A 115,343-nucleotide genomic window follows, 5' to 3' on the forward strand; every position below is an offset into this window, starting at 1 on the left:
AATCGGGCAGCGCCACGGTTACGGTCAACGGCTGCGCGCACGCCCTCTCGGCCGGGGGCTACGGCTCCGGGGCCGGTACCTCAGGTAGTCCCTGGCTCGTCACAAGCCAGGCGCAGCTCTCGCATATCTTTTCCCATGAGGGTTCCTCCTCGTCACGGATATATTTCAGGCAGGATCGCAACATCCAGTTTTCACTCAGTTCGTTATGGCCTCCTGTCCCGCTCAATTATGCCAATTACAACGGAGACGGCTACTTGCTCACCGGCTGTAACAATTCTATTTTCAGCAGCGTCAACAACTCCACCTTGCAAAAAGTGGGTATCCCCGGCGGCTCCGTTACAGTCGAATATCCATATGCTGGATCACTGTTCGTTTATAGCGAAAATACGACCATAGATCAATGCTTCTCTGCCTGCAACGTCTATTCTGCGACAGGTGATACCTACGGCAACATCCTATTTGGGGGGCTGGGCGGCACCCTTACCAATTCCACCCTTTCCAACTGCTATTATACCGGGAATATCTCTTGGGGGAACACAACGGGCGACTCCGTCTTTGCCGGCGGGCTGCTCAGCGACACGCTCCAACCGGGTGCGACCGTCAAAAACTGTTATTCCCGCGGCGGTTTTACCGGACCCAATCCCGGAAAAATTTGGACCGGAGCCATCGCTCCGCGCTATCAGCCGTCCAGCCCGCCTTCTCTGACCAATGTTTACTGGGGGCCCAGCGCCCCTTGCGCACTGCGCGTCTGGAGCTCCTATGGCGTTAACAATCTCAACACCGTCTATGTCAATGCCAACGCTTCTTACCCCGGCTTGGACTTTACAAATGTCTGGAGAATGCAAAACGGCTGGCCTGTTCTGCGTGCATTTGATCATTGATCCAACTGTCAAAACGGGACGGCATAAACGCCGTCCCGTTTTTTATACGATCACATCTGGTTGATCATGCTCGCGAGGTACCCCGCGCCGAAGCCGTTGTCGATGTTCACCACGCTCACCCCGCTGGCGCAGGAGTTGAGCATACTGAGCAGGGCCGAGAGCCCGCCGAAGTTCGCCCCGTACCCGACGCTGGTTGGCACCGCGATCACCGGCTTGTCCACCAGGCCCCCGACCACGCTGGCCAGCGCGCCCTCCATGCCCGCCACCGCTATCACCACGTTGGCGGAAAAGAGCACGCCGGTGTTCGAGAGCAGCCGGTGCAGCCCGGCCACCCCCACGTCGTAAAGACGCTCCACCCGGTTTCCCAGTACCTCGGCCGTCACGGCGGCCTCCTCGGCCACCGCGATGTCCGCCGTGCCGCCGGTCACCACCGCGACCGGCTTCTCGGTTTTCAGCCGCACCGGCTGGCGGCGCACCACCACGATGCGCGCATCCTCATGATACTCGGCCTCGCCGGTGATTTCTGCGACCGCCTCATACACCGCGCGACTCGCGCGGGTCGCCAGGATGTTGCGCTCCCCCCGCTCGAGCATCTTCTGCACGATCCCCTGGATATGGGGCAGCGCCTTGCCCTGGCAGAAGATCACCTCGGGGTAGCCGTTGCGCAGCGCGCGGTGGTTGTCAATCTTGGCATAGCCAAGGTCGCTGTAGGGCAGCTCGCGCAGCTGCTCCATCGCCTCGTCCACCGCGATCTTCCCCTGCTGCACGCCGACGAGCAGCGCCTCGATCTGGCTTTTGTCCATGCTTGGTCCCTCCTAAAATCCCAACAGCGCCTTGCACAGCGCCGCCATCTCCCGCAGCTCGTAGCTGGGCAGCAGGCCCCATGGGGTCTGCGAGGGGATCACCCCCTGCAAGCTTAGCCCCGCGCGCTTACAGTAGATCCCGGCGCGCGGCAGATGAAACCCGTCGCTGGCCACCGTGACCTGGCTGCAAAGCCCGTTTTCACCGATCACCCCGGAGGAAAAGGCCAGGTTCTCCCGCGTGTTGCCCGAGCGTTCCTCCAAAAAAACGCGCGTCGGGTCGATCCCCAGCTCGCCCAGATACTTTTTCATGACATGGGCCTCGCTGTAGTCTTCGTCATGGCCCTGGCCGCCCGACACCACGCAGACGGCCTGTGGGTTTTCCTTAAGATAGCCGGCCGCCTCCTGCAGCCTCCTGGCCAGCATCTTTTTCGGGCGCTCCCCCTCGATCCCGCCGCCGAGCACGATCACCGTCTGGGGGTACTTCCCCGCCGGCGGCGCATAGCGCGCGCAGTACCCCCGCCAGTAGAGCGTGAAGCCGAGATAGGCCATCAGCGCCAGGGCCAGCAGGATAACGAGCAGGATATTCAAAGTACGAAAGCCTCCTCCCAGCCTGTCCCGGATTTTCCCCTCAAAGAGGACCATTGCCGCATAGAGGCCGCCCGCCCCCAGCACGGCCAGCACCCCGGGATTGACGATCCCATAAAGCAGCGGCGGCAGCAGCCCGAAGAAGAGCCCGGCCGCGGCGAAGGCGCCGTAGCACAGGCGCAGCCACCGCCTCCCGGCAAAAGCGCCCCCTGTCATCGCAGCAGCCTCTGCACAAGGGGGCTCACCTTGCCGAAGGGGGGATAGCGCAGCTGCAGATCCAGCCGCCCCCTCGTCTTGAGCACCGATTTATAGTGGGTAAAGGTATCGAACCCCGCCTTGCCGTGGTAGGAGCCGATCCCGCTCGGGCCGATCCCGCCAAAGGGCATGTCATGCGGGCAGAGGTGGATGACCGTGTCGTTGATGCAGCCGCCGCCGAACTGGATTTTTTGCAGGACCTCCCGCTCGACCTGCGGGCGGCGGGTGAAGAGGTAGAGCGCCAGCGGCCGTTCGTGCAGTGAGATGTATTCATAGGCCTGCTCGAGCTGGCTGAATTCGATCACCGGCAGCAGCGGCCCAAAGATTTCGTCGTTCATCAACTTGGAATAAAACGGCGCGTTTTCGATGATGGTGGGGCTGATCTTGAGCTCCTGCTCATTGGTGCGCCCGCCGGCCACCACCGTCCCCTCGCCAAGCATCTCGCAAAGCCGCTCGTAGTGCGCCTGGTTGATGATCCTGGGGTAGTCGGGGTTCTGCTCGGGCGCGGCGGAGTAAAACTTCTCGATCGCCCTGCACATCTCGGCGATCAGCTTCTGCTTGACCGAATCCTGCACCAGCAGGTAGTCGGGCGCCACACAGGTCTGTCCGGCGTTCAGGCACTTGCCCCAGACGATCCGGCGGGCGGCCTCCTCGATGTCGGCGCTGGCGTCCACCAGGCAGGGGGACTTGCCGCCAAGCTCGAGCGTCACCGGGACCATGCCCCGCGCCGCGGCCTCGTAGACCTTCTGACCCACCGTCTTGCCGCCGGTGAAAAAGATGTAGTCGAAGTCCTGCCCCAGCAGCGATTGGCCGACCTCGGGGCCTCCGGTGACCACCGCCAGCAGCCTCTGCTCAAAATTGTTGTTGAGCATCTCGCTGATCACCGCCGCGGTGTTCGGGGCGTATTCGCTGGGCTTGAGAATCGCGCAGTTGCCCGCCGCCAGGGCGCTGACCACCGGCGAGAGGGCCAGCTGGAAGGGGTAATTGAACGGCGCGATCACCAGCGCCACGCCGTACGGCTCGGGATAGACCCGGTTCACCGAGAAGGGCGCGGCGAGCGAGAAGCCGCCGCCCTTCGGCCGGCTCCAGCGGCGCAGGTGGCGTAAGGCGTAGGATATTTCGGAAAGGACCATGCCGATTTCGGTGAGATAGGATTCCTGCTCGCTTTTCGAGAGGTCCTCGCGCAGCGCCTGCATGATCCGCTCTTGATATTGTAAAATCACCTGGTAGAGGCTGCGCAGCTGCCGGATACGGTAATCGACGCTGCGGGTCGCCCCGGTGCGAAAGAATTTTTGCTGCATATCGATGAGGTTCATGTTCCGTCTCCTTTACCGAATTGTGCACCATTCACCGTTTTATCATACCTCATCCACAGCGAAAAATCTTCTCCCCTTTGGTAACGAATTGTTAACTTTTATGACATATTTTCCTGCGTGCGCCGCCGCGCGAGCAGCAGGTCCACCATCCTGCCGTAGCTGCGCACCCCGTCGAATTGGGCGTTGACCTTGAGATAGGCGTCGTTGGCCTTGCGCGAAACGGTGGCGGCCGGGCCCTCGAACCGGCTCCAATAGACCCTGCTTTCGTTAAGGTCCAGTATGAGCCGCTCGCCGTAATCCTCATAGAGCGCTGCGCAGCGCGCGGGATCGACCCCGTACAGCCCGCTCATGGCGTAGTCCAGCGCCAGCAGGGCGCCGCTGTAGCGAAAGACCGGGTCCCCCGAGCCCTCGCAGGCCAGGTAGGCGATGAAGTTGGCCTCGTCCTCCCGCATGAAGCCGCGCAGATGGCTCAGCTCGTGGCAGAGGGTGGCCGGAATCTCGTGGTAGGGCGCGTCGGCGTTGAAGTTGGCTTCCGCTGTAAACGGGAAGTAGATCCCCAGCAACTGCAGATAAGACATCCCGCGTGAAAAAAACACCGGCTTGGGGCTCGGATAGTAGCCTTCAAGCGCCGGGAACTCCCGGGAGAGGTCCTCCATGATCCCGGGGGCCTTGGCGCCCAGCTCCCGCACCGTCGGCAGCTCCTGCGGGAGCAGCCGCGCCTGGGCGTTGGCCTCGCCGATCAGCGAGCGGCAGAGCGCCTCGAGCTCCTCGGCCGGGGAGGGTCCCACCTCCAGCGCGGCAAAGTGGGAGAAGGGCAGGCGGTGGTAGTTGATCCCGCCAAGCAGGGTGAAGAGCAGCAGGATGACCCCGCCCGCCAGCAGCGCCGTGCGCGCCGCCGCAAAAAGCGCGGCGCGGCGCCGGGATGCGTGCCCCCGCAGATACGCCCCGAGCAAGGCAAGCCCCACGCCCGCCCCGGCGATCAGGGCGCAGATCAGCAGCTCCCCCAGCGAGAAGGGCAGCCGCCCGGTCAGATAGCCGACGGCGTACGAAAGCGCGGGATAGACCCTTGTCGCGTACCATTCGGCGAAGGGGGTGCTGTGCTGCGCCCACAACAGCAGCCCCAGGGAAAGCAGAATCATTCCCCAGGCGGCGAACGTGACCCGATGTGTCCGTATTCTTTTCATACCGGAGACCCTTTCCGCCCCTCAGGCGACAAAAGCCCTATAGCACCACGATCGTGATTCCGTCGTTCCCCCTGCCGTAGTCGGTATCCCGGCGCAGCTCGGGCAGCAGCTCGACGGCCCTGCGCCCCGCCGGGGAAAAGGCGGAAAATTCATCCCCGCCCACAAAGTCCCGTATCATCCCCGCCCGCCGGCGCTCTGCGAGCAGCCGGCGGGCCGCGTCCCGGATGGCGCCGCCCGAGCCGGTCGAGCCGTAGCCGTGGATCACCTTGAGCGCCCCGACCCGGTTGGCCTTCCCCAGGCGCAGCTCCTGCGAAAGGCGCTGCAGCGCCACCTCGACGCTCGGCCTCCCTGCCTCGATATTCACCGTCTTGCAGCCCACGCACGCATCCCCCGCAATCTGTCCGCTCACATAATGCCCTTCGCAGATGGCATCAAATGTAAAATGTCTTACAACTATTTTAACATAAAAACCGCCGGGATGCATCCATCCAAATGGAAGATGTCCCCCGGCGGCCCGTGTAAATTTATCCAGCAATATGTACGCTATCTTCGATGCCGCGCATAGACGCGCGACAGCCGCTCGGCCAGCTCGCCCAGGTCTGCGAAGGTGTAGTCCGGCTTGACGGGGCAGCGGCTGAGATCGTCGATCGAGGTCTCGCCCGAGAGCACCAAAATCGACGGAATCCCGCAGCTGCGCCCAAAGGCCACGTCGGTATACAGCCGGTCCCCCACCACGGCGATCTCCTCGGGCAACAGCCCGGTGTTTTCCAGCACGATGTCCAGCATGTAGCGGTAAGGCTTACCGATGATGATGTCCGGGTCGCGGTTGGTGGTGGCCTTGACGAAGGCCAGCACCCCGCCAATGTCCGGGAGGTAGCCCTCCTTGCTGGCGTGGTTGAGGTCGGGATGGGTGGCGATGAACTCCACCCCCGAGCGCACGTACTGGCAGAGGCTGCTCAGCTTGCGGTAGGTCAGGGTGGTGTCGAAGCCGAGCACGATATAGTCGGGCATGGTGTTGACCACGTCGATCCGCTCGCGGATGAATTCATCCTGCAGCGCCGGGGTGCCGACCAGGTAGACCTTGGCGTCCGGCTGCCGCCGCTTGAGATAGGCGCAGGTGGCATAGCCCGAGGTCAGCACCTTGGTGTGCGGGGTCTCCAGCCCCATCGCGCCCAGCTTTGCCGCATATTCATACCGGTTGAGCGACGAGTCGTTGGTCATGAACAGGTAGTCCGCCCCCTGCTCCCCAATCGCCTCCAGAAACCGTTTTGAGCCGGGAAGCAGCTTTCCCCCCGCATAAAACGTCCCTTCCATATCCAGCAAAAACAGCTTGATACGGGAAAGTGCCGAATAGTCCATCTTCTCCTCCAAACCCCACGCGGCCTACACTCCGCGCACTGTATTCTGTCAAATGATCACGATCGCGTCGAGGAAAACCCCGCTGCATGCAGCGACGATCCGCTCCCCGCTGCTCACCGCCTTAAAGCTGAGCTTTCCCTGCTTGTCCACGTAGCCGAAATCGGGCGTCGTTTGCCGCGTGCCCGCCTTGTCCACCGCCCGGATGGAATAGGAGTTGACCATGTTCCGCCCGATCTTGAGCCGGTCGGCAAAGAAGAGCTTGTCCTCCCCGATCCACATGTCGGTGGTCTCGGGCATGCGCGCGCCCCCGCCCTGCTCCACCTTATAAGAGCCGGTGGCAAGGTTATATTCCGCATAATGGTCCGGCAGCAGCAGCTCCTTGTCGGCGCTTTGTGGGTCGAACACCATCAGCCGCTCCCCCGACACCCGCCAGCGGGTGTCCTTGTCGCCGGTGAGGTCTATGACCTTGCGACTGCCGCCGATGGTCACCGCCGCGAAGCCCGCGCTCCCCTTGCGGGTGGCCTGCTCGAGGAGCAGCACCCCGGTGCGCGCATTCCACTCCACCGGCCGCCAGTAGGAATTCACCCCGCTCGCCCCCGAGGCCGGATGGACGATCAGCTGCCGCCAGTCCTTGGTCTCCAGATTATAGGCGTTCACCCCGTCGCTGTCGTTAAAGGCAAGGGTGGTAAGGTCGGGCGAGAGGGCGAAGTCGGTGGTCTCCTCGTCGCACAGCGCCAGCATCTCCTGCGGGTAAAGGATGGTGCGCACGGTGATCAGGTTTTGGTCCAGCACCGTGATCCGGTCCCTTTGATAGACAAAAATCTGATCGCCGCTGACCTGCACCGAAAAGTCGTTTTCCTCCTGCCCCTGCCCTTCCAGGGTGATGTACTGCTCACTCTTATAGGTCTGTAAATCCAGAAAACCGATCCGCAGCTGCCGGCCGTTGCTGATCCAGCACAGGATCCCCTCCCCCATCGGCGAAAACTGGAAGCCGCCGAGGGTGCGATCGCTGACCGGCAGGCCCATCAGGGTGGTGACGACCCCCACCGGGCCGTTGATCGCATAGAGCCCGTATTCCACCGGGCGCTTGAGCATGGACTCGAAGTAGACGTTCCCCTTCTTGTCGGCGCGCAGGGTGTAGTTCCACTGCTGGAAGAGCACGTCCCCGCTGCGAAGGCCGAGCACCGCCGAAATCCGGCTGCCCACCGTCTCCACCCGCAGCACCTCGAGCTCATATGGGAGCTTGGGCTCCTCCTCGTCGGGCAGCGGGATGGTGATATACTGCCCGTCGAAATATTGCTGGCTCATGAAGTCGATCTTGAGCTCCTCGATCCCGAAATACGCCTTGGCGTAGCTGCGCACCTGGTCGATCGGCACGGACACCGTCAGCGCATCCGCGGACTGCTCAAAACCCGTGTCCGCCCCGTCGAGCTTCATGCGCTCGTAGAGGAAGCGGGTCAGATCGTAAACCGGGATGTTCTGCCCGGAGGAAAATTCGTCGGAGATAAAACGCGCGCTCTGTAGAACCATCTGCGAAATCTCATCCGTCTGCTCGGCGCTCAGCGTCACCGGCCCGCGCTCGTCCTGTCCGGAACTGATCTCCGGCTGGGAGTCCTGCCGCCCGTCCTGCGAGGCGGGAGCCGTACAGGCGCTGAGCATCAAAAGGCTCAGCATGAGCGCCAGCACCCGTTTCATCCGACTCCCCCCTTTTCATCCTCTTTTTAAATCACAATCAAATCATATTGTACCCAATCGTTTAAATTATACTATTTTTTTCTTCTCATTACAACCGGTCGTTTCGGCGGTAATCTCCCTTTCTTTTCGTGCAAAAAATCAAAAAGCGGGGCGGCCTCCGACTCGGTCGGCAGGCCGCCCCGCTTGGCTGTATATACCGGTGCTATTCCTTTTTCAGCTCCCCGGCGAACAGGGCGGCGTAGACGCCCATCAGCAGGAAGCCGGCGATCGAGATGAGGGGCATCTGCACCGAGATCTGCCGCCCGCTGAGCGTCGCGACCGCCTGCCCGACGCACAGGGAAACCGAAAACAGGGAAAAGAGCAGCGCCCAGAACTTGGCCTTGCGCGCCGGGAGTCCACCCTGCGGCGAGACCACCCGCGCATGCGCCAGCCAGAAGAGCGCCCCCACGCAGAGGGTCACCACCTCCAGCGTCTGATCCGAGATGCTCGCGATGGTCTTATACTCCATAAACCGGCCCACCGCCTGCACCGCCATCCAGAGGGCGGGCATGCTCGCTCCCCAGATGTTCATCCGGTACTCCCCATGCAGCGCGCGCAGCCCGAGATAGAACATCGCCACCGCCGCGATGATGGCAAACGGCCCCGCGACCACCCGGCCAAAATGGGTGTCCCCGCCCGCGGTGAAATCGTATAGGTCCCCGAAGAAGGAGACGAAGGAGCCCACGCAGAGCACCAGCCCCGTGGCCGCCAGCAGCATGGGCAGCGTCCTGCCCGGATATTCAGGCAGGCTGGGCTCTTCCCGGGGGAGCAGGATCAGCAGCGCCAGGACCGCCGCCCCGACCAGGTAGAGCAGGTTGTGGGCAAGCACCAGTCCGCCCATCCCGGTATAAAACCCCGTGTCGGGCGCGATGGCGAAAAGCCCCAGCACCGAGCGCGCGGCGCTCTCCAGCACGGTGAGCAGTATAAACAAGATTCCCAATAAAGTCATGGCGTCATCTCCGGTATCCCAAAATTTCTGTATGTTCACCATTATAGCAGAAAAGAACAAACTGCGCCAGCGGCACGCGGCAAAGATTTGCCGCGTGCCGCTGAATTTCCGTGCTGAATGGTCCTTCTGTCATGATTGCCGCTCGGACATCGGAATATACGGCTGGTCGTAGGACAGGGACTTATAAGCCGGGCGGATGATCCGCCCGCCGAAGAGCATCTCCTCGATGCGGTGGGCGCACCAGCCGGGGGTGCGCGCGGTCGCGAAGAGGGCGGTATTCATGTCGTGGGGGATGCGCAGCATCTTATAGACCAGGCCGGAGTACATATCCACGTTGGCGCAGATCGCCTTGGTGGAGCCCTTGGTTTCGGCGAAAACGCCGGGGGTGAGACGCTCGACCGCGTCGAGGATCATGAAATCCCGTTCGATGTCGGTGCCCGCGGCAAGCTTCAGCGCATGCTTTTTGAGGATGACCGCGCGCGGATCGCTCTTGGTGTAGACCGCATGGCCCATCCCGTAGACCAGCCCGGAGCGGTCCCCCTCCTCGCCCTTAATCATCCGTGCGAGGAAATCCTTGACCTCCTGGTCATTTTCGGGGTTCTGGACCCCGCGCTTTATGTAGTCGAGCATCTCCATCACCTTGTAGTTTGCGCCGCCGTGCCGCGGCCCCTTGAGCGAGCCGATGGCCGCCGCGATGGAGGAATAGGTATCTGACCCCGACGAAGTCACTACCCGCGCGGCAAAGGCGGAGTTGTTGCCGCCGCCGTGCTCGGCGTGCAGGATCAGGCACATATCCAGGAGCTTCGCTTCCTCGTGGGTAAACTTCTTGTCATTGCGCAGCAGCCGCAGGATATTTTCCGCGATCGAATAATCAGAGCGCGGGTCGTGCAGGTACATGCTCTTCTTTTCAAACGCCCGCCGCTTGACCTGGTAGGCTGCCACCATGATGATCGGCATGCGCGCGATCAGCGAGATCGACTGGCGCAGCAGCTCCTCATAGCCGGTCGCGTCGGGGCTCTGGTCGTAGGAATAGAGCGCGAGCACCGAGCGTCCGAGCATGTTCATCAAGTCCTTCGATGGGGCCTTGAGCAGCATATCCTCCAGGAAGTAGGGGGGCAGTTCGCACTGGCTGGCCAGAATTCCCATGAACTCCTCGAGCTGGGACTTGGTCGGCAGCTTGCCGAAGAGCAGCAGCCAGATCGCTTCCTCGAAGCCGAACCGGTCGTCGCGCAGGCACCCGTCCACCAGGTCCTGCACATTGATCCCCCGGTAGGTGAGCACACCGTCGATCGGGCTCTTCTCTCCCTCGTCCATCACGTAGCCGTGCACGTTACAGATCTGGGTCAGTCCGGCGAGCACGCCGGTCCCATCCGAGTTGCGAAGCCCGCGCTTGACGTTGTACAGGTCATAATTTGCAGGGTCGATATGGTTATACTTGCGGAATTCATCGCATAAGATTTTAATAGCCCTCTGCATAGATGGATTTTTGGTCTTGGAATTATTCATTTTCTCGGCCAATGCGCTTCACCCTCCCCTTTATACTATTGTTTAATAATATATCACCTGCTGCGGGAAGTCAACCAAATATGGGGGCCGGATGTAAATTAATCCATTTTTTCTCCTGTTTTTACAATTGGGACAACCAATTTTAGAAATTAAAATTGCAAGTTTCACATTTTATTCCTGCATTTTAAGTTGGTTTCAAACCGGACAGGCCAAATCCATATGGGAAAGGAAGTAAGCGTAAATGAAGTATTACCTGTTCTTGTTCGGGCTGCTCGCGGCGGTAATGGTCCTGCTGCCGTTGCTCAGCCTGCCAAAGCAAAGCGGGGAAGTATCCGCTCCGCCCGCCGCCTCCTCAGAGCAGCCGGCGCCCCGCGCGCGGATCAGTTCCGGGAGCCAGGCCCCGGATCAAAGCGAAAAATCCCCCGCCTCCTCGCAGCAGGAGGAGCAGCCCGCCAAAGAGGCCGCGGCCCTCCCCATCAGCCGGGTCGAGGCGCTGAGCGAGCCGGTCAAGCTCTTCGACAGCGCCACCGGACGGGTGGTCACCATGTCCCAGCAGGAATACGTGCTCGGGGCGGTCTGCAGCGAGATGCCACCCCAGTTCCATCCCGAAGCGCTCAAGGCGCAGGCGGTGGCCGCCCACAGCTACCTGCTGCGCTGTAAGGAACAGGAGTCCCGCGCGCCAACCGAACGCCTTCGGGGCGCCTATCTCGAGATCAATACCGAAAACCGGGAGGGCTACGTCAGCGAAGCCACCGCCCGCGAGATGTACGGGGATCATTTCGACGTGTACTATCCCGCCGTCAAAGAGGCGGTACAGCAGGTCGAAAACCAGATCCTGGTCTACGACGACGAGCCGATCGTCGCGGCCTACCATTCAATGAGCGGCGGGATGACCGAGGCGGCCTCCAACGTCTGGACCGGCTCGGCGGATTACCTCGTCCCGGTCAGCAGCCCCGGGGACCGGCTGGCCCCCGACTATGAGACCACCGAAACCTTCCCGGCCGACCAGGTCGCCTCGGTGCTCAAAACCCTCTATCCCGGGATCGAGCTGCCGCAGGACCCGTCCGGGTGGTTTACGGATATCACCCGCTCCGACTCCGGCTATATCACCGAAATCCAGATCGGGGAGACCACGGTGGCCGGCCAGCCGCTGCGCATGGCGTTGGGGCTGCGCAGCACCAATGCAAAGATTTCTTACCAGGACGGCTCCTTCTCCTTCACCGTCACCGGCTACGGGCACGGGGTCGGCATGTCCCAGTACGGCGCGGACTACATGGCCCGCCAGGGCTCGGACTACCGGGAGATCCTCGCGCATTACTACCAGGGCGCCGATCTGGTGAGGATAAAGTGATGTATGCGCAATTCCCGCTGCTATAGACCTCGGACTCTTGCGAATCCCAATTCTTGTCGAAATTACTATTAGACAGATAAAAGCCCCGCCGGTTGTTAGGCCGGCGGGGCCGTTTTGCTATAGTTTACTTGGAAGCCGCGTCCGAGGAGGAACCGGCATCGCTGGAAGCAGCGGAGGAACCAGAGCCCTCGAACACCGACTTGATGGCGTTCTCGGCGCGCTCAACTTCCTTCTGAGCCATCTCGAGGGAGGCCTCTTCCCCATCCGGGACGTTGATGTCGCCCATCAGCACCAGGAAAACGTAATCCCCTTCAGTGATGACCTTGGCGGCCTCGGATTTGATGTCCATGAAATTGACCGGGTAGGTCTTAAACTGGTCGATGATATCGGTACGGCGCTTCTCGAGCGCCTCGGCCACCGCGTCGGCCTTTCCGGGCTTGGCCTTGACCGCCACGAAGGTGTCGCCGCTGACGTTGGCAATGGACATCTCACCGGCAAACTCCTCGATGTCATCGGGGTTGATATAGTACATTTCCTGCATCTGCTGCTCGGTGATCACCGAGGGCATCGAGACGTAAAACTCGCCGAACTCCCTGCGCACCGCGTCAAAGGCTTCCTTGAGCTTCGCATCCTTGATGATGATCTCGACCTTGTCCCCTTCTTCGCTGGAGGACATCGATGAGGACGAGGAGGAACTGCTGCTCGAAGATTGGCTCATCGAGGAGCTGGAGCCCTTGTCCTTGTCGCTGCCGCAGCCCGCGAAGATGGCGCTCATCATCGCTCCCGCGAGCAAAACCGTAATCAATCTTTTCATTTAAATGACCATTCCTTTCTGGATGTTTCATACCGGTTTCGCCATGCGAAATGGTCGCCGATGGCGGCAAGGGTACGAAACTCTGAGTTCAAAAATGTGTTGCATACGCAGTGATACCAGGCAGGCCCGGTCGCCGCCCGAAGCGGGCGTGCATGATATAGGTGCCGCACAGGAGATCATTTCCTGCAAGTTGCAGGAAGAATTTACATTTTGTTCATCCGGCGCCTATTTGCAGCCCGCTTTACGCTGGTAGTATTCTCTTTTTGACCGGGGAATATACAGGTTTCACCGGGAACGCAAAAAAGGCGGAGGGAAAATCCCTCCGCCTTTTAAAAGCGCAAATTAGTCGTTGATCTTGGTCACAACGCCGGAGCCGACGGTACGGCCGCCCTCGCGGATAGCGAAGCGCAGACCTTCCTCGATCGCGATCGGGGTGATCAGCTCAACGTCCATCTCGACGTTATCGCCAGGCATACACATCTCGGTCCCCTCGGGGAGCGTGACAACGCCGGTCACGTCGGTGGTTCTGAAGAAGAACTGCGGACGATAGTTGTTGAAGAACGGGGTGTGACGGCCGCCCTCATCCTTTTTCAGCACGTACACCTGGCCATGGAATTTGGTGTGCGGATGAATGGAGCCGGGCTTGCAGAGAACCTGACCGCGCTGGATCTCGTTTCTCTGGATACCACGCAGCAGAGCGCCGATGTTGTCGCCAGCCTCAGCGTAGTCGAGGATCTTGCGGAACATCTCGATGCCGGTGACGACGGTCTTCTGCTTCTCGTCCCGCAGGCCGACGATCTCAACCTCGTCAGAGGTCTTGAGCTGGCCGCGCTCAACTCTGCCGGTGGCGACGGTGCCACGCCCGGTGATGGTGAAGACGTCCTCAACGGGCATCAGGAAGGGCAGGTCAGCCTTTCTCTCAGGGGTCGGGATGAAATCGTCGACCGCCTTCATAAGCTCAAGGATCGGGGCATAAGCCGGATCATTGATGTCGTTCGGAGCCTCGAGGGCCTTGAGGGCAGAACCCTTGACGATCGGAATGTCATCGCCCGGGAAATCGTAGCTGGAGAGCAGCTCACGGATTTCCATCTCGACGAGCTCGAGCAGCTCGGGATCGTCGACCTGGTCGACCTTGTTCATGAACACGACGATATAGGGAACGCCGACCTGACGGGCAAGCAGGATGTGCTCGCGGGTCTGGGGCATCGGGCCGTCAGCAGCGGAAACGACCAGGATCGCGCCGTCCATCTGCGCAGCACCGGTGATCATGTTCTTAACGTAGTCGGCATGTCCGGGGCAGTCGACGTGAGCATAGTGACGGTTGTCGGTTTCATACTCAACGTGAGCGGTGTTGATGGTAATACCGCGCTCTCTCTCTTCCGGAGCCTTATCGATCATGTCGTAAGCAACGTACTCCGCATCGCCCTTCATGCCGAGGGTCTTGGTGATCGCTGCAGTCAGAGTGGTTTTGCCGTGGTCAACGTGACCAATGGTGCCGATGTTTACATGGGGTTTGGTTCTTTCAAAATGTGCTTTTCCCATTAGCGGTTTTCCTCCCTTTATGGATTCATTTTTTAAAATTTAAATTTGACAAGCTACAATTCGTATTGTACCAATAAATGCTCAAAAATGCAAGCATTTATGCAGGTTACATGGGAATTTTTATCAAAAAGTCCCAGCGAATTTAAGCTTTTTTTGCCCTGGCGCTCATGATGGATTCGGCGATCGACTTGGGCACCTCGGTGTAATGCGAGGGCTCCATGACGTACTGGCCGCGTCCCTGCGTCTTGGAACGCAGGTCGGTGGCGTAGCCGAACATCTGGGACAGCGGGACGAAGGCGTTGATCTGCTGTACGCCGTTGCGCTCCTCCATGCCCTGGATCTGGCCGCGACGTCCGTTGAGGTCGCCCATGACATCGCCCATGTAATCCACCGGGACGGTGACAGCGACCTTCATGATCGGCTCCAGAATGACCGGGTCGGCCTTGCGCATGGCCTCCTTGAAGGCCATGGAACCGGCGATCTTGAACGCCATTTCCGAGGAATCGACCTCGTGATAGGAGCCGTCGTACAGCTCGACTCTCACGTCGACGACCGGATAGCCGGCGAGCACGCCGGAGAGCATGGCGCCCTGGATACCGGCGTCGATCGCGGGGATATACTCCTTCGGGATCGCGCCGCCGACAATCTTGTTGTCGAATTCGTACCCCTTGCCGCTCTCGTTCGGGTACAGCCGGATCTTACAATGGCCGTACTGGCCGCGGCCGCCCGACTGGCGGGAGTACTTCATGTCGACGTCGGACATCTTGCGCACGGTCTCCTTGTAGGCGACCTGCGGCTTGCCGACATTCGCCTCGACGCGGAACTCGCGCAGCAGGCGGTCGACGATGATCTCCAGATGGAGCTCACCCATACCGGCGATGATGGTCTGGCCGGTCTCCTCGTCGGTGTAGGCCCTGAAAGTCGGGTCCTCCTCGGCGAGCTTGGCAAGGCCAATGCCCATCTTCTCCTGGCCGGCCTTGGTCTTCGGCTCGATGGCCACGCGGATAACCGGCTCCGGGAATTCCATCGACTCGAGGATGATCGGGTGCTTCGGATCACACAGCGTGTCGCCGGTGGTCACCTGCTTGATGCCGACCGCCGCTGCGATATCGCCCGCGTAGCAGGTCTCGATGTCCTTGCGGTGGTTGGCGTGCATCTGCAGGATGCGCCCGATGCGCTCGTTGGTACCCTTGGTGGCGTTGAGAATGCCGCTGCCCGCGTCGACAGTACCGGAATAGGTCCTGAAGAAGCAGAGCTTCCCGACATAAGGGTCGGTCGCGATCTTGAAGGCGAGCGCGGAGAACGGCTCGTCGTCGTCGGTCGGTCGGGTCTCGGTCTCGCCGGTTTCGGGATTGGTGCCGGTGATGTGGTCGATGTCGACCGGGGAGGGCATGTAATCCACGATCGCGTCGAGGAGCTTCTGCACGCCCTTGTTCTTATAGGAGGTACCGCAGGTGACCGGCACCATCTCGTTGGCGATGGTCGCCCGGCGGATGACTCTCTTGATGTCCTCGATGGGGACTTCCTCGCCCTCGAGGTACTTCTCCATGATCCCCTCGTCCTGCTCGGCAACCGCCTCGAGCAGCTTTACGCGGTATTCCTCCGCCTTCTCCTTCATCTCCTCCGGGATCTCCTCAACGCGGATGTCCTTTCCGAGATCGTCGTAGTAAACGTAGGCCTTCATCTCCAGCAGGTCGATCAGCCCTTTATAGAACTGCTCTTCCCCGATCGGGAGCTGAATGGGCACCGCGTTACACTTGAGGCGGTCGTGGATCATGTCCAAAACATTGTAGAAATTGGCCCCGAGGATGTCCATCTTGTTGACATAGATCATTCTCGGAACATGGTATTTGTCAGCCTGGCGCCAAACGGTCTCAGACTGCGGCTCAACACCGCCCTTCGCACACATTACGGTAACCGAGCCGTCGAGTACGCGTAAGCTACGCTCTACCTCAACAGTGAAGTCAACGTGGCCCGGAGTGTCGATAATGTTGATACGATGGTTCTTCCAGTAGCAGGTGGTGGCAGCGGAGGTAATGGTGATACCTCTCTCCTGCTCCTGCTCCATCCAGTCCATGGTAGCATTACCCTCATGGGTCTCGCCTATCTTGTGGTTGATCCCCGTATAGTAAAGGATACGCTCGGTCGTGGTGGTCTTACCGGCGTCGATGTGAGCCATTATGCCGATATTGCGGGTTAATTCCAGGGATACGTCTCTTGGCATATTGACCTCCTGCTAAAACAATAGAATTCGTAGGGAAGGTAGCCCTTCCCGCCAGGGTGGCGCCCTGCGGCGCGCGGAGCCGAAAATGGCCCCATTTTAGAATCTGTAGTGAGCGAAAGCCTTGTTGGCTTCGGCCATTTTGTGGGTATCCTCGCGCTTTTTCACCGCGCCGCCCATATTGTTGATCGCATCGACAATCTCACCGGCAAGACGCTCGCGCATGGTTCTCTCCGAGCGGTTTCTTGCGTAAGAAGTCAGCCACCGCAGACCAAGGGTCTGACGGCGCTCCGGGCGAACCTCCATCGGGACCTGGTAGGTCGCGCCGCCCACACGGCGGGCCTTGACCTCCAGAACAGGCATGATGTTTTCCAGAGCTTCCTCGAAAACCTCGAGCGGCTCACGGCCTGTCTTTTCCTTCACGATGTCGAACGCACCGTATACAATCTTCTGGGACACACCCTTCTTGCCATCCAGCATAATGCTGTTGATGAGCCGGGTGACCAGCTTGGAATTGTAAAGCGGATCCGGCAAAACGTCACGTTTTGCTACGTTACCTCTTCTTGGCACTTCGCTTCCCTCCTTCACATAGTCGGGACTTTCGTCCCGTGATATCATCGGTACTCGAAAGTGACAAAACTCCCGTTTGCACCAATCCGAGGCATTCTATCGAAAACCTGGGATCGTGCGACTGTGACCTTTTCCAATGGGAATTTTATTACTTCTTGGCACCAGCCTTCGGACGTTTTGCACCGTATTTTGAACGAGCCTGATTTCTTCCGTTGACGCCCTGGGTATCCAGAGTGCCGCGGATGATGTGGTAACGCACACCAGGCAGGTCCTTGACACGTCCGCCGCGAATGAGCACAACGCTATGCTCCTGCAGGTTGTGACCGATTCCCGGGATGTAGGCTGTGGCCTCGATTCCATTGGAAAGTCTTACCCTTGCAACTTTTCTTAAGGCAGAGTTCGGCTTCTTCGGGGTCTGCGTACGGATGGCCGTGCACACACCGCGCTTCTGCGGAGAATTCTGATCGATCGCAGTGCGCTTCTGGGCGTTCCACCCTTTTAGGAGCGCAGGAGCGGTGGATTTCTTCTCGACTACCTCTCTGCCCTTGCGTACGAGCTGGTTAAAGGTCGGCATATCGCACCTCCTTACTAAAATTTTTTATCTTTGCAGCCCGGGGAAAGGCCGTATACGGCTTTCCCCGCGGGCGGTAAAGCAGTTTTTTCCTGAAAGTATTGCGCAAAATTTGCCAAAACTCTCCGGATTCATACCAAATATAGATTTTATCACCAGGGGGCGGCTCTGTCAATAGTCACTTTTATACAGGACCGTTCACCCCTGGGGCCGAACGTGCACACCGGTTCGTCAGCCGATGGTGACCTCCTCGTCCTCGAGCACCGCGCGGTAGGGGTTGGCGCTCTCCTGCGGGAGGGGCTGATATTCCGCCACAGGCGCGGGCGGCTCGGTGAATTCGAGGTCCACATCCTTGATGATGCCGGTCCCGGCGGGCACCAGCTTACCGATGATGACGTTCTCCTTGAGTCCGAGCAGCGGATCGGTCTTGCCCTTGATCGCCACCTCGGTCAGCACGCGGGTGGTCTCCTGGAAGGAAGCCGCCGACATGAAGGAGTCGGTCGCGATCGAGGCCTTGGTGATGCCCAGCAGCTCGGGGGTGTAGGTCGCGTAGCCCAGGTCCTGCTCGCCCAGCTCGATCCGCTCGCGGACCTCGCGGTTGCGGGCCTTGAGTTCGCTCTTGTCGATCACCGAGCCGGAGATCAGCCCGGTGGAGCCCTCCTCGTCGACCTTGACCTTCTTCATCATCTGGCGCACGATGACCTCGATGTGCTTGTCGTTGATGTCAACGCCCTGGGTGCGGTAGACGCGCTGGACCTCGTTGATGAGGTATTCCTGCACGGCCAGCTCGCCCGAAACCTGGAGCACTTCCTTCGGGTCGATCGGCCCCTCGGTGATCAGGTCGCCCTTCTTAATCACATCGCCCTCGGCGACGATCACCTTGCTGTCGAAGGGCACCAGCTTCTCAAACTTCTCGCCGGACTCGGAATTGGTGACGACCACGATCCGGGCGCCCTTGCTGTCCTGCTCGAACGAGACCGCGCCGTCGAGGTGGGAGATGATCGCCACGCTCTTGGGCTTCCTGGCCTCGAAGAGCTCCTCGACGCGCGGGAGACCCTGGGTGATGTCGCTGGCCGAGGCGACGCCTCCGGTATGGAAGGTACGCATGGTCAGCTGGGTACCCGGCTCGCCGATGGACTGGGCGGCGATGATGCCGACCGCGTCGCCGATCGAAACGAGCTTGCCGTTGGCGAGGTTTGCCCCGTAGCACTTGGCGCAGACGCCGTTCTTGGCCTCGCAGTTGAATATTGTGCGTATTTTGACCTTCTCTATACCCGCGGCGGTGATCGCCTTGGCATCCTTTTCGTCCATCATCTTGTCGCGGCCGACGATGACCTCGCCGGTCTCGGGATGGACCACGTCGTCGGCCACAAAGCGGCCGATCAGGCGCTCCTCGATGTCCTCGATCACACGGCCGGAGTCGTAGATGCTCGTGACCTCGATCCCGTCGTGGGTGCCGCAGTCGAGCTGGCGGATGATGACGTCCTGCGAAACGTCCACCAGACGGCGGGTCAGGTAACCCGAGTCGGCGGTGCGCAGCGCGGTGTCGGCCAGGCCCTTACGGGCGCCTCGCGAGGAGTTGAAGTACTCCAGGATGTTGAGCCCTTCGCGGTAGTTTGAACGGATCGGGATCTCGATCGCCCGCCCGGAGGTGTTGGCGATCAGCCCGCGCATACCGGCCAGCTGGCGGATCTGTTCCATCGATCCGCGCGCGCCCGAGTCGGCCATCATGAAGATCGGGTTATCCTCGGTGAAGCAGCGCTGAAGCGCCTTCTTAACATCCTCGGTGGTCTGGTTCCAGGTGCTGATGATCCGCTCGTAGCGCACCTCGTCCGAGATGAGGCCGCGGTCGTACTGGCGGCGGATCTGGGCGACCTTCTTCTCGGCCTCGGCGATGAACTCGGCCTTCTCCTCGGGGATCACCGCATCGCAGACCGCGACGGTGATGGCGCTCTTGGTGGAATACTTGAAGCCCTGCGCCTTGATCCGATCGAGCATCTCGGCGGTCTTGGCGGTGCCGTGGACGCGGATACATTTGTCAATGATCTTGCCGAGCTCCTTCTTGCGCACCAGGAAGGAAACCTCCAGATCGAAGCGGTGCCCGGGGTCGGTGCGGTCCACAAACCCGAGGTCCTGCGGGATCGGGTCGTTGAAGATCAGCCGGCCGATTGTGGTGTCCAGCAGGTAGGAGACCTCCTCGCCGTCGACCTCCTTGTGCATGCGCACCTTGATGGGCGCGTGCAGCTCGAGCTCGCCGGCCTGGTAGGCCATCAGCGCCTCGTTGTAGTCGCGGTAGGCGTGGCCCGCGCCCTTCTCGTTTTCGCGCACCATGGTCAAATAGTACGAACCGAGGATCATATCCTGGGTCGGCACGCAGACCGGCTTGCCGTCCGAGGGCTTTAACAGGTTCCCGGCCGCCAGCATGAGGAAGCGGGCCTCGGCCTGCGCCTCGGCGGAGAGGGGAACGTGGACCGCCATCTGGTCGCCGTCAAAGTCGGCGTTGTAGGCGGTGCAGACCAGCGGATGGAGCTTGAGCGCGCGGCCCTCGACGAGGACCGGCTCAAACGCCTGGATCCCCAGGCGGTGCAAAGTCGGCGCGCGGTTGAGGAGCACCGGATGATCCTTGATGACCACCTCGAGGGCGTCCCAGACCTCCTTGGCGCTGGCGCGCTCGACGAGCTTGCGGGCATTCTTGATGTTGGTGGCAACCTTCTGATCGACCAGGCGCTTCATGACGAAGGGCTTGAAGAGCTCGAGGGCCATCTCCTTGGGCAGCCCGCACTGGTACATCTTCAGCTCCGGCCCGACCACGATGACCGAACGGCCGGAGTAGTCGACGCGCTTGCCCAAAAGGTTCTGTCTAAAACGTCCCTGCTTGCCCTTGAGCATGTCGGAGAGGGACTTTAAGGGGCGGTTGTTGGGCCCGGTGACCGGGCGGCCGCGGCGGCCGTTGTCGATCAGGGCGTCCACCGCCTCCTGGAGCATGCGCTTCTCGTTGCGCACGATGATGTCCGGCGCGCCGAGCTCCAAGAGCTTCTTGAGGCGGTTGTTGCGGTTGATCACCCGGCGGTAGAGGTCGTTGAGGTCGCTGGTGGCAAACCGGCCGCCGTCGAGCTGGACCATCGGGCGGATGTCGGGCGGGATGACCGGAACCACATCCAGGATCATCCACTCTGGGCGGTTGCCCGAAAGGCGGAAGGCCTCGACGACCTCCAGCCGCTTTAAAAGCCTTGCGCGCTTCTGGCCCGAGGCGGTCTCCAGCTCCTCCTTGATCTCGACCGAGAGCTCCTCGAGGTCGATCTCCTGCAGCAGCTCCTTGACCGCCTGCGCGCCCATCCCGGCGCGGAACTCGTCCTCATACGCCTCTTTTAAGTCGCGGTACTCCTTCTCGGAGAGGAGGGTGTATTTCTTTAAGTTGGTGATGCCCGGATCGATCACCACGTAGGAGGCAAAGTAGAGCACCTTCTCGAGTAAGCGCGGGGACATGTTGAGCAGCAGCCCCATGCGCGAGGAAGTCCCCTTGAAGTACCAGATGTGGGACACCGGGGCGGCCAGCTCGATATGGCCCATCCGCTCGCGGCGCACCTTGCTGCGCGTCACCTCGACGCCGCAGCGCTCACAGATCTTGCCCTTGTAGCGCAGGCGCTTGTACTTGCCGCAGTAGCACTCCCAGTCCTTGGTGGGTCCAAAGATCCGCTCGCAGAACAGACCGTCGCGCTCCGGCTTCAAGGTGCGGTAGTTGATCGTCTCGGGCTTTTTGACCTCGCCGTAAGACCATTCGCGGATCTTTTCGGGAGAGGCGAGTCCTATCTTAATCGATTCAAACGCGTTAAATTCCAATTGCGACCCCTTCTTCCTAAATTATCGTGTCGTTCCTGTCGCTTCATCGCGCGGCCGGCTTATTCCTCGCCCTCGCCGCTTGCGTTTTCGTCAGCCAGTCCGAAGTCGGTAAACTGGGAGAACAGATCGTCCTCTTCCTCCCGCTCGGGCAGGTCCGGCGTCTCGATCCCGAAGGAGTCCTCGAACTCGGAATCCACTGCCACGACATTCGCTTTTTCGTCCATCGTCTCGTCGATGATCGGGGTCATGCCCATATTGTCGTCGTCATCCATCGACTGGCGCAGGTCGATCACCTCGCCGTCCTTGTCGAGGACGTTGACGTCCAGCGCCAGGGACTGCAGCTCCTTGACCAGCACCTTGAACGCCTCGGGGATGCCGGGCTTGGGCACGTTCTTGCCCTTGACGATGGCCTCGAAGGTCTTGACGCGGCCGACCACGTCGTCGCTCTTGACCGTCAGGATTTCCTGCAGGGTGTAGGCCGCGCCGTAAGCCTCCAGCGCCCAGACCTCCATCTCGCCGAAGCGCTGGCCGCCGAACTGCGCCTTGCCGCCCAACGGCTGCTGGGTGACCAGGGAGTACGGGCCGGTGGAACGGGCGTGGATCTTGTCGTCGACCAGGTGATGCAGCTTTAAGAAGTACATATAGCCGACGGTGACCGGGTGGTCGAACGCCTCGCCGGTGCGCCCGTCGTACAGGACGGTCTTGCCGTCGCGGGAAAGACCCGCCTGCTCGAGCGTGTCCTGGATATCATATTCGTTGGCGCCGTCGAAGACCGGGGTCATTACCTTCCAGCCCAGCGCCGCGGCCGCCCGCCCGAGATGGACCTCGAGCACCTGCCCGATGTTCATACGCGACGGAACGCCCAGGGGATTTAAGACAATGTCCAGCGGGGTGCCGTCCGGCAGGAAGGGCATATCCTCCTGCGGCAGGATCCGGGACACGACGCCCTTGTTACCGTGGCGGCCGGCCATCTTGTCGCCCACCGAGATCTTGCGCTTCTGGGCGATGTAGCAGCGCACCACCATATTGACCCCGGGCGAGAGCTCGTCGCAGTTGTCGCGGGTAAAGACCTTGACGTCCACGATGATCCCGTATTCGCCGTGGGGGACCCGCAGCGAGGTGTCGCGCACCTCGCGCGCCTTCTCGCCGAAGATGGCGCGCAGCAGCCGCTCCTCGGCGTTTAATTCGGTCTCGCCCTTCGGGGTGACCTTGCCCACCAGGATGTCGCCCGAGCGCACCTCGGCGCCCACCCGGATGATCCCCCGCTCGTCGAGCTCGCGCAGCGCGTCCTCGCCGACATTGGGGATGTCCCTGGTGATCTCCTCGGGGCCGAGCTTGGTGTCCCGGGCCTCGATCTCGTATTCCTCGATATGGATCGAGGTAAAGACGTCGTCCTTGACCATCTTCTCGTTGATCAGCACCGCGTCCTCGTAGTTGTAGCCCTCCCAGGTCATGAAGCCGATCAGCGCGTTCTTGCCCAGCGAAATTTCGCCGTGGTCGGTGGCCGGACCGTCCGCGATGACCTGGTCCTTTTCAACCCGCTCGCCCACGCCAACAATCGGGCGCTGATTGATACAGGTGCCCTGGTTGGAGCGCAGGAACTTGATCAGGTCGTAGGTGTCGTTTTCGCCCTCGTCGGTGCGCACCACGATCTTGTCGGCGCTCACCTTCTGCACGGTGCCGCCGTTTTTCGCCAGCACCACCACGCCGCTGTCCACGGCGGCCTTGTATTCCATCCCGGTGCCGACGACCGGCGCCTGGGGCTTTAGGAGCGGAACCGCCTGGCGCTGCATGTTGGAGCCCATCAGCGCGCGGTTGGCGTCATCGTTCTCCAAAAAGGGGATCATCGCGGTCGCGACCGAGACCACCATCTTGGGCGAGACGTCCATGAAGTCCACCCGGTCGCGCGGAACCTCCTGGATGGTGTCCCGGAAGCGCACGTTGACCATTTCGTTGGCAAAGCAGCCGTTTTCATCCAGCGGCTCGTTCGCCTGGGCGACGATGTACTCGTCCTCCACGTCGGCGGTCATGTAGACGACCTCGTCGAGCACCTTGCCGCTCTTCTTGTCCACCCGGCGGTAGGGCGCTTCGATGAAGCCGTATTCGTTGATCTTGGCGAAGGTCGCCAGATACGAGATCAGGCCGATGTTCGGGCCTTCCGGCGTCTCGATCGGGCACATGCGGCCATAATGGCTGTAGTGCACGTCGCGCACCTCGAATCCGGCGCGGTCGCGGGACAGGCCGCCCGGGCCCAGCGCCGAGAGGCGGCGCTTGTGGGTCAGCTCGGCCAAGGGGTTGGTCTGGTCCATGAACTGCGAAAGCGGCGAGGAGCCGAAAAACTCCTTGATCGAGGCGACCACCGGGCGGATGTTGATCAGCGCCTGGGGGGTCACCACGTCCATGTCCTGGGCCTGGGTGGTCATCCGCTCGCGAATAACCCGCTCCATTCTGGAAAAACCAATCCTGAACTGGTTTTGGAGCAGCTCGCCCACCGAACGGATGCGGCGGTTGCCCAGGTGGTCGATGTCGTCCTTGGTGCCGATCCCGTAGCCGAGGCCGGTCATGTAGTTGATGGTGGCGAAGATGTCGTCGAGGATGATGTGCTTGGGGATCAGCTCATCCCGGCGCAGGCGGACCTGCTCCTTGAATTCCTCCTCGGAAAGGTTCGCTTCGAGCAGCTCCTTGAGGACCACGAAGCGCACCTTCTCGTTGATCCCCAGACCCGTAAGGTCGTAATCCACGAAATCGTGGATATTCACCATATTGTTGGAAATGCACTTGAGCTCCTGCTCGCCCACCTCGATGAAGGCGACGGCGACGCCCTTTTTGTCCAGCTCATGCGCCCTTTCGCGGGTGAGGATCTCGCCGGGCTCGGCGAGCAGCTCCCCGGTCAGCGGATCAATGGCGGGCTGGGTCAGCTTGTGCCCCGCGATCCTGGTGGCCAAAGAGAGCTTTTTATTATACTTATAGCGGCCCACGCGGGACAGGTCGTACCGCCTGGGGTCGAAGAAGAGCGCGTTGATATGGCTCTGGGCGCTGTCCACCGTCGGCGGCTCGCCCGGGCGCAGCTTGCGGTAAACCTCGAGCAGCGCCTCTTCCTTGTTCTGGGTGCTGTCCTTCTCGAGGGTGGCGAGCATGAGCTCGGTCTCCCCGAAATATTCGAGGATCTCCGCATTGGAGGAAAGCCCCAGCGCCCGGATGAAGGTGGAGATGGGCAGCTTGCGGTTTTTATCGATCCGCACATAGAACACGTTGCTCGAATCGGTCTCGTACTCCAGCCAAGCGCCGCGGTTGGGGATGACGGTCGCGGCAAACAGCTCCTTGCCGGTCTTGTCCCGCGAGGAGGAGTAATAAACGCCCGGGGAACGGACCAGCTGGGAGACGATGACCCGCTCGGCGCCATTGATAATGAAGGTGCCGCTGTCAGTCATCAGCGGGAAATCCCCCATGAAGATATCCTGCTCCTTGACCTCGCCGGTCTCCTTGTTGAGCAAGCTCGCGCGCACCCTCAGGGGCGCCGCATAGGTGGCGTCGCGCTCCTTGCACTGGGCAATGGTGTACTTCGGTTTGTCGTCCAGCCGATAATCGATAAAATCAAGGACCAGATTCTCCTGGTAGTCGGTAATCTCGGACACGTCCCGAAAAACTTCCTTGAGGCCCTCTTCCAGGAACCACCGGTAAGAGTTCTTCTGAACTTCGATCAGATTGGGCATGTCCAAGACTTCATTGATGTGGGAAAAGCTCATGCGGGTGGTCTTTCCCAGCTGCACCGGCTTGACATTCACCATAGGCTCACTCACTCCTGTTCGCATATTTATACGGTTTCCTCTGCAAAAGTTCGCCAATTTTTACAAATTCATCCTGCCTTGGCGCCGCACCCTGCGGGCGCGGCAGGCATAGCTTCCCAAAAATCCGAATTCGCTTTTAGCAGATTGACTGAAATCAGGCCGATTATCCCTTCCGCAGGTATTGAACTTTAGCAACAGATGTGCTATTATATATTCCTTAGAAGGTATAAAAAGCCATTTTGATACAGTATACTATTATATTACAGGATATTACAGTTGTCAATAGCTAATCTGACGAATCCGAAAAAAACCCGGATTTGAATGAATTCCTGCAAAATATTGCTTCAAATGTATAATATTGGGCGCTCCTACATAAAATATGCAGGCCCCCCTGCCCTGCCGTCATTTTGATCAAACGACAAAGCCCCCGTGCCGCAATGCGGCACGGGGGCTTTTATTTAATGATTAAACACGCGCAGCACCGGAGCCGTATAGGTCGACCCGGTATAATTTATGTCCCGCACGCTTCCTATGGTCCAGACATTTGAAAAGTCCCAGCCCGAGAAGGTGCCCTGGCTCGCAAGCTGGGAGCCGGCGGTCAGCCTCGATACCGAGGTCAGGCTGGCCGAGTTATTGCCCGCCGCCAGAGCCTGGCCATTGAGCCAATAGGAACACCTGATGGGAGTACTGCCTGGAACCGCGCTATAACCGAGCAGTCCACCGGTTCCCTGTGGGTGGCCGTTGGGTACGCCCGTCACGGCATAGCAGTTTTCAATGGTCATTCCCGTATTGCTGCGGCCGACCAAGCCGCCGCCGTGCCAATTCGAATTGGTGAGCTGGCCATAGGCATAACAATTGGAAACGAGTGTCCCGTTTTCCGCATTGCCGACCATCATACCGGCGGTGGATATGGTACCGCTCGTGCTTCCGGTATATCCCGGCGGGCCGGTCACCTTTGCATTAACATAGCAATACCGGATGGTGGAACGGTCCGCCGATCCTACCAGCGCGCCGACCGCAACGAGGTTATCCGACCCGGTATAGATTCCCTGGATCGTTTTACTGCTCTCTAATCCGAGATTTTGAACGGTCGCTCCGTAAATGGAACCAAACAGCCCGCACGGGAGCCTGCAATTGATTTGCAGGTCATGAACCACGTAACCCTTTCCATCGTAAACCCCGGTAAACTTGTTATAGCTGCCCCCGCCCAGCGGCGTCCAGTTGCCCGAGAGTCTGATGTCCTGTGTCTGAATGAAGCTTGCCGTCAAATGGTTGTTGACATGCGCGAGCTGCGCCGGTGTGGCGACCCGGAACGGACTTGCCGCCGTGCCCGTCCCCACATAGTAGGCCCCCGCCGTCCCCGCCGCGCAGCCGCAGGAGGGTGGGGTGGTGAAGGTTTTATCAATACTCGCCTCCCGATCAAAGGCCTCCCGTCCCGGCGCGACGTGCGCCGTCACCCGAAGCGTCCAGGTGGAGGATGCGGCCGCATCGTGGCGCAGCGGCAGGTGGATGTTGACCTGCGCGGTGGGCGTGATGGTCACCTCGGCCTTTACCGTCGGCGTCCCGGCGGCGGTGGAACCCGCATAGAGCGCGAAGGTGTAGTCCTGCGTCCTCGCCGAGCGCGTAAAGGGGATATCCACCCCATAGTCGCAGCTGTAGCCGTCCTGCACTGCGACCGTCACCCCCGGAGAGCTCGGGGCGGCGTTCGCCGGCAGTGCCAGCGTCAGAGAGAACGCCAGCGCAGCAAAGACTTTTCCCAGGCTTTTCACTTTCATCGTTCGGCCTCCTAGAAAGACCGCTAGTAATATCTTCTAGGGACCTTTTCTTTTGTAGGACCCCCTGGAAGGCTGTCACTTTCCCTTGCATTTTTCACCAAAACAGGATATACTTAGAAAAAGTTGGAAGGGTTTGGAGGTTTTGCTCCACCCGCACGCGAAAGCAGATCAAAACAAGACCGCAAGCAGATATTGCTTGCGGTCTTTTTGGGCGGATGATCCTTGCCGGCTTGTATCAATGGTTAAACGCGCGCAGGTTGGGATAGATCGCCCCATTGTCTAAACGCCAGACAGCGGAGAAGTCCCAGCCCGGGAAACTGGCCTCTTTTTTAAACGCATCGGCCGTGCCGAGGATGGTCGAGGAGACCGCGCCATGCCCGCAAGCCGGGGCCATCGACACGCAATTGGCGCTGCCGCCGCCGCCGAACGAGCCGAACAGGTTTCCGTAATACAAGGAGCTGCTCAGCACATCTCCATAGCTGTGGCAGTAGGTGACATAGGCCGTCGCAGTCGCGCCGATCAGCCCGCCGCAATAATTGGCGGAAACGCTGCAGCCCGCACTGTAGCAGTTTGTAATCTGCGCCCCCTCCCCGGCGGTCCCGATCAGCCCGCCGCCCACATGGGGCGAGGAGGCGGTAATGGTCGCCGCAAAGCATTCGCTGACCGTGGAGGAGCCCAGTGCATATGCGGCAAGGCCGCCGGACCGTCCCTGGATTCCAGAAGTGGTCGCCGAACCGCGGGAGACGCCCAGCCTTTGCACGGTGCCGTCCCGGATATAGCCAAACAGCCCGGCCATCTCGGCGTTCACCTTGAGGTTCGAGACAATGTGCCCGCCTCCGTCATAGCTCCCGGTAAAGTTGGCAAGGCCGTTCCCGCCGAGCGGCGTCCAGGCCCTGGAGGCGAGGTCGAGGTTCTTGGTCTGGAGGAAGGACTTGTCCAGGTGGGCGTTGACGTGCTGCAGCTGCTCGGGCGTGGCGACCTGGAACGGGCTTGCCGCCGTGCCCGTCCCTACATAGTAGGCCCCCGCCGTCCCCGCCGCGCAGCCGCAGGAGGGCGGTGTGGTGAAGGTTTTATCAATACTCGCCTCCCGATCAAAGGCCTCCCGTCCGGGCGCGACGTGCGCCGTCACCCGAAGCGTCCAGGTGGAGGATGCGGCCGCATCGTGGCGCAGCGGCAGGTGGACGTTGACCTGCGCCGTGGGCGTGATGGTCACCTCGGCCTTTACCGTCGGCGTCCCGGCGGCGGTGGAGCCCGCATAGAGCGCGAAGGTGTAGTTCTGCGTCCTCGCCGAGCGTGTAAAGGGGATGTCCACCCCGTAGTCGCAGCTATAGCCGTCCAACACCTCGACCGCCACCCCCGGGGAGCTCGGGGCGGCGTTCGCCGGCAGCGCCAGCGCCAGGGAAAACGCCAGCGCGGCCCAAATCATTGCCAGATTTTTCACTTTCATGTTCCGGCCTCCTAAGAAAGACCGCTAGTAACGTCTTCTGGGGGCCGTGGTTTTACAGGGATACCGCTCGCGGGCGCCGTTTTCCCTTGCGTTTTTTACCAGAACAGGGTATAATTAGGAAAAGATTGGCGAAAGCGGGGGTTGTTGCTCCACCCGCACGCGAAGACAGGTAAAAACAAGACCGCAAGCAGACGTTGCTTGCGGTCTTTTTAAAATTCAGGGCTATTCGCTATGAGCTTCCTTTTGCTTCTTGATGACCTTCATACGGGAGAACTCCTCGCGCTCCTTCTCCTCCAGGGCATCCGAAATAAATTTCAGGGTGCGGCTAAAGCGCGGGATGACGATGTTCTGCAAGGCGTTGGCCCGCTTTTGCGTCTTGGAGATCGCCGAAGCCAGGCGGTAGACGCTGTTTTCCACCTCGGCGAGCTTGGCGCTCATGCGCTTGGCCTCGTGGAAGCACATATAAGCCGCGTCCAGCTTGGAGTTGGTCTGGGTCAGCCCGTAGCAGAGCACCGGCGGGCGCTCCTCGAGCTGCACGGTGGGGATCTCCACCCCCATCACGCTCTTGTAGCCGATCGACAGCCCGTCGTCCACCGGGACGCCCTTGGCCACGTCCTCAACCAGCCCCAGGGTGATGTTCGCCTCCTCCAGCGCCTTATACGCGCGCTCGAAGGTTTCGGCGATTTCGGCTTTCATCCGCTTGGCGTCGTCGATCTTGAGCATCAGCTCCCGCACGAGGATGTTGCGCTTGCGGTCCAGCAGCTCGAACCCCAGGCTGGAGAGCTGGAGCGATTTCTTGGTCGCGATCAGGTTGCCCTTGGTCGGAAAAATTGGCTGCTCCATCCCCTCACCTCCATTCGTAATCGGTGGGCATTAAACATGCTCCTCTTCCCGCGCTTGCAGTTCTTTCGCGCCCTCTTCGTCGTAGTACTGATCGATAAACTTGTTGTCGATCCGGTCCAGGGCACCTTTTGGCAGCATGGACAGGAGCTTCCAGCCGAGAGAGAGGGTCTCCTCGATCGAGCGGTTCTCGTCGAACCCCTGGTTGATGAAATATTTCTCGAACAGCTTGCCGTACGCCAGGTACCTGCGGTCCATCTCGGAGAGCTCATCTTCGCCGATGACCGACGCAAGCGAGCGGGCGTCCTGCACGTTCGCGTAGGAGGCGAAGAGCTGGTTGGCCACGTCCGAATGGTCGGCCCTGGTGTATCCTTCGCCGATCCCGTCCTTCATCAGACGGCTTAAGCTCGGCAGCACCGCCACCGGCGGGTAGATCCCCGTCTGGTCGAGGTTCCGGTCGAGCACGATCTGCCCCTCGGTGATGTAGCCGGTCAGGTCGGGCACCGGATGGGTGATGTCGTCGTTGGGCATGGTCAGAATCGGGATCTGGGTGACCGAGCCGTCGTGCCCCTCGATGATCCCGGCGCGCTCATAGAGCGAGGCCAGGTCGGAGTAGAGGTACCCGGGGTATCCTTTGCGCCCCGGGATCTCCCCCTTGGAGGAGGAGAACTCGCGCAGCGCCTCGCAGTAGGCGGTCATGTCGGTCATCACCACCAGGATGTGCATGTTGTGCTCAAAGGCGAGATACTCGGCCGTGGTGAGCGCGCACTTCGGGGTGAGGATGCGCTCGATGATCGGGTCGTTGGAGAGGTTTAAAAACATGACCACCCGGTCCATGACCCCCGCCTGCTCGAAGGAGCGGCGGAAGTAATCGGCCACGTCGTTCTTGACGCCCATGGCCGCGAAGACGATCCCGAAGTTTGATTCCCCCCCGTCGGCGCTGGCGATGCCCGCCTGCTTGACGATCTGCACGGCGAGCTTGTTGTGCTGCATGCCGGAGCCGGAGAAGATGGGAAGCTTCTGCCCCCGGATCAGGGTCATCAGGCAGTCGATGGAGGAAATACCCGTCGAGATATAGTTTCTCGGATAGACGCGCGAAACCGGGTTGATCGGCGCGCCGTTGACGTCGGCGTACCGCTCGGCATAGACCTCGCCGAGTCCGTCGACCGGCGTGCCCGAGCCGTTGAAGATGCGCCCCAGCACCTCGATCGAAAGCGGGATCTGCATGGGGTGCCCGGTGAGCTTGGTCTTGGTGTTGGTCATCGACAGCCCGCTCGTGCCCTCGAAGACCTGGATGACCACCCGCTCCCCGTCGATCTGCACCACCCGCCCGAGGCGGGAGGTGCCGTCCTCCAGGGTGAGGGAGACCATCTCCTCGTTCGATACCGCCGGCACATGGTCGAGCACCACCAGCGGGCCGTTGATGCTGCTGAGCCCTACGAATTCCAGTCCCACTGCTTACCCTCCAATCCGCGCCAGCGCGTCGTCGATTTCCTTATAATACTGATCGAACAGGTCATAGCGATCATTCGGGATGTCGTATTTCATCTTGATCAGCTTGTCGCACAGCCCACTCTCCAAAATCGAGGAGAGCGGCACGTTCATCTGCACCAGGGCACCCGCCTTGTGGTAGAGGTGCAGGATACAGCGCATCATCAGCATCTGCTTTTTGAGCGGCACATAGGTGTCGTCCGCGTGGAAGGCGTTCTGCTGCAAAAATCCGACCCGCACCACCCGCGCGAGCTCCAAGGTCAGGCGCTGGTCGTCCGGCAGCACATCCTCGCCGATGAGTTTGACGATCTCCATCAAATGGTTTTCCTCGGTCAGGATGTTGGTGATCTCCTGCCGGTACTTTAAGAATTTCGGCCCGACGTTGTCCTTATACCACTTCTCCAGGTCCTCCACATACTCGCTGTAGCTGGTGTTCCAGTTGATGGAGGGATAATGCCGGGAGTAGGCCAGGGTCTTATCCAGCGCCCAGAAGCAGCGCACGAAGCGCTTGGTATTCTGGGTGACCGGCTCGGAAAAATCGGCCCCCTGGGGGGAGACCGCCCCGATGATCGACACCGAGCCGTAGGTACCGTTCTGGTTTTGCATATAGCCGGCCCGCTCGTAGAACTGGGAAATCCGGCTGGGCAGATAGGCCGGGAAGCCCTCCTCGGCGGGCATCTCCTCGAGCCGCCCGGAGATTTCGCGCAGCGCCTCGGCCCAGCGCGAGGTGGAGTCGGCCATGATCGCCACATGGTAGCCCATGTCGCGGTAGTATTCCGCAATGGTGACCCCGGTATAGATCGACGCCTCGCGCGCCGCGACCGGCATATTCGAGGTGTTGGCGATCAGCACGGTGCGCGCGGTCAGCGGCTGGCCGCTCTTGGGGTCGATGAGCTCCCCGAACTCCTCGAGCACCTGGGTCATCTCGTTGCCGCGCTCGCCGCAGCCGATGTAAACGATGATGTCCGCATCGCACCACTTGGCCAGCTGGTGCTGAGTCATGGTCTTGCCGGTGCCGAAGCCCCCGGGAATGGCGGCGGTGCCGCCCTTGGCGATCGGGAACATGGTGTCCACGATCCGCTGGCCGGTGATCAGCGGCACGCTGGAGGCCAGGCGCTCGAGCACCGGGCGGGCGGTGCGGATCGGCCAGCGCTGGGCGAGCTTCAGCTCCTTTTTTTCTCCCTTGCGGTCCTCATAGGTGACGAGTACGTCCTCGACGGTGTAGCTGCCGTTTGGCACGACGGAGAGCACCGTCCCGCCCTCGCCGGGCGGCACCATGGATTTATGCAGGATCAGCTCGGTCTCGGGACAGGTGGCGAAGACCATGCCGCCCTCGAGTGTGTCGCCGGGCTTCACCTGCAGGGTGACCTCCCATTTATGCGCAGGATCGAGCGAGGGCACGTCGGCCCCGGCGGCGATGAAAGCGCCGCTCTGTTCCTCGATGGCTTTCAGCGGACGCTCGATCCCGTCGAAAATCCCGGCGAGCATCCCGGGGCCCAGGGTGGCGCAGATCGGCGCGCCGGTGGTGTAGACCGGCTCGCGCGGGGAGAGCCCGGTGGTGTTCTCGTACACCTGGATGGTGGTCTTCTCCTCGTTCATCGAGATGACCTCGCCGATCAGTCGGTCCTCCCCGACATAGACCATCTCCTGCATCGAGAAATCCTTGGTGCCCCTGACCATCACGACCGGACCATTGATCGAATAAATTACATTTTCGCTCATGTCTCTTTCCTTTCCAGTCTTAAAGTTGGGTCAGGCGCAGCCCGGAATTGGAGTAGAACCACTCCTTCTGTTCCTGTAAAGTGTTGTCCAGGCTCTCGTTGATGATGAAGGATTTTCCCTCGTCCTCGATGATAAAGCCGCCGATGGTGATCTCCCCACTGGGGAGCACGCTGCACCCGGGCAGCAGCTTTTCGATCTTTTCCTTCTGCCCCAGGTCCTGCTCGCGCAGATAGACCCGCGGATGGGAGAAGCGGTACCCCTCGGTGGCGCTGCCGAGCTTCCGCTGGAGCCACTGCGGGTAGTCCGCCGAGGCGGTGAAGCTCAGCAGCCGCTCGCGCACCTCGCCGAAGACCTTGGTGACGTATTCATCCCGGCGCAGCAGCATCTGCTTTTTCAGCTCGCTGTAGCGGCGGGAATGCTTGGTGGTGTAGTCCAGCCGGATCTTGGCGGCCTGCTTCTGGACCAGGCGCTCGCAGTCGGCGCTCGCCTCCTCCTGCAGCTTCTGTTTCTGGGCCTCTTTGTATTGTGTAACCTCGCTGTCGATCTTTTCGATCTGCCCCTTGAGCTGGCGGTCGATCGACTTTTGAAATTCGAGTAGCTTTTCTTGGTTGGAAAGCAAACCAAATGCCTCCTTTTCGGGCGAGAGCGCCCCCTAGATTGTGATGCCGATTGCCTGCTTGACGTATTCGCCGATACTCTCCCCGATGTTGCCCGAGCCATGCCGGTCGGGGATCTCCACGATCAGGGGGGATTTGCGTTCCAGCTTATACTGGTACACCTGCTCCCGGCAGAGGGACAGGGTCTTTTGGGTCATCAGCACAACCCCGACCTCACGGTCCTCCATCGCCGAGTCCAGCGCCTGCCGCACCTCCTGCGGCTCATGGACGACCACCCCGCGAATCCCCGCCAGGCGCATGCCCATCTGGGTATCGATGTTGTCGCTGATCAGAAAGAATTTCATATCCGCGGCCCCATTTCAAGGTTAGATTTTGTTGAGGATCAGGATGGAGATCAGCAGGCCGTAGATGGCGACGCCTTCGCCCAGCGCCACGAAGATCAGGGACTTACCGAACGCCTTCGGGTCCTCGGAGAAGGCGCCGATGGCGGCGGGGGCGGCAGCGGCGACGGCGATGCCGGCGCCAAGCGCCGAGAGCCCGGTGGCCAAGGCAGCTGCCAAAAAGCCCATGCCCTGCGCGTTGCCGGCGGCCGCGGCCGTTTCGGCCGGGGCGGCGGCCGCCGCCATCGGCACCAGCAGCACCGCGGCGCAGACCACCGCGAAGGAGCAAAGGTTGAGGATCATCCTGCGCTTGACGGTACGGCGGGTGAGGTTGCCCTTCTTATAGATCGCAAACAGGGGGAGCACCAGGGCGGCGACGAGAACGGCCGGAAGAATAAAAGTCAACATGATGAAAAATCCTTTCTCAGATAAATTTTTTCATTTGGTTTACTGCACGGCGGCCATATCCACCGAGATCGGCTCGAACGGCTCGCCCTCCCCCGAGAAGAAGCGGGAGAACATCTCATAGAACTGGAGCCTGAGCACCTGGATCCCCACGATCAGGCCCTCCAGGCACATGACGAACAGGTTGCCGATTACGATCACCACCGGGCTCGCGCCCGCCGAGACCATCGAGGAGATGGTGAAGACCACCGCCATCATGCCGGCGTGGCTGAGGATGAACCCGCCCACACGCAAAAAGGACATGGTGTTGGCCACGAAGGAGAGCACCACCTCGAACAGCTCAAAGAAGCTCTCGGCGATGAAGGAGCCGACCCCGCTCTCGAAGCTGATTTTGCGCTCGCCGCGCGCGAGCTTGCCGAGCGGCTCCTTAAAGAAGATGAGCAGGATGGGCAGCACGATCCCCAAAGCGATCACCACCGGGTTTAAAACGCTCGTACCGGTGAGCATGCCCAGCACCCCACAAAGCACCGTGCCGTAGAACACCAGGCCCGCCAAACCGTTCTGCGAAAAAATGGCCCGGTCCATGTCGTGCTGCTTGAAGCCCAAAACGATGTTGATCAGAATCGACACCATGATGATCAGCGCGCCGATCCCGACCGCGCCGATCAGGAGCATGTTGATCGTCCCGGCGTCCATCACCTCGATCGGCTTCCCGCTAAAGCCCAGGGCGTGGTAGAGCGGGTCGAGCGCATGCTCGAAGCCGAACACCGAGCCGTAGAGCAGCCCGAAGAAGGCGGAGGAGAACCCGATCCTTGTGACGATCGGCCCGAGCTCCATCTTTTTAAACCGCCACATCAGCGCACCCGCCAGCGAGAGCAGCAGCCCCTGCCCGAGGTCGCCGAACATCACGCCGAAGAGCAGGGTGTAAACGATCGCCACATAGGGGGTGGGGTCGATGTCCTTGTGAGAGGGGATGCCGTACATCTTGACGAACATCTCGAACGGGCGCACGAACCAGTTGTTTTTCAGCTTGGTCGGCGCCTGGAAGCGCTTGTCGTTGTCCTCGGGCATGAGGTCGACCGTCAGCCCGTCGATGGCGCGCAGCGTCTCGGAAAAGCGCTTCTCGTTGCCCTTCGGGATGAAGCCGACCATGTAGAACATCCCATTGGCCACGCCCACGTACTTGCGCAGGTCGAAGGTGCTGCACAAAAAGCGCACCTGGCGGTAGTAGTCCAGAAACCGCGCCTTGTTCTCCGAGACCAGCGTCTCGATCTGCTTTTGCACCGTGTCAAACTTCTGCGTCTCGTCCTTATACTGGGTCTCCAGCAGGTCGATGGCGAGCTGCGGAGTGCCGTGGACATAGTCGGGGATGCGCACCCGCTCGAAGAACAGGGCGGAGAAGATGTCGTCCACCTCCTGGGCGTATTCGTTGGTGGTGAAGTACACCCCCCACAGATAGCTCTCGTCCTTGTCGAAGGGGAAGAAGAAAAACATCTTGTGGTTGTAATAGGAGAGCTTGCGGTTGCTGTCCAGCGGCAGCCGCCCGAAGCGCACCTTGATATACTGGTTGGAAAAGATCTTGTCGAAGCTGACCTCCATCCCCTCCAGGTGGCGCAGGTGGATCAGCGCGTTGCGGTGCTGCTCGATGTTCTTTTGCAGCTCGCCGCGCTGGGCCTGCAGGGTGAGAAAGCGCTCGGAGAACTCGCTGACGAAGGCCTTGACCTCCTGCCGGTCCACCACCAGGTTTTCAATATCCCCGTATTTGAGCTCGATCCCGGCGTCCCCCGCCAGGGTCACCATGCGCGAGAGCAGCTTCTGATACGGGTTTTTATACTCCAGCTCCTCGAACTTGCTGCCTGCAAGGGACGCCGGGGTGATGTTCTTTGGATGAAAACACCCGAGGTCGGAGCATTTGAGGATCGTGTCGTCAAGTTTATTTAAAGGTCCCTTGATGTTGACCAGATCCATCTTTTCAATCGCCATGATTTTTCTTTGACACCTCCATAACAAAAATGGGGATTGCCGCTAGGAAACCTCGCGCCGCCACGGCCAATGCCCGGCGGGCTTCACGCTCCCTGTGGGCTTCCCCATCTGGAGCTTCACATCCTCAATAAGGCCGGCCGCCTTCTCCATTTTTTTAATCTCGTCCTTTTGCACGAAGCCGGTCACATAAAAGCGCCCGGAATAGACGGCGAGCATTCCCCGCATGTCGTACGAGCGGGCGAGGAATTTCGTCTCGCTGTAGAGCCTTATGAGCTTGGCGCGGTTCTCCTCCACCAGCCGGCGGAAGCTCTCGCTGAGCTTGTCGTACTCCCCGCTCTCATGCTGCAGCCGCGCCTTGGCGCCCTCGAGCTCCTCCCTAGGCGTGCCGCGGATGTCCTGCGGGACCCAGACCCGCTCGAAGAAGAGGGCGGCGAAGATGTTGTCGGTCTCGCTCTCATACTCCTCGGTGGTGAAGTAGGCCCCCCAGATGTAGCTCTCCCCACGCAGAAAGGGGAAGAACAGAAAGACGTGGTCCTGGTAATAGCAGAGCTTCTCCTCGCTGTCGACGGGCAGCTTGCCGAAGCGCACCTTGAGGAAGCGGGTGGAAAAGATATTTTCAAAGCGCAGCCCCATCCCCTGCAAATGCCGCAGCTGGGTCACCACGTCCCGGCACCGGGCGACGCTCTCCTCCAGGGCTTGCAGCCTGGACTGCATATCGCAGAACCCGTCGTAAAACTCGTCGGTAAAACGCCTGATTTCCTCCTCGCTCGCGGTCAGCGCGCGCACGTTCTGCCGCTCGAGCGCGATCCCGGAGTTGGCGGCCACCTTTTCGATCTTTGCCAGCAGCCCGGAGTAGGGATTTTTTTCGTCCTGCTTCTTCCCCTCGCGCTCCCCGGGGGAGTGGAGGTATTCGGAGCATTGGAGGGTGAACTCGTCGAGCGCCTCGGCCGGGCCCTCCAGGTTGACCAGGATCATTTTATCGCTTCCCAATCATCAGACACCTCCCCGGATCAGCAGCGCGCGCATCTGCGAAATATCCTGCTTGTAGCGCACGCCTTCGATGATATTGATCAGATTTTCGATCTCGATCTCCTGCAGCACCATGAACGCCACGAAGGCGGTGGTGGTGTTCTGGGAGAAGGTGAGGTACTTTTTGGCGAGGTTGTAGCGTATGCTCCCCGCGCTGTATTCGATATAGACGAAATTGTCCTTGTCAAAATACCGGCTGTAGGCCGAATGCGCGAGGATGTCGAGCACCTCGGCGGCATCCTGCGCATTCACGATCTGCTCCATCAGCCGCCCGGGCAGCCGGCCCTTATAGCGCAGCACCATCTCATGCAGCTGCAGCGGGGAATCGGCGAAGGAACGCTTGAGGCGAAAGAGCGAGGTCACCGAGATCAGCTCCGCCTTGGTGCAGAACATCTCGCGCAGCTCCTCGGCCGTCTTGCCGCGAAACTGCTGATCGATCATGGCGAGCACCGTCTTGTAGTAGTGGTCGTAGAGCGCGTGCTCCACCAGCGGCAGAGAGGCCGGCCCGCCGTCGCCGCTTTGCAGCTCAGAAAGCACCTTGTAATAGGGCGTGCGCCGCAGCACCTCGAGCACCTCGGCAAAGCTCTTGCAGGCGGCGAGCGAGAGCACGTCGAAACTCACACTCCCCAACAGGTACCCCGGCACGGCCGAGACGAACTCGTTCGGGTCGTCGTTGCCGATCAGGCGCACGGCGTTGATGATCATCCCGATCTCCTGCTTGATCAGGTAATAGCGGTAAAACCGGTTGCCCTTCCCCGCGTAGTGCACCAGCCGGGAATACTGCTCGAAGACCGCGCGCCCGAGCAGCTCCTCGAGCGCGCCGCGGTGGATCTGCGTCTCCTGCACGTCGCGCAGCACCTCGCCGTACCAGGTCTGGCTCTTGAGATAGGCGGCACAGGCCGGCACGCTGCTCTTGTGCATGAGCTGCTCAAAGTCCTCTTCCCTCAGCCGGTGCCCGTACATCGCCTTGATCTTGGTGAAAATCGCCTTTGAGGACATGGAATCCAGCATGTTTGGGACCCCCTTTTCGTTTGGATTTCGCTTACCAAAGGGGCGCTATCGAAGGCAGCGCTGCACGATGGTGTCCACCCATTCCCCGCGGCTTTTCTCATAGCTTTGCGAGAGCGAGCCGAGAGCGGCCTCGTAGGAAGCGCGCAGCTTTTCCATCTGCGCATCGTACTCCGATTGATAATCCTGCCGGATTTTTTCGATCCTGGCGTTCGCCTCGTCGGCGTACCGCTTCTGGATGTCCTCCCGCAACACGGCCACCTCGTCGGCCATCTTCTGGCGGCGCTGCTGGTTTTCATGCAGCTTCTCCTGGGCGGCAACGTCCATCGCGAGCAAGGCGTTGATCGTCTGTTCCATCTCCTGGGCATGTTCCATCATGTCCCGTTCCATCGGCGCATCTGCCTCCTTTGCACAGATCGGCCCGCCTTCCGGCAGGCCTCCCGTCAAAAAATCGTAACTTCATTTATTCTATACCTATTTAATTATAAGTTCAATATGTTCGCTTTTGATTTTTTGACATTTTAATATTTCCCATCCCCCGCAGACGCTCCACCTGCCATCATATGCCTGGAATTCCAAAAATAGCTCTTCGAGCTATTTTTAGATTCTGATGGCCGGCCCATGGCCATGGCCATTTTTCTTGCCTTGCTTCGCCTGTCAAGAAAAAAACAGGAAACTATTTGTAAAAACAAATTGAATTTTACAGAAAATGTGCTATCATAGATGCTATAAAGGTCCCGCATGGCTTCGCGGACCGATACCGAAACAATTCCCGAGAAAGGAATGAACAATCAGCATGGGCTTCAAAAACGATCTGACCCGGGCGTTCCGCGACCTTTCGGCCGGCACACCGCAGGAGGAGACGCAGCGGCCGGCGCCGGCGCAGCCGGTCAGCTATCCCGACTACGAGGTGAAAATTCCTACAAATCAAACGGATACGGGTGATTATCATATGAACAGCAATCCCACTCCCCTGGCCCCCGACGCGGGCATGGATTTCATGAATACCGATTCCTCCCAGTACAACGCCGAGCCGACCGTCGTTTCGGCCAACACCGTGATCAAGGGCGACATCACCACCTCCGACCCGCTCACCGTCTACGGCGAGGTGGAGGGGATGGTGCAGTGCGACAATTACCTTTCCGTCTCCGGCAAGATCAAGGGGAACACCAAGGGCGACAAGATCGTCATCAACAAGGCGACCATCGAGGGGGACGTCTCCTGTAACAACGACTTCTTCGTGGGAGAGGGCACCGAGATCGTGGGCAACGTCACCGCCATGAGCGCCAACATCCACGGCAGCGTCAGCGGCAACATCACCGTGCAGGACGAGGTCGTGATCGGTCCGACCGCCGTGGTCACCGGCGACATCGCCACCGGCTCGATCGAGATCAAGAAGGGCGCGTTCATCAAGGGCTCGATCTACATGGAAAGCACCACGCCCTCCTATCCCGCCGCACCACCCGCCGCCCCGGCCGCTCCCGCTCCCGCCGGCGCCGGGATCGAAAACAACTGATCCGTACATACAGGCAGAGCCCTCCGCCAACCGGCGGAGGGCTCTTTTTCTTATTCTCCAACGGGCGGGATCATGCTCCCCCGTGCTCCATGAGCTCCTCCAGGGGATAGAACACCCGTCCCGCCGGAAGGGTATAATCCAGCAGCACGCTCTCCCCTTGCCGCTCCAGGCGCAGCGTCACGTCCCGCCGCGCGTGCAGCGCGCGCAGGACCGGGAAGGGCAGGCGCTCATAGCGCTCCGCCGAGGCCGTCACCCTGCCTCCCTCCCCGGCGGCTTCGATCTCCCCGGCCACTTTCAGCCAGAAGTCCCACTCCTCGTCCGAAAAGCCGTTCGGGTCCTCGTAGGGCTCGTCCCGCGACGAGCGCGAGCGGCGGGCGCTCTCCCCCACCGTCGGCGGGCCGGGCGGATCGGGCGGGCCGGGTTGGTCGGGATCCTTGGTCCCCACGAAGTCGAAGGTCCGGTCCCCGCTCCAAGCCGCCAGCTCGTAATAAGCGGGCGCGAAGGTGTAGCCCGACAGGCCGACCGTCACCCTGCCCGACAGTTGCTCCCAGGTGTCCAGCGTGTAGCTCCCGTCCGCTCCCGCGCGGGCCGCGCCCCCCGGGGCGCTGACCTGCGCGCCGGGCAGGGGGCTCCCCTTTGCGTCCTTGACGCTCCCGCGCAGGGTGCGCTCGGTTCCCTCCAGCCGCAGCACCGGGTTGGGCTCATAGGTCTGCCACTTGACCGAGACGTCGGCGTACCCGTCCAGGTGCGCCGTGAGCGTGCAGTCCGTAGACCCCCGGAACCGGAACTTCCCGTTTCGGTCAGTGAGGTTCCCCTCTGGGAAGGTCACCGAGCTGCGGGGCGACCCGACCTCGGCCCCGGCCGCCGGGGACCCGTCCGGCAGCAGCACCGTCCCCCGGGCCATAAAATGGCTTTTGTTTTCTCCGCTCCCGTATCCGTATACGTCGCGCAGCGCGACCGTCGCCGGGAGCGGGGAGGGGAGACTTAAAGTCATATTACCGATGTCACCATCCCGATATTGTATATTGAGCGCCTGTTGTCCCTCTCTTTCGTCCGGCACGGTGCAGGTCCCGGCGGCGTCCGTCGTATAGGTCTGCTTACCTGCGGGCTCATAGCTGACCTTAAAGCTCAGCCCCGCCCAGGGGGTCTCCCCGTCCGGCTGGTAGGCGACCACCTCGAACGCCGCCGCCGAAAGGCCCAGCGCCAGCGTCAGGCAGATCCCGCAGGCCAACATAAACAGCTTCTTCATCCCGTCCCTCTCTTTCTGCGCGCAAAGCATACCTAAACGAACGGGACGGACGCGCGGATACCGCGCGCAAAAGTTTGGGGAAAGGGACGAAAAAAAGCGCGAAGCGCCCCTTGCTTTTGTGCAAAAGGCGCTTCCAATACCCACGACAGGCGCGTTGCTTTTTGTATTATTATAGCAAATGCCCCTGCTGCGGACAAGCCAGCCGCGAAAAAAAGGTTTTGGGCCGGCGGCCCAAAACCTTTTCGCTTATTTCTTTTCATCCTCCCGCGGCGCGTCCGGGTGCTTCTTGCCGTTGTAGCAGAAGAGCTGGCAGCGGATCATCCCGTTGTAGAGCTTGCGCCGCCGGTCGGCCGGCTTGCCGTAGAGCTGCTCGAACTCCTCGCTGGGCGAGATGACGTATTTACGGGTGTCCAGGCGGCCGAACACCTTGCCCATCTGGCGGTAGAGCTCGTGCGCCTGCTTGCGGTCGAGCAGCCGCTCGCCGTATGGAGGGTTGCAGATGATCAGCGCGCGCTCCCGCTCGAAGTGGAGCTGTTCGATCGGCTGGCAGGCGGCCTTGACCCGGCTCTCCACCCCCGCCTTCCTGGCGTTCGAGAGCGTCAGCTCGATTGCTGTGGGGTCGATGTCGTAGCCCTGCGCCTCGAAGGGCGCGTCCCGCCGGATCATATCGAAGGCGCGCTGGCGCTCGTCGTTGAAGATCTTGCGGTCGATGGCGTTCCAGCTCTCGCAGGAAAACCGCCGGCGCAATCCGGGGGCGATACGCAGCGCGTGCATGGCCCCCTCGATCAAAAAGGTGCCCGACCCGCAGAACGGGTCGCACAGAAAGCTGTCGTCGTAGACCTTGGCGATGTCGATGATCCCCGCCGCGAGGGTTTCGCGGATGGGGGCGACGTTCGCGTTCTGGCGGTAGCCGCGCTTATGCAGCGACTCGCCCGAGGTGTCCAGCATGATGGCCACGCTGTCCTTGCGGATCGAAAAGCGGATCTGGTAGAGCGCGCCGCTCTCCTCGAACCAGTTGATGCCGTACTTTGCGCCCAGGCGCTTGACGATCGCCTTCTTGATGATCGACTGGCAGTCCGGCACGCTGTGCAGCTTGCTTTGCAGGCTGTGCCCCTTGACGGGGAAGCAATCCTTCGGGCCGATAAACTGCTCAAACGGCAGCGCATAGGTGAAATCGAACAGCTCGGTAAAGGACTGGGCGCGAAACTCCCCCATGCAGATCAGCACCCGCTCGGCGGTGCGCAGGTTGATGTTGGCGCGCGCAACCAGCTGCACGTCGCCCGCGAAGGACACCCGCCCGTCGCTCACCGTGATCTCCTCGCCGCCCAGGCGCACGACCTCCTGCTTGAGCACGCTTTCCAGCCCGAATAGGCATGGACACACAATTTTGTACTTCATCTTTTCCCCTGTTCTTCACACACATCCGTTGCCGGCAAAATAGTTCCGGTTAATATTATAACACATTTTCGTGAAAAGCACAAATACCGCTATTTCGCGGCCGCCTCACGCTCGGCCTCGGCGAAAATGGGATCGAAAAAGCTCTGGGTGGTGACCCCGTACGGGCGGTTATAGCGCCCGAGCTCGCGCAGGCTCTCGGGCTCGCCGCGGGTGACGGTGTTGACCCGCTCGGCCACCCCCATGGTCATCGTGAAGCCCAGCTCGTCGAGCACCGCCCTGGCGTCCTCATCCAGGAAGCCGAAGGGATAGGCAAAGACGGTGGGCGTCTTGCCGGTGGCCATCTCGAGCAGCTGCTGGTTGGTCCCGATATCCTCCCGCAGCGCCTTCTGATAGTCCGCCTTGCTCTCCCCCGCCTTACGGCGCACGCCCGCGCGGGGGCTGGATTCCTCGTGCATGTCGTAGGTGTGGTTGGCGATCTCGAACACCCCGCTCTCGAACATCTGGCGCAGCTCATCCCAGGTGGCGTGGGCGTAGTTCACGTTGTCGTCGTCGATCTCGGAATAGTATTCGCTGTGGATCCCGATCACCGCGAGGATTCCCTTCATCCCGTACTTCTTGAGCGCCGGGTAGGCGTAGACAAAGCTGCTCTTATACCCGTCGTCGAAGGTGATGAGGATCGGGCGCTCGGGCAGCTCGCCCTCCCCGGCGACATAGGCTTGCAGCTCGGCCGCCGAGACGGGCGTATAGCCGCGCTCCTGGATGTAGCGCAAATCCTCGTCGAGCTGCTTGGGCGAGATGACATAGTCCCCCAGCATATCGGATTGGTTTAACACATGGTGGTACATCACTGCGGGCAGCCGCACACTTTCGGGCTTTGCGGCCACCATCTTAATCCCGCCCGGTACCGCCAGGAAGAGTATGAGCGCGGCGAGCAGCGAGCAGCCGCCAATCAGCAGCCATTTTGGTATGCGTAACATGGAATCCCCCGCTTTCAATAACCATTGCTACAGTTTATGCCCATTTTCCCGCAAACATGCTTCCCGGCGGGGCGGGCCCGGCGTTTGACAGAAGAGGGGGCGGGGAGTAAAATAAACAGCATGATTCGATCCCATTTTGTGTCTGCCGGGCGGCCCGGCAAGAAATGGAGGCTGGCATGAGGAACCTTGAGATCTTCGACTCCACCCTGCGCGACGGGGCGCAGGCGCGCAACATCTCGTTCACGGTGGAGGATAAGCTCAATATCGTGCGCGCGCTCGACGCGCTGGGGGTGCGCTACATCGAGGCGGGCAACCCCACCTCCAACCCCAAGGACCTGGAATTTTTCACGCGCGCCGCGCTTCTGCACCTGCAAAACGCCGAGCTGGTGGCCTTCGGCTCGACGCGGCACCGGGAGCGCACGCCGCAGGACGACCCGCTGCTGCAGCGGCTCCTGGGCGCCGGGACCGGCACGGTGGCCATCTTCGGCAAGAGCTCCGAGCTGCATGCGCGCGAGGTGCTGGGCGTCAGCCTGGAGGAAAACCTGCACATGATCGAGGAGACGGTGCGCTACTGCGTGCAGAACGGCAAGCAGGTCATCTTTGACGGCGAGCACTTCTTCGACGGCTACAAGCAAAACCCCGACTACGCCATGCGCACCCTGCAAGCGGCGGCTTCGGCCGGGGCCATGCGGCTGGTGCTCTGCGACACCAACGGCGGCTGCTTCCCGGACGAGATCGCCGAGATCACCGGCAAGGCGGTTGCCCGCTTTGGCGGGATGGTGGGGATCCACTGCCACGACGACACGGGCTGCGCCGTGGCCGGCAGCCTGATGGCGGTCGGGGCGGGCGCTGTGCAGGTGCAGGGCACCTTCATCGGCTTCGGCGAGCGCTGCGGCAACGCCAACCTTTCCGCCGTCATCCCCAGCCTGCAATTAAAGCGGGGGTACGCCTGCATCCCCGAGGGGCAGCTCTGCGAGCTGACCGCCACCGCCCGCTATGTCGCCGAGGTGGCCAACATCGTCCTGCCCGCCCAGCTGCCCTATGTCGGGGCCAGCGCCTTCGCCCACAAGGGCGGCATGCACATCGACGGGGTGACAAAACTTCGCTCTTCGTTCGAGCATGTCGACCCCGCGTCGGTGGGCAATGAGCGGGACCTGCTGCTCTCCGAAATGTCGGGGCGCACCTCGCTGCTGCATAAGATCCGCGCCTTCGCGCCCGGGCTGCGCAAGGACAGCGCGCAGGTCGCGCAGCTGATGGACATCCTCAAGAGGCTGGAGTTCGAGGGGTACCAGTTCGAGTCGGCCTCCGCCAGCTTCGAGCTGGTGGTGCTGCGGCACCTGGAGCTCTTTTCGTCCCCCTACAGGGTCGAGCTTTTCAGGATCGTGGGCGAACAGGCCGATAAGCAGGAAAGCAAGCTCTCCTCGGCCATCGTCAAGGTGCAAGTCGGCGAGCGCAGCGAAATCACCGCCGCCGAGGGCCAGGGCCCGGTCAACGCCCTGGATAAGGCGCTGCGTAAGGCGCTCGAGGTCTTTTACCCCGAAATCCGGGACATCCGGCTGGTGGACTACAAGGTGCGGGTGATGGAGCCGCAGCGCGCCACCGCCGCCAAGGTGCGGGTCTTCATCGAGACCACCGACGGGGCCGCCTCCTGGACCACGGTGGGGGTCTCGACCGACATCATCAACGCCAGCTTCAAGGCGCTGACCGATTCGATGGACTACAAGCTCTACCGCTCCGCGAAGGGGCTGTAGCAGACGGGCCGCCGGCAAATGCCGGCGGCCCATTTATACTATGTTTGTCTTTCCCGTCAGGAATTGCCTTGAAACACCTTGAGCACCGGGGCGCTCACCGTCGCCCAGCCGCCGTTATAAGTCGGGCGTTGGTAACTGCCGGTGGTCCACACGGATTTATCGAAACCGGCGGGCAGGGAGGCCAGGGACGACAGTCCCGCCGCGCCCGGGCTGCTGGGATTGTGCCCCTGCCCATTGCTAAAGTCCCCCACCGCATAGGCGGGACAGCCGGCCGTCCCGGTCAGCCAGTAGTTGCCCGAGGACTGGATCGTGCCGGCTCCCCAGGCAGACCCCGTCCACATGGAAAGGCTTCCCACCAGGCTGCCCAGGCCATACTGTTGGTTGGTATAATAAAACTGATAATCGGCGGCTGTGTAGCAACCGGTGATGACAGGCGGGACACCTCCTGACTCTTTCAACGCAACGCCCATCAGGCCGCCCATAAAGGGGGCATTGTAGGCGCGGGTATTGCTCAGGGAACCCGCGAAATAACAGTTATCCAGTCTGTTTCTAAAGCTCCCCTTGCCGATCAGCCCTCCACAGACAGAATTATATGCATCGGTGCGTACCGATGCGAGCGCAAAGCATTCACTGATCTGCGTCGCATTGGCTTCCGCGGCAAAAGCCCCCGCGCTACTTGTTCCTACGATGGAGGAGCTCCCGGCGATCCCCAGAGCGCGGATGGTCGCGCCGTCGGTGCTCTCGAAGAGCCCCGCCTTTCCGGAGGTTGCAACCTGGAGGTTGTTGATCACATGGCCGCCCCCGTCGTATACCCCGCTAAAGGTCCCGATGGGCGTCCAGCTCCCGGACAGGCTGATGTTCTCTGTCTGCAAAAAGCAGGCGGAGAGGTGCACGCCGAGGTGGGCGAGCTGCCGCCCGTCCGTGACCCGGTAGGGGGAGGACACCGTGCCCTTACCGGCATAGAAAGCCCCCGCCGTCCCCGCCGGGCAGCCGCAGGTGGGCGCGGTGGTAAAGACTTTCGTGGCCATCGCTTCCCGGTCGAACGCCTCCCGCCCCGGCATGACGTGGGCCGTCACACAGAGCGTCCAGGTGCTCGGGCCGCTCAGGTTGTGGCGCAGCGGCAGATGCACCGTCCCGGCCGAGGCGATGGTCACCTCGGCCGTCACCTCGGGGCTGCCCGCCGCGTTCCCGCCCTCATAGAGCGCGAAGGTATAACGGCTGGTGCGCGCCGAGGGGGTGAAGGGGATGTCCACGCCGTAGTCGCAGCTGTAGCCGCCCTGCACCTCCACCGTCACGCCGCTGGCCGCCGCAGAGAGCCCCAACAAAAGGCAGAGGGAAACCGCCGCCAGAGCGAAAAATTTCTTTGTCATGCTGACTGCTCCTTTCCCGGAAGCGGGCGCCAAAAAGACCACTAGTATAGCCAGCTTGGGGCCGTCCATTCCGGGGAAGTGAAGCGAAAATCAACGGTTTTGCTTGTAAAAGGTGGAAAAACAGGATATAATTAGGGTAAGAATAGAAATCCTTGGAAGAAGTGCCGGAGTATGGCGCGAACAAGGGCAAAGAAATGACCGTTAGCTGGCTATGCTAACGGTCATTTTCAGCTTTTATGCAGATAGGGCTCAGACGCTGAGCTCGACCTTGCCGCCCAGGCAGTCCGGGTTGGCTTTTAAGATGGGCTCGACCTTTTCACAGAGGAAGCGCTCGACCTGCTCGGGCGCGCGGCCCACAAAGTTTTCGGGCACCAGAACCTCCAGGATTTCCTCGCGCCGCAGCCCGAACGCCTCGTCGGCGCAGATGCGCTCGATCAGGTCGTTCTCTCCCCCTTCTTCCTTGACCACCTTGGCCGCGGCCAGGGCATGCTGCCGGATCCGCTCGTGGAGCTCCTGCCGGTCCCCGCCCTTCTTGACCGCGTGCATCATGATGTTCTCGCTGGCCATGAAGGGCAGCTCGCGCATCACCCGCTGGCGGATCACCTTGGGGTAGACCACCAGCCCGTCGCAGACGTTCAAAAGGATCCCTAAAATCGCATCCACCCCGAGGAAGGCCTGCGCCACCGCGATCCGCTTGTTGGCCGAGTCGTCGAGGGTGCGCTCGAACCACTGGGTCCCGGCGGTGAAGGCGGGATTCAACACCTCGACCATCACGTAGCGCGCCAGGGCGGTGATCCGCTCGCAGCGCATGGGATTGCGCTTATAGGGCATGGCGGACGAGCCGATCTGATTCTTCTCGAACGGCTCCTCCATCTCCTTGAAGTTGGCCAGAATCCGCAGGTCGTTTGAAAACTTCATCGCGCTCTGGGCGATCCCGGAAAGGGTGCTGCAAATGCCGTAGTCCACCTTGCGCGAATAGGTCTGGCCCGAGACGGCGACCGAGGACCGAAAGCCCATCTCTTCGCAGATAAAGCGGTCGAGCGCGTCGATCTTTTCCCCATCCCCGTCGAAGAGCTCCATAAAGCTCGCCTGGGTGCCGGTGGTGCCCTTCACCCCGCGCAGCTCGAGGCGCGAGAGGCGGTACTCGAGCTCATCCAGGTCGTAGAGCAGCTCGTTCAGCCACAGCGTCGCCCGCTTGCCGACGGTGGTCAGCTGTGCGGGCTGCAGGTGGGTATAGGCCAGGGCGGGCAGGTCCTTATATTCGCGTGCGAAGTTCGAGAGCAGCCCGATCACCCCGATGAGTTTTTTACGCACCAGCTTCATCGCCTCGCGCATGATGATCACATCGGTGTTGTCCCCGACATAGCAGCTGGTGGCGCCCAGGTGGATGATCCCCTTGGCCCCCGGGCACTGCACGCCGTAGGCGTAGACGTGGCTCATCACGTCGTGGCGGCACTCCTTCTCCCGCTGGCGCGCCACGTCGTAGTTGATGTCCTCGGCATGGGCCTCGAGCTCGGCGATCTGGCTATCCGAAATCGGCAGCCCCAGCTTCTGCTCGCCCTTGGCCAGTGCGATCCAGAGCCTGCGCCAGGTTTTGAATTTCATATCGGCCGAGAAGAGGTACTGCATCTCGTCGCTCGCGTACCGGGTGGAAAACGGGCTTTCATATTTCTGCTGCATGGTGGTCCCTCCGTAATAGTTTGACAGTCCTTGGATGGTTTTATCATATCATAAGGGAGAGAAAAAGGAAATCTCCTTTTTGGCCTTCTATCCGAAAAACCGGGCCTGCCGCTTTTGCGGCAGGCCCGGTCCGGCCTTATACAATGTTAGTCGGCCAGCAGCCGCTCGGCGGCCGCGAGCTTCAGACACAGGGTGAAGAGCCTGGCCGCGACCTCGAGCTCCCGCAGCTCGGGATAGGTCGGCGCAAGGCGGATGTTTTGGTCCTGCGGATCCTTCCCATAGGGGAAGGCCGCCCCAGCCCCGGTGAGGACCACCCCGGCCTCCTTGCAGAGCTGTACCGTGCGCTTGGCGCAGCCGGGCAGGGTGTCCACCGAGATGAAATACCCGCCCGCCGGGTCGGTCCAGCTGGCGATGCCAAGGCCCCCGAGCTCTTCCCGGAGGGTGCCGAGCACCAGCTCGAACTTCGGGCGGATGACGGCCGCGTGGCGCTTCATGTGCTGCAGCACCCCGTCCTTATCCTTAAAGAAGCGCACATGCTGCAGCTGGTTCACCTTGTCGAAGCAGATGACCTGCACCGACATCTGCTTCTTGATCAGCTCGATATTCCGTTCGCTCGCCGCCATGGCGCAGATCCCGCCGCCCGAGAAGGAAACCTTGGAGGTCGAGCAGAACTCGAACACCATGTCCTCGCTGCCGTACTCCTTGCAGGCCTCAAAGATGTTGTAAAGCTTCGGCGCGCGCTCGGGATAGAGGTCGTGCACCACATACGCGTTGTCCCAGAAGATGCGGAAGTCGTCCGCCGCGGGGCGAAGGGCTGCGAAGCGCCGCACCACCGCGTCGGAGTAGACGATCCCGCCGGGATTCGAGTACTTCGGCACGCACCAGATCCCCTTGACGGACGGGTCGCTGTTCACATACTGCTCGACGAGGTCCATGTCCGGGCCGTTTTCGTCCATCGGGATGCCCACCATCTCGATCCCCAACTGCTCGGTGATGGCGAAGTGCCTATCATACCCCGGCACCGGGCAGAGGAATTTGAGCTTGCCCTGCCTGATCCAAGGCTCCTTGCCGCCGTACACCCCCAGCAGCAGGGCGCGCACCACGGTGTCGTACATCATGTTGAGGCTGGAGGTCCCGCCGATGATGATCATCCCGGGCTCCACCTCCAGAATATCGGCGAAAATCTTCTTTGCCTCGGGCAGGCCGTCCATCATGCCGTAGTTGCGGGTATCCACCCCGCCGCTGACCATCCCGCTGCCCTTATGTAAAATGTCGAGCATCCCCATCGTCAGATCGAGCTGCTCGGGAGAGGGCTTCCCCCGCGACATATCCAATTTCAGGTTCTGTGCCTTGTAGCCCTCATACTGGGCTTTGAGATCCTCACACAGGCCGAGGAGCTGCTCCTTAGAAAGGCTTTGATACTGTTCCATCTGCGATTCCTCCCAAAAATAGTCCTACCAACCCTAGATCTCCATATCCAATCATCCGTGCCGGCACAACCACATGCCGGCTCTATCGTCTCGCGTCTGCGTTATTGTCTAGCGTATCTGCCGGTAAATCTCCTCGAGCGGCACCCCGTTTTTGATCGCCGCCTCGCGCGCGCTCTCATATTCGGGGTACACCTTGCTGATCGCCCCGTAGGTGCAGCGCTTGACCTTAATTTCACCGTACCTGGTCATAAGCGTTTCGGCCTCGCGGCGCATACAGGTCCTTTTAACAGTGTATTCCCGCAGCCCGATGGTGGTGCTGTGCAAAAAGATGGTCTCGACCGCACGCTCCTTGAGCTCTTTTTTGCACAGTACGGTGAGCAGGTTCGCCGGGCGGTTCTTTTTCATAAAGATGGGGGTGAAGTGCGCGTCGGCCACCCCGAGCTCAAAGAGGCGCTCCATCAAAAAGGAGAGCTGCTCGGGGGTGCTGTCGTCGATTGCCGTCTCCAGCACCTCGATGGTCTCATCCCCTCCGGCCTCCCGCACCAGCATGGCCCGTAGGACGTTGGCATGGGGGAAGTCCTTCTTGCCGCCGCCGTAGCCGACGCGCAAAACGCTCAGCCCGTCCGGGGTTTTGTATTCATCCGCCAGCGCCGCGACGGCCGCCCCGGTGGGGGTCACCATCTCGCCCTCGGCGTCGGTGATCACAAGGGGGATCCCGCAGCGACGGGCGATCTCGAGCGTCGCCGGGGCGGGGACGGGCATCTTCCCATGCTGGCACCAGACGTAGCCGGTGCCCTCGCTAAGCGGGGAGCAGATGATCCGATCGATCCCAAGGTCGTCCAGGCAATAGGCCACCGACAGGATGTCGATGATCGAGTCGATCGCCCCGACCTCATGAAAATGCACCTCATCAATCGGCAGCCCGTGCACCTGCGCCTCGGCCTCGGCCACAAAGCCGAACATCTTTTTCGCCAGCTCCTTAGCCCTTTCGCTCAGGGTGCTCGCGTCGATGATCGCCGTCACGTCCGAAAGTCCCCGGTGGACATGCGGGTGGTGATGGTGATGGTCATGCTCGTGCGGATGGTCATGGGAATGCTCATGGTCATGCTCATGCGGATGGTCATGGGCATTGCCGTCCTCCTCGAGGTGGACGTCGAAGTCGCAGCAGCGTATTCCGCATTTTTCCTTCTGCGAGATATGTACATGATAGCCGTCCACCGGCAGGGCATGGAGCATTTTTTGCAGCCCCTCGGCGTTCGCCCCCAAATCCAACAGGGCCGCCGCGCTCATGTCCCCGCTGATCCCGGACAGGCATTCCAGATACAGGGTCGCCATCAGCCTTCCTCCTTCTTTTCCAAGGTTTCATCCATGCTCCCGCTGCGAAAGCCCCGCAGATCGAAGGTCACGTAGCGAAAGCCCATATCGGTCAGCGTGCGCAGGATTTCCTCCCGCCTGACGAAAAAGCGGATCATATTTCCGATGGGGATCTCGATCCGAGCGAGCTCCCCATGTTTTCGCACCCGCACCACCGGATACCCGATGGATTTCATGTATTCTTCGGCCCGCTCGACCATCTGAAGCCCTTCCTTTGTCAGGGTGGCCCCGTACTCGAAGCGGGTGGCGAGGCAGGGGGAGGAGGGCTTCTGCGAAACCGCAAGCCCCGCCTCCTTCGCCAGCGCGCGCACCTCGTTTTTACTAAGACTACATTCCATCAGCGGGCTGTGGACCCCGAGCTCGCGCAGGGCGCGCAGCCCCGGGCGGTACTCCTTTAAGTCGTCCGCGTTGGTCCCGTCGCAGAGCAGGGCGATCCCCTTTTCGCTTGCGAACGCCTGCAGCTTCTCGAAGAGCAGCCGCTTGCAGCGGTAGCACCGATCGGGCGGGTTCTGCTCAATTCCCGCCTCGGCGAGCTCGTCGATTTTGATCGCCTCGAACTGCGCCCCCAGCTCCCTCGCCAGCCGTCCGGCCTCTTCGCAGTCCCCCGCCGGGTGCAGGGCGGTATCGAAATAGACCGCCCAGACCGGGAAGCGGCCGGCTGTAGCCGCCTGGCAGGCGGCGGCAAGAAGCAGGGCGCTGTCCACGCCGCCCGAAAAGGCGACGCACAGGCCCTGCTCCACCCCCTCATAAGAGGAAATCAGCGCGGTCAGTCTCTGCATGCCCGGCATGGCCTAAAACTCCGCGCTGCCGGTGGTGCGCGGGAAGGGGATCACATCGCGGATGTTCGGAATCGCGGTCATGTACATGATCAGCCGCTCGAACCCGAGCCCGAAGCCCGCGTGCTTGGCCCCGCCGTAGCGGCGCAGGTCGAGGTACCAGGAGTAGTCCTCCTCGCGCAGCCCGAGCTCCTTCATCCTCGAAAGCAGCACGTCCAATCTCTCCTCGCGCTGGCTGCCGCCCACGATCTCGCCGACGCCCGGCACCAGGCAGTCCATCGCCGCCACGGTCTTGTTGTCATCGTTGAGGCGCATGTAAAACGCCTTGATCTCCTTGGGGTAGTCGGTGACGAAGACCGGCTTTTCAAAAATCTTCTCGGTCAGGTAGCGCTCATGCTCGGTCTGCAGGTCACACCCCCAGTAGACGGGGTACTCGAACTCGTCCTTGTGCGGGATGAGCAGCTCGATCGCCTCGGTGTAGGTGACCCGCCCGAAGTCGGAGGAAATGATGTGCTGCAGGCGCTGCAGGAGGGTCTTGTCGTAGAAGTCGTTAAAGAACCTGATCTCGTCCGGGCAGTGGTCGAGCACATAGCCCATCACCGATTTGATCATGTCCTCGGCCAGGCGCATGTCGTCCGAAAGGTCCGCGAAGGCGATCTCCGGCTCGATCATCCAGAACTCGGCCGCATGGCGCGGGGTGTTCGAGCGCTCGGCCCGGAAGGTCGGCCCGAAGGTATAGACGTTCGAGAAGGCCAGCGCCATGCACTCGGCCTCGAGCTGGCCGGACACCGTCAGGCTGGTGGGCTTCTCGAAGAAATCCTCCTTGTAGTTGACACCGCCGTCCTCGTTTGTGGGAGGGTTTAGCGGGTCGAGGGTGGTCACCCGGAACATGTCCCCCGCGCCCTCGCAGTCGCTGCCGGTGATCAGGGGGGTGTGCGCGTAGACAAAGCCGCGGTCGTTAAAGAACTTGTGGATGGCGTAGGCCGCGACCGAGCGCACCCGGAAGACGGCGTTAAAGGTGTTGGTACGCGGGCGCAGATGGGCGATCGAACGCAGATACTCCAGCGAATGGCGCTTTTTCTGCAGCGGATAATCCGGCGCGGAGACCCCCTCCACCGTGATTTTTGCAGCATGGATCTCGAAGGGCTGCTTGGCGTTCGGGGTGAGCACCACGCTGCCGCAGACCGAAACGGCGCTTCCAACGTTGAGTTTACACACCTCTTTGAAGTTTTCGAGCTTGCTCTCCTCGAACACGATTTGCAAGTTCTGGAATGTCGTTCCGTCATTCAGCTCGATAAAGCCGAGCGCCTTGGAATCCCGGATGGTCTTGACCCAGCCGCAGACCGTGACCTCGCTGTCGATGTAGTCGGTAACACTGGTGGCAAGGCTCCTGATTTCTGTCCTCTGCATGCAGAATGCACCCTTCCATACGAATTCTTCCGCCCCGTTTGGACGGTCTTAAAACCTCAGATATGAATTTATTATAAACCATATCCTGCAAGAACACAACACCAAATCCGGCAATTGCTCCCATAACAGTCATTATTGCCCTATCCTTCCCCCTTTAACCGCACGGCTTTATACAAAGCTCATAAACCCTGAGACTGGGCGGCTTTTGCGGGCCGGCAAAAAAAGGCCTTTGCCGGAATTGGCAAAGGCCTTTTCATTTTTACAAATGACCGCAAGATAAGGTTTCCTGTTGGCAAGTTTTGATCCCGTTTTGAAGGACGGGCGAATAAAACCCCCGCCTTTTTCTAAAGTTATCCTAATTATATCCTCTTCTGGCGATTTTTGCAAGGGAATATGCCTCCTTCCCCCTGCCTCCCGGCCCTCATATGACCGCTGGCAACCTTATCTAGCGGTCTATTATGAGGGAGGGAAAACGGCATTGAAACTACGAATATCGGCGCTGCTCCTGGCGGCGGCAGTCCTGCTGCCGGCCGTCCCGGCGGCATCCGCCGGGACGGGGATCACGGTGACGGTGCGGGAGGGCTACCAGTGTGATTACGGGGTGGACATCCCCTTTACCCCCTCGCCCCGCACGGACAGCTACACCTTCGCGCTCTACGAGGGCAACAGTACGTCGGGAAGCCCCGAGGTGAGCGCCGAAGTGACAGTCCCCTCGGCCGGGACGGTGCACCTGCCGCTGCGCTACGACGTGGGCGGCCCGAGCACCTGGACGCTCAGCGTGACGGCGCATGTCCGGCCGGGGCGGGAAGCGTTCGACCGGGAATCAACGGCCACGAAAGTTTTTACCACCGCGCCAACCTGCGGGTGCCCGGCGGGGACGGCGGGGGCCTTCTACGCCGGGGACGGGAGCGAAAGGAGCCCCTACCGGGTCGGGACGCCCTGGCAGCTGCAGCACCTGAACCATACCCGGCATCTCGCGGCGGGCCAGCATTTCCGCCAGACGGCCGACCTCGACTTTTCCTCCTACGGCAACTGGACGCCCATCGGGGACACCTCAGTCGGCTTCGTTGGCGGCTATGATGGGGACGGATATGTGATCTCAAATTTGTCCAGCATTCAAAACGGCCTCGATTTCGGGGGCCTGTTTGGCCAAGTGGGGACTGCCAAAATTGTACGGGTGGGGATCGAAAACTCCCGGTTCGCAGAAAACAAAACGGCGTCTCTGATCTGCCTGGGCGCCCTGGTGGGACAGGTGAACGGCAGCAGCACCGTCGAACAGTGCTATGCAAAAAACTGTACCATTTCCATTCCCAGTGTGCCGAATCTGGCCAGGATCGGGGGCCTGATCGGGCAAAACATCGGAACCGTCTCCGACTGCTACATTGTGGGCTCCTCCGTCACGGGCAGCGGCAGTATTTCGGACGTGTTCGGCGGAGGCCTGGTCGGCTGCAACTGGGGCGATGAAGCCGCCCCGCCGAAGGTCCTGAGAAGCTTCGCCCTGTCCACTTCCGTTTCCCGTTGTACGTCCGTTTCCTCGGGGGTGTTCTGCGGCGCCACCGTCGTCGGGACGGTCGACGCCTCCTGCTTCTGGACGCCGACGGCCGGATTGAACGTCGGAACCGGGGTGGTCGAACCCACCACCGGAGCGGTCTTTGCCGCCACCCAGCTCATGAGCGAGGCCGATTTCGGGAACCAATCCAATTTTACCGCCAAGGGGTGGGATTTCAGCTCGGCCTGGCGGATGGACCCCACCCTCGGCTATCCCGTCCTGCGCGCCTTCGACCATTAATACTTCCATCATCAAAAGGGACCCGCTCTCCGTTTTGACGGAGAGCGGGTCCCGGGATAAAGCTTTTCCCGTGGCGCGCGATACGCCAAACCGGCCGGCGATCAAACTTAGCTTTCCCGCGATGCCTGAAACTCTGTTTCGCCGCGAACGATCGTCATAAAAACGGACAGGTCGTCCTCCAGCAGCACCAAGTCTGCGTCGTAACCGGCAGCGATCATGCCCTTGCGCCCGCCGGCGCCGATAGCGCGCGCGGGCGTCGAGGTGCACATTCGCAATGCGTCCTCCAGCGGTATCCCTACCTTTTTCACAAGGTTTCGGAGCGCCCTGTCCATCGTCAGCGTGCTGCCGGCCAAGGAATCCCCCAGGGTAGCAACGCCATTTTTGACCGTCACTTCGCCCTCGTTTAAACAGTAGGTTCCGTCCGGCATGGTCGCCGCGGGGATGGAGTCGGTGCAAACATAGCAGTTCTGCGGCCCCTTCACCCGATGGATCAGCTTGATCAGGATCGGGTCGATGTGCACCAGGTCGGCGATGAACTCTGTGCAGACGCGCTCGTTTGTCAGCGCTTCTCCCAAAACGCCGGGAGCCCGGTGATGCAGCGGCGGCATCCCGTTGCAGGTATGGGTCGTGGAGCGGACTCCCCGTTCCACCGCCTCGATCATCTGTCCGGCCGTGGGGGCGCAGTGGCCCGCAGATACCATCACGCCGTCGCCGGCCAGGCACTCGATCAATGTCAGCGCGCCGGGGAGCTCGGGAGCGATGGTAATGCGCTTCACCAGGCTGCCATACTCCCCCACCATATCCTGATAATCTGATAGGGAGGGGGTGCGGAGCATCCCGGCCGGGTTCGCTCCGCGGTTGGGCGCGCTGAGATAGGGACCCTCCAGATACGCCCCCAGCACGCCGGCCCCCTCCGGCTCCCGGACGAAGGCAAGAACCCCCTCGAGATACCGCCTAATGTCCGCGTTGCAGGCGCACCCCGCCCCGGGGCAAAAGGATGTGACGCCATGGCGCGGATACAGCCGCGCCGCTTTTTTCAGCCCCTCCGGGCTCATGACGCTGTATCCCCCGATCCCGTGGGTGTGGAGGTCGATCATGCCCGGGGCCAGGATCCGGCCCCCGCAGTCCACATCGCCCTCCTTGTGCCCGGCGCCCAGCCCCTGGATGACGCCATTCTCCAAGCAAAGAGAGGTCTCCTTCACAAAGCTTGTCCCGTCGAAAATCCTCGCGTTGAACAACACCTTTTTGTTTGATGCCACGCCGCTCCTCCTCTAGCTTTCGGCAGCGCATAAATAACGGAACGCCGTCCGGGCAGCTCCATACAGCGCCGCGTCGTTGCCCTTTTGCGCCGCCAAAACCGGGACGTACCCGTCGCCGCACGGCGCGCCGATGTTATAATACCGCTTGAGCAGGTCGTCCCACCAGTATTCCCTCGTTTCGATCAGACCGCCGCCGATCACGATGACGTCGGGATCGAAATGATAGGCGCAGGTGGCCAGCAGGATGGAAAAGTCCCATATATATTGGTTCAATACCTCAATGGCCCGGGCATCCTCCTGCCGGTACAGCTCAAAAAACTCGTAGCCGGAATGGATCCTTTCCCCGGCGGCCTTATCGTTGTAGCTCGTCCACAGGGCGGTCCCGGAAACATAGCGTTCGGCACAGCCGCGCTGGCCGCAGCTGCACGGACGCCCGCCCGGGTACATGATGCCGTGCCCCACCTCTCCCATGGCGTTGCGGGACCCCGTCACGATCTCCCCGTTGTGGATATAGCACCCGCCAAGCCCCGTTCCAACAAAGATCCCCAATATATCCTTGTATCCCTTCGCGGCGCCGACCCATTCCTCCCCCGCGATGGCGGCCCTACAGTCGTTCCCAAGGTAGACCGGCAGCCCGAAGCGCTCCTCCAATTCCTTGCGGATGGGCCGCCCCACCCAGTTTTTATAATTGAGCGAGCACGAAACGACCAATCCCTTATCGGTGTCAACGGCGCCGTTGCACCCGATCCCGATACAGCTCACGTCGTACTTTTGCAGAAATGACTGGATGATGGCGCGGTATGTATCGAGAAAAAAGTCCCCGCTCTTTCCGGTGTTCTCATAACGGGTTTTTTCCAGCATCTCCCCGGTGTCCGAAATGACGGCGCCGGAAATCTTTGTGCCGCCGGAATCGATCGCGATCGAATACATACTCTTTCCACCTTATTAGTCAATTTGGAAGGAAGCCAGCCGCCCGATGAGCTTTGCCCGTATGTTTTCATAGTCGCGGTAGTCCCTCGAGTATCCAAAATGGATTTCCGGACGGGTGGAGTAGACGTCAAATTCCACCTTCGCCTCTTCAAAGGGCGTGAGGACCGGGTCGAGGTACAGCTCGCGCATTTCGCGCAGGGAAACGCCTTTCTCCTCGAGCATCCTAAAAAGGTTATAGTCCTGGAGCCCCAGCCGGATGTTTTCCCACCGCACCGAGGAACAGGGCTTGCCATTGTGGTTTGGGTAGACATAGAACATGTCCCCGGAAAGCCAGGAGGGGTCCTTGTAGCTGACCCGGTTCCAGGGGTCGGAGGGCCAGATGGCAAATTTCCAGTTTTCATATCCGTCCATGTCCATCTGATAGGTCATCCAGCTTGTGAGGCGGGCCTCGATAAGGGGGGACTGGATAAAGGTGTTGGGGTGGTCGGGCGTGCAGCAGATGGCCCAGTCGAACGTTCCGCCGCGCTTGCGGTTTTGGTCCTTGACCTTCATCACCATCTCCCGGTGGCACAGCACGCCGGAAAAATGGGTGACAAGGTTTTTCTCCTGCTCGCCATAGGTTTCAATGATCTCCTCGTTAAAGACGCCCAGCCGGATATTGACCCTTAATTCGGGGACGAACCCCTTGATGGTCTCCATCCATTTGCCGCACACCTCGACGTCCACCGGCTCGTCGCTGAAGAGGCTAACCCTCTCCCAAAGCCCCTTCTCCACAAAGTGGTAAAACAGGAGCCGCACATATTCCCCCAGCTCCGCCTTCTTGTGCATGTACTTATATAGCCCATCCGACTCGTCATAATAACGGATCCGAACGCCGTCCGAGTAGTCGTCGAACGGATTCCCCGGCGCATTCTTGCCGGCGTTTTCCTTGATGTTCATGACCTGCCCTTGCGCGAACTGCCCCTCCGCGACGCCGGCCCAGATATAAATCAGCCCCATGAGATCGATCTCTCTGCACATATGGTACTTTTCACAGAGCGCAAGATACCGGTCCATGACGTCAAAATTGCACCAAAAGCGCCCGTCCTTCCCCTTATAGACCTTCACGATGTTGTGCTCATACAGGTCGCTGGGATACTCGTATTCGGTGCAGCACATCTGTCCGTTCCAGGGGAATTCGCTGACCACCAGGGTCGTGGTGCTGATCCCCACGCTGGAAAGCTCCTTTAGCATGTTTTCGATCACGGCAAAGTGATCCTCGCCCCACAGCCTGACCCCGAACGTCTTGGCCCAATTGCTGGGATGCTGCCACAGGTAGAAGTGATAAACGGAGTTTTCCCGCAGCGACGGCAGCACGACCGGCGCCACCCTCACGGTGGCGGACAGCGTCAGAATCCGCTCTTCGTCGCCGAATCCGGCCTGATGGTAGAACGTAAAATCAATGGAAATTTCGTCCCCCTCAAACTCCGGGAGCACGGCGCCGTCCACCCAGACGGCCTGGGGAACGAGCTCATCAAGGCTGCAATTTCCCACCTCGAGGATGGGGTCCGCGGTCAGGGTCCCGGCGTCGTCCGGGACATATCCCTCGAAGCGCATTTGCAAATCCTGAACCAAGGGGGTCGAGGCTTTCATCTCGATGCGCACCCGGTCATAGAGCCCGTCCCAATTGAGATAGTTCGTCTCGTCCAGGCAGCACATGCACCGCCGGTCGGTACGCACCAGCATTTGAAAGGCAAAGCGCTCGTTCTTGACAGCGGTGATCGGCAAAAACGGGCGGTCGAAAAAGCTTTCCCGAAGCTCCTGTTTGCGGACATGCTTAAACGCAGAGTCCACCAGGCAGGCTTTTAATATCATATAGCTCCCTCCAGATTCTGTAGATACGTTGTGTTTCCATTAAGCCTTGATCCCGCTCATGGCTATGCTTTCCACAAACCGTTTCTGCAAAAGCACATACCCGATGAACGGCGGGACAAATACGAGCGTGGCCCCCGCCATCATCAGCCCGTAGTTGGTGCCGTAGTTCGTGCGCAGCATAGCCACCGCAAGGGTCATGGTCCGCATGTGGTTGTCGCTCACCATCACCAAAGGCCAAAGGAAGTCGTTCCATACTGTGATGAAGGTAAAGATGGTCAGCGAGACGATGGCCGAACGCGCGACGGGCAGCACCACATTGATAAACGTGATCCTCTCATTGGCTCCGTCGATCCTGGCCGCCTCGAGCAGGTCGTCGGGGATCGACATCATCGACTGGGTCATCAAAAAAACGGTAAATGCGTTGACCACCGGCAGCATCAGGATAAAATGGGTGTTGTTGAGCCCCATGGCGCTTACAATGATATACATGGGGATCAGCGTGACCTGCCCGGGGATCATCATCGTCAGGATGATCCCATAATAGAGGGCGTTCCTGCCCGGAAACTTCTTTTTGGCGAAGCCATAGCCGGCCATCGCGCCTAAAATGACGTTGATCAGGATCGCGCCCGCCACCACGGCCGCGGAGTTTAAGAAGTACCTGACAAAGTCCAGGGACACGAAGATCCTTTCATAGTTGGTGAAGCTGTATTCAGAAAAATCCCAGGAGACCGTCGTGGTGAAATTCGAGGTCATCGACATCATCGCCATATAGATGAGAGGCAGAACCATCAGGGCCGTGATTCCGGTGAGCAGCAGCATCCAGGCAATCTTTAAAGCTTTGCGCATTTTAACTCCCCTCCCTTAAATGGAGCCGTCTCCCGAGCGGTTGAGAACCTTCGTCTGGACAAAAGAGATCAAAACGATGATGATGAGCAGCACATAGGCCTGCGCGGAGGCATAGCCGAGATTGAACTGCTTGAAGCTGGTGTTATAGATCGTCATGACCATGGTGGTCGTGCTAAAGCCCGGCCCGCCCTGGGTGAGAGAGAAGACCAGATCGAACGCCTGAAAGGACCAGATGGTGCCGAGAATGACGATGAGGAAGGTGGACGCACGCAGCAGGGGGATGGTGATGTAGACGAGCTTCTGCCCAAAGCTGCACCCTTCCACATCGGCGCTCTCATAAAGGGATTTGGGAATATCCAGGATGGCGGCAAAATAGATCACCATAAAGTATCCCAGGTTGCGCCACACCGTCACGATACAGGCGCTCATCAGCGCGTGGTTGATGTCCAGAAAGGTGACCGCCGGTATGCTCAGCAAGCCCAAAGCCTCGTTTATCAGGCCGGTCGGCCCCATAAACGCCCTCCAGATAATGCCCGCGACCATGCTGGAGGCGATCACCGGGACGAACAGCGTGCCGCGGATGAACTGGCTCCACCTCCCCTGGCGGAAGGTGGACAGCCAGAACGCGAGCAAAAGGGCGAGCACCGTCTGCACCGGGACCGTGACGACGGTATAGATCAGCGTGTTTATCATGCTGGCCCGCAGCACGGGGTCCCGGATGAGCTTTGCATAATTGTCCCATCCGGTGAACACCGGCGCCCTGACGCCATCAAAATTTGTAAAGCTGTAGTAAAGGGAGATGAAGATCGGCACCACGGACATGAGCAGGACGACCAGGCAGATGGGGGCGATGTATACATAACCGGTGAGATCCGTCTTTCTCTTGTTCCTGCGCATACAAGCCCTCCTAACTGATGTTGCCGCTATCGGCGGTCATTGGTTCCTGCTTTTGAAGTCGGCGATCGCCTGATTGCCGTACTGCTGCGCCTCCGCCAGCCCTTCGTCGATGGAGATCTGATCGTTCATGATGAGCTGGATCTGCTTGAGCAGATAATCATAGACCAGCGTCCCTTCCAATGTCGCGTTGAGGGTGCGCATCTTGCCGCCGTCCTTGAGATAGGCGTCTTCAAACAGGGGCGAGCCGAGATAGGGCACATCCTTGCGGGGAGAGGCCTGGGTATGGAATTCATGGAGCCGGTCTATGCCCTCCTTGCTCAGCACATGCTTGATCAGATCGACCGACAGCTGCGGGTCGGAGCTGCTCGACATCAAGGTGAGATAGTCGGTCGGCGCGAAGGTCCAGGATTCCTCATCCTCCAGCGCGGTGACATAGCCCCATTCGAGGTCCGGATAGTTGGGCAGATAATTGCACGCATCGCCCGAGGAGACCATGGTCATGGCGCCTTTTCCGGAGCAGAAGTGGCTGACGAAAATGTCGTTGAGGGTCACCGACGACCACTCGGGCGGCACGACCTTGTCCACATGGATCAGGTCGTATAAAAACTGAAGGGATTTCTTTCCCGCGGGCGAGTCGATGATCACCTCGTCCCCCGCCTCGTTGTAGATGTCGCCGCCCGCCTGCCAGAGGAACGGATAATAGGTGGAGGGCAGGAGCCCATAGTAAGAATCGGCGAACGAGGTGACATATCCCCATTGGTCGATATTGCCGTCCCCGTCCTTGTCCTGGGTGGCGGCCTTTGCTATGCGCCGCAGGTCCTCCCAGGTCTTCGGCGGCTGCTCACCCAGCTCGTCGAGGATCGTCTTATTGTATAGGATGACGCGGGGATCCCCCGAGGCAAAGGGCACGCCATACTGCCCGCCCATGATGTACCCGCTGTCCCAGGCGATGAAATTGTCCTTCTCCTCCTGGGTAAAGTAGGAGTTCACGTCCGCGACCGCCCCCATCGTGATAAAGGGCGGGTACATCTCAACATACATGTACCCCACATCCGGGCCGGCGTTCCCGGCGATGGAGGTCAGATACTTCTCCTCATACCCCTCCCAGGGGATGACCGTAAACTCCACTTTACAGTTGTTCTTTTCTTCAAAGCTCTGGATCACAGGCGCCCAGATTTCTTCATCGAGCGCGTCGACGGTCGCATAGGGAGGCATCCACCAGGTGAGCTGCTTGGCTTCGCCTGGAGCGGAGGCGTTTTTTTCCGATCCGGCCGGTGAACCGCACGCGGCCAATGAGGTCATCAATGCGCATGCCGCCAGGAGAGCGATAACTCGTTTCATCGTAACGTTCCTTTCTCATCATGGTGTGTTTTTCATTCGGTTCTGCATCGTGGAAAATGTCGATTATGTATATTACATCCATATTATATATTAGCAAATCAAAAATTTATATATAATTTCATTCATACACTAGAAAATTCTTTCACAAAGCGGTATAATTGACCAGGAGGCGAAAAAGATGGACATCATCCTGGACCAGCAAAAAATCATGGAACTGCTGAATAATTTCACCGCTTTGATCGATGTGAAATTCACGCTTCTGGACGTCCAGTTCAACGAGCTGCTGGTCACAAAGGCGAAGCATCCGTTTTGCGCCTACATCCAGTCCCACCCCATCGGCTATCAAAAGTGCTATGATTCGGACAAAAGCGCCTTCGAGAAGGTCACCGCTTGCAGGGATCAATTTGTTTACCGATGCCATGCCGGACTGATCGAGGCCTGCTTTCCCGTGATCGAGCGGGATACGGTCATCTCCTATCTGATGTTCGGCCAGATCCTGGACAATACGTCCATCCAAAAGCAGTGGGACGAGGTGAAGGAGCGGTGCTCCTGGTATCCGGGGATCGAGTCGCTGGAGGACCATTTTTTTCACCTCAAGCAGTTCGACCTGCATGAAATCGAGGCCTGCGCCTCGATCGTATCGGCCTGCACGGCCTATGTCTGGCTCAGCGAACTGGTCCGCTCCAAAGAGCCGAATTATGCCCAGCGGATCAGGGCCTATATCGACACGCATTATCACCAGCCCATCACCCTGGACGATATTTCCGCTGAAATCAAGCTGGGGAAGACCATGCTCTGTCAGATCGCCCGCTCCCAATTGGGGGACACCGTCAACAAGCTGATCGCAAAAAAACGCATCGAGGCGGCAAAGGCCTATTTGGAGACGACAAACTACCCCATTTCACAGATCGCGGAACTTGTCGGGATCAGCGACTACAATTACTTCACCAAAATATTCAAGTCCCACACTTCCATGACGCCGACGCAGTATAAGAAGCAATTGCAGCTGAAATGATCCCGCACAAAAAGGGAGGACCGCCGGCCGGCGGTCCTCCCTTTTATTTAACTTTCCCGATCCACCTTGTGGAACTGCTTGAGGTTGCCGATCTTCTGCCGGCGCTGCTCCAAGATTGCCTCGACCTCTTCCAATGGGATCTCCTGCTGCGCCATCAGCACCAGCAGGTGATAGAGCAGGTCGCAGATTTCATTCTCGGTGTCCTCGTTTTTGCCGTTCTTGGCGGCGATGATCACCTCCGAGCACTCCTCGCCGCATTTCTTTAGTATTTTATCCAGCCCCTGCTCGAAGAGATAGCAGGTATAGGAGCCCTCCCGGGGCTCCCGTTTTCTCTGCTGCACGACCTCGTAAAGGCCGCGGATCACGTCCTGCATCGCGCTATTCCTCCTTTGGCTGTAATGGAATATCCTTAAAAAAGCAGCTGTGGCTGCCGGTGTGGCAGGCGGGCCCGGTCTGCTCCACGACGGCGAGCAGGGTATCGTCGTCGCAGTCGGCGTGTAAAGAGACCACCCTTTGCAGATGCCCCGAGGTCGCCCCCTTGTTCCAGAGCTCCTGCCGCGAGCGGGAATAAAACCAGGTATACCCGCTCTCGAGCGTGCGCCGCAGGCTCTCGCGGTTCATGTAGGCGAGCATCAACACCTGGCCGGTGGAATACTCCTGCACCACGCAGGGGATCAGCTCGGACTTCTGAAAATACCGCTCCAAATCCATCTTCATGGCCACCCCCTTCACACTTTCCGCACCGGGATGCCCCGCTTTCGCAGGTACTCCTTGACCTGCGAGACGGTCAGCTCCTTGTAGTGAAAGAGCGAGGCCGCCAGCGCCGCAGAGGCGCCCGTCTCCTCGAACACCTCGCCAAAATCCTCCAGCTTCCCGCAGCCGCCCGAGGCGATCACCGGCACCGGCACTTTTTGGCAGACCTGCCGTGTGAGCTCGAGGTCGAACCCGTTTTTGGTCCCGTCCGCGTCCATCGAGGTGAGCAGGATCTCCCCCGCCCCCAGGGTACAGACCCGCTCGGCCCAGGCGAGCGCATCGAGCCCGGTGTCGATCCGTCCGCCGTTTACCACCACATGAAAGCTCCCGTCCGCGCTGCGCCGCGCATCGATGGCCACCACCACGCACTGGCTGCCGAAGCGGTCGGCCGCCTGCCTGATGATCTGCGGGTCCCGCACCGCCGCCGAATTGATGGACACCTTGTCCGCCCCGGCGCGCAGCAGGGGCGCGTAGTCGTCGACCGAGCGGATCCCGCCCCCCACCGTCAGCGGGACGAAGACGTTCTCGGCCGTGCGCCGCACCACGTCGAGCATGGTGCCCCGCCCCTCATGGGTGGCGGTGATGTCCAGGAAGGTGATCTCGTCCGCGCCCTGTCTATCATACTCGATGGCGCATGCCACCGGGTCGCCGACCTCCTTGATCCCCACAAAGTTGATCCCCTTGACCACCTTGCCGTCCCGCACGTCGAGACAGGGGATGATCCGTTTTGCCAGCATGGCTGCTCCCGCCTTTCCTTATCTTTCCCGCGCCGTCTGCAGCGCCTCGCGCAGATCGAGCGTCCCCTGGTAAATGGATTTGCCGCAGATCGCGCCGTAGAGCCCCATCGCGTGCAGCGCGGCGATGTCGCCGATGTCCCGCACCCCGCCCGAGGCGACGATGTCGCAGCCGACGGCGTTTTTTAAAGCCTCCAGCTGCCCGAGGTTGGCCCCCTCCAGGGTCCCGTCCCGGCCGATGTCGGTATAGATGATGGTGCGCACCCCGGCGCGCTCCATCTCGCGCGCCAGGTCGAGGTAGCCCACCTCGCTGCGCTCGAGCCAGCCGTTTGCGGCGACGCAGCCGTCTCTGGCGTCGATCCCGACGGCGATCCGGCCCCCGAAGCGGGAGACCGCCTCGCGCACGAGCGCGGGGTCCTCGAGCGCCGCCGAGCCGAGGATGACACGCTCGATCCCGTGCGAGAGATAATCCTCCACCGTCTGCATATCGCGGATTCCCCCGCCGAGCTCGATTTTGAGCGAAGTCTCCTTCGCCACCAGCTTAAAAATGTCCGCGTTGACGGGGCGGCGCTCCTTGGCGCCGTTGAGGTCCACCATGTGCAGCCACCGGGCGCCCGCCGCCTCAAAGCCGCGCGCGGCCGCCAACGGGTCGGGCGCGACCTGCTCGGCGGTGGCAAAGTCCCCTTTATAAAGGCGCACGCAGCGCCCGTCCTTGATGTCGATGGCCGGTAAAATAATCATGCTATACTTTCAACTCCGCAAAATTTTTGAGAATTTGCAGCCCCGCCGCCGCACTCTTCTCGGGGTGGAACTGCGCGCCGTAGACATAGCCGCTGTGCACCAGGGCGGGAATCTTCTCCCCATATTCGGTGTAAAGGGAGATGTACCGCTCCTCGGTGTGGGCGCAAAAGGAGTGGACGAAGTAAAAGTATTCCCCCTCCCCCATCCCTTGGGTGAGCGCGCAGGGGTTCTGGAGCTTCACCTCGTTCCAGCCCATGTGGGGGATTTTGAGCCCCGGCGCCTCGAGCTGCCGCACCGTGCCGGGGATCAGCCCGAGCCCCGCGCTCTCGCCAAACTCATAGCCCCGCTCGAAGAGGATCTGCATCCCCAGGCAGATTCCGAGTAAAGGCTTCCTGGCGGCGCTATGCCGGATCGCCGGGATCACGCCGGCTCCCTCCAGCTTTTCCATCGCCTCCCGGAAGGCCCCCACCCCCGGCAGGATGACCCGGTCCGCCCTGTCGATCTCCTCTTCGCTGGCCGTGACGGTGTACTCGATCCCAAGATAGCGCAGGGAATTGCACAGGCTGTACAGGTTCCCCGCCCCGTAGTCGATCACCGCGATCAATCACAGCACCCCCTTGGTGCTGAGCACGCCGCCGTCCGTCCTTGCCGCCGCAACCTTCAGCGCATGGGCGAAGGCCTTAAAAAGCGCCTCGGCCTTGTGGTGGTCGTTGGCCCCGTAGGGGACGCTCAGATGCAGGGTAATCCCCGCGTTCATCGCAAGGGCCCTGAAAAACTCCTCGACCATCGCGGTCTCCATCCCGCCCATCATGGCGTGCTGGAAGGCGCACTCGAAGCGCAGGAAGGGCCGCCCGCTCACATCCAGCGCGCAGAAGCCCAACGCCTCGTCCATCGGTACGTAGAAGCTGCCGTACCGGGCGATCCCGCCCTTGTCGCCCAGCGCTTTACAAAGCGCCTGGCCGAGCACGATCCCCACGTCCTCGATGGTGTGGTGGCAGTCCACCTCGAGGTCGCCCGCCGCCTTGACGGCAAGATCGATCCCCGCATGGGTGCAAAGCGCCGTGAGCATATGGTCGAAAAAGCCGATCCCGGTTTCGATCACGCCCTTGCCCTTTCCATCCAGATCAAGCGAAACGGCGATGTCGGTCTCCCGGGTCTTGCGGCTGAGTTCTGCCTTTCTCATCTTCCTTCGGCCTCCTTGGCTTGTAGTATCTCCTCGAGGGCGGCGAGCACCGCCCCGTTCTCCTCCCCGGTCCCGGCGCTGATCCGCAGATGGTCCCCCATCAACCGCACTGCGATCGAGCGGCGCAGCAGCGCCTCGTGGACCTCCTTCGCCCCCGTCAGCTCAAAGAAGGCAAAGTTGGTGCTGCTCCCGCAGACCCGCCCGATCCGCCCCGGGAAGCGTTCTTTGAGCGCTTCGATCCCTGCACAGAGCATCTCCGCGCGCGCGTGCAGCGCGGCGCTGAGCTGCGCGATCCTGTCGGGCTCGCGCAGCAGCGAAGCGCAAAGCGCCTGGGTCACGGCATTGACGTTATAGGGGGATTTGGCCGCCTTGATCGCGTCGATCAAGGTTTTGTTCCCCGCGGCAAAGCCCATGCGCAGCCCCGCCGCGCCATAGGCCTTCGAGCAGGTGCGAAGGATCAGCAGGTTGTCGTATTTTGCGATCAGGTCCATCCCGCTGCGCCCGTTCCCCGCGAAGTCCATATATGCCTCGTCGAGCACCACCAGCGCCCCCACCGAGGCGACCAGCCGCTCGATTTCATCCTGCCCGATCAGCAGCGAAGTGGGGTTGCAGGGGTTGGAAAAGATCAGCACGTCGGCCCCCTCGCGGTTTACCGTCCCGATCACCCGGTCGATATCCACCGAGTAGTCCGCGTTTTTGGGGATCAGCACATGCCGCAGCTCGGCCAGGGCCGAATAGAAGGAATACATCGAGAAGTCGTATTGCAGGGTGCAAAGGGTCATCTCCCGCTCCATCAGGCACCCCTCGATGATCGAGATCAGCTCGTCCGAGCCGTTGCCCGCCACCACCTGATCCTGGCGAAGGCCGAACTGCCGTGCAAAGAGGGCGCAGCACTCGGTCGCATAGGGGTCGGGGTAGCGGTTGAGCGCGGGGGAGCTTTTCAGCAGCTCTTCCAGCAGCTGCCCGTCGGGAGCGTAGGGGCTCTCGTTGGCGTCCAGCCGGATCTGGTAGCTGCCGCTGATCGGGTCGTAGGGGATGAGGGCCCGCACCTTTTTGGGCAGTTGATAGGCCATCTTTTATTCCCCCTTACAGCGCCTGCTCGTCAAAGCGCACCGTGATCGAATTGGCGTGGGCGCTCAGCCCCTCGGAATTTGCGATCCTTACGATGTCCTCCTTCGCCTCCTCGAGCGCCTCGCGGGTGTAGTAGATGAAGCTGCTGCGCTTCACGAAGCTGTCCACCGACAGGGGCGAAAAGAAGCGGGCCGTGCCGCTGGTGGGCAGCACATGGTTCGGGCCCGCGAAGTAATCCCCCAGCGGCTCGGGCGCATACTGCCCGAGGAAGATCGAACCGGCATTGTCGAGCTTTCCCACATACTCCATCGGGTTTTCGCAGACGACCTCGAGGTGCTCGGGCGCGATGAGGTTGGCAAGCTCCACCATCTCCGAGCAGCTGCGGCAGACGATGGCCGCGCCGTAGCCGGAGAGGGACTGATCAATGATCGCCTCCCTGGAGAGGGCGGCCTTCTGCCGTCCGAGCTCGGCGATGGTTTCCCTAGCGATTTCCTCGTCGGTGGTGAGCAGGATCGCGCTGGCCAGCGGGTCGTGCTCGGCCTGGGAGAGCAGGTCGGCCGCCAGGTACCGCGGGTTGGCCGAGCGGTCGGCCATCACCAGTATCTCGCTGGGCCCGGCGATCATGTCGATGTCCACCGTGCCGTAGAGCAGTTTTTTGGCCGTGGCGACGTAGATGTTCCCCGGCCCCACGATCTTATCCACCCGCGGGACGGTCCCGGTTCCGAAGGCGAGCGCCGCCACCGCCTGCGCCCCGCCCACCAGAAAGACCCGGTCCACCCCGCAGATCGCCGCGGCGAGCAGGATGTCGGGGTTCGGCTTCCCATCCCTGCCGGGCGGGGTGACCATTACGATCTCGCCCACCCCGGCGATCTTGGCGGGGATGGCGTTCATCAGTACCGACGAGGGATAGGCTGCCGTGCCGCCCGGCACATAGAGCCCGACGCGGTGCAGCCCCCGCACCCTCTGCCCCAGGATGACCCCGTTTGCCTTCATGTCCACAAAGCTCTGGTGCTTCTGGCGGGTGTGGAATTCGGTGATGTTCTCCTGCGCACTGAGGAGCGCCTGCACATACTCCGGGTCGGCCGAGCTGAGCGCATCGTTGATCTCGTCCCGGCTGACCTCCAAGTCCTCAGGGCAGTAGCCGTCAAAGCGGGCGGTGTACTCGCGCAGCGCCTCGTCCCCACGCGCGCGCACGTCCCCGATGATCCCGGCGACCGCCTCGCTCACCTTTTTGTCCACCGCCTCGCCGCGGTCGCGAAGCTGCCCGAGCAGCTCGTATTCGTCCTTTCCGTTGGCATAAGTCAAACGCATCATTTCATTTCCTCCCCCACATATCGTTCCGCCCCGGCGATCACCCTGCCGATGGCTTCCTTTTTTAACTTCATGGCCGCGGTGTTGACGATCAGCCGCGCCGAGACCGGCGCGATCTCCTCCACCACCTGCAGCCCGTTTTCTTTTAAGGTGCTTCCCGTCTCCACGATGTCCACGATCGCATCGGCCAATCCCAGGATCGGGGCGAGCTCGACCGAGCCCTCGATCTTCACCACGTCGACGTCCATCCCCTTCTCCTCGAAGAAGCCCAGCGCCACCTTCGGATACTTGCTGGCGATCACCTTCGCGTTATATCCGGAATAAAGGTCATCCCCGTTTTTACAGGCCACCGCAAACCGGCACCGTCCGAATCCAAGGTCCAAAACCTCGTAAAAGCTGCCGCCGTTTTCCAGGATGGTGTCCTTCCCGACAATGCCGATATCCGCCACCCCGCTCTCCACATAGGTGAGCACGTCCGCCGCCTTGGCCAAAATCACCTGCAGCCCGCTCTCCCCCAGATGGAAGATCAGCCGGCGGCCCTTGTCATGCAGCTCGCCGCAGTCATACCCGAGGCTCTCGAGCATCTCCACCGCCTTGCGCTCGAGCCGGCCCTTGGTCAGCGCGAGGGTGACGGTGTTCTCCTTCGTCTCTCCGGTGGCGGGGCCGCTCTGCGCGACCAGCGAGGCGTTCACCCCGAAGCCGACGGCCGGGCGCGCGGGCCCAAACTGGCCGATCAGGTTGTCGTACCGCCCGCCGAGCAGGACCGGCTCGCCGATCCCGGCAAGGTATCCCCGGAAGATCACCCCGGTGTAGTAGTCCGCCTGGCCGACCAGCCCGAGATCGATGAGCACATGCTCGCCGGGGTCCGCCCGCGAAAGCTCCAGGTAGAGCTGCTCGATATCATCCAGCGCCCGGGCGGCCTCGCCCCCCTCGACCAGCGCTCTGGCCTGCGCCAGGATCTCGCTGCCGCCGAAGAGGCGGGGCAGGACCCACAGCGCCTGCGCCGCGCTCTGGGAGGCGTAGCCTTCCAGCAGGTCGCCAAGCGTCGCATAGCTCTTTTGGCCGATCAGCTCGCGCACCTGCTCCTTGACCTCCCAGGGGGCCTGCAGCTCGTTCATCAGGGCCTTGAAGAACCCGATATGGCAGATTTCCAGCCGGTAATCCGCCGAGAGCTCCCGCAGGCTCTCGGCCGCCAGCGAGAGGATTTCCAAATCACTTTCCCGTCCGGCGCCGCCGATCAGCTCGACCCCGGCCTGAGAAAACTCGGCGGCCTTGCCGCTGTGCTCGCGCGGGGTGGAATAGACCTGCTGATTATAGTACAGGCGCAGCGGCAGCGGAGCGTTCTGCAGCTTGGTGCTGCAGAGCCGCGCGATCGGCACGGTGCAGTCCGGGCGCATACAGAGCATGCGGTTCTGCGAGTCGGTCAGCTTGGCGGTCTGCTGCGGACGCACCTGCCCATAGGAGGAGCCGAACACGTCGCAATACTCCAGCGACGGGGTCATCACCTCGCGGAATCCGTGTCGGGCATAGAGACGGCAGAGCTTCTCCTGCACCCGCCGCAAACTCTCACATTCCCCGAACAGCAGGTCCCGCGTGGAGACCGGCGTCACCTTGTCGTATCGCTTCATTTTGGCACTCCCTCGTCATACTTTAGTGTGCTAATATGCTATCATATGAAATCAAATCTGTCAACCTGTTTTTAGTATAGCACACCCTCCCGGCAGGGTAAATCTTTTTTGGGCGCGCGACAGGACAGGGATCGTCAAAGAACGGGCCGCCGGCAATGCCGGCGGCCCGCGGATGCTTATTCTAAGACTTTATTACTGTGCTGTAAAATAGATGACGGTAAAGTCAAATTGCGAGGTTGCCGTCAGATTCGCATATGTCAATGTGTGAATCCCACTCGTACCGGAATTATCCACCACGCATTCTATTTTCGTCCCAAACGCTATTCTCGGCCGAACCTGGCCGGTCACATTCGTAAAGTTTTTCGTATAGCCGCTCGTTCCTATAAAGCGGGCATTTCCGCCGTAAGCGGGAAAGGGCAGGCCGACCAAATCGACCCGGTCCGCCGCCGGCGCTCCCGTCACCGCAGAAGACAGCACCAACGCCACATGCGCTACCACCATGTTCCCGGTCTTACAATAGGTCCCGGTGCTGGTAGAATAAGTCGCCGTCCCCTTTTCCAGCTTCACTTGGAAGGTCCCTATTTGGCTTTTATTCAGCTTCTCTCCACTAAGTTTTACAAGCGCCCCCTCAACGGAGGTTTTCACTGGGAACACAGGAGAACTTACCATAATATCATTGGCTGTGAGCGTTTCCCGTGCCACAAACTTTCCGTCGGCCTCACTTTTGGTGTATCTCTCATCCAAGAGCTGTTCCACTTCCATAAATCTTCTGTCAGTCTCTTCTTTGGAGCATCTCTCCTCCAAGAGCTGTTCCACCAACACATTGTCCGCGTTGAAATCTTCCATCGTCGGCTTGTCGGCTAAAATCCACTGGTTGAATCCAAGACCCGTTTTGTTCGTACTCGACATCGTTTTTTCCTCCGTATCGTTTGTTTTTGCTTTCACCTACGGGAGGAAACGGGCGAGGATTAACCGTCCGCGTTTTATTATCTACACAGAACTTTCTATCCCACCGTCTCTTCTTGGTCAAACACCCGCAGAACCGGGCGGCCCTTCGTGCCATCCCAGCGCCAAATACGCTCAAAATCAAAACCCGCATAGTCCGCCTGGGTGCCCATCTGCTGCGCGCTCAGCGGCGGACAGCCGGTATTGACCCCCACGTTGCCGTAGACGTCGGTCCCCACACCGTGGGCGGCGCCCGAGGCGCTGCTCCAATAGTTTGCAGCGAACTTCGAGGCTCCCGAGGAGATGAGATAGCCCAGAATCCCACCTTGGGCGAAGCAGGTCGCGCTGCCCGGGCGCAGGATACCGTCAAAATAATTTCCGGTTAAAGCCGCATCGTTGCCGCTGCGGTAGCCCAGGATCCCGCCCAGATGGATGTGCTGGACATCTCCGACGGTGAGGGTCGCGCTGCTGTAGCAGTTCTGCAAGGTCAGCTCGCCCCCCTCGCTGTTGCCAAGGATTCCTCCCATCCGCACAGTGTTCCCCTGCGTATCAAGTATACGGATGTCCGCTTCACTAAAGCATTGTCTGATTTGGTTATCGCCTCTGCTCGATTGAGCTACGATTCCGCCGCCGATTAAACCCTGCTCCAGATTGAAGCTGCAGGATGCGTCGACCCCGAGGTTTTGGATCGTTGCCCCGCCGAGCTGGCCGAACACCCCGCAATATGTTGCGGACCCGGTCATGGTGAGGTTTTTGATCCGCCGTCCCCCGCCGTCGTAAACGCCGCGAAACGGCTGGTCAGACCCGACCGCAATCCAGTTGTCATAGACGGAGCAGTCGAGATCAGAAACCTGCAAAAAATACTGACCGCTCTCCAGATGGCTGCCGTCGTTTATGTGCTGCAGCTGCTGCGGGGAAGCGACCAGGAAGGGGGAAGCCGCCGTACCCTCTCCGGCATAGAAGGCGCCTTTTGTCCCCGCCGCGCAGCCGCAGGTGGGCGGGAGCTCGAAGGTATGCTCCACCGAGCGCGCCCGGTCCAGGCCGCCGCGCCCGGACTGGACCTGCGCCGTCACCGCCAGGGTCCAGGCGCCCGGCTCTGCAAAATCATAGCGCAGCGGCAGGTGGACACTGACCTCCCCGTCCTCCATGATCCGTACCCGCGCCTGCACCTCGGGTACGCCCGTGGCGGTGCCGCCCCCGTAAAGGGCGAAGATGTAATCCTGCGCCCTCGGTGAGCGGGCAAAGGGAATGTCCACCCCGTATTCGCTCGTAGAGCCGCCCTCGACCTGCACGCTCACCTGCCCGGCGGCGGCCGCCGGGAGTGCCAGCAGCACCAGAAACCATATGCAGAGAAGCCCCTTTTTTATCCTGATCCCCTTCCTACAATTGACCGTTAGATAGGTTATCTTCCGGTCGCCAGGAGGCAGGGATAGAAGGGAAATCCGCCCGTTTCCCTTGCAAAGCCCGGAAAATCAGGATATAATTGGGGTATATGGAGGCTGCGTCGGCATGAAGGATGAACACCGTTCCAAAACTGCCCGGCGGCGGCCAACAGGATAACCTATCTAACGGTCATTTAAATACCAAGCGGCCCCCGCTCTTGACAAAAGAGCGGGGGCCGCTATCTGTTTTTTAAGGTTACTGCTCTACCCTGTTCACGGCCATCATCGACCCGTCGCTTTCCAGCTCGATCGTGACGCCGTACTGCCCGCTCTCCGAAGTCGTGAGCGTGGCATCAATCGTCAGGGAGTCCACCGCATCGGGGGCGAGCGCCTCCGTATAGGTCTTGCCCGTTTCCCTTAGTTAAAGATATTGTTGGGTATCTCAAGATGTGTCATTCGATTTTGCCGATAAAGCGGTAGAAGATTTCCACTTCCTGTTCCCGGCTTCCGTCCTCACTTTTGACCGCTTCATGGACAAGGATTTTTTCAATCAGCGTATTCAGAAGTTCAGCCGTCAATTCTGTGGGATTGACATACTGTTTCATCAGACCTATCCACTTTTCAGCGTCAACCGCTGTCTGGGCGGCGGTCTCCATCGCTTCGTGAAGCCGTTCAATTTTTACGTCCAATTCTCGCTGTTCGCCCTGATACTTTTCGGACAGCATATTGAAATTGTATTCTGTAATGCGTCCGGCAGACCAGTCCTCATACATTTTTGCAAACAGGGTGTCTACTTCTGCTTTGCGCTTTTCCGCCTTTTTCAGTTCGGCTGTCTGCCGCTTCCTTGCAGTATTGCGTTCCTTGTCGCTGGCGTTAAGTAGCCGTTTCAGAAGTTTGTCCCCATCCTGCTGTGCCAGCACAGACCAGTATTGCAGACGGGAAAGGACATAGGCGTAAAGCACATCATAGCGGATATAGTGCATGGAACACTGGTGCAATCCTTGCCCGTACTTGCTACAATGGTAGTGGGCATAGGGATTTTTGTTCTGGCTGTTCATACCATAGGCCAGCGACCAGCCGCAGTCCGCACATTTTACCAGCCCGGAAAATATCTGTGTTGTGCCGTTCTTCTGCCGTCTGCGCCTGTTGCAAATCTGCTCCTGTACTTGACGGAACACATCTTCGGAAATAATCGCTTCGTGGGTGTTCTCCACACGATACCATTCCTCTTTTGGCTTGCGTACTTTCTTCTTGTTTTTGAATGAAATGTTGGTCTGCTTATTGTGGACGCTGTGTCCGATATAGGTTTCCTCTTTCAGAATACTTTTCACCTGCGCTATCGTCCACGCATAGGCTTTTTCCTCCGGCGCTCCGGCATAGATATTTGCGAAAGTGCCGTATCTCTGGAAATTCAGCCAGCCGGGAGTAGGTACTTTTTCTTCGACCAAAATCCGTGTAATGCTGGCGGCTCCCCGGCCATGAACGGCAAGGTCAAAAATCTTTTCGATAATCCACCTTGTTTCCGGGTCAATCAGAAGATGGCCTTTCTTATCTGGGTCTTTGACATAGCCAAGCGGAGCATAGGCTCCATAGTGTGCGCCATTTGCGAACCGTGTCCGCATGGCCGCCTTTACCTTTTTGCTGGTCTGGCGGGCGTGCATTTCATTCAGAATGTTGAGGAATGGGGCAAGCTCATTCTCTCCGTTGATGGTGTCCACATTGTCATTGACAGCGATATAGCGGACGCCTTTGCTGGGAAAGTAGATTTCCGTGTACTGGCCGGTCAGAATGTAGTTTCTGCCTAAGCGGGATAAATCCTTCGTAACAACGCAGTTGATTTTCCCGTCCTCAATGTCATCAATCATTCTCTGAAAATCCGGCCTGTCAAAGTTCGTTCCAGACCATCCATCGTCGATATATTCATCTATGACATTCAGGCCATGCTCGGCGGCATATTGCCGGAGCATCATGCGTTGTGTCTGAATACTCCCGCTTTCTCCTTGCAGTTCATCGTCCCGGCTCAATCTCATATAAAGCGCCGTGTTGTAAATCGTAGTATTGTAAGGTTGTTTCACCGTAAAAATCCTCCTTCTAAAGAAACAACCCACGCTTACAATACTTTTGCTCTATGGCAATTATATCATAAGCGTGGGCGTGTTATCAATGATGGGCTATCAGGTTGAAGCGGCTTTTTCTGCGGTATGCCGCACCACATCTACAATCAGATCACCGAGGGGCTTCCCGCCTGCGGCGAAGTGTTCGGAGATTTTTATACGGTTGTTCCCACATACAAAATACTGCGTGCCGTTCTCTGCTTGTATAACCTGCCCTGTTCGGGGTGTAAAAATATCGCTTTCACTTTTTGCCATCCAGTGTCCTCCATATTCAGTTTTCAAGGTACAATGCCGCACAGAGGCGGCGAAAATTTCTGCTTATATCTATCACCTTTCCTTTACCGTGTGCCGCTGCTGACGTTTCAGTTCCGCCAGTATATCCGGCGGGATACGGTCAACCAGCCGCTGTAAATTGTCCAGTTCGCTTTTCAGCTTTGCCCGTTCCATCGTATCTTTCATCTTTCCTTTTTCGCTGGCCTTTGCCCTTGCTTCCAACTTCTCATTCTCCGCCAGCAGGTCATTGATTGTGACCTTGTACTTTTTCAACTGCCCGGAGAAATTCTCCATCTGCGGGAACCACTTTTTCAGCATGGAGAGGGCTTCCTCTTTTTTCTTTCCGGCGTTCAGCGGGTTAATGCCGTCCAGTGTGGCTTCAATGGCTCTTGCCTGCCGGGAGAGGGAAACCGCCTGTTTGAAAAGCCGGGTGGGGATATGCTTCCGGCCTGTCCTGCTGGCGCTCTCCCCACGCTCCAAGTCAGGATATTTCTCCACCATATAGGCGTGAAAATCGTCCTGCCACTTCGTCAGGTTTGCCCGGTTGCCGATAATCTCCTTTGCACACAGGCGGTTGTCCTTTGTCAGCGGAACAAAGGTCAAATGCAGGTGGGGCGTTTTCTCGTCCATGTGTACCACCGCCGACACGATATTTTCCCGTCCTACCCGGCCAATGAGGAAGTCCGCCGCCCTCTGGAAAAACGCCTGTATCTCCTTTGGGGATTTCCCCTTGAAAAACTCCGGGCTGGCAGTTACCAGCGTATCGACAAACCGTGTGCTGTCCTTGCGGGTTCGGCACCCGGCCTGTTCAATGCGGTTTTGAATGAAATGATAGTACCTGCCCTCTGGCTTGACGATATGAAAGTTGTACTTGCTCCGGCTTGTGTCAATGTCGGGGTTGCTGGCGTATTGTTCTTTCTGTCTTTCGTGATGGGCTTCCAGCGGCCTTGCCGGGTTGCCCTTGTGCTTCTCAAACCGCAAAATTGCGTGTTGTGCCATTCTGCTCCTTTCCCCATTCCTTTCCTATCCGGGGTTTTCCACAGGGAAAATCCCGCAGAAATTAGCTCGGATAGGATTGGAATGGATAGAATATAAATAAATCTTTTTAATCTTTGTATTTCTATATACCGTCCGGTTTTCGTACTTCCGGGGAGTGATTTCCTCACTTCATAAGTACGGTTTTCAGCCCTCCGGCGTACCAGAACCGGATTTCTTGAAGTCGGTGTTTGGAACCGCTTCATAGGATTTTGGGAAAATGCGGTTGGGTTTTCCACAGCCCTGCTTCTGGATCTCCACCAGCCCGGCGTATTGCAGTTCCCGCAGGGTGTTTACCGCTTTCTGCCGCCCACAGTGGAGCAGGTCAACCACCTCGCAGATGGGATAGTACAGATAAATCCGTCCGCAATCATCCGCCCACCCATTCTTGCGGGATAACTCTGTCCGGCGCAGGATAAAGGCGTACAGAACCTTTGCCTCGTTGGACAAGGGCTTGAATGTGGGGGCTTCAAAGAGGAAATTCGGGAGCCGGGTGAAGCTGAACGCCTTTTCCGGCTGATGGATATAGATGGTATTTGTCATAGTGCGTTTTGTGGACGGTTAGAAGCCCGTTTTCCGGGGCGGGCGATACTTTATACCACCAGCCCCGGTTTGGGGCTTGCGAAGCCTGATAAATCAAGGCTTTTTTCGCTCCTAACTGTCCACAGCAGACCTCCTTTTCCGTTCACTTTCTGTTTTCTGCCGCCTGTGAACTCTGGCGGCACAGCCGGGGCAGTATTTTGCCCGGTTGGATTTGGGGACGAACACACCGCCGCAGACCTCACAGCGTTTCAAGTCCTTATCCCGGAAAATCTCCGCTTCCAGCGTCCCGTCCAGCGGCAAGACCGCCCAGCGGAACCACTTACAGCAGACCGAGAAAGAAATCGTCTGCGGACAGGTGCAGGTGTCCCCATCGTCAAGGACAATGCAGTTGCCGTCCTCACAGCAACAGCACTCCCGGCGTATCAGGCTGGCCGCCTGTTTTCTCTGCGCCGGGGTCATGCGGTAAAGGGAACCGTCCGGCCTGCGTTCCAGCGGCGGCAAGTCTTTATAGGGGTTATCTCTCATGCGTTCCCTCCATTTTGCTTTCCGTTGCCGTTCTCCCCGAAAAGGTTTCCTGCCCCATTCCTGCGGCGTGTTCCGGCGTTGGCACGCTCCTCGCAACTTCGGGACATTTTGTCCCGAAGTCCGACTCCTTGCGGTGCTTCCCCAGCCGGGGTATTCCTTTTCGGACGGTCATTCTGTTTTCAAGGTGCCGTCCATCGATGAACTACCCTAAGTCTACACGAAAAAAATGCAATTCCCGGAATATTGCGAGAATTGCATTTTGATGAAGTTTACACTTTGGAAATTGCATTTTTGCAATCATTCTGTATAATGGAAGTATGCGGAGGAGGTGCGTATCTATGGCTTTACCCGGAACGCCCGGACAGCGGATTTCCGATTTATGCAACGGGAACCACATCACACAAAAGGAACTTGCGGAGAAGATAGGCGTTTCCGCTTCCCAGTTGAGCCGCATTGTCAGCGGCGAAACAAGAACGGTCAGCAGTGATATTCTCATAGGTGTGGCAAAGGAATTTAAGGTATCGACAGACTACATACTGGGCTTGTCTACCGTGAGCGTTCGTAAAAGCTACGATATTTCTGAATTAGGCTTGTCCGAGGGAGCCGTGAGGGGGCTTGTGACGGGTGCTGTTGATGTGCAAATCCTCAACCGCCTGTTGGAACACAGGAATTTTCCTAAGCTGATAGATTTGATACGGATTTATTTTCAGGATACGGCGGCAAAGGGCATAACAGCAAGAAACCAGCTTATCGAGATGGCAACGGCTTCCCTGTCCGACCTGATGAAAGAACACCCGGAACACCGGGCAGAAGCGAAGCAGGATTTACAGCTTTTGAACGCCCAAAAGATAGGGGAACATGAAGCGGAGATTGAAAAAATCAAAAATGTGTTCCTGGCTATCCTGCGGGACATTAAGAAAGACATTGACAACGGGGAACAGCCGGGAGAAGCTGTGACCGCCGCTATGTTCCAAGCCATGCGGGACGCACTGGCGGAACAGAAACAAAAACCACTTTCCATTGACGATGTAACGGCGATGATAGCTGGACAGATCGGACAGCTTACACCGATGGATAAAGAAACTGTTGAAATGTTCCAGCAGTTTGCGAAGAAGATGATTGAGCAGGCAGGAACAAAGTGATAAATTTGAATTGTGAGGGAAAATACAGATGAATCAAGGAAGAATTATTGTGATTACAGGCTCACCGGGGACAGGAAAAACAACAACTGCGTCAATTGTCGCAAAGGAATCAGATATGGATAAATCAGTGCATATGCACACCGATGACTTTTTTCATTACTTAAGCAAAGGCGCAATACCACCACATTTGCCAGAATCCAACGAGCAAAATCTGGTTGTCATTGAAGCCTTTTTAGAAGCTGCAAAGCGATATGCTCGTGGCGGATATGATGTAATTGTAGATGGGATTGTCGGGCCATGGTTTTTGGAGCCATGGAAAGCTCTTGCCCAAGAAGATTACGAGGTACACTATATTGTATTAAGAGCGAGTAAAAAAGAAACTATGAAGCGAGCTGTGGAACGCTCAAAATTAGATAGAAAAACAAATATTGAATTAGTGGAAACAATGTGGGAGCAATTTTCCGGTTTGGGAGTATATGAATCAAATGTCATAGACACAACTACATTCACAATTAAAGATACGGTTTCCGCAATAAAAGAAAGAGTTGCATGTGGGACGTCTTTACTATCTTAGACATTCCCATTTGTCAGGAAGATAGCAAAGCCAGCCGAGCCAGTCAACGGTCAAGATGAACGGCGCATTTCATGCGCCGCCGTTGACAGTCCCGCCCGTCTTTGCTAAAGGGTAATCAAGGCGGGAAAGCCCTAAAATGGCTTCACACCTATTTCAATAATTGGAGGAGATAAAAATGAGATCAGAAAAGGAAGTTTATGATATTGTTTTGAATTTTGCAAAAACAGACAAACGCATTCGCATGGTTACTTTGGAAGGATCTAGAACAAATACAAATATTCCGCCTGATGATTTTCAGGATTTTGATATTACTTTTTTTGTTACGGATATGGACAGCTTCACAAGTGATGATAAATGGCTAGATATATTTGGTGAAAGGTTGATTCTGCAAAAGCCGGAAGATATGGAATTATTTCCAGCTGTAGAAAAGGGATTTTCATATTTAATGCTGTTTACTGATGATGTTAAGATAGATTTAACTTTGCTGCCGCTGGAACTGATAGACGAGTATTTTACATGGGATAAACTGGTAAAGTTACTGTTGGATAAAGACAACCGTATCGTAAAGCCGCCAATACCAACGGATATAGACTACCACTTGCAGAAGCCTACTCAAAGAATGTTTGACGATTGCTGTAATGAATTTTGGAATACTACAACATATGTAGTAAAGGGCTTATGCCGCAAAGAAATTCTTTTTGCTATTGACCATATGAATGATATAGTACGAAAAGAATTGCTTCGCATGATTTCCTGGCTGATTGGTATCAAACAGGGATTTCATTTCAGTTTGGGAAAAAACTATAAATTTATGAAGCAATATGTCCCAGAGGAATTGTGGGAACGACTTATGTCCACTTATAATATGGATTCCTATCCCCATATGTGGGAATCCTTTGAACAATGTATGGCATTGTTCCGGGAGGTTTCGTCAGAAGTGGCATGCCAGTTGGATTACCAGTATCCACTATATGATGAAAAAATCAGTAATTATGTGATTCGGCAAAAGAAAAAATATGGCATTGAAGATGATAACAAATAAAATTTTTTCAATCGAAAAAATTTATTTTGATTATTCAATTTTGAAAAACTGAATACCTCAAAATCAGAAAGAGAGCGGCCAAGCACTTTGAGGGATTGGCCGCCTTGTCCACCCATCCAGCGGGACAGCGGGCGGAGGTCAAGGCCGGGTGTAAACCCGTTCATTTCAGCCTTGACGGTTGCCCGTTGTCCTGCTACTTTTCCGGGAGTGTGGCCACAACTTCGGGACACTTTGTCCACAAGTTGGAGCGTAGGACGAGGAACTGGGGCTTTCATATACGCCCTGTCTGCTGATGAGTCCAGACCTGCGCTTGCGGCTCCACGCCACGCAAGCACAGCCCTGTTTTCCTGCCGCTTCAAATGCCCTTGCCCTCCCCGGCGGCAACGGCATTTTCACGGCAACGCCGGCAGAGCGTATAACACACTACACTTTGCTTCGCAAAGTCGTGTGCCAAATGGGGGCGTTGCCCCCTTTGGAAACCCCCACAAGAAAAGGCGGTACGCTACCCCTCCACGGGGCGCATACCGCCTTTTCTTGTTATCCAGCCCTCCGGCTGTATCGGTTGAGCAAAAGTCCGCGTGGGATTGATGTGGTATCTTTAACTTTGGGAAACTCCGGGCTCCCAGCCGGTCACGTCCTGAAAGCCGTGCCAGCTCATGAAGTCGTCCCCCATCCGAAGCCGCCCGCTGCAAAGGATGGCCCAGACCCCGTCGGCGGGCGTGTCCTTTGGCACGGTAAAGCGCAGCTCCCCTTCGTCCGGGTCATAGAAGACGCTTTCGGTGAACTGGTCCACCAGCTTCTGTCCTGTTTTCTCCTCCCCGCACCCGGCGAGTGGGATACACGCCAGCAGCAGGCCGAGCGCGAGGGCCAAAAGTCGTTTCATCTGCCCAGCTCCTTTCTCATCCTTTAAAAGAAGGTCACCTGGCTGCTCTCGGGCAGGCCCGCCATGGCGCCCGCCTCCTTGAGCGTCTCGATCACCGCCTTGGACACCCCGCTGCGGGTGTTCACCTCGTCGATCGAGATGTAATCCCCCTGCGCGCCGGCCTCCTGCAGCTGCCTGGCCGCCGCTTCGCCCAGTCCCTTGAGGGAGGTGAAGGGCAGCCGGATCTTCCCGTCCTCGATCTGGTAGCGGGTCGCGTGGGAGAGGTAGAGGTCCACCGGCAGGAAGGAAAACCCGCGCGCGAGCATCTCGTTGATGACCAGCAGCGTTTGGTACTGGTCCTCTTCCTTGACGCTGCGCTCGTTCCCGCGCGATTTGAGCGCCTGCATACGGCGCTTGACTTCGCCCTGCCCGGCGATGGCGGCCGCCGCGTCGAAGTCGCCGCCGCGCACCGTGAAAAAGGCGGCATAGTAGGCGAGCGGCTCGTGCACCTTGTACCACCCCAGCCGGATGGCCGCGATGACGTAGGCGGCGGCATGGGCCTTGGGGAACATGTACTTGATCTTGAAGCAGCTGTCGATGTACCACTGCGGCACCCCGTGCTCCTTCATGGCATTAATGTGCTCCTCGGTCAGGAGCTTTGTCGCCTTGCCCTTTCGGGTGATCTCCATGATCTTGAAGGCCATCTTGGGCTCCAGGCCGTGGTGCAGCAGGTAGACCATGATGTTGTCGCGGGTGCCGATCACCTCGCTGATGGTGCAGGTGCCGCCTTTGATCAGCTCCTGCGCGTTGCCCAGCCACACGTCGGTCCCGTGCGAAAGGCCGGAAATCTGCAAGAGGTCCGAAAAGGTCTTTGGCTGCGATTCCATCAGCATGCCGCGCACGAAGTTGGTGCCCATCTCGGGCAACGAAAGAGTGCCGGTGTTGCAGTCGATCTCCTCCTCGCTCACCCCCAGTGCCTCGGGCGAGGTGAAGAGGGAATACACCTGCCGATCGCTCATCGGCACCGTGAGCACCGGGATCCCGGTCAGGTCCTCCAGGTGCTTATAGAGGGTCGGAACATCGTGTCCGAGGATGTCGAGCTTTAGGATGGTGTCGTGCAGCGAATGGAAGTCGAAGTGGGTGGTGGTGATGATCGAGTCGGCGTCGTCCGCCGGGCGCTGCACCGGGCAGAAGTCATAGACGTCGTAGTCCCCCGGCACGACCACCATGCCGCCCGGGTGCTGGCCGGTGGTGCGCTTGACCCCGGTACAACCCTGGGAGAGGCGCTCGATCTCGGCTTTGTGCAGCACCAGCCCCCGCTCCTCCATATACTTCATCACGAAGCCGAAGGCGGTCTTCTTGGCCACCGTGCTGATGGTGCCGGCCTTGAAGACATGGGTGGTGCCGAACAGCTCCTCGGTGTAACGGTGGGCGTTGGACTGGTACTCGCCGGAAAAGTTGAGGTCGATATCCGGCGCCTTGTCCCCGTCGAACCCGAGGAAGGTCTCGAACGGGATGTCATGCCCGTCCCGGCGCATCTCGGCCCCGCAGTGGGGGCAGTTTTTAGGAGGCAGGTCAAAGCCCGAGCCGACGCTGCCGTCGGTGATGAACTCGGAATATTTGCAGTCGGGGCAGACATAGTGCGGGGCCAGGGGGTCGACCTCGGAGATCCCCGCCATGATGGCGACGAAGGAGGAGCCGACCGATCCGCGCGAGCCGACGAGGTATCCGTGCTCCTCGCTGTCCTTGACCAGCTTCTGCGCGATGATGTAGAGCACCGAAAAGCCATGCTTGATGATCGAGCCGAGCTCGCGGTCCAGCCGGTTCTTCACGATGTCCGGCAGCGGGTCGCCATAGACCTCCTTGGCCCTCGTCCAGCACAGCCTCTGCAGCTCCTCCTCGGCCCCCTCGATCGTCGGGGTATAGGTGCCCATCGGGATCGGGCGCAGGCGCTCGATCCGGTCCGCTATCCTGTTGGTGTTCTCCACCACCACCTCGTAGGCCTTGTCCTCCCCGAGGTAGGAAAACTCCTCGAGCATCTCGTCGGTGGTGCGAAGATATAAGGGTGGCTGCTCACCCGCGTCCTTGAAGCCCTGGCCCGCCATCAAAATCTCGCGGAAGATGGCGTCCTGCGGCTCCAAGAAGTGCACGTCGCAGGTGGCGACCACCGGAATTTTTAGCTTCTCGCCCAGGCGCACGATGGTGCGGTTGAGATCCCGCAGCCCCTCATCGTCCGGCACCCGGCCCTCCCGGACCAGGAAGGCGTTGTTGCAGATCGGTTGGATCTCCAGGTAGTCGTAGAACTTGGCGATGTCGCAAAGCGTCCCCCAGCTCTTCCCGTCCAATATGGCCCTGAAAAGCTCTCCCGCCTCACAGGCCGAGCCGACGAGCAGCCCGTCGCGGTATTTGACGAGCTCGCTTTTGGGGATGCGCGGCTTTTTGAAATAATAATCGATATGCGCCTTGGAGATAAGGGTGTAAAGGTTTTTGAGCCCCATCTGGTTTTGCGCCAGAAGGATCATGTGATAGGGGTACAGCTTCTTGGGGTCCCCGCCGCCGAGGGCGGTGTTGATCTGCCCGATTTCATCGATGCCGTGGCGCTCGGACATGATCCCGCAGAGCTTTAGGAAAATTTCGGCCAGGATATTGGCGTCGTCCACCGCCCGGTGATGGTGGAAGCTGCCGAGTTTAAGTTTCTCCGCCACCGTGTCCAGCTTGTGGTTTTTCATCTCGGGGAAAAGGATGCGGGAGATGGCCACCGTGTCCACCGCCGTAAAGCGGTATGGGAGCTTATGCCGCCCGGCCGCCGCGCGCACGAAGCTGGTGTCGAAGGGGGCGTTGTGCGCCACCAGGATTTTGCTTTCACCGCAGAACTCGTAAAAGGCGCGCAGCGCCTCCTCCTCCTTCGGCGCGTCCTGTACCATCTCGTCGGTGATGCTCGTCAGCTCGGTAATCTTGGCGGGAATCGGACGCTCGGGATTGACAAAGGTGGAGAACCGCTCGGCCACCTCTCCCCCCCGCAGCTTGACCGCGCCGATCTCGGTGATCCGCTCGCTGCCGGCCGAAAGGCCGGTGGTTTCGAGGTCGAAGACGATGATCTCGTCGGCGAAGGCGGCGTTAAACTCCCCCTCGACCGCGCCGGCCATGTCGTTGACAAAATACGCCTCCACCCCGTAGAGGACCTTGAAATCATCTTTAAAGCCCGCCGCGGCGTTCATCGCATCGGGGAAGCCCTGCGCCACCCCGTGGTCGGTGATCGCCACCGCCGGGTGGCCCCATTCGTGGGCGCGCGCCACCAGCTTGGCGGCCGGGGTCATGCCGTCCATCGCGGACATGTTGGTATGTAGATGCAGCTCGACCCGCTTCTTCTTGGCGGCGTCCTGCTTTTTGACCTTGTCCACCTGCACGATATCATAGGGCCGGATGTTGAGCTCCTTGTCGTATTTGTCGAAGCTCACCTCGCCCGAAACCAGCAGGGTGTCCCCCTCCTGGAGCTCCTCGATCGGACCATTTTTACCCTTGTCCATAATGAGCTTAAGCGTGTGCGAGCCGGTATAGTCGGTGATGTCGATGGTGTAGATCACCTTGCTGCCGTCGCGCGTCTCCCGCTTCTCGATGAGGAAGACGTCGCCCCAGACGGCGCAGCGCCCCTCCTCGATCACATCCCGCAGCGGGGTCGGGCGCGCGCGCACCATCTTGCCCATGATCACCCGGGCGCTGTCCGGCAAAAACGGCAGGTCCCCGCAGTCGAACGGCAGGCCGCCGCGCGGCCGGGAGGCCGCGCCGCCGCCCCCTCCACCGCCGGCAGGCCGCTTCGGCGCCTGGAGAGGCACGACGCAGTCGGTCACCGTCTTTTTGTAAAGCTCGCTGTCCGGATTGATCTCACACTCCCCGCAAAAGGCAATCTCTACGCTCTTGCCGAAGCGCTGGCGGATTTCCCGTTTCAGTTCCCGGTCGCACCCGGCGCTTTGCAGCAGCTGCTCCCCGCCCCGGCGCAGCTCGATATACAGGGTGTCCCCCTCCAGCGAAAAACCCGCCCCGTCTAAAAAGCCGTTGATCGGCAGCCCCTGCCTGCGCAGATCGGCGCAGAGCGCGGGCAGCTGCTCGATCGAAAAAAGCCGCTCCGGGTAGGAGGGCGCAAATATGCAGCCGCCAAGGGACAGGCGCTCCTTGACGGCAGACTGTGCCTGTGCGATCGCCTCGGGGCTGATCAGCGTTTCGCTGTAAATCGCAATCTCGATCGTGCGCTTGCCCCGGTCCACCTCGATCGCCGTCACCTGGCAAGAAAGCAGCTCCTGCGGCAGCGCGCCCTGCACCCAGGGGCCCAAAACTTCTAAGAGATGTGCCAATTTATCGTTCTCCTTTTTACGTCCTTTGCCGCGGACGCTACGCCAAATTCTCTTTCACCCAGGCAGCGCTGTATTCCTGTGCCCCATACGGGTACGGATAGCCGAGCAGCTTGGCGCTCTTTAGCGCCACCGATCCGAACAGCTCCATCGTCGACAGCAGAGCCGCCTTCATGTCGTCCTTGTCATAATGGGAAAAACATTGTGACAGTCCTTTTAAAATCCAATCCTCCGCCCACTCCTCAAGGAAGCGGCCCTCGTGCCAGGTGTCGTAATCCGGCCCGTGCAAAGCATGGGCATAGGCTTCAGTCATCCAGAGGAGCCTCCACTTCATATAAGAGTCCACGCAGAATTTCGCCGCCCAAAGCTCGCCGCGGCGCAGCTTCTTCCCTGTCAAAATCGCGTGGTACCAAAAATCGTTCACCACATTTTCAAATTTTTGCCGCGTGGGCGGATAGCAAGAGGACTCCCCAGGCGACACCCCCGGGAGCCTGTCGGCCAGCCCGATTTTGTCGATCAGGACGCGGCAGCCGCGGCCAAGGATTCCCCGTACCTCCCTGCTCGCCAGCTTTTGAACCGAGCTTTTCGAAAGAAGCACAAAGTCGACGTCCAGCGCTCCGTCGAACAGGACCCGCCGCTCCCGCTCGTCTGCAACGGTATTTTCGACAAAGGAGATATGAAAAGGGCCGATCTTTTTGAGCCAGTCATCCGACTCAATATAAACGCTTGGTTCATCTACAACCAAGATCAGATCGAGGTCTGAGCTCTCGTCCGCCGGGTGGTCCTCCCGAGCCTGGGAGCCGATTTCCAAAATGGCATGAAGAGACCTTTCCTGTTCACCCCACCGCACGATCCGGTCGATAAGACGGTCATACCTTCCCATGCAGCCGCCCCCTTACAGCTTCTCAATATAGGAGAGCAGCGTCGTCAGAATCTGCTCCTCCGGTACCTTTTCGAGAATTTCTCCCTTCCGAAAGATCAGCCCGCACCCGTCGCCGCAGGCCACTCCGATATCCGCCTCCCTGGCCTCCCCCGGGCCGTTGACCGCGCACCCCATCACCGCCACGGTGATGGGCTTGTCCACCCCCTGCAGCGCCTTCTCCACCTGCTGGGCCAGCGGGATGAGCGCCACCCTGGTGCGCCCGCAGGTCGGGCAGGAAATGAGGTTGACCCCGCCGCGCCGCAGCCCGCAGACGCGCAGGATATCCTTCGCCGCGGCGATCTCCTCGATCGGGTCGGCGGTCAGCGACACCCGGATGGTGTCCCCGATCCCGTCCAGGAGCAGCGAACCGATCCCGACGGCCGACTTTAAAAGCCCCATGCGGGCGGTGCCCGCCTCGGTCACTCCGAGGTGGAGCGGATAGTCCCTTTTTTCGGCCATCAGCCGATAACTTTCGATCATCTTATGTACGCTTGATGACTTGATCGAGACCACGATATTGTCATAGTCGCACCGCTCGATCAGCCCGACGTGATAGAGCGCGCTCTCGACGAGCGCCTCGGCGGTCGGGGAACCGTATTTCTCGAGGATCTGCCGCTCCAGCGACCCGGAATTGACCCCGACGCGGATGGGAATATCCTTCGCCTTACAGGCGGATACCACCTGGCGCACCCGCCCCTCGTCCCCGATGTTGCCGGGATTGATCCTGATCTTGTCAGCACCCGCCGCCACCGCCTCCAGCGCGAGGCGGTAATCAAAGTGGATGTCCGCCACAAAGGGCATATCCACCGCCGATTTGACCGCGTCGATCAGCCGCACGGCCTCCATGTTTTCGATCGCCGCGCGGATGATCTGGCAGCCCGCCCGCTGCAGTGCTTTGGCCTGCTCCACGTTCCCCTTAACGTCCGCGCAGGGAACGTTTAACATCGACTGGATGGTCACCTCGCTGCCGCCCCCGATGGGGACGCCGCCGACCATCACCCGTTTCGTTGTCGCTCGTTTCATCGTCCCGCCCATCCTTTAAAACAGCCGTATAATATCGTTGAAGGTGACCACGATCATCAGTCCGAAGAGCAACAGCATCCCCGCCGCGTGGATATAGGCCTCGTACTTCTGGGGCACCGGCCGGCGGAAGATCAGCTCGATGAGCAGAAAGACCAGCCGCCCGCCGTCGAGCGCCGGAACCGGCAGGAGGTTGAAGACCCCCACGTTGATGGTGATCAGCGCGATGAGCAGCAGCACCGACTGCGCCCCCATGGTGGCCGCCTGGCCGATGGCGGTGGTCACCCCGACCGGTCCGGAGAGCTGGCTGAGGCCATACCGCCCGGTGATCAAATCGAACAGCGAAACCCAGACCTGGCGCACCGTGCCGCCGGTCCAGTAGAAGGAGTAGAGCGCGACGTTGCGCGCGCTTTTTTCCAGCGCGTAGACCTTGAAGTCCAGCGAGATCAGGTTGGTGCCGTCCTCGGCCTTACGGGTCTCGAACTGCACGCCCGGCAGCTCGAGGCGCTGCCCGCCGCGCAGTATGGTGAAGTCCACCGCCCCGTCGTCGTCGCGCAGCAGCTCGAAGACGATGTCGTTGCCGATATGCACCTTCGCGCCGTTGATGGCAAGAATCCGGTCGTTCACCTGCAGGCTCGAGGAACTGGTCGCCGCCTCGTCAAAGACCGCGATGGTGGAGGAGGAAAGCGCATCCTCCGAGATGGTCAGCCCCAGGATGATGAGGAAGCCCAGCAGGATGTTCATCAAAGCGCCTGCGACCACCACCAGAATCCGCTGCCAAATCTTTTTGCTGCCGAAGGACCCCGCCTTGTCGCTTTCCTCGTCCTCTCCCTCCATCTGCACAAAGCCGCCGATGGGGACCAGGCGAAGCGCATAGGTGGTCTCCCCGCGTTTCATCGACCAGAGCTTCGGGCCCATTCCGAGGGCGAACTCATGCACCGTGATCCCCACGCTCTTGGCCACCAGGAAGTGCCCGAGCTCGTGGATGAAGATGATCAGTCCGAAGGTAATGACGGCGACGACGATCTGAAAAACAAGCTGCAAAAAATCCACCCTTTTCTATCGTTACTTACTGCGAAATTTTCTGATTGACATAGTCCTGCGCGCGCCGCGCGGCTTCGAGCACCTCGTCGAGGGACTCATAGTCCCCCGCGGGTACCTCCTCGAGCGCGCCGCAGACCGCGCGCGCAATCTCCATAAAGCCGATTTTGCGCTCTAAAAAGAGTGCCACGGCCGCCTCGTTGGCGGCGTTGACCACGCAGGGGGAGAGCCCGCCGCGCTTTGCCGCTTCGAGCGCCGCGCCGAGGCAGCGAAAGGTCTCATAGTCCGGCCGCTGGAAGGTGAGCTTCCCCACCTCGAAGAGGTCGAGGGTACCTACCTCGCAGGACAGCCGCCGCGGGAAGGTGAGCGCGTACTGGATCGGGATGGCCATGTCCGGCACCCCGAGCTGGGCCATCACCGCCCCATCGCGGTATTCCACCATCGAGTGGACGACGCTCTCCCGGTGCACGAGGATTTCGATCTGCTCCGGGGCGACGCCGAAGAGCCACATCGCCTCGATGAATTCGAGGCCCTTGTTCATCATCGTCGCGCAGTCCACCGTGATTTTTGCGCCCATCTGCCAATTGGGATGGCGCAGCGCGTCCTCGACCATGACGTGTTCGAGCTCCTCAGAGCGTCTGCCGAAAAACGGCCCGCCCGAGGCGGTCAGCAGCAGGCGGCGCACGTCCTTACTATCATTCCCACAAAGGCACTGAAATATCGCCGAATGCTCGCTGTCCACCGGGATGAGCCTGGCGCCGTGCCGGCGCGCGGTCTCCGTCACCAGTCCGCCCGCGGCGACCAGCGTCTCCTTGTTGGCCAGCGCCACGTCCTTGCCCGCCTCCAGCGCCGCGAGGGTCGGGCGCAGGCCCACCATTCCGACCACCGAGTTTAAAACGAGGTCGTTTTCCCCGCCGGCGGCGATTTCGCACATCCCCTCGGTCCCGAGAAGGATTTCGACATTTGTATCCGCCAGGCGGACGCGAAGGTCCCGCCAGGCCTCCTCGTTTGAAACGGACAAAAGCGCGGGGCGAAGGCGGCGCGCCTGCTGCTCGAGCAACGACACGTTGCTTCTCGCCGCCAGCGCGCGCACCCGAAACCCCAGCGCCTCGCACACCTTGATCGCCTGGGTTCCGATCGAGCCGGTGCTGCCCAGGATGCTGATTGTTTTTTGCTCGTTTTCCACTTTGTCCTTCCTCCTCACGCCGCCAGCCCGATGATGGTCAGATAATGCGAGAGCAAAAAGACGGTCGGCATGGTGAACAGGGCGCTGTCGAAGCGATCCATGATCCCGCCATGCCCGGGGAAGATGGTGCCGTAATCCTTGAGCCCGCCCTGCCGCTTGATGACCGAAGCGCTCAAATCCCCGAGCATCCCGCTCACCGAGACCAGCGGCATAATCAGCGCCAGCGTGCCGTAGTGCACCGCCAGCCGCACACCGAAGAACTGCCCGCAGATCGCGGCATAGCCCCAGAGGATCAGCAGGGTAAAGACCACGCAGACCACAACCCCGCCGATGGCGCCCTCCACCGTTTTTTTCGGGCTGATCTCGGGGGCCAGCTTGTGCCGGCCGAGGAAGCGGCCGGTGAAATAGGCCCCGGTGTCGCTCATCCAGGCGCCCGAAAGCGCCACGAGGATCAGCCCCAAAGCGACGGGCCAGCCCTCGCGCTGGCGCAGGTAAACGGTGGTGCTCATCGCGAAGGGGACGGCGAGGGAGACGAAGAAGCAAAAACCGATCTGCTGCGCGCTGACACGGCGGTGCTCACGCAGCAGGATCAAAAAGAGCAGGAATATGTACACCGCCGTCAGGGGGGCCAGCAGGCTCGAGGTCATCCCGTGCGGGATGAAGGGGATGGCGGCCCCATACAGGCAGCAAACCAGGTTCAGCGAAAGAATCCCCCGGCAGTGAACCGCGCCGAGCAGTTCGTAAAGGGCGAGCGCCGCGATGGCGGCGATCACCAAGTTGAAGAGCCAGGTATCGAAAAAGGCCAGCACCGCGAACAGGATGACCAGACAGACAAAGGAGGTAATGATACGCTGTTTCATGTGAATGTCCATACCTTTCTCAGGAATTGCGCCGGCTTCGGCTTTGCCGAAACGGCGGTTGAGAGACCGCCAAGGTGCAATACCCTGAAGTTTGAAAGATTCCTCTTTCAAACTTTCGTTCCTCTCAAATCGAAATGAAATGTCTCAGCGCCGGGGCCCGGCCGCTCAGCCGATTCCCCCGAAGCGGCGGGAACGCCGCGCGTATTCCAGCACCGCATTGGTAAAGTCCTCTTCGCCAAAATCCGGCCAGAGAATGTCCATAAAGACGAATTCGGCGTAGGCGGACTGCCAGAGCAGGAAGTTGGAAAGGCGCTGCTCCCCGCTCGGGCGGATGACCAAATCGCAGTCCGGCATGCCGGCGGTGTAAAGCCGGTCGGAAAGCGCCTGCTCATCGACCGCCTCGGGATCAATCGCGCCCGCCTTCGCATCCCTTGCCAGCGCGCGCGCCGCGCGCACGATCTCATCGCGCGAGCCATAGTTGAGTGCGATGTTCACCGTGAGCCCGGTATTGTCCGCGCTGCCCTCCTCCACCCGCTTGATCTCGGCTTTCAGCGCGTCGCTTAAGGGGCTCAGGTCCCCCAAAAAGAGGGTGCGGATGTTCTCATCCTTATATTTATACGAGTCGCGCAGGAATTTATGCAGCAGCTCCATCAGCTCGCGCACCTCCTGCTCGGGACGCCGCCAGTTCTCGGTCGAGAAGGCGTAAAAGGTGATATACTTTATCCCGCACTCCCGCGCGAAGCGGGCGATCTTCCCGAAGGTGTTCGCCCCCTCGCGGTGTCCCGCGCTGCGCGGCAGCATGCGCTTTTGCGCCCAGCGGCCGTTCCCGTCCATGATAATGCCCACATGCCTTGGCAGCTCGATCCCCTTGAGCCTTTCGAGCAGCGGTTTATAATCCATCAGCCTTTTTCATCCTTCCCATGGCGGCCCGGCGCCCACCAATGGATTGTGGGGCGTATGCCCTACGCCCCACACCGGACCCCGTATCCTTTCCGCCGTTTTTACAGCTCCATGATCTCCTTCTGCTTGGCGGCGACCAGGTTGTCGATCTCCTTGCAGTACTTGTCGGTGAGCTTCTGAATCTGCTCCTCGCCCTGCTTCTGCTCGTCCTCGGTGATCTCGGAGGACTTCTTCATCTCCTTGAGCTTGTCGTTGGCGTCCCGGCGCACGTTGCGCACCGAGACCTTGGCCTCCTCGCCGTATTTGTGCGCCTGCTTGCCGATCTCGCGGCGGCGCTCCTCGGTCAGCGGCGGGAAGGCGAGGCGGATGACGTTGCCGTCGTTGGTCGGGTTGATCCCGATGTCTGAAACCTGGATCGCCTTTTCAATCGCCTTGATCAGGCTCTTGTCCCAGGGCTGGATGACCAGGATCTTGCCCTCCTGCACCGAGACCGCGCCCACCTGCTGTACCGGGGTGGGGGTGCCGTAGTAATCGACCATCACCTTGTCGAGCACCGCCGGGTTGGCGCGCCCCGCCCGGATGGCGGACAGCTCGGAATTGAGCGAATCGACCCTCTTTTGCATTTTGCCTTCAAAGAGCTTTACCTGTTCCTTCATGGGTGATTTTCCCCTTTCGTTATGTTCCAAAGTCCGGGGGTGGCCCCGGTAAATCCTACTGAATCAGCGTGCCGATCTGCTTGCCCTCGATGGCGTCCACGATATTGTCCGGGCTTTGCAGCGAGAAGACCAGCACCGGAATCCCGTTGTCCCGGCACATCGAGGCGGCTGTCATGTCCATCACGCCCAGCTGCCTGCCCAGCACGTCCGAGAAGGTCAAGGTGTCGTACTTGACGGCGTCCGGGAACTTGTGCGGGTCCTTGTCGTAGACCCCGTCCACCATGGTGGCCTTGAAGATGATGTCCGCCTCAATCTCGGCCGCGCGCAGCGAGGAGGTGGTATCGGTTGAGAAGAACGGGTTGCCGGTGCCGCAGCCGAAGACAAGCACCCGCCCCTTCTCCAGGTGGCGCACGGCGCGCGCGCGGATATACGGCTCGGCGATCGCCTGCATGGCGATGGCCGTCTGCACCCGCACATCCAGCCCCTGGGCCTCCAGCCCATCGGCCAGCGCCAGGGCGTTGATGACGGTGGCGAGCATCCCCATGTGGTCGGCGCGGGTGCGGTCCATGTCGCCGCTCTGGCGGCCGCGCCAGAAGTTTCCGCCGCCCACCACGATCGCGATCTCGGCCCCGAGGTCGACGCACTTCTTGATGCTCTTGCAGATATTGACCACGATCTCGTGGTCGATCCCCATCTTTTTCTCGCCGGCGAGCGCCTCGCCGCTGAGCTTGAGCAGTACCCTCCGATAAAGCAGCGCCATCCTTAAATAACCAACCCTTTCCGGAGCGCCCGGGGGCGTCCCGTTTTCTTATATTTTACAATATGGTCCCCGGTATGTAAAGACTAACGGGCGAAAATTCCCCTTAGCGGCGCATAATGCGCGCCGCCATCACCATCCCGACGACCGCCACCGCCGCCCCTGACAGGGCCAGGCTGACGGCCGCGACCAAATCACAGACCTTCCCGCGATAAGCCGGCAACACCAACAAGATCATCCTTTCCCGCACAGGCGTTTAATACGAAGCGCTCGATCGCGCCGGCGGCCCCGTCCTTATCACAAGCCGCGGTGACATAGTCGGCCGCCTGCAGCGCCTCTTTGGTGGCGTTGCCCATCGCCACCCCGATCCCGGCCAGACGCAGCATCCCGGCGTCGTTGTGGTTGTCCCCCAGCGCCAGCACCTCGCACGGGTCGATCTTTAAAATTTCGCACAGGGCGCGCAGCCCCTGCGCCTTGCCCGAGCCGGCGGCCGCCAGCTCGAGGTTGTTTTCCATCGAGGTGGTGACGTAAAGCCCGCCGAGCGCCTCGAGCTCCCGCCAGGCCAGCCTGCGCTGCTCCTGGCTGCTGAAGGAGAGGTATATCTTCGCCGCGGGCTGATTAAGGCGCCGCAAAAAGCCGGACAGGCCGTCCACCGGCTCGACGCAGGCGAAAATGCTCTCGAAAAAGTCATCCCGCACCCCGAAGTCGGACATGCGCTGCATCTCCTCGCGCTCGCTGTAGCTGCGCCCGTCCTCCATCGTCACCTCGGCAAAGGTGTGCCTGTTTTGCACAACCGACATGACCCGCCCGAGCAGCTGCGGAGAAATACAGTTCCCCCATAAGACCTCCCGCTCCCGGGTCATCACGGCGGCGCCGTTGGCGGTCACCAGATACTCTGCCTCGGGCAGCTGGCACAAAACCTGCGAAAGCTCACTGAAAATGCGCCCGGTGGCCGGTACGATCCGCACCCCCAGGCGCGCCGCCGCAGAGATGGCCCGCAGGGTGGCGGGCGAGATGGTATTTTGTTCGCAAAGCAGCGTCCCGTCCAGGTCCGCCGCGATCATCCTGATTGGCAAAAACAGCTCCCCTTTCTAGTCCATGAACAGATGGCGGCGCGAGTGCATGTAGACGCTGAGCACCACCCCGATCCCGAGATAGAGCGCCGCCGCCGAGGTGCCGCCCGCCGAAAAGAAGGGCAGCGTCACCCCGATGACCGGCAGCATGCTCAGGCACATGCCGATGTTGAGAATCGACTGGAAGGCGATCATCGCAAAAATGCCGATGCAGATATACCGTCCCAGGTCGTCCTGCGCCAGGTGGCTGGTCCAGAGGATGCGCGAGCAGATCCCCAGCAGCAGAAGGATGACGATCAGGCAGCCGACAAAGCCCATCGCCTCGCCCAAAAAGGCGAAGATGAAGTCGTTGCGCATAGCGGGCACGTACCGGTGCTCGCCGCCAAAAAGCCCGGTGCCCAGCAGCTGCCCCGAGCCGATCGAGAGCAGGCCGTGCCACTGCTGGTAGCCGATCCCCGACGGGTCGAGGTTCCCGGTCACAATCATTTCGATCCGCTGGCGCTGGTCCTCGTTCATCACATAGATCCAGACCAGCGGCGCCGCCGCCGCGAGCGCCGCCGCCGCCCCGAGCAGGTAGCGCCAGCTCAGCCCCGCGACAAAGATCATGGATAAAAAGATAAAGGCGAAAACCATCGCGGTACCGTCGTCCCCCTGCAGATGGACCAGCAGCACCGGCAGCGCGGCGTGCGCGCCGAGCAGCAGGACGTTGCGCAGGGAATTTATCTCCTCCTTGACCACGCTCAGATGAAACGCAAAGGTGATGACGAAGGAAATCTTGAGCACCTCCGCGGGCTGGAAGGACAGCCCCAGCGGCAAGGAAATCCAGGCCTTGTCGTCCGCCTCGCCCACCGTGATGCCGATGAAAAAGGTCAGGACAACAAGCGCCACGCACAGCGGCGCGTGGATTTTCCAAAGCTTTGCCATGGTGTGGTAGTCGAGCTTCGAGAGCAGCATGGCCACGCACACCCCAGCCCCCGAGGCGGCCAGCTGTACCAGCGCGGTCTTGTAGGGCAGCCCCGAGGTGTCCACATAGCCCGAACGGGCCATCGCCGCCAGGGCCGCCACGCTGATCCCCGACGCCGCCAGGCAGAAGACGATCAGGACAATATCGGTATGCCGCAGATAGTCCGCGGTGAAGTGCAATAACTTTTTCATTCGGCCCCTTTCCCGAAAACATAGGATCGACATCGCTGTGTATCATCGGCCATCGCCGCAGGCGGACCGCAAAAATGTAATAATAGCCGCTCTGTGGCTATTATACCATGAGCGTAAAACGCGAATGGGATAATCGGCCATCGCCGCAGGCGGGCCATAAAAATGTAATAATAGCCGCTCTGTGGCTATTATACCATGAGCGTAAAACGCGAATGGGATAATCGGCCATCGCCGTAGGCGGGCCGCAAAAATGTAATAATAGCCGCTCTGTGGCTATTATAGCCTGTCCAACCGGCTTATTCAAGTCAAAGCGCGGCGAGAAAAGGAATATTCAAAAAATGTTTATTTCCCTTTAACCCCTCTGTAAAGGGCTCCACCCCGATTTGCCGTTTCAGGATAAAAACCGGCCGGGGCCCGCAGTTTATGCGGGCCCCGGCCGGCTGGTATCAAAGCGCAGACAATGGGAAGGCTAAGCTTATTCCTGGTGGCCCGGGATCTCCCCGTGGCGCCTCTCGTCCTGCAATTTCGCGTTGGTTTTGTCCTTGGAGAGCGGGATGTCGTATATTTCAGCGTAGGAATCGATCTGCGCCTCGTCGGTCGGGGCGCTGGGGATCAGTCCGGTGCACTCGGTCGAGGACATCACGGTGAAGCTTTCGTCGAAAAGCTCGTCGTCATCCTGCGCATCGTAGGGGCGGGTACCGCGCGGTTTATCCATAAAAATTGCTCCTTTCTTTTTTGATTAGTGTTCCACGCGGCGCAGCGATCATCCGAACAAGGAGCAGACAAAATTTTTGAAATTTGTTATAATGATGGCAAAAGGGGGCGGTGACATTGTCAAAGGTGGTACTGATCACCGGCGCATCCCGCGGGATCGGGCTGGCCTGCGCGCGGGTCTTCGGCGCGGCGGGATACCGCGTGGCGATCAATTATAACCAGAGCGCGGCGCGCGCCGAGGCGCTGGCGCGCGAGCTGATCGCGGGCGGGTGCGATGCGATCGCGGTGCAGGCGGACGTGTCCGAGCGCGCGCAGGTCGAGCGGCTGGTGCGGCAGATAAACCTCGATTTCGGCCGGGTGGACGTGCTGGTCAACAACGCCGGGATCGCGCAGCAGAAGCTCTTTTGCAGCATATCGCCCGCCGAGTGGCGTCGGATGTTCGCCGTCACCGTGGACGGGGCCTATCACTGCTGCCAGTGCGTGCTGCCCGGCATGATCGCGCGTCAGCAGGGGAAGATCATCAACGTTTCCTCGATCTGGGGAATCGCTGGGGCTTCCTGCGAGGTGCACTATTCGGCGGCCAAGGCGGCGCTCATCGGGATGACCAAGGCGCTGGCCAAGGAGCTGGGGCCGAGCGGGATCACCGTCAACTGCGTCGCGCCCGGAGTGGTGGATACCGAAATGAACCAGGGCCTTGACGAATACACCCGCACCGCGCTGCGCGAGGAGACGCCGCTCGGGGTGATCGGCTCCCCGCAGGACATCGCGAGCGCCGTGCTCTTTCTGGCGAGCGAGGGGGCGGACTTCATCACCGGACAGGTGCTCAGCCCGAACGGAGGGTTTGTGATTTAAAGGGAAGATCAGATAATCAGCATGAAAACGGAGCGATTTGCGCAAAGGGCGGGAGAACCCCTCTTGGGGTTCTCCCCTCAAACCGTCCACTGGACGGTTTGATTCCCCTTTCTTACGTTTTATGAGGGCTTCTCGCCCTCAAACTTCTCGCCAAGGGGGCGTCGCCATTGCGCCGTTCGCTCCCTTAGGAACCCGATTCATTGCCGGGATTCTGCGTGCATTCTTTGAGCAACAGAGTTTTTCGACAAAATAAGGCGCGCTGTGGGAACACCACAGCGCGCCTTAAATATCCAAGAAAAAATTATTTGGTCCCGTAGATGCGGTCCCCCGCGTCGCCGAGGCCCGGGACGATATACTTGCTCTCGTTGAGCCGCTCGTCGAGCGCGGCGATGTAGACCGGCACGTCGGGATGGGCGGCCGTCAGGGCCTCAAGCCCCTCGGGGGCCGCGATGATGCACATAAATTTGATCGACTTTACCCCCCGCTTCTTGACCTGCGAAATCGCGTCGATCGCGCTGCCGCCGGTGGCGAGCATGGGGTCGATCACGATCACGTCCCGCTCGCTGATGTCGCTGGGCAGCTTGCAGTAATACTCCACCGGCAGGTGGGTATCCGGGTCGCGGTAGAGCCCGATATGTCCCACCTTGGCGGCGGGCAGGAGCTTAAGTACCCCGTCGAGCATCCCCATCCCGGCGCGCAGGATGGGCACGAAAGCCAGCTTGCGCCCCGAAATCACCTTGGTCTTGGCCAGGGCGATGGGGGTTTCGATCTCCACCTCCTTGAGCGGAAGGTCGCGGGTGGCCTCGAAGCACATCAGCATGGTCACCTCGGTGATCAGCTCACGGAACTCCTTCGAGCCGGTGTTCTTGTCGCGCATGAGTGAAATCTTGTGCTGGATCAGCGGATGATCCAGGATGACTGGCTGAATGCCCATATCGTTTTCCTCCGTTATTTTAATGTTCGTTTCGCTCCTCGATCGCCGCGATCTTGTCGAGCCGGCGCTGGTGCCGCCCGCCCTCAAAGGCGGTATTTAAAAACAGGTCCACGATCTCGCAGGCGAGCCCGCCCGCGATCACCCGCCCGCCCATGCAAAGGACGTTCGCGTCGTTGTGCAGCCGGGTGTACTTGGCGCTGTAGCAGTCCGAGCAGAGCGCCGCGCGAATCCCCTTCACCTTGTTCGCCGCGATCGAGATGCCGATCCCGGTGCCGCAGATCAGGATGCCGCGCTCACATTCGCCGGCATTGATGGCACCGGTCACCGCCTCGGCGATGTCCGGGTAGTCGCAGCTCTTCCCCTCATAGGTTCCAAAATCCTTGTAGGCCACACCCTGTTCGTCGAGATGGGCCCTGATCTCTTCCTTGAGCGCATAGCCGCCGTGGTCCGCTCCGATGGCTATCATGAATTCGCCTCCTTCTTTTCCTTTTCCAGCAGCTCCCGTTCCGCCTGCGACAGGCGCAGGTAGCTCGGGACGAGCGCGCCGGCCGAATCCCATTCGCCGAGCGCAAGCGCGGCATAGCCGACCGAGGACGCGCGCTGCAGCCTCAGGTGTTCGGGCGAGAGCGCAAGGCCCTCGGTGGTTTCCTGTAAACTATTATAACACAACATGGCCCCGTCTCCAACCAAAAAGAGAGGAGGCTCGACATTTTTTAGCTCCTGCCTTAGCTCCCCGATCGGCCCGGCCCGGTCCTCGCAGAGCCTGCGCACCGCACCGTCCTTTAGCGCGAAGAGTGCATAGTAGACCTGGCCCCGCCGCGCGTCGAGCACCGTGCAGGCGGTGCCGCGCATCCCGCGCAGGTTATAAGCCAGGGAGAGCAGGGTGCTCACCCCGCAAAGCGGCACGTGGAGCCCCGCCGCGAGCGACTTTGCCGCCGCGAGCCCGATGCGCAGCCCCGTGAAGGAGCCGGGCCCCTTCGAGACCGCGACATGGGTGATCTCCTCCGTTTTGGTGCCGGTGGTGTCGAGCAGCTGGCGCACCATCGGCAGCAGGGTCTGCGAATGGGTCAGCCCGCAGTCGGCATAGTATTCCCCCAGCAGGCGTCCGTCCTCGGCCAGGGCGCAGGAGGCCGCCTTGGAGGAAGCGTCGAGTGAAAGCAGCTTCAAAACCGCCCGTCCCCCTTTATGGTGATCACCCGCTCGTCCTCCTCTGCGCCGGGGGCGATCTCCACCGTGATGTGGGGAAAGTCCAGCGCAAAGTCGATGTTTTCGCTCCACTCGATGGCGAGCAGGGCGCGCGGGTCGCTAAGATAATCGTAAAAGCCGGTGGAATAGAGGTCGTCCTCCCCCTCGATCCGGTACATGTCGAAGTGGTAGAGGGTGAGGCGTTCGCCCCGGTACTCGTGCACCAGGGCGAAGGTGGGGCTGCTGACCGCCGACTTGATCCCGAGCCCCGCTGCCAGTCCCCGGGTGAAGCAGGTCTTCCCGGCGCCGAGCGTGCCGCGGTAGGCGATCACGTCCCCCGCGCGCAGGTGCTGCGCCACCGTGGCGGCGAGCGTCTCGGTCTCCTGCGGGGAGTGGGTGTGATAGGTTGTCATGCCGCCGCCCCTTTAAAACAGTCCGGAGATGATGCCGTCACCATCCACGTCGATGTGCTCGGCGGCGGGGACTTTAGGCAGCCCCGGCATGGTCATGATGTCCCCGGTGTAGACCACGATGAAGCCGGCCCCCGCGCTCAGGCGCACGTCCTTGACCGAGAGCTCGAACCCCTGCGGGCGGCCCAGTTTCTTCGGGTCGTCCGAGAGGGAATATTGGGTCTTGGCCACGCAGACCGGCAGCTCCGCCTTGCCCAGCGCCTCGATCCCGGCGATGGCCTTTTGCGCGGCGGGGGAATAGACGACGCCCGCGGCGCCGTAGATCTCTCTCGCGATGGTCTCGACCTTCTCTTTGATGGGCGCCTTCTCATCGTAAAGGAGCTTAAAGCATCCCGGCTCTTCGCAGGCCTCGACGACGGCGTTGGCGAGCGCCACGCCGCCCTCGCCCCCGCGCTCGAACACCTCCGAGAGGGCGAAGCGCGCCCCGCGACGGCGGCAGTATTCGGCCAGCAGCTCGAGCTCCCCGGCCGTGTCGGTGGGGAACTTGTTGATGGCGACGATCACCGGCACGCCGTACTTCTGCATGTTTTCGATGTGCGCCTCGAGGTTGCAGAGCCCCGCTCGCAGCGCCTCCCCATTCGGCTCGCCGACCCGGGCCTTCTCCACCCCACCGTTATACTTGAGCGCGCGCAGGGTCGCCACCAGCACGATGGCGCTCGGGGCGATCCCGGCGTAGCGGCACTTGATGTCGAGGAATTTCTCGGCCCCGAGGTCCGAGCCGAAGCCCGCCTCGGTGATGGTGTAGTCGGCGAGCTTGAGCGCGAGCTTGGTCGCGCGCACCGAGTTGCAGCCGTGGGCGATGTTGGCGAACGGACCGCCATGCACGATGGCGGGGGTGTTTTCCAGCGTCTGCACGAGGTTGGGCTTGAGCGCGTCGCGCAGGAGCGCCGCCATCGCGCCCTCGGCGCGCAGGTCGCGCGCGTAAACGGGGGAGTTGTCATATTTGTAGGCGACGAGGATGTCGCCCAGACGGCGTTTCAGGTCGGTGATGTCGCTCGCCAGGCACAAAATCGCCATCACCTCGCTGGCGACGGTGATCTGGAAGCCATCCTCGCGGGGGACGCCGTTCATCTTTCCGCCCAGTCCCACGATGGTCGAGCGCAGCGCGCGGTCGTTCATATCCAGGCAGCGCTTAAAGAGGATCCTGCGCGGGTCGATCCCGAGCGCATTTCCCTGCTGCAGATGGTTGTCCAGCATGGCGCAAAGCAGGTTGTTGGCGCTGGTGATGGCGTGCATATCCCCGGTGAAGTGCAGGTTGATGTCCTCCATCGGCACCACCTGGGCATACCCGCCGCCGGCGGCGCCGCCCTTGATCCCGAACACCGGGCCGAGCGAGGGCTCGCGCAGGGCGATGACCGCCTTCTTGCCGATTTTCTGCATGGCCTGCCCGAGCCCCACGGTGGTGGTGGTCTTCCCCTCGCCCGCCGGGGTGGGGTTGATGGCGGTGACCAGCACCAGCTTGCCGTCGGGCCGGTCCCTTAGCCGCGCCATCAGCGCGTCCGAGAGCTTGGCCTTGTATTTGCCGTAGCACTCGAGCTCGTCCTCGCCGATCCCGAGTTTTTCGGCTACCTTAGAAATGGGCAGCATGGAAGCTCCCTGTGCGATTTCAATGTCCGATAACATGATGAACGCCCCCTGTAATTGATATTGGTATCATTATAGCACAATTTTTTGGGCCCGCTATTCCTCCTGCCGGGTGTGAAAGAGGATGTCGTAGTGCACCGTCCGGTAGAAGAGCCTGCGCACCTGCTGCGGGTCGCCCGTCTGCCCGAGCACCCACATCAGCTTGGTAACGGTGGATTCGAGCGTCATGTCGTAGGTTTCGAGCAGGTCGTAGCGCTCCTTTAAGAGATGCCCCACCTCATAGACCGAAAGATCGCTCCCCTCCTGCGGCACCTGGGTCGCCATCACCACCGTCTTGCCCGCCGCGATCAGCCTGTCCAGCGCCTCGAGATACTGCGCGGGTATCCCGCCCACGCCGTAGCTTTCCAAAATCAGCCCGTCGCACAGCTCCCCCACCGCCGAGAACGCCTCGGGCGGCAGGCCGGGGATCAGCTTGAGCAGGAAAACCCGGGTGTTGAGCCGGTGGTAAAAACGCGGCTCCTCGGGCTGCGCCGCCGGGATGTAGCGCACGATGTGCCCGTCGCGGATGGTGGCGAGGTCGGGGAAATTGATGGATGAAAAGGCATTATAGCTCTTCGAGCGGGTCTTGCGCGCGCGGGTGCCAACGATGACGTGCCCGTTGAAGCAGAGATAGACCCCCTGCAGGTCCGAGCAGGCGCAGCGCAGGCTGTCGAGGAGGTTGGTCTTGGCGTCGGTGATCTCCTCGTCGATCGGGAGCTGCGCGCCGGTGAGGATGACCGGCTTCTGGCAGCGCTGCAAAAGATAGGACAGGGCCGCCGACGTGTAGGCGAGGGTATCGGTGCCGTGGCAGATGACGAACCCGTCGTAGGCGGCGTAATGCTGCTCGACGAGCGAGGCGAGCAGCAGCCAGTGTTCTGGGCGGATGTTTGTGCTGTCAAGGCAGAGCGGCTGCAGGCAGTCCACCGAACACAGCGCGCCGAAGTCCGGCAGGAAGCGCAGCATCTCCTGTGGGCTCAGCTGCGGCGCGAGCCCATTTTGGGTCTTTTTTGAAGCGATGGTGCCGCCGGTGGCGATCAGCAGGATTTTTTTCATTCTTTTCAGCAGTCCTTTTTTCATTCTGAGCCCCATGATAGCACAAATGCCGCGCGCGCACAACCTTTGCCTGCAGGGCCCAACGCGCTGCCGCGGCCCCGGCGCCTTTTCAAAAAACAATTGATTCGGGCTGGGATTTGTAATACAATGAAATAGACCGGTCACCGGGCGGCGAGGGAGGCCAAATTATGAAAAAGAACATCCTGATGCGCACCAATTTCCTGGTCTGCCTGATTATTGTGGCGGGCTTTTTGGGGACCGCCATCCTCAGCTACCGCACCAACTACAGTGCCTCGCTCCAGAGCATCGAGCAGGTCTCCGACCTGACGAGCGAGGGGATCTATTACCAGATGACCTCCACCTTTGCCAAACCCGTCAACGTCTCGCTGACCATGGCCAACGACAGCCTGCTGCGGGACTTCCTCTCCGAGGAGGCCGGTCACCTCGACGACAGTGATTATACCGAAACCCTGCAGGGGTTTCTTTCCGGCTACCGGGATAAATATGGCTACGATTCGGTTTTCCTGGTCTCCACCGCCACCGGGCGCTACTATAATTTTAACGGCCTGGACCGGGTCCTCACTCAGGGAAACCCGGAAAACGACTGGTACTACAGCCTGTTGGAGAACGGGCTCGATTACTCGATGAACGTGGACAACGACGAGGTCGAGGGGGCGCAAAACGAGGTCACCGTCTTCGTCAACTGCCAGATCAAGGACCATGACGGCACGGTCATGGGGGTCGTGGGGGTCGGGCTGAGGATCGACAACCTGCAGGAGATGCTGCTCGATTACGAGCGGGACTACGGCGTCGGGGTCTACCTGATCGACGAGGAGGGGAGGATCGAAATTTCCTCCCGATACTCCGGCTATGAGCAGCGCAGCCTGTTCGAGCTGCGGCATTACGACGCCCGGGCGCGCCAGGAGGTGCTGGGCTGGAGGCAGGAGGAATCCCCCAACCGGTTCTGGACCTCCGACCTCGACGGGAAGCCGAGGAGCAATTATATCGTCTCCCGATTCCTGCCCGAGCTCGATTGGCACCTGGTGGTCGAGCGGGACACCGCCGCGCTGGTGGCCGACCTCAACCGCCAGATGAGGCTGACCGTGCTGATCATCTCGGTCATCGTGGCGGGAATCCTGGTGGTCATCACCCGGGTGATCCGCTCCTTTAACAGGCAGATCGTCGCCCTGGCCCAGTCGATCGAGCAGGAGCGCCGCACCATCTTCGAGCAGGCCACCGGCCAGCTGTTCGAGAACATCTACGAGCTGGACATCACCCACAACCGGGCCGCCAACGAGGAGACCGAGCGCTACTTCGAGAGCCTGGGCGCGCCGGCGGGCACCCCCTTCGACAAGGCGCTGCAGATCATCGCCCAAAAGCAGATCAAGGAGGAATACCGCGAAGGGTATATCGGGACCTTCTGCCCTCAAAATGTGATCCGCGCCTATGAGAGCGGCGAAGAGACCCTGCGCTATGAATTTATGATCACCCGGGACGGGCTCACCTACTACTGGATGCGCATCACCGCCCGTCTGGTACACCTGGACAGCGACAACTCGCTGCACATGCTGACCTACCGGCAGAACATCGAGCCGGAAAAGCAGCAGGAACAGCGCCTGCAGCTGCTGGCCCTGACCGATGAGATGACCGGCCTGCTGACCAAGTCGGCCACCCAGCGGCGGATCGAAAAACTGCTTTACGACAGGCCGGGCGAGCTGTTCGCCTTTTTCATCTTCGACATCGACAACTTCAAGCAGGCCAACGACCTCTTCGGCCACGCCTTCGGCGACGGGGTGATCAAGGAGTTCACCCAGGTGATCCGCAGCCACTTCAGGAGCGGCGACGTGCTCGGGCGGATTGGCGGGGACGAATTCGTGGCCTTCCTGTCCATCCCCGAGGAGCGCTTCGCGGCGGATAAGGTCAAGGCGCTCTCCCGCGACCTGGACCGCTCCTACGCCTGCGGCGGGAAGAGCTGGCACATCTCGGCGAGCATCGGCGTGGCCTTCGCCCCGCGCGACGGGCGCGACTTCGCGAGCCTCTATCAAAACGCCGACGCCGCGCTCTATCAGACCAAGGCGCGCGGCAAAAACGGCTTCACCCTTTATGAAAGCGCGCACTGACAGCCTTGCCGCTTGGGGCGGGCGCCATCCCGGAGGGTTTCCCGCGGGCGCCCGCCTTTTCATTATTTCCTGCAGGAGCGCTGTCGCGGCGTTACAGTTATAGAAACGGCGCAGCCGGCCTTGGGGCCGCGCCGGTCTGCCATATAGAGCCAAACGATGGAGGTAGCCATGACGATAAAAGAATGCTTCGAGAACCTCGGCGCGGACTATGACGATGTGCTGCGCCGGATGGGCACGCAGGAGAGGCTCCTGCGCTTCCTTTCCAAGTTCCCGCAGGACCCGAGCTTTTCGCTGCTCTGCGGCGCCTATGAGCGCGGGGATGCCGGGGAGGCGTTCCGGGCGGTGCATTCCCTCAAAGGGGTCAGCGTCAATCTCGGCCTTTCGTCGCTCTACGCCTCGGCCTGCGCTCTGACCGAGGAGCTGCGCGGCGGGACGATTACCCCGGCCTCGGCCCCCATGCTCGAGCATCTGCGGCAGGACTATGAGGCCACCATTGCCTGTATCCGGGAACTGGAAGCCTGAGGATACAAAAAAGGAAGAGGGCCAACATGAAAAACCTGATACTGATCGTGGACGACACCGAGATGAACCGCTCCCTGCTCGCGGACATGCTCGGCCCGGACTACGAGATCCTGGAAGCGGCCAACGGCGTGGAGGCGGTCTCCCTTCTGTCGCAGCGGCATGGGGAAATCTCCCTGGTGCTGCTGGACATCGTCATGCCGGAGATGGACGGCTTCGAGGTCCTGTCGCTGATGAACCGCAACGGCTGGATCGAGCACATCCCGGTGATCACCATCTCCTCGGAAACCGCCTCCACCTACATCGACCACGCCTATGACTTGGGGGCGAGCGATTACATCAGCCGGCCCTTCGACGAGAAGACGGTGCAGCGCCGGGTGCGCAACACCATCATGCTCTACTCCAAGCAGAAGGTGCTCGAAAGCATGGTGGCCGAGCAGATCGTGGAGAAGGAGCGCAACAATTTTTTGATGGTGGAGATCCTCTCCAACATCGTCGAATTCCGCAACGGGGAAAGCGGGCTGCATGTGCTGCACATCCGCACCCTGACCGAAATCCTGCTGCGCAATTTGCAGGAGATCAGCGGGCGCTATCCCCTTTCCGCCGCGCGCATGGCGCTGATCGTCAACGCCTCGGCCCTGCATGACATCGGCAAGATTTCGATCCCCGAGGATATTCTCAACCGCCCGGGCAGCCTGTCTCCGCAGGAGTTCGAGGTGATGAAGACCCACTCCCTCATCGGCGCGCAGATCATGGAGGACGCGCTGCAGCGCCACCACGAAGAGCTGTTGCAGATCGCCTACAACATCTGCCGCTGGCACCACGAACGGTGGGACGGTGAAGGCTATCCCGACGGGCTGATGGGGGACACCATCCCCATCGAGGCGCAGGTGGTGGCGCTCGCGGACGTGTACGACGCGCTGACCAACGTGCGCGTTTACAAGCCCGCCTACCCGCATGAGACCGCCATGAAGATGATCCTGAGCGGGGAGTGCGGCGCCTTCAACCCCCTGCTGCTGGACTGCCTGCGCAAGGTCGGGCCCTACCTGGAGGAGGAATTAAAGCTGCGCTCCCTGGGCGGGATCAACGATGCGAGCATCCAGGAGCTTTCCAGCCAGATGATCGCCAGCGGGAAAATCTCCAACCGCACCCTGACGCTGCTCGAGCAGGAGCGGATCAAGTACCAGTTCTTCGCCTCGATGTCCAACGAGATCCAGTTCGAGTACAGCTATCAGACCAGCCTGCTCTCCCTCTCGGAATGGGGCGCGCGCCAGCTCGGGCTGAGCGTGCTCATCGAGCATCCTTCCAACGACGCGCAGCTGCAGCAGGTCTTTTCCGCCCAGGATTACGCCGACCTGCGCCGCCGGCTGCAGGAGGTCACGCCGGAAAAGCCGATCGCCAGCGCCTCCTATTGCCTGCATGTCAAGGGGGAGGACCGCTGGTACAAGGCGGTCGCCCGCCCGCTCTGGGAGGGGGACGAGGCGGGGAAGATCGTGGGCGTGATCGGTAAATTCGTGGATGTGCACGAGGAGCAGCTTCGCCTCGAGCATCTCAAAAAGCTGGCCGAACAGGACTCATTAACCAAGCTGAGCAACCACTCCTCGGCCCGCAACTGGATCAACCGCGCGCTGGCACTGGACGGCAAATCCTTCGCACTGGCGCTCTTCGATTTGGACAACTTCAAACAGGCCAACGACCAGTACGGGCACATGTTCGGCGACCAGGTGCTGCAGCATGTGGCCAGGATGATTCAGAAGAGCGTGCGCAGCGGGGACATCGCCGCGCGGGTCGGCGGGGACGAATTCCTCCTGTTTTTGGAATACCAAGGGAACATTGAACCGATCGTGGAGCGGATTTTCGGTACGCTGCACGGCAAGTTCCAATCCTTCGAGGTCTCGGTCAGTATGGGGATCGCCCTCTTCCCCCAAAACGCGGGCGGATACGAGCAGCTCTTCCACGCGGCCGACCAAGCGCTGTATGCGGCCAAGAAAAACGGCAAGGACCGCTATTGCTACTATGACGACGAATCCATGCAGGAGCTGATGAGCGTGCTCTCCCCGATGGATCACTAAATATGGAGGATTATCCCCCCGCTCTACTGGGGTATTTATCCACACAAAAGCGCCCGGAAGAAAATTCCTTCCGGGCGCTTTCATTCTGTCCAGTCCAACGTTTTTTGAAAGATCTGCTCCCGATGCCCCTCAAAGGATTTCCTTTCGTCGATCCTTACAAAGCCGTATTTTTCATAAAGTCCCTTCTCACCGCTGACGAGATAGACCGTTTCAAACCCCAAGCCGCCCAGGTACCGGCAGGCGCAATCAATCATCCTTTCACTCAGCCGTCTGCCGCGATGGTTCTCCCCTACAAAAACAAAGCTGATATAGGGCGAATAGGCGACGTTTGGGATGCAGTCTTTCTTGGAGACGGTGCAATATCCCGCGATCTCGTCCTGCTGGGTAGCAACGAACACCCTCTCCCATTCTGTAAAATGGCAGTTTTCCATTTCAGCCGCCAAATACTTCCCAGCCCGCCACGAACAGCCGCGCGCATATTCCGCCGTGCGAAGCCACAACTCATCGTCCGGCTGGATACATTGAATTTCCATGTTTCGGCTTTCACCTCCGGCAACGATTTACGTTTCAATTGCAATAAAAAAACCGCTTAAACAGTTTTGTTTAAGCGGTTTTGGCGGAGAAGGAGGGATTTGAACCCTCGCGACGGTTACCCGCCCTACGCCCTTAGCAGGGGCGCCTCTTCGGCCACTTGAGTACTTCTCCATGGTCAAAGTGAAGGGAACGCGGGCACAGGGGCCCGGCTCCTCACAATGTTAAGTTTTGGTTACTGAGTGCCGCAGCGATGTGGTTCTCCGTGCCTCTTGGCGACGGCATGCGATCCATTGGAAGCAGTCAATGGAGAGGAAAGGGGAAATCGGGACCTCGAGCGGTCGGCGCCAATCGCGAGAAAATTGGCGGAGAAGGAGGGATTTGAACCCTCTTGAAAGTTACCCGCGCTTCGAATCCTTCTTCGCCACTCTTCAAAAAAGAAAGTGGCGGAGAGAGTGGGATTCGAACCCACGGCCCTTTCGGGTCACTGGTTTTCAAGACCAGCTCCTTAAACCGCTCGGACATCTCTCCATCTACGGCATGTCAGCCAAAATATAATATCACAATTTACCAGCCGTGTCAATAGAATCCATCCAGGAGTTTGTCCGCTTTTCCTCTTTGCGGCGATTGAGTTTCCCTGTAAAATGGTATATACTAGTTTTGTCAAACTATTGTTCTTTATACAACTTTGTGCGGAAAGGGATTCGGTATGCAGCAGGAATTGGAGCAGCTCAAGGGCGAGGTCGAAGGAATCGTCTATTATAACGAGGACACCGGCTTCTCCGTCCTGGATTTCGACGTCGGCGGCGAGCTCGTCTGCGTGATCGGCGAGTTTGCCGACATCAACGAGGGCGAAGGGCTGGTGCTGCACGGCTCCTTTGTGCATCACCCCACCTACGGGCTGCAGTTCAAGGCCGTCGCCTGCGAGCATCAGATGCCCTCCTCCGCCAATGCGATTTTAAAATATCTTTCCTCCGGGGCCATCCGCGGAGTGGGCCCGGTGTTGGCCAAGCGCCTGGTCGAGGCGTTCGGCGAGCGCACCCTCGCCGTCATCGAGCAGCAGCCGGAGCTTCTTCGGCAGGTCAAGGGGATTTCCCCGCAGAAGGCCGACAAGATTTACGAGGAATTCCAGCACATCCACGGACTGCGCGCGGTGATGCTCTACCTTTCAAGGTTCGGGATCTCCCCCTCGGACGCGGTCAAGATCTGGAAGCGCTGGGGCCTTTCGACCCAGGAGACCATCGGCAAGAACCCCTACGAGCTGTGCTGCGAGGAGATCGGGCTGCCCTTCCAAAAGGCCGACGAGATCGCCGGAGAGCTGGAGTTCGACGCCGAGAGCCCCGAGCGGCTGCTCGCCGGGATCGAATATGTGCTGCGGGAGAATCTGCTTTCGGGGCACACCTGCCTGCCGCGGGACAAGCTGGCCAGCGTCGCCTGCCAGGTACTTGACTGCGACGTGTCGCTCTGCGAGTGGGCGATCAGCCGCTCGATCGAGGAGGAGCGCCTGATTTCCTGCCCCTTAAACGGGCGGGAATACGTCTACCAGCCGCCCTTCTTCCTAGCCGAGCGCAACATCGCCTCCCGCCTCTCCCTCATGAAGCTCAGCGAATACGCCCCGGATATCGACTTTGACGCCGAGATCGACCAGCTCGAACGCGAACAGGGGCTCACCTTCGCCGCGCTCCAGCGCGAGGCGATCCGTTCGGCGCTCTGTCACAGCATCTCAATCCTGACCGGCGGCCCCGGCACCGGAAAAACCACCACCTTAAACGCCATCATCACCCTCTTCGAGGGGCAGCGCCAGAAGGTGGCCCTCGCGGCCCCCACCGGCCGGGCCGCCAAGCGCATGAGCGACATGACCGGGCGGGAGGCCAAGACCATCCACCGGCTGTTGGAGGTGGACCCCCAGGACATGCAGCGGAGCAAGTTCCGCCACAATGAGCGCAACACCCTCGGGTACGACGTGATCATCCTCGACGAGGTGTCGATGGTGGACACTCTGCTTTTCGACTCGCTCCTGCGGGCGATGAAGCTCTCCTGCCGCCTGGTGCTGGTCGGGGATGCCGACCAGCTGCCCAGCGTGAGCGCCGGGAACATCCTCTACGACCTGATCGCCAGCGGGCAGGTCCCGGTGGTCAAGCTGACTGAAATCTTCCGCCAGGCGCGCAGCAGCCTGATCGTGGTCAATGCCCACAAGATCGTGCTCGGCGAGGCGCCGGACCTCTCCAAAAAGGACAACGACTTCTTCTTCCTCCCCCGCCAGTCCGACGCCCTGTCGCTCCAGACGGTGGGGGAACTCATGCACACCCGGCTCCCCAAGGCCTACGGCTATTCCCCGCTGTGGGACATCCAGGTCATCGCCCCGACCCGGGTGGGGGCGCTCGGCACCGCCGCGCTCAATGCGCATTTGCAGACGCTGCTCAACCCCGCCTCACCCGATAAGCGGGAAGCCACCTTCATGGGGACCGTCTTCCGGGAGGGGGACAAGGTGATGCAGATACGCAACAACTACGACATCCCCTACACCCGGGACGACGAGAGCAAGAACACCGGCGTCTTCAACGGCGATATCGGCGTGATCGAAACCATCGACCGGGCCAGCCGCACCCTCTTCATCCGCTATGAGGACCGCCTGGCCGAGTACAGCTTCGAGCTGCTCGAACAGCTCGAGCTGGCCTATGCCATCACGGTGCACAAAAGCCAGGGCAGCGAATTCGAGGCGGTCATCCTGCCGCTGATGAACTACCGCTCCAAGATGTATTACCGCAACCTGCTCTATACCGCGGTCACCCGGGCCAAGCGCCTGCTGGTCCTGGTCGGGAGCGCCTCGGCGGTGGGGTATATGGTGGAAAATAACCTGCGCACCGTGCGCTACACCGGGCTTTGCGACTTCCTGCGCGACGGGAGCCCCGCCGGTATCGGCCTTTGATGATGGGAGGTCCGCATGGATATTTTAAAACGGATCGGCGCGATATTTTACCCGCCAAGGTGTATCTTCTGCTCCCGGGTGGTACACTATAACGAAACCTGTTGCCCGGATTGCAAAGCCCGGCTGCCGCAAGGCAGCGAGCCCTTCTTTCCCGAGGAGAACAGCTGCCTTTCGGGTTGCTGCGCGCCCTTTTTCTACAAAGGGGTGGTGCGCGAGCGGCTGATTTCCTTCAAGTCGGTGCGCCACCGCGAGCTCGGCCACGCCTTCGCCCTGCTGGCCGCCCCGGGAGTCAAGGCGGCGCTCGGGGAAACGCGCCCGCTGGTCTGCTGCGTGCCGAATTTTGAGCCGGAGCAGCGGCGCGTCTACAACCCCGCCCGGGTCTTTGGCCGGGCACTGGCAAAGGAACTCGGGCTCCCCTTCGAGGGGGCGCTGCTGATCCAGACCCGCAAAAAGCAAGCACAGCATATGCTCTCCGCCCGGGAGCGGCTGCATAACGTCGAGGACCTTTTCGCCGTCGCGCTGCCCGAGCTTAGCGAGGGGCGGGACATCCTGCTTTGCGACGACATCATCACCACCGGCGCGACCCTAAATGCCTGCGCGAAGGCGCTCCTGCAAGCGGGCGCCCATCGGGTTTTCGGCGCCGGATGCGCGCGCTCCGGGCAGAGTGCCAATTTGCACGACGGTGAGAAATCCGGTTGAACATTGGCACAATATGGTGTATACTGTTCATATTGGGACGGGAACGGCCCGTTCATTTTTCTCTGGAGGTAATTATGGCTTCGATCGACATTGGAATCGACCTCGGCACCGCAACGGTGCTGGTTTATGTGGGAAATAAGGGAATCGTGCTCAAGGAGCCAAGCGTGGTCGCGGTCAACGTGAACACCGGTGAAATCCTCTCGGTGGGCGAGGAGGCCTACCAGATGATTGGGCGCACGCCCAACAACATCCGGGCCATCCGACCGCTCGAGGACGGGGTGATCTCGGATTACGACACCACCGAGCAGATGATCAAATACTTCCTCAAAAAGGTCAGCAGCGGCGCCATGCTGCGCCCGCGCGTTTCGATCTGCGTCCCCTCGGGGATCACCGAGGTCGAGTCCAACGCGGTGGTGGACGCGGCCGTGTCGGCCGGCGCGCGCAAGGTCTATCTCATCGAGGAGCCGGTCGCCGCGGCCATCGGCGCAGGGATCGACATCACCAAGCCCAACGGCATCCTGATCGTGGACGTGGGCGGGGGGACCTGCGACATCGCCATGCTCTCCCTGTCCGGGATCGTGTCCAAGACCTCGATCAAGATCGCCGGCAACAAGTTCGACGAGGCGATCATCCGGCACATCCGCAACAGCTACAACATCCTCATCGGCGAGCGCACCGCCGAGATGATCAAGCAGGAGATCGCCAACGTCTTCGTGGCCGACCCCAACGTGACCGCCACCATCAAGGGGCGCAACCTGGTCAACGGCCTGCCGCAGAAGCTGGAGATTTCCCAGGCCGACCTGTACGCGCCGCTCCACGAGCTGGCCATGCAGATCGTGCGCTCGATCCAGCAGGTTCTCGAGCACACCCCGCCCGAGCTGGTGGGCGACGTGCACGTCAACGGCGTGCTGATGACCGGAGGCGGCTCGCTCATCCAGGGGCTCGACGAGCTGATCGAGGACACTTTGCACATCAAGGCGCGGATCGCCGAAAACCCGGTCGAGTGCGTGGCCATCGGCACCGGCAAGAGCTTCGCCTTCCTCGGCGAGCTGCAGGACGGCTTTGTCGGCGCGCCGACCCACAAGCACTGAATACGGGGCACATACTTTCTAAAAATCAAATTTGCAGGCCGTTGGCTTTCTCAACGGCCTGCAAATCTTTTTTAAAGGTACCGCCTCACCCGCTTCATATAGTCCAGATAGGCAGCCCCGAACTTTTTCTTGCACCATCTCTCCTCCGAGCGGATGATCCAGTGCGCCGAAATCTGGAATACGAGCAGGGACAGAAGCAGCGGCAGGGAGCGCGTAAAAATGACGCAGCCCAGAAAATAAATGAAATACCCGACATACATCGGATTGCGGGATACCCGGTAAATGCCGCCCGTGTTTAGTCCATCTTGGCCAGGCCGGGCAAACTGGACGGTGGATACGGCCAAAACGGCAACGCCCAGAAGATAGACGGCAAGGCCGGTAAAAAATTCCGGCTTCCCGGCTTGCACCTTCAAAGTCAGCGGATAGAGGATCAAAACGGCGTTTGAGATTTCATAAAACCAGAAGGCGGTCTTCTCCCCGCCTTCCAGCGGGGCAAAATGAGCGGCGCTGCGCAGTGCCTCCTGATTCATTATCCCGAGCAAACCGAACCTGATGAGAAAAAGCGGGACGATCAGCAAAAACGCATTCACGCAGGCCGCCTCCCTTCTTCTCTATACTCTAAATTCACACGGGCGGCCTGTCAAGCCGACCGCGATAAATTTTTTAAATTTCCTCTTGACTCTCCCCTTAGGGGAGGCTGTAGGATGGTTTCACAAGGAGGGAGCAGAATGTACCGGATCGGAGAATTTTCCAAAATGAGCAAGACCACCATCAAGACCCTGCGCTATTACGACGAGGCGGGGCTGCTGCGGCCCGCATGCACCGACCCGGCGACGGGTTACCGGCTCTACACCACCGATCAGCTGGTGAGGCTTCACCGCATCCAGGCGCTGCGCCAGGTCGGGCTGTCCATCGACGAAGTGCGCCTGATTTTGCAGGGGTCCTCGCAGGAGCCCTTCCTGCAACGGCGGCGTGCCCAGCTCACGCGGGAACTTTCGGCCGGCGAGGACATGCTCTCCCGAGTTGAATTCATGCTAACCAACGAGGAGGATTTTTTCATGAACTATCAAGCCATCATCAAGGAACTGCCCGAGTGTATCGTCTACTCCAAGCGCATGACCATCCCCAGCTACGACTCCTACTTTTCGGTCATCCCCGCCATCGGCGAACAGGTTTCCGCGAAGTATCCCGACCTGCGCTGCACCACGCCGGAATATTGCTACGTCGTCTACCTCGACGGCGAGTACCGCGAGCGGGACATCAACCTCGAATTCTGTGAGGCGGTCGATCAGCTGAAGGAGGATTTCGAGGACATCCACTTTAAGAAGATCGCGCCGGTCACCGCCGTCTCGGTGATGCACAAGGGCCCCTATGCTGGGCTCTCGCAGGCCTATGCCTTCGCCATGCGCTGGATGGAGGAGAACGGCTACACCCCGACTGAGAACCCGCGGGAGAGCTACATCGACGGGATCTGGAACAAGGAGCAGGAGGCCGACTGGCTCACCGAGCTGCAGTTCCCCATCCAGAAGAAATAACCGAAAGCAAGCGGGCTGTAGATTTTCTCTACAGCCCGCTTGTTTTATTTGTTCACATATTTGTAGAGCTGCCAGAGCAGGCTGCAGGCGTATCCGCGGTCGAGCGCCTGCGTGGGATAGGCGTTCCCGTCGTAGAGGTCGAGGATTCCGTAAGCCGAAAGATTCACATAGCTCTCCAGCGCCCAGCTCGGGATGGTGTCCCGGTCCCCGATCTGCAGGTTGTATTTGAGGATGTCCCCGATCTGCGCCGCGCGCTCGCACAGCACCACCGCCTCGGCCCTGGTGGGCACCGTCTCGGTGTCGAAGGCCTCCTCGGTCACGATCCCGCACTCGATCGCGCGGCTGAGATAGGGCTTGAGCCAGAGCGGGATGGCGCCGTCATTCTGCAGCCCGGTGTTGACGCAGGGGGTGAGGCCCTGGTCCTTTCCGAGTGCCGCCAGGAGCATGACGACATACTCCCCGCGGCTGACCTGGCGCTGCGGATAAAAGAGCAGGTGCTCCCCCACCTGCTCGCCGCCGAGCACCCCGGCCTGGGCGAGCTTGATGGCGCTGTACTCATAGGGGTGGCGGTCCATGTCGGCAAAGTAGGGCGCGCCGCTCCCGCGCCGGATGGAAATTGCCGCGACCGCCTCGTTCGAGCGGTTTCCGTACCGGTCCATCGCCTGCGCGCTGAAGCTGTCCTCGCCCCGCTGCCCGGGATAGGGGGTATAGACGAAGCTGGTCCCGTCAAAGGCAACCGAGCCCTTTTTCGGCGGCTGGCAGACTAATATCTCGACCTCGTCCCCCTCGGGGTCGAAGGCCGACAGGTTGCCGTAAACCGGTACGTTTTCAATTGTTTCATAGAGCGCCCCCTGCAGCCGCGGGGCCCCGTTATAAACGCTTGCGGCCGGCTGTTCGGTCATGAGGCAGAGGCCCAGGGCGCACAGTAAGGACCAAATTTTTTTCATTTCGCCGTTTCTCCTATTACAAAAAGAATCGGTATTAGTTTATTCCCGCAACGCCGGTTCATAAGTAAGGATTTTTGGATAACTTCTTTCCAAAAGCTGTGCGGCTTTGCAAATGAAAACGACCGCAAGAAACGATTTCTTGCGGTCGTAATTTTCTTTTATTGATCTTTTGAAAGGGCCAAACCCGTTCGACTGCCCCCTCTTTATTCCAATTATATCCTGTCCTTCCGCTATTTTCAAGGGAAACTTCTCTTTTTCACCCTCTTCCCCACCGGCCGCGACCAACAGAAATCGTTGCTATAGGTCTTATTGTATAAGGAGGGTTTTCCATGAAAAGATATGCCTTTTCCTGCTGCCTGTTGCTCGCGTCCCTGTTTTTGGCACTCCCGTGCGCGGCGGCCAGGGACGGGGTGACGGTGGCGGTGCAGGGCGGCTACCAATGCGAATACGGGGTGGATATCCCCTTCACCCGCTCGGCGCGCACCAGCGACTACACCTTCGCCATCTACGCCGGGAATACGCCCGAGGTGCAGGCAAACGTCACGGTGACCACCGATTCCCCGGTGGTGGTCCACCTGCCGCTGCGCTACGACCCCGCCGGACCCAGCACCCACACGCTGCAGGTGACCGCCCATGTCGCCGCCGGGCGTCAGGGGCTTGACCGGGAAGCGGCGCTCAGCAGGACCTTCACCACCGCGCCCACCTGCGGTTGTCCCGCCGGGACGGCGGGCGCCTTCTACGTGGGGGACGGGAGCGAAGGGGCACCCTTCCTGGTCGCCTCGACCGATCAGCTCCAACACATCGGCAGCACCGCCCACCTGCAAAAGAAAAGCAGCTTTTTGCAAACCGGGCACCTTGACTTTGAGGGGCAAACCGTCGAATCGATCGGTTCGCTTAATTCTCATTTCCTGGGTCATTACAACGGAAACGGATACACGGTTTCCAACCTGAACCTTCAAAACGCTGATGCCAACGGCCTGTTCGGCTACCTGCAGGAGGCCACGATCGAAAACCTGGGCGTGGTCGGGGCGACTGTGCCCAGCGGCGGGGCCGGCGGGCCCATCGCCGGAGTAGCGGAAAACTCGACGATCCGCCGCTGCTGGACCAAGGGCTGCACCGTCTCCCAAACCACCTTCGGCGGGCACGCCGGGGGACTCGTCGGTCTGCTCTACTCTTCGAGCGTGGTGCAGGACTGCTATGTGCAAAACATCACGGCCACGGCCGACACCGATGCGGCTGGGCTGCTGGGCATGACCGGGGAGGTCGGCGCGGCTGTCTCGGCCTCCAACTGCTATGTGGACGGGATGACGCTCAGCGGTATGAGCTGCGGCGCGACCATCGGCTGCTGGTTCGCGCCCAGCGGCAGCTACCCCACGCTCTACTGCCTGGACAGCGTCTCCTACCCTCTCTATGGGCGCAACAATCAAACCAGCGGGGTGACGGGCACCAAGGTCCCCGCCCTGACGC

101 protein-coding genes and 2 tRNA genes (1 of these 103 running past the window's edge) are annotated in these 115,343 nt (G+C 60.1%); 18 read left to right on the forward strand and 85 right to left on the reverse strand.

All coding sequences use genetic code 11. The annotated features are described in order from the left end of the window. A partial coding sequence (locus tag EDD78_RS14000) for a hypothetical protein (protein ID WP_207668670.1) occupies positions 1 to 881 on the forward strand: 881 nt, incomplete at its 5' end. Positions 882 to 931: 50 nt separating this feature from the next. Here EDD78_RS14000 and larB read toward each other — a convergent pair. The 9 genes from larB to EDD78_RS09370 form a co-directional block, all read right to left on the reverse strand. After that, complete coding sequence (larB, locus tag EDD78_RS09330) at positions 932 to 1,684, reverse strand: nickel pincer cofactor biosynthesis protein LarB (RefSeq protein ID WP_132084767.1); 753 nt, start codon at positions 1,682 to 1,684, stop codon at positions 932 to 934. A gap of 12 nt (positions 1,685 to 1,696) precedes the next feature. Then, positions 1,697 to 2,485: a YdcF family protein gene (locus tag EDD78_RS09335; protein WP_132084768.1), complete on the reverse strand. Its 789-nt coding sequence runs from the start codon at positions 2,483 to 2,485 to the stop codon at positions 1,697 to 1,699. Then, positions 2,482 to 3,840, reverse strand: coding sequence for an aldehyde dehydrogenase (locus EDD78_RS09340; protein ID WP_132084769.1), 1,359 nt, complete (start codon positions 3,838 to 3,840; stop codon positions 2,482 to 2,484). Before EDD78_RS09340 ends, EDD78_RS09335 begins: the two co-directional genes overlap by 4 nt. A 98-nt stretch (positions 3,841 to 3,938) precedes the next feature. Further along, a complete protein-coding gene (locus EDD78_RS09345) occupies positions 3,939 to 5,024 on the reverse strand; it encodes a DUF3810 domain-containing protein (RefSeq protein ID WP_132084770.1) in 1,086 nt (361 codons plus the stop codon). 37 nt (positions 5,025 to 5,061) lie between these two features. Next, positions 5,062 to 5,433, reverse strand: a complete 372-nt coding sequence (locus EDD78_RS09350) for a hypothetical protein (protein WP_079699733.1) — start codon at positions 5,431 to 5,433, stop codon at positions 5,062 to 5,064. A 134-nt stretch (positions 5,434 to 5,567) separates the two neighbouring features. Then, the gene (locus EDD78_RS09355; RefSeq protein ID WP_079699734.1) at positions 5,568 to 6,383 is read right to left on the reverse strand and encodes an HAD-IIA family hydrolase; all 816 of its coding nucleotides are present in this window, start codon (positions 6,381 to 6,383) and stop codon (positions 5,568 to 5,570) included. A 48-nt stretch (positions 6,384 to 6,431) separates the two neighbouring features. Then, positions 6,432 to 8,078 (reverse strand): hypothetical protein, encoded by a 1,647-nt coding sequence (locus EDD78_RS09360; protein ID WP_079699735.1) that lies wholly within the window; start codon positions 8,076 to 8,078, stop codon positions 6,432 to 6,434. A gap of 202 nt (positions 8,079 to 8,280) precedes the next feature. Then, positions 8,281 to 9,066 (reverse strand): hypothetical protein, encoded by a 786-nt coding sequence (locus EDD78_RS09365; RefSeq protein WP_143533591.1) that lies wholly within the window; start codon positions 9,064 to 9,066, stop codon positions 8,281 to 8,283. Between the two features lie 129 nt (positions 9,067 to 9,195). Further along, positions 9,196 to 10,542 (reverse strand): citrate synthase, encoded by a 1,347-nt coding sequence (locus tag EDD78_RS09370; RefSeq protein WP_079700470.1) that lies wholly within the window; start codon positions 10,540 to 10,542, stop codon positions 9,196 to 9,198. Positions 10,543 to 10,813: 271 nt separating this feature from the next. On the opposite strand from EDD78_RS09370, the gene spoIID reads away from it, so the two are divergent. Further along, positions 10,814 to 11,923 (forward strand): stage II sporulation protein D, encoded by a 1,110-nt coding sequence (spoIID, locus tag EDD78_RS09375; RefSeq protein WP_132084772.1) that lies wholly within the window; start codon positions 10,814 to 10,816, stop codon positions 11,921 to 11,923. 124 nt (positions 11,924 to 12,047) lie between these two features. Here spoIID and EDD78_RS09380 read toward each other — a convergent pair whose 3' ends face one another. The 19 genes from EDD78_RS09380 to EDD78_RS09470 all read right to left on the reverse strand — a co-directional run bounded on the left by EDD78_RS09380 (position 12,048) and on the right by EDD78_RS09470 (position 38,356). Next, entirely contained in the window at positions 12,048 to 12,737 is a 690-nt protein-coding gene (locus EDD78_RS09380) for a DUF4358 domain-containing protein (protein ID WP_079699738.1), read from the reverse strand. A gap of 342 nt (positions 12,738 to 13,079) precedes the next feature. Next, the gene (gene tuf, locus EDD78_RS09385; RefSeq protein ID WP_079699739.1) at positions 13,080 to 14,279 is read right to left on the reverse strand and encodes an elongation factor Tu; all 1,200 of its coding nucleotides are present in this window, start codon (positions 14,277 to 14,279) and stop codon (positions 13,080 to 13,082) included. Between the two features lie 142 nt (positions 14,280 to 14,421). Continuing rightward, complete coding sequence (fusA, locus tag EDD78_RS09390) at positions 14,422 to 16,503, reverse strand: elongation factor G (protein ID WP_079699740.1); 2,082 nt, start codon at positions 16,501 to 16,503, stop codon at positions 14,422 to 14,424. 96 nt (positions 16,504 to 16,599) lie between these two features. Then, positions 16,600 to 17,070: a 30S ribosomal protein S7 gene (rpsG, locus tag EDD78_RS09395; RefSeq protein ID WP_079699741.1), complete on the reverse strand. Its 471-nt coding sequence runs from the start codon at positions 17,068 to 17,070 to the stop codon at positions 16,600 to 16,602. 148 nt (positions 17,071 to 17,218) lie between these two features. Next, entirely contained in the window at positions 17,219 to 17,644 is a 426-nt protein-coding gene (rpsL, locus tag EDD78_RS09400; RefSeq protein WP_079699742.1) for a 30S ribosomal protein S12, read from the reverse strand. Between the two features lie 228 nt (positions 17,645 to 17,872). After that, positions 17,873 to 21,481 carry a DNA-directed RNA polymerase subunit beta' gene (gene rpoC / locus EDD78_RS09405; protein WP_132084773.1) on the reverse strand — a complete coding sequence of 1,203 codons (3,609 nt, stop codon included), beginning with the start codon at positions 21,479 to 21,481 and terminating at the stop codon, positions 17,873 to 17,875. A gap of 59 nt (positions 21,482 to 21,540) precedes the next feature. After that, the gene (gene rpoB, locus EDD78_RS09410; protein ID WP_079699744.1) at positions 21,541 to 25,269 is read right to left on the reverse strand and encodes a DNA-directed RNA polymerase subunit beta; all 3,729 of its coding nucleotides are present in this window, start codon (positions 25,267 to 25,269) and stop codon (positions 21,541 to 21,543) included. 458 nt (positions 25,270 to 25,727) lie between these two features. Beyond that, positions 25,728 to 27,044: a GLUG motif-containing protein gene (locus EDD78_RS09415; RefSeq protein ID WP_132084774.1), complete on the reverse strand. Its 1,317-nt coding sequence runs from the start codon at positions 27,042 to 27,044 to the stop codon at positions 25,728 to 25,730. A gap of 235 nt (positions 27,045 to 27,279) precedes the next feature. Then, positions 27,280 to 28,491, reverse strand: a complete 1,212-nt coding sequence (locus EDD78_RS09420) for a hypothetical protein (protein WP_132084775.1) — start codon at positions 28,489 to 28,491, stop codon at positions 27,280 to 27,282. A 222-nt stretch (positions 28,492 to 28,713) separates the two neighbouring features. Further along, entirely contained in the window at positions 28,714 to 29,334 is a 621-nt protein-coding gene (locus EDD78_RS09425) for a V-type ATP synthase subunit D (RefSeq protein ID WP_079699747.1), read from the reverse strand. A gap of 30 nt (positions 29,335 to 29,364) precedes the next feature. Continuing rightward, entirely contained in the window at positions 29,365 to 30,786 is a 1,422-nt protein-coding gene (locus EDD78_RS09430; protein ID WP_132084776.1) for a V-type ATP synthase subunit B, read from the reverse strand. Positions 30,787 to 30,789: 3 nt separating this feature from the next. Beyond that, on the reverse strand, positions 30,790 to 32,544 hold the full coding sequence (locus EDD78_RS09435) for a V-type ATP synthase subunit A (RefSeq protein ID WP_132084777.1): 1,755 nt from the start codon (positions 32,542 to 32,544) through the stop codon (positions 30,790 to 30,792). A gap of 19 nt (positions 32,545 to 32,563) precedes the next feature. Continuing rightward, positions 32,564 to 33,163 carry a V-type ATP synthase subunit E gene (locus EDD78_RS09440; protein WP_079699750.1) on the reverse strand — a complete coding sequence of 200 codons (600 nt, stop codon included), beginning with the start codon at positions 33,161 to 33,163 and terminating at the stop codon, positions 32,564 to 32,566. A 33-nt stretch (positions 33,164 to 33,196) separates the two neighbouring features. Further along, a complete protein-coding gene (locus tag EDD78_RS09445; RefSeq protein WP_079699751.1) occupies positions 33,197 to 33,505 on the reverse strand; it encodes a V-type ATP synthase subunit F in 309 nt (102 codons plus the stop codon). 21 nt (positions 33,506 to 33,526) lie between these two features. After that, the gene (locus EDD78_RS09450) at positions 33,527 to 33,949 is read right to left on the reverse strand and encodes an ATP synthase subunit C (RefSeq protein WP_079699752.1); all 423 of its coding nucleotides are present in this window, start codon (positions 33,947 to 33,949) and stop codon (positions 33,527 to 33,529) included. A gap of 39 nt (positions 33,950 to 33,988) precedes the next feature. Continuing rightward, complete coding sequence (locus EDD78_RS09455; protein WP_079699753.1) at positions 33,989 to 35,929, reverse strand: V-type ATP synthase subunit I; 1,941 nt, start codon at positions 35,927 to 35,929, stop codon at positions 33,989 to 33,991. A gap of 42 nt (positions 35,930 to 35,971) precedes the next feature. Beyond that, a complete protein-coding gene (locus EDD78_RS09460; protein ID WP_079699754.1) occupies positions 35,972 to 36,919 on the reverse strand; it encodes a V-type ATP synthase subunit I domain-containing protein in 948 nt (315 codons plus the stop codon). Positions 36,920 to 36,922: 3 nt separating this feature from the next. Then, positions 36,923 to 37,969, reverse strand: a complete 1,047-nt coding sequence (locus EDD78_RS09465) for a V0D/AC39 family V-type ATPase subunit (RefSeq protein ID WP_132084778.1) — start codon at positions 37,967 to 37,969, stop codon at positions 36,923 to 36,925. A gap of 45 nt (positions 37,970 to 38,014) precedes the next feature. After that, positions 38,015 to 38,356 carry a hypothetical protein gene (locus EDD78_RS09470; protein ID WP_079699756.1) on the reverse strand — a complete coding sequence of 114 codons (342 nt, stop codon included), beginning with the start codon at positions 38,354 to 38,356 and terminating at the stop codon, positions 38,015 to 38,017. 406 nt (positions 38,357 to 38,762) lie between these two features. On the opposite strand from EDD78_RS09470, the gene EDD78_RS09475 reads away from it, so the two are divergent. Then, on the forward strand, positions 38,763 to 39,482 hold the full coding sequence (locus EDD78_RS09475; protein WP_079699757.1) for a bactofilin family protein: 720 nt from the start codon (positions 38,763 to 38,765) through the stop codon (positions 39,480 to 39,482). A gap of 70 nt (positions 39,483 to 39,552) precedes the next feature. Here the strand turns inward: EDD78_RS09475 and EDD78_RS09480 are convergent, their stop codons facing one another. The 3 genes from EDD78_RS09480 to EDD78_RS09490 all read right to left on the reverse strand — a co-directional run bounded on the left by EDD78_RS09480 (position 39,553) and on the right by EDD78_RS09490 (position 43,106). Further along, complete coding sequence (locus tag EDD78_RS09480; protein WP_132084779.1) at positions 39,553 to 40,731, reverse strand: carboxypeptidase-like regulatory domain-containing protein; 1,179 nt, start codon at positions 40,729 to 40,731, stop codon at positions 39,553 to 39,555. Between the two features lie 246 nt (positions 40,732 to 40,977). Further along, entirely contained in the window at positions 40,978 to 42,129 is a 1,152-nt protein-coding gene (locus EDD78_RS09485; protein ID WP_079699759.1) for a THUMP domain-containing class I SAM-dependent RNA methyltransferase, read from the reverse strand. An 89-nt stretch (positions 42,130 to 42,218) separates the two neighbouring features. After that, entirely contained in the window at positions 42,219 to 43,106 is an 888-nt protein-coding gene (locus EDD78_RS09490; RefSeq protein WP_132084780.1) for a polysaccharide deacetylase family protein, read from the reverse strand. 176 nt (positions 43,107 to 43,282) lie between these two features. Between EDD78_RS09490 and cimA the strand changes: the two genes are divergently transcribed. Then, positions 43,283 to 44,857 (forward strand): citramalate synthase, encoded by a 1,575-nt coding sequence (gene cimA, locus EDD78_RS09495; protein WP_132084781.1) that lies wholly within the window; start codon positions 43,283 to 43,285, stop codon positions 44,855 to 44,857. Between the two features lie 56 nt (positions 44,858 to 44,913). Here the strand turns inward: cimA and EDD78_RS09500 are convergent, their stop codons facing one another. The 7 genes from EDD78_RS09500 to EDD78_RS09530 form a co-directional block, all read right to left on the reverse strand. Next, entirely contained in the window at positions 44,914 to 46,227 is a 1,314-nt protein-coding gene (locus tag EDD78_RS09500) for a hypothetical protein (protein ID WP_132084782.1), read from the reverse strand. A 249-nt stretch (positions 46,228 to 46,476) separates the two neighbouring features. After that, a complete protein-coding gene (gene purB, locus EDD78_RS09505; protein WP_132084783.1) occupies positions 46,477 to 47,907 on the reverse strand; it encodes an adenylosuccinate lyase in 1,431 nt (476 codons plus the stop codon). A 146-nt stretch (positions 47,908 to 48,053) separates the two neighbouring features. After that, complete coding sequence (locus EDD78_RS09510; RefSeq protein ID WP_132084784.1) at positions 48,054 to 49,337, reverse strand: aspartate aminotransferase type Ic; 1,284 nt, start codon at positions 49,335 to 49,337, stop codon at positions 48,054 to 48,056. A 108-nt stretch (positions 49,338 to 49,445) separates the two neighbouring features. Then, positions 49,446 to 50,672 (reverse strand): nickel pincer cofactor biosynthesis protein LarC, encoded by a 1,227-nt coding sequence (gene larC / locus EDD78_RS09515; protein WP_132084785.1) that lies wholly within the window; start codon positions 50,670 to 50,672, stop codon positions 49,446 to 49,448. Next, positions 50,672 to 51,490 (reverse strand): ATP-dependent sacrificial sulfur transferase LarE, encoded by an 819-nt coding sequence (gene larE / locus EDD78_RS09520; RefSeq protein ID WP_286170827.1) that lies wholly within the window; start codon positions 51,488 to 51,490, stop codon positions 50,672 to 50,674. Before larE ends, larC begins: the two co-directional genes overlap by 1 nt. A 12-nt stretch (positions 51,491 to 51,502) precedes the next feature. Continuing rightward, positions 51,503 to 52,897 carry an asparagine--tRNA ligase gene (gene asnS, locus EDD78_RS09525; protein WP_132084787.1) on the reverse strand — a complete coding sequence of 465 codons (1,395 nt, stop codon included), beginning with the start codon at positions 52,895 to 52,897 and terminating at the stop codon, positions 51,503 to 51,505. Between the two features lie 168 nt (positions 52,898 to 53,065). Then, positions 53,066 to 53,284 carry a hypothetical protein gene (locus EDD78_RS09530; protein ID WP_132084788.1) on the reverse strand — a complete coding sequence of 73 codons (219 nt, stop codon included), beginning with the start codon at positions 53,282 to 53,284 and terminating at the stop codon, positions 53,066 to 53,068. 91 nt (positions 53,285 to 53,375) lie between these two features. On the opposite strand from EDD78_RS09530, the gene EDD78_RS09535 reads away from it, so the two are divergent. Next, positions 53,376 to 54,686: a hypothetical protein gene (locus EDD78_RS09535; protein ID WP_132084789.1), complete on the forward strand. Its 1,311-nt coding sequence runs from the start codon at positions 53,376 to 53,378 to the stop codon at positions 54,684 to 54,686. Positions 54,687 to 54,793: 107 nt separating this feature from the next. Here the strand turns inward: EDD78_RS09535 and nagA are convergent, their stop codons facing one another. Genes nagA through EDD78_RS09565 form a run of 6 tightly spaced genes read right to left on the reverse strand, consistent with a single transcriptional unit; the run spans position 54,794 to position 61,813 of the window. Then, on the reverse strand, positions 54,794 to 55,945 hold the full coding sequence (gene nagA, locus EDD78_RS09540; protein ID WP_132084790.1) for an N-acetylglucosamine-6-phosphate deacetylase: 1,152 nt from the start codon (positions 55,943 to 55,945) through the stop codon (positions 54,794 to 54,796). A gap of 12 nt (positions 55,946 to 55,957) precedes the next feature. Then, a complete protein-coding gene (locus EDD78_RS09545) occupies positions 55,958 to 56,875 on the reverse strand; it encodes an ROK family protein (RefSeq protein ID WP_132084791.1) in 918 nt (305 codons plus the stop codon). 15 nt (positions 56,876 to 56,890) lie between these two features. Next, positions 56,891 to 58,729, reverse strand: coding sequence for a DUF4091 domain-containing protein (locus tag EDD78_RS09550; RefSeq protein ID WP_132084792.1), 1,839 nt, complete (start codon positions 58,727 to 58,729; stop codon positions 56,891 to 56,893). A gap of 39 nt (positions 58,730 to 58,768) precedes the next feature. Beyond that, positions 58,769 to 59,575: a carbohydrate ABC transporter permease gene (locus EDD78_RS09555; protein WP_132084793.1), complete on the reverse strand. Its 807-nt coding sequence runs from the start codon at positions 59,573 to 59,575 to the stop codon at positions 58,769 to 58,771. A gap of 15 nt (positions 59,576 to 59,590) precedes the next feature. Continuing rightward, positions 59,591 to 60,472, reverse strand: coding sequence for a carbohydrate ABC transporter permease (locus EDD78_RS09560; protein ID WP_207739343.1), 882 nt, complete (start codon positions 60,470 to 60,472; stop codon positions 59,591 to 59,593). A 36-nt stretch (positions 60,473 to 60,508) separates the two neighbouring features. Continuing rightward, positions 60,509 to 61,813 (reverse strand): sugar ABC transporter substrate-binding protein, encoded by a 1,305-nt coding sequence (locus EDD78_RS09565; protein WP_079699772.1) that lies wholly within the window; start codon positions 61,811 to 61,813, stop codon positions 60,509 to 60,511. 178 nt (positions 61,814 to 61,991) lie between these two features. On the opposite strand from EDD78_RS09565, the gene EDD78_RS09570 reads away from it, so the two are divergent. Further along, positions 61,992 to 62,828, forward strand: a complete 837-nt coding sequence (locus EDD78_RS09570; protein ID WP_079699773.1) for a PocR ligand-binding domain-containing protein — start codon at positions 61,992 to 61,994, stop codon at positions 62,826 to 62,828. A gap of 47 nt (positions 62,829 to 62,875) precedes the next feature. Here EDD78_RS09570 and hisE read toward each other — a convergent pair whose 3' ends face one another. The 16 genes from hisE to EDD78_RS09655 form a co-directional block, all read right to left on the reverse strand. Then, positions 62,876 to 63,202, reverse strand: coding sequence for a phosphoribosyl-ATP diphosphatase (gene hisE, locus EDD78_RS09575; RefSeq protein WP_132084794.1), 327 nt, complete (start codon positions 63,200 to 63,202; stop codon positions 62,876 to 62,878). Between the two features lie 4 nt (positions 63,203 to 63,206). Continuing rightward, positions 63,207 to 63,539, reverse strand: a complete 333-nt coding sequence (gene hisI, locus EDD78_RS09580; protein ID WP_132084854.1) for a phosphoribosyl-AMP cyclohydrolase — start codon at positions 63,537 to 63,539, stop codon at positions 63,207 to 63,209. Positions 63,540 to 63,556: 17 nt separating this feature from the next. Next, on the reverse strand, positions 63,557 to 64,318 hold the full coding sequence (hisF, locus tag EDD78_RS09585; protein WP_079699775.1) for an imidazole glycerol phosphate synthase subunit HisF: 762 nt from the start codon (positions 64,316 to 64,318) through the stop codon (positions 63,557 to 63,559). Positions 64,319 to 64,336: 18 nt separating this feature from the next. Further along, positions 64,337 to 65,056, reverse strand: a complete 720-nt coding sequence (hisA, locus tag EDD78_RS09590; protein ID WP_132084795.1) for a 1-(5-phosphoribosyl)-5-[(5-phosphoribosylamino)methylideneamino]imidazole-4-carboxamide isomerase — start codon at positions 65,054 to 65,056, stop codon at positions 64,337 to 64,339. A 1-nt stretch (position 65,057) separates the two neighbouring features. Beyond that, positions 65,058 to 65,660: an imidazole glycerol phosphate synthase subunit HisH gene (gene hisH, locus EDD78_RS09595; RefSeq protein ID WP_079699777.1), complete on the reverse strand. Its 603-nt coding sequence runs from the start codon at positions 65,658 to 65,660 to the stop codon at positions 65,058 to 65,060. Next, positions 65,661 to 66,239: an imidazoleglycerol-phosphate dehydratase HisB gene (hisB, locus tag EDD78_RS09600; protein WP_132084796.1), complete on the reverse strand. Its 579-nt coding sequence runs from the start codon at positions 66,237 to 66,239 to the stop codon at positions 65,661 to 65,663. Continuing rightward, complete coding sequence (locus tag EDD78_RS09605; RefSeq protein ID WP_132084797.1) at positions 66,236 to 67,312, reverse strand: pyridoxal phosphate-dependent aminotransferase; 1,077 nt, start codon at positions 67,310 to 67,312, stop codon at positions 66,236 to 66,238. The genes hisB and EDD78_RS09605 overlap by 4 nt, the downstream gene beginning before the upstream one ends. A 13-nt stretch (positions 67,313 to 67,325) precedes the next feature. Then, positions 67,326 to 68,624 carry a histidinol dehydrogenase gene (gene hisD / locus EDD78_RS09610; protein ID WP_132084798.1) on the reverse strand — a complete coding sequence of 433 codons (1,299 nt, stop codon included), beginning with the start codon at positions 68,622 to 68,624 and terminating at the stop codon, positions 67,326 to 67,328. Next, a complete protein-coding gene (hisZ, locus tag EDD78_RS14005) occupies positions 68,621 to 70,249 on the reverse strand; it encodes an ATP phosphoribosyltransferase regulatory subunit (protein WP_165873177.1) in 1,629 nt (542 codons plus the stop codon). The genes hisD and hisZ overlap by 4 nt, the downstream gene beginning before the upstream one ends. Positions 70,250 to 70,441: 192 nt before the next feature. Further along, complete coding sequence (locus EDD78_RS09620) at positions 70,442 to 71,158, reverse strand: hypothetical protein (RefSeq protein WP_132084799.1); 717 nt, start codon at positions 71,156 to 71,158, stop codon at positions 70,442 to 70,444. 95 nt (positions 71,159 to 71,253) lie between these two features. Then, complete coding sequence (locus tag EDD78_RS09625) at positions 71,254 to 72,528, reverse strand: hypothetical protein (RefSeq protein ID WP_132084800.1); 1,275 nt, start codon at positions 72,526 to 72,528, stop codon at positions 71,254 to 71,256. A gap of 500 nt (positions 72,529 to 73,028) precedes the next feature. Beyond that, entirely contained in the window at positions 73,029 to 74,606 is a 1,578-nt protein-coding gene (locus tag EDD78_RS09630; protein WP_154410947.1) for a recombinase family protein, read from the reverse strand. Between the two features lie 144 nt (positions 74,607 to 74,750). Next, complete coding sequence (locus EDD78_RS09635; RefSeq protein WP_002334813.1) at positions 74,751 to 74,945, reverse strand: hypothetical protein; 195 nt, start codon at positions 74,943 to 74,945, stop codon at positions 74,751 to 74,753. Between the two features lie 72 nt (positions 74,946 to 75,017). Next, positions 75,018 to 75,962, reverse strand: a complete 945-nt coding sequence (gene mobV, locus EDD78_RS09640) for a MobV family relaxase (RefSeq protein WP_002334814.1) — start codon at positions 75,960 to 75,962, stop codon at positions 75,018 to 75,020. A 183-nt stretch (positions 75,963 to 76,145) separates the two neighbouring features. After that, a complete protein-coding gene (locus EDD78_RS09650) occupies positions 76,146 to 76,541 on the reverse strand; it encodes a replication initiator protein A (protein ID WP_002588752.1) in 396 nt (131 codons plus the stop codon). Between the two features lie 111 nt (positions 76,542 to 76,652). Next, on the reverse strand, positions 76,653 to 77,066 hold the full coding sequence (locus tag EDD78_RS09655) for a cysteine-rich VLP domain-containing protein (protein WP_002588751.1): 414 nt from the start codon (positions 77,064 to 77,066) through the stop codon (positions 76,653 to 76,655). Between the two features lie 338 nt (positions 77,067 to 77,404). Here EDD78_RS09655 and EDD78_RS09665 point away from each other — a divergent pair, with 338 nt between their 5' ends. From EDD78_RS09665 to EDD78_RS09675, 3 genes are all read left to right on the forward strand, one after another. Beyond that, positions 77,405 to 78,208 carry a helix-turn-helix domain-containing protein gene (locus tag EDD78_RS09665; protein WP_002334816.1) on the forward strand — a complete coding sequence of 268 codons (804 nt, stop codon included), beginning with the start codon at positions 77,405 to 77,407 and terminating at the stop codon, positions 78,206 to 78,208. Between the two features lie 28 nt (positions 78,209 to 78,236). Next, entirely contained in the window at positions 78,237 to 78,782 is a 546-nt protein-coding gene (locus EDD78_RS09670; RefSeq protein WP_001071501.1) for a P-loop nucleotide/nucleoside kinase family protein, read from the forward strand. A 175-nt stretch (positions 78,783 to 78,957) separates the two neighbouring features. Next, positions 78,958 to 79,824, forward strand: a complete 867-nt coding sequence (locus EDD78_RS09675; protein ID WP_001255868.1) for an aminoglycoside 6-adenylyltransferase AadE — start codon at positions 78,958 to 78,960, stop codon at positions 79,822 to 79,824. On the opposite strand, the gene EDD78_RS09680 is transcribed toward EDD78_RS09675, so the two are convergent. The 14 genes from EDD78_RS09680 to EDD78_RS09745 all read right to left on the reverse strand — a co-directional run bounded on the left by EDD78_RS09680 (position 79,773) and on the right by EDD78_RS09745 (position 95,317). Then, positions 79,773 to 80,183, reverse strand: coding sequence for a hypothetical protein (locus tag EDD78_RS09680; protein WP_002334817.1), 411 nt, complete (start codon positions 80,181 to 80,183; stop codon positions 79,773 to 79,775). The genes EDD78_RS09675 and EDD78_RS09680 overlap by 52 nt on opposite strands. Before the next feature lie 239 nt (positions 80,184 to 80,422). After that, a complete protein-coding gene (locus EDD78_RS14015) occupies positions 80,423 to 80,707 on the reverse strand; it encodes a hypothetical protein (RefSeq protein WP_165873178.1) in 285 nt (94 codons plus the stop codon). Between the two features lie 23 nt (positions 80,708 to 80,730). Beyond that, positions 80,731 to 85,035 (reverse strand): PolC-type DNA polymerase III, encoded by a 4,305-nt coding sequence (locus EDD78_RS09690; protein WP_079699784.1) that lies wholly within the window; start codon positions 85,033 to 85,035, stop codon positions 80,731 to 80,733. 37 nt (positions 85,036 to 85,072) lie between these two features. Further along, complete coding sequence (locus EDD78_RS09695; protein ID WP_132084801.1) at positions 85,073 to 85,915, reverse strand: aminoglycoside 6-adenylyltransferase; 843 nt, start codon at positions 85,913 to 85,915, stop codon at positions 85,073 to 85,075. Between the two features lie 12 nt (positions 85,916 to 85,927). After that, complete coding sequence (gene ispG, locus EDD78_RS09700) at positions 85,928 to 86,977, reverse strand: flavodoxin-dependent (E)-4-hydroxy-3-methylbut-2-enyl-diphosphate synthase (RefSeq protein ID WP_132084802.1); 1,050 nt, start codon at positions 86,975 to 86,977, stop codon at positions 85,928 to 85,930. 15 nt (positions 86,978 to 86,992) lie between these two features. Next, positions 86,993 to 88,018: a M50 family metallopeptidase gene (locus EDD78_RS09705; RefSeq protein ID WP_165873179.1), complete on the reverse strand. Its 1,026-nt coding sequence runs from the start codon at positions 88,016 to 88,018 to the stop codon at positions 86,993 to 86,995. 25 nt (positions 88,019 to 88,043) lie between these two features. Beyond that, positions 88,044 to 89,201, reverse strand: a complete 1,158-nt coding sequence (locus tag EDD78_RS09710; protein WP_132084804.1) for a 1-deoxy-D-xylulose-5-phosphate reductoisomerase — start codon at positions 89,199 to 89,201, stop codon at positions 88,044 to 88,046. A gap of 14 nt (positions 89,202 to 89,215) precedes the next feature. Further along, entirely contained in the window at positions 89,216 to 90,061 is an 846-nt protein-coding gene (locus tag EDD78_RS09715; protein ID WP_165873180.1) for a phosphatidate cytidylyltransferase, read from the reverse strand. 165 nt (positions 90,062 to 90,226) lie between these two features. Beyond that, entirely contained in the window at positions 90,227 to 90,961 is a 735-nt protein-coding gene (uppS, locus tag EDD78_RS09720) for an undecaprenyl pyrophosphate synthase (RefSeq protein ID WP_079699789.1), read from the reverse strand. Positions 90,962 to 91,062: 101 nt separating this feature from the next. Continuing rightward, the gene (gene frr, locus EDD78_RS09725; protein ID WP_079699790.1) at positions 91,063 to 91,617 is read right to left on the reverse strand and encodes a ribosome recycling factor; all 555 of its coding nucleotides are present in this window, start codon (positions 91,615 to 91,617) and stop codon (positions 91,063 to 91,065) included. A gap of 55 nt (positions 91,618 to 91,672) precedes the next feature. Beyond that, on the reverse strand, positions 91,673 to 92,377 hold the full coding sequence (pyrH, locus tag EDD78_RS09730; protein WP_079699791.1) for a UMP kinase: 705 nt from the start codon (positions 92,375 to 92,377) through the stop codon (positions 91,673 to 91,675). 191 nt (positions 92,378 to 92,568) lie between these two features. Continuing rightward, the gene (locus tag EDD78_RS09735; RefSeq protein ID WP_132084806.1) at positions 92,569 to 93,450 is read right to left on the reverse strand and encodes a Cof-type HAD-IIB family hydrolase; all 882 of its coding nucleotides are present in this window, start codon (positions 93,448 to 93,450) and stop codon (positions 92,569 to 92,571) included. A 15-nt stretch (positions 93,451 to 93,465) separates the two neighbouring features. Continuing rightward, positions 93,466 to 94,602, reverse strand: a complete 1,137-nt coding sequence (locus EDD78_RS09740) for an FtsW/RodA/SpoVE family cell cycle protein (RefSeq protein ID WP_165873181.1) — start codon at positions 94,600 to 94,602, stop codon at positions 93,466 to 93,468. Between the two features lie 475 nt (positions 94,603 to 95,077). Beyond that, entirely contained in the window at positions 95,078 to 95,317 is a 240-nt protein-coding gene (locus EDD78_RS09745) for a hypothetical protein (protein WP_079699794.1), read from the reverse strand. Between the two features lie 110 nt (positions 95,318 to 95,427). Here EDD78_RS09745 and ymfI point away from each other — a divergent pair, with 110 nt between their 5' ends. Then, positions 95,428 to 96,168 (forward strand): elongation factor P 5-aminopentanone reductase, encoded by a 741-nt coding sequence (ymfI, locus tag EDD78_RS09750; protein WP_132084808.1) that lies wholly within the window; start codon positions 95,428 to 95,430, stop codon positions 96,166 to 96,168. 301 nt (positions 96,169 to 96,469) lie between these two features. Here the strand turns inward: ymfI and upp are convergent, their stop codons facing one another. From upp to EDD78_RS09780, 6 genes are read right to left on the reverse strand one after another with little or no spacing between them, the layout of a single operon-like run. After that, positions 96,470 to 97,102, reverse strand: coding sequence for a uracil phosphoribosyltransferase (gene upp, locus EDD78_RS09755; protein ID WP_079699796.1), 633 nt, complete (start codon positions 97,100 to 97,102; stop codon positions 96,470 to 96,472). Between the two features lie 19 nt (positions 97,103 to 97,121). After that, positions 97,122 to 97,568 (reverse strand): ribose 5-phosphate isomerase B, encoded by a 447-nt coding sequence (gene rpiB / locus EDD78_RS09760; RefSeq protein ID WP_079699797.1) that lies wholly within the window; start codon positions 97,566 to 97,568, stop codon positions 97,122 to 97,124. Beyond that, positions 97,565 to 98,269 carry a tRNA (adenosine(37)-N6)-threonylcarbamoyltransferase complex dimerization subunit type 1 TsaB gene (tsaB, locus tag EDD78_RS09765; RefSeq protein WP_132084809.1) on the reverse strand — a complete coding sequence of 235 codons (705 nt, stop codon included), beginning with the start codon at positions 98,267 to 98,269 and terminating at the stop codon, positions 97,565 to 97,567. Before tsaB ends, rpiB begins: the two co-directional genes overlap by 4 nt. After that, entirely contained in the window at positions 98,266 to 98,700 is a 435-nt protein-coding gene (gene tsaE / locus EDD78_RS09770; protein WP_132084810.1) for a tRNA (adenosine(37)-N6)-threonylcarbamoyltransferase complex ATPase subunit type 1 TsaE, read from the reverse strand. Before tsaE ends, tsaB begins: the two co-directional genes overlap by 4 nt. Before the next feature lie 12 nt (positions 98,701 to 98,712). Further along, positions 98,713 to 100,380 (reverse strand): formate--tetrahydrofolate ligase, encoded by a 1,668-nt coding sequence (locus EDD78_RS09775; protein ID WP_132084811.1) that lies wholly within the window; start codon positions 100,378 to 100,380, stop codon positions 98,713 to 98,715. 57 nt (positions 100,381 to 100,437) lie between these two features. Continuing rightward, positions 100,438 to 101,457, reverse strand: coding sequence for an asparaginase (locus EDD78_RS09780; protein WP_286170837.1), 1,020 nt, complete (start codon positions 101,455 to 101,457; stop codon positions 100,438 to 100,440). A gap of 164 nt (positions 101,458 to 101,621) precedes the next feature. Here EDD78_RS09780 and EDD78_RS09785 point away from each other — a divergent pair, with 164 nt between their 5' ends. The 3 genes from EDD78_RS09785 (at position 101,622) to EDD78_RS09795 (ending at position 106,144) form a co-directional block, all read left to right on the forward strand. Next, positions 101,622 to 103,553: a sensor domain-containing diguanylate cyclase gene (locus tag EDD78_RS09785; protein WP_132084813.1), complete on the forward strand. Its 1,932-nt coding sequence runs from the start codon at positions 101,622 to 101,624 to the stop codon at positions 103,551 to 103,553. Positions 103,554 to 103,721: 168 nt separating this feature from the next. Further along, the gene (locus EDD78_RS09790; RefSeq protein WP_159449020.1) at positions 103,722 to 104,075 is read left to right on the forward strand and encodes an Hpt domain-containing protein; all 354 of its coding nucleotides are present in this window, start codon (positions 103,722 to 103,724) and stop codon (positions 104,073 to 104,075) included. A 26-nt stretch (positions 104,076 to 104,101) separates the two neighbouring features. Then, positions 104,102 to 106,144 carry a bifunctional diguanylate cyclase/phosphohydrolase gene (locus EDD78_RS09795; protein ID WP_079699804.1) on the forward strand — a complete coding sequence of 681 codons (2,043 nt, stop codon included), beginning with the start codon at positions 104,102 to 104,104 and terminating at the stop codon, positions 106,142 to 106,144. Positions 106,145 to 106,224: 80 nt separating this feature from the next. Here EDD78_RS09795 and EDD78_RS09800 read toward each other — a convergent pair whose 3' ends face one another. The 3 genes from EDD78_RS09800 to EDD78_RS09810 all read right to left on the reverse strand — a co-directional run bounded on the left by EDD78_RS09800 (position 106,225) and on the right by EDD78_RS09810 (position 107,206). Beyond that, a complete protein-coding gene (locus tag EDD78_RS09800; RefSeq protein WP_132084814.1) occupies positions 106,225 to 106,677 on the reverse strand; it encodes a GNAT family N-acetyltransferase in 453 nt (150 codons plus the stop codon). Positions 106,678 to 106,758: 81 nt separating this feature from the next. After that, positions 106,759 to 106,849 (reverse strand) — tRNA-Ser (locus EDD78_RS09805). 270 nt (positions 106,850 to 107,119) lie between these two features. Further along, positions 107,120 to 107,206 (reverse strand) — tRNA-Ser (locus EDD78_RS09810). 178 nt (positions 107,207 to 107,384) lie between these two features. Here EDD78_RS09810 and recD2 point away from each other — a divergent pair. The 3 genes from recD2 (at position 107,385) to EDD78_RS09825 (ending at position 111,394) form a co-directional block, all read left to right on the forward strand. Continuing rightward, complete coding sequence (gene recD2 / locus EDD78_RS09815) at positions 107,385 to 109,604, forward strand: SF1B family DNA helicase RecD2 (protein ID WP_132084815.1); 2,220 nt, start codon at positions 107,385 to 107,387, stop codon at positions 109,602 to 109,604. A gap of 15 nt (positions 109,605 to 109,619) precedes the next feature. Further along, positions 109,620 to 110,303 (forward strand): ComF family protein, encoded by a 684-nt coding sequence (locus tag EDD78_RS09820; protein ID WP_132084816.1) that lies wholly within the window; start codon positions 109,620 to 109,622, stop codon positions 110,301 to 110,303. Positions 110,304 to 110,377: 74 nt separating this feature from the next. Beyond that, positions 110,378 to 111,394, forward strand: a complete 1,017-nt coding sequence (locus EDD78_RS09825; RefSeq protein WP_079699808.1) for a rod shape-determining protein — start codon at positions 110,378 to 110,380, stop codon at positions 111,392 to 111,394. Positions 111,395 to 111,465: 71 nt separating this feature from the next. Here the strand turns inward: EDD78_RS09825 and EDD78_RS09830 are convergent, their stop codons facing one another. Beyond that, entirely contained in the window at positions 111,466 to 111,984 is a 519-nt protein-coding gene (locus EDD78_RS09830) for a methyltransferase family protein (protein WP_132084817.1), read from the reverse strand. A gap of 138 nt (positions 111,985 to 112,122) precedes the next feature. Between EDD78_RS09830 and EDD78_RS09835 the strand changes: the two genes are divergently transcribed. Beyond that, positions 112,123 to 112,929, forward strand: a complete 807-nt coding sequence (locus EDD78_RS09835; RefSeq protein WP_132084818.1) for a MerR family transcriptional regulator — start codon at positions 112,123 to 112,125, stop codon at positions 112,927 to 112,929. Positions 112,930 to 112,973: 44 nt separating this feature from the next. On the opposite strand, the gene EDD78_RS09840 is transcribed toward EDD78_RS09835, so the two are convergent. Further along, the gene (locus EDD78_RS09840; RefSeq protein ID WP_132084819.1) at positions 112,974 to 113,876 is read right to left on the reverse strand and encodes an Ig-like domain-containing protein; all 903 of its coding nucleotides are present in this window, start codon (positions 113,874 to 113,876) and stop codon (positions 112,974 to 112,976) included. A 329-nt stretch (positions 113,877 to 114,205) separates the two neighbouring features. On the opposite strand from EDD78_RS09840, the gene EDD78_RS09845 reads away from it, so the two are divergent. Continuing rightward, positions 114,206 to 115,343, forward strand: partial view of a hypothetical protein gene (locus EDD78_RS09845; RefSeq protein ID WP_132084820.1) — the 5' portion only. It continues 89 nt past the right edge of the window; only the first 1,138 of its 1,227 coding nucleotides appear in the window; the start codon lies at positions 114,206 to 114,208; the stop codon falls past the right edge of the window.

It is taken from the genome of Harryflintia acetispora (genome assembly GCA_004340125.1).
GTDB classification, from domain to species: Bacteria; Bacillota; Clostridia; order Oscillospirales; family Ruminococcaceae; genus Harryflintia; species Harryflintia acetispora.

Coding starts and splice junctions, on each gene's coding strand:
- EDD78_RS09745 (WP_079699794.1), bottom strand. CDS start 95,317: ATGGATAAACCGCGCGGTACCCGCCCCTACGATGCGCAGGATGACGAC.
- EDD78_RS09565 (WP_079699772.1), bottom strand. CDS start 61,813: ATGAAACGAGTTATCGCTCTCCTGGCGGCATGCGCATTGATGACCTCA.
- EDD78_RS09570 (WP_079699773.1), top strand. CDS start 61,992: ATGGACATCATCCTGGACCAGCAAAAAATCATGGAACTGCTGAATAAT.
- EDD78_RS09670 (WP_001071501.1), top strand. CDS start 78,237: ATGAATCAAGGAAGAATTATTGTGATTACAGGCTCACCGGGGACAGGA.
- upp (WP_079699796.1), bottom strand. CDS start 97,102: ATGGGCATTCAGCCAGTCATCCTGGATCATCCGCTGATCCAGCACAAG.
- asnS (WP_132084787.1), bottom strand. CDS start 52,897: ATGCAGAGGACAGAAATCAGGAGCCTTGCCACCAGTGTTACCGACTAC.
- EDD78_RS09550 (WP_132084792.1), bottom strand. CDS start 58,729: ATGATATTAAAAGCCTGCCTGGTGGACTCTGCGTTTAAGCATGTCCGC.
- hisF (WP_079699775.1), bottom strand. CDS start 64,318: ATGCTGGCAAAACGGATCATCCCCTGTCTCGACGTGCGGGACGGCAAG.
- hisA (WP_132084795.1), bottom strand. CDS start 65,056: ATGATTATTTTACCGGCCATCGACATCAAGGACGGGCGCTGCGTGCGC.
- EDD78_RS09485 (WP_079699759.1), bottom strand. CDS start 42,129: ATGAAGTACAAAATTGTGTGTCCATGCCTATTCGGGCTGGAAAGCGTG.
- EDD78_RS09365 (WP_143533591.1), bottom strand. CDS start 9,066: ATGACTTTATTGGGAATCTTGTTTATACTGCTCACCGTGCTGGAGAGC.
- EDD78_RS09655 (WP_002588751.1), bottom strand. CDS start 77,066: ATGAGAGATAACCCCTATAAAGACTTGCCGCCGCTGGAACGCAGGCCG.
- recD2 (WP_132084815.1), top strand. CDS start 107,385: ATGCAGCAGGAATTGGAGCAGCTCAAGGGCGAGGTCGAAGGAATCGTC.
- larB (WP_132084767.1), bottom strand. CDS start 1,684: ATGGACAAAAGCCAGATCGAGGCGCTGCTCGTCGGCGTGCAGCAGGGG.
- EDD78_RS09795 (WP_079699804.1), top strand. CDS start 104,102: ATGAAAAACCTGATACTGATCGTGGACGACACCGAGATGAACCGCTCC.
- EDD78_RS09545 (WP_132084791.1), bottom strand. CDS start 56,875: ATGTATTCGATCGCGATCGATTCCGGCGGCACAAAGATTTCCGGCGCC.
- EDD78_RS09630 (WP_154410947.1), bottom strand. CDS start 74,606: ATGAGATTGAGCCGGGACGATGAACTGCAAGGAGAAAGCGGGAGTATT.
- tuf (WP_079699739.1), bottom strand. CDS start 14,279: ATGGGAAAAGCACATTTTGAAAGAACCAAACCCCATGTAAACATCGGC.
- EDD78_RS09480 (WP_132084779.1), bottom strand. CDS start 40,731: ATGAAGAAGCTGTTTATGTTGGCCTGCGGGATCTGCCTGACGCTGGCG.
- EDD78_RS09775 (WP_132084811.1), bottom strand. CDS start 100,380: ATGTTATCGGACATTGAAATCGCACAGGGAGCTTCCATGCTGCCCATT.
- EDD78_RS09345 (WP_132084770.1), bottom strand. CDS start 5,024: ATGAAAAGAATACGGACACATCGGGTCACGTTCGCCGCCTGGGGAATG.
- tsaE (WP_132084810.1), bottom strand. CDS start 98,700: ATGACAACCTATCACACCCACTCCCCGCAGGAGACCGAGACGCTCGCC.
- EDD78_RS09455 (WP_079699753.1), bottom strand. CDS start 35,929: ATGGCGATTGAAAAGATGGATCTGGTCAACATCAAGGGACCTTTAAAT.
- EDD78_RS09635 (WP_002334813.1), bottom strand. CDS start 74,945: ATGGCAAAAAGTGAAAGCGATATTTTTACACCCCGAACAGGGCAGGTT.
- EDD78_RS14015 (WP_165873178.1), bottom strand. CDS start 80,707: ATGAAACGACTTTTGGCCCTCGCGCTCGGCCTGCTGCTGGCGTGTATC.
- EDD78_RS09490 (WP_132084780.1), bottom strand. CDS start 43,106: ATGTTACGCATACCAAAATGGCTGCTGATTGGCGGCTGCTCGCTGCTC.
- EDD78_RS09740 (WP_165873181.1), bottom strand. CDS start 94,602: ATGAAAAAGTTATTGCACTTCACCGCGGACTATCTGCGGCATACCGAT.
- hisZ (WP_165873177.1), bottom strand. CDS start 70,249: ATGAAGCGATACGACAAGGTGACGCCGGTCTCCACGCGGGACCTGCTG.
- rpoB (WP_079699744.1), bottom strand. CDS start 25,269: ATGGTGAATGTCAAGCCGGTGCAGCTGGGAAAGACCACCCGCATGAGC.
- uppS (WP_079699789.1), bottom strand. CDS start 90,961: ATGGATTATAAACCGCTGCTCGAAAGGCTCAAGGGGATCGAGCTGCCA.
- EDD78_RS09695 (WP_132084801.1), bottom strand. CDS start 85,915: ATGGGAAGGTATGACCGTCTTATCGACCGGATCGTGCGGTGGGGTGAA.
- EDD78_RS09820 (WP_132084816.1), top strand. CDS start 109,620: ATGGATATTTTAAAACGGATCGGCGCGATATTTTACCCGCCAAGGTGT.
- EDD78_RS09835 (WP_132084818.1), top strand. CDS start 112,123: ATGTACCGGATCGGAGAATTTTCCAAAATGAGCAAGACCACCATCAAG.
- fusA (WP_079699740.1), bottom strand. CDS start 16,503: ATGCCAAGAGACGTATCCCTGGAATTAACCCGCAATATCGGCATAATG.
- EDD78_RS09340 (WP_132084769.1), bottom strand. CDS start 3,840: ATGAACCTCATCGATATGCAGCAAAAATTCTTTCGCACCGGGGCGACC.
- pyrH (WP_079699791.1), bottom strand. CDS start 92,377: ATGGCGCTGCTTTATCGGAGGGTACTGCTCAAGCTCAGCGGCGAGGCG.
- EDD78_RS09620 (WP_132084799.1), bottom strand. CDS start 71,158: ATGTCGAGTACGAACAAAACGGGTCTTGGATTCAACCAGTGGATTTTA.
- frr (WP_079699790.1), bottom strand. CDS start 91,617: ATGAAGGAACAGGTAAAGCTCTTTGAAGGCAAAATGCAAAAGAGGGTC.
- cimA (WP_132084781.1), top strand. CDS start 43,283: ATGAGGAACCTTGAGATCTTCGACTCCACCCTGCGCGACGGGGCGCAG.
- hisE (WP_132084794.1), bottom strand. CDS start 63,202: ATGCAGGACGTGATCCGCGGCCTTTACGAGGTCGTGCAGCAGAGAAAA.
- rpiB (WP_079699797.1), bottom strand. CDS start 97,568: ATGATAGCCATCGGAGCGGACCACGGCGGCTATGCGCTCAAGGAAGAG.
- spoIID (WP_132084772.1), top strand. CDS start 10,814: ATGAAGTATTACCTGTTCTTGTTCGGGCTGCTCGCGGCGGTAATGGTC.
- EDD78_RS09465 (WP_132084778.1), bottom strand. CDS start 37,969: ATGCTGGATTCCATGTCCTCAAAGGCGATTTTCACCAAGATCAAGGCG.
- EDD78_RS09470 (WP_079699756.1), bottom strand. CDS start 38,356: ATGGAACGGGACATGATGGAACATGCCCAGGAGATGGAACAGACGATC.
- EDD78_RS09335 (WP_132084768.1), bottom strand. CDS start 2,485: ATGACAGGGGGCGCTTTTGCCGGGAGGCGGTGGCTGCGCCTGTGCTAC.
- ispG (WP_132084802.1), bottom strand. CDS start 86,977: ATGAAACGAGCGACAACGAAACGGGTGATGGTCGGCGGCGTCCCCATC.
- EDD78_RS09840 (WP_132084819.1), bottom strand. CDS start 113,876: ATGAAAAAAATTTGGTCCTTACTGTGCGCCCTGGGCCTCTGCCTCATG.
- EDD78_RS09360 (WP_079699735.1), bottom strand. CDS start 8,078: ATGAAACGGGTGCTGGCGCTCATGCTGAGCCTTTTGATGCTCAGCGCC.
- EDD78_RS09355 (WP_079699734.1), bottom strand. CDS start 6,383: ATGGACTATTCGGCACTTTCCCGTATCAAGCTGTTTTTGCTGGATATG.
- EDD78_RS09435 (WP_132084777.1), bottom strand. CDS start 32,544: ATGAGCGAAAATGTAATTTATTCGATCAATGGTCCGGTCGTGATGGTC.
- EDD78_RS09555 (WP_132084793.1), bottom strand. CDS start 59,575: ATGCGCAAAGCTTTAAAGATTGCCTGGATGCTGCTGCTCACCGGAATC.
- EDD78_RS09450 (WP_079699752.1), bottom strand. CDS start 33,949: ATGTTGACTTTTATTCTTCCGGCCGTTCTCGTCGCCGCCCTGGTGCTC.
- EDD78_RS09425 (WP_079699747.1), bottom strand. CDS start 29,334: ATGGAGCAGCCAATTTTTCCGACCAAGGGCAACCTGATCGCGACCAAG.
- hisI (WP_132084854.1), bottom strand. CDS start 63,539: ATGGATTTGGAGCGGTATTTTCAGAAGTCCGAGCTGATCCCCTGCGTG.
- EDD78_RS09510 (WP_132084784.1), bottom strand. CDS start 49,337: ATGGAACAGTATCAAAGCCTTTCTAAGGAGCAGCTCCTCGGCCTGTGT.
- EDD78_RS09825 (WP_079699808.1), top strand. CDS start 110,378: ATGGCTTCGATCGACATTGGAATCGACCTCGGCACCGCAACGGTGCTG.
- EDD78_RS09370 (WP_079700470.1), bottom strand. CDS start 10,542: ATGCAGAGGGCTATTAAAATCTTATGCGATGAATTCCGCAAGTATAAC.
- EDD78_RS09785 (WP_132084813.1), top strand. CDS start 101,622: ATGAAAAAGAACATCCTGATGCGCACCAATTTCCTGGTCTGCCTGATT.
- EDD78_RS09560 (WP_207739343.1), bottom strand. CDS start 60,472: ATGCGCAGGAACAAGAGAAAGACGGATCTCACCGGTTATGTATACATC.
- larC (WP_132084785.1), bottom strand. CDS start 50,672: ATGGCGACCCTGTATCTGGAATGCCTGTCCGGGATCAGCGGGGACATG.
- EDD78_RS09415 (WP_132084774.1), bottom strand. CDS start 27,044: ATGAAAGTGAAAAGCCTGGGAAAAGTCTTTGCTGCGCTGGCGTTCTCT.
- EDD78_RS09675 (WP_001255868.1), top strand. CDS start 78,958: ATGAGATCAGAAAAGGAAGTTTATGATATTGTTTTGAATTTTGCAAAA.
- EDD78_RS09715 (WP_165873180.1), bottom strand. CDS start 90,061: ATGAAACAGCGTATCATTACCTCCTTTGTCTGTCTGGTCATCCTGTTC.
- EDD78_RS09445 (WP_079699751.1), bottom strand. CDS start 33,505: ATGAAATTCTTTCTGATCAGCGACAACATCGATACCCAGATGGGCATG.
- EDD78_RS09790 (WP_159449020.1), top strand. CDS start 103,722: ATGACGATAAAAGAATGCTTCGAGAACCTCGGCGCGGACTATGACGAT.
- rpsL (WP_079699742.1), bottom strand. CDS start 17,644: ATGCCGACCTTTAACCAGCTCGTACGCAAGGGCAGAGAGGTAGTCGAG.
- hisB (WP_132084796.1), bottom strand. CDS start 66,239: ATGAGAAAGGCAGAACTCAGCCGCAAGACCCGGGAGACCGACATCGCC.
- EDD78_RS09665 (WP_002334816.1), top strand. CDS start 77,405: ATGGCTTTACCCGGAACGCCCGGACAGCGGATTTCCGATTTATGCAAC.
- EDD78_RS09800 (WP_132084814.1), bottom strand. CDS start 106,677: ATGGAAATTCAATGTATCCAGCCGGACGATGAGTTGTGGCTTCGCACG.
- mobV (WP_002334814.1), bottom strand. CDS start 75,962: ATGGCACAACACGCAATTTTGCGGTTTGAGAAGCACAAGGGCAACCCG.
- EDD78_RS09380 (WP_079699738.1), bottom strand. CDS start 12,737: ATGAAAAGATTGATTACGGTTTTGCTCGCGGGAGCGATGATGAGCGCC.
- EDD78_RS09780 (WP_286170837.1), bottom strand. CDS start 101,457: ATGAAAAAAGGACTGCTGAAAAGAATGAAAAAAATCCTGCTGATCGCC.
- larE (WP_286170827.1), bottom strand. CDS start 51,490: ATGCAGAGACTGACCGCGCTGATTTCCTCTTATGAGGGGGTGGAGCAG.
- hisD (WP_132084798.1), bottom strand. CDS start 68,624: ATGATGCGTTTGACTTATGCCAACGGAAAGGACGAATACGAGCTGCTC.
- EDD78_RS09605 (WP_132084797.1), bottom strand. CDS start 67,312: ATGGCCTATCAACTGCCCAAAAAGGTGCGGGCCCTCATCCCCTACGAC.
- EDD78_RS09650 (WP_002588752.1), bottom strand. CDS start 76,541: ATGACAAATACCATCTATATCCATCAGCCGGAAAAGGCGTTCAGCTTC.
- purB (WP_132084783.1), bottom strand. CDS start 47,907: ATGCAGCAGAAATATGAAAGCCCGTTTTCCACCCGGTACGCGAGCGAC.
- EDD78_RS09420 (WP_132084775.1), bottom strand. CDS start 28,491: ATGAAAGTGAAAAATCTGGCAATGATTTGGGCCGCGCTGGCGTTTTCC.
- EDD78_RS09500 (WP_132084782.1), bottom strand. CDS start 46,227: ATGACAAAGAAATTTTTCGCTCTGGCGGCGGTTTCCCTCTGCCTTTTG.
- EDD78_RS09475 (WP_079699757.1), top strand. CDS start 38,763: ATGGGCTTCAAAAACGATCTGACCCGGGCGTTCCGCGACCTTTCGGCC.